This window comes from Streptomyces sp. AA4 (assembly GCF_000158875.1).
Taxonomy (GTDB): domain Bacteria; phylum Actinomycetota; class Actinomycetes; order Mycobacteriales; family Pseudonocardiaceae; genus Amycolatopsis.
This window is the reverse complement of record NZ_GG657746.1, coordinates 1,285,983-1,397,926: the sequence shown is the minus strand read 5'-3', so window position 1 is coordinate 1,397,926 and position 111,944 is coordinate 1,285,983. Positions and strand designations below refer to the sequence as shown.

The 111,944-nt window shown below is 68.7% G+C and carries 109 protein-coding genes and 1 pseudogene (2 of these 110 cut by a window edge); 55 read left to right on the top strand and 55 right to left on the bottom strand.

Translation table 11 applies throughout. The features are described 5' to 3' along the window. Positions 1–589, top strand: the 3' portion of a protein-coding gene (locus SSMG_RS06605) for an NADP-dependent oxidoreductase (RefSeq protein WP_009073970.1). The gene continues 317 nt to the left of window position 1, outside the view; only the last 589 of its 906 coding nucleotides appear in the window; its start codon lies off the left edge, out of view; its stop codon occupies positions 587–589. A gap of 424 nt (positions 590–1,013) precedes the next feature. On the opposite strand, the gene SSMG_RS06600 is transcribed toward SSMG_RS06605, so the two are convergent. The 4 genes from SSMG_RS06600 to SSMG_RS06585 form a co-directional block, all read right to left on the bottom strand. Beyond that, entirely contained in the window at positions 1,014–1,883 is an 870-nt protein-coding gene (locus SSMG_RS06600; RefSeq protein WP_199785822.1) for a 1-acyl-sn-glycerol-3-phosphate acyltransferase, read from the bottom strand. An 11-nt stretch (positions 1,884–1,894) separates the two neighbouring features. Next, on the bottom strand, positions 1,895–2,677 hold the full coding sequence (locus SSMG_RS06595) for a GNAT family N-acetyltransferase (protein WP_009073966.1): 783 nt from the start codon (positions 2,675–2,677) through the stop codon (positions 1,895–1,897). A gap of 176 nt (positions 2,678–2,853) precedes the next feature. Then, on the bottom strand, positions 2,854–3,813 hold the full coding sequence (locus SSMG_RS06590; protein WP_009073965.1) for an electron transfer flavoprotein subunit alpha/FixB family protein: 960 nt from the start codon (positions 3,811–3,813) through the stop codon (positions 2,854–2,856). 28 nt (positions 3,814–3,841) lie between these two features. Further along, positions 3,842–4,627, bottom strand: a complete 786-nt coding sequence (locus tag SSMG_RS06585) for an electron transfer flavoprotein subunit beta/FixA family protein (RefSeq protein WP_009073963.1) — start codon at positions 4,625–4,627, stop codon at positions 3,842–3,844. 243 nt (positions 4,628–4,870) lie between these two features. Between SSMG_RS06585 and SSMG_RS06580 the strand changes: the two genes are divergently transcribed. Then, positions 4,871–5,710, top strand: coding sequence for a DegV family protein (locus tag SSMG_RS06580; protein WP_009073962.1), 840 nt, complete (start codon positions 4,871–4,873; stop codon positions 5,708–5,710). Here the strand turns inward: SSMG_RS06580 and SSMG_RS06575 are convergent. Beyond that, positions 5,688–6,119 carry a hypothetical protein gene (locus SSMG_RS06575; RefSeq protein ID WP_009073961.1) on the bottom strand — a complete coding sequence of 144 codons (432 nt, stop codon included), beginning with the start codon at positions 6,117–6,119 and terminating at the stop codon, positions 5,688–5,690. The genes SSMG_RS06580 and SSMG_RS06575 overlap by 23 nt on opposite strands. A gap of 53 nt (positions 6,120–6,172) precedes the next feature. Here SSMG_RS06575 and SSMG_RS06570 point away from each other — a divergent pair, with 53 nt between their 5' ends. Genes SSMG_RS06570 through SSMG_RS06560 form a run of 3 tightly spaced genes read left to right on the top strand, consistent with a single transcriptional unit; the run spans position 6,173 to position 8,981 of the window. Further along, on the top strand, positions 6,173–6,946 hold the full coding sequence (locus SSMG_RS06570) for a class I SAM-dependent methyltransferase (protein WP_037712794.1): 774 nt from the start codon (positions 6,173–6,175) through the stop codon (positions 6,944–6,946). Next, on the top strand, positions 6,943–8,472 hold the full coding sequence (locus SSMG_RS06565; RefSeq protein ID WP_009073959.1) for a glycoside hydrolase family 57 protein: 1,530 nt from the start codon (positions 6,943–6,945) through the stop codon (positions 8,470–8,472). Before SSMG_RS06570 ends, SSMG_RS06565 begins: the two co-directional genes overlap by 4 nt. Before the next feature lie 17 nt (positions 8,473–8,489). Next, positions 8,490–8,981 (top strand): glutathione peroxidase, encoded by a 492-nt coding sequence (locus SSMG_RS06560; protein WP_037716710.1) that lies wholly within the window; start codon positions 8,490–8,492, stop codon positions 8,979–8,981. A gap of 518 nt (positions 8,982–9,499) precedes the next feature. On the opposite strand, the gene SSMG_RS06555 is transcribed toward SSMG_RS06560, so the two are convergent. Then, a complete protein-coding gene (locus tag SSMG_RS06555; RefSeq protein WP_009073957.1) occupies positions 9,500–11,314 on the bottom strand; it encodes a glycoside hydrolase family 2 protein in 1,815 nt (604 codons plus the stop codon). 520 nt (positions 11,315–11,834) lie between these two features. Between SSMG_RS06555 and SSMG_RS06550 the strand changes: the two genes are divergently transcribed. Next, on the top strand, positions 11,835–13,088 hold the full coding sequence (locus SSMG_RS06550) for a glycosyltransferase family 4 protein (RefSeq protein ID WP_009073956.1): 1,254 nt from the start codon (positions 11,835–11,837) through the stop codon (positions 13,086–13,088). A 69-nt stretch (positions 13,089–13,157) separates the two neighbouring features. On the opposite strand, the gene SSMG_RS06545 is transcribed toward SSMG_RS06550, so the two are convergent. From SSMG_RS06545 to aceA, 6 genes are all read right to left on the bottom strand, one after another. Further along, positions 13,158–13,619, bottom strand: a complete 462-nt coding sequence (locus SSMG_RS06545; RefSeq protein WP_009073955.1) for a MarR family winged helix-turn-helix transcriptional regulator — start codon at positions 13,617–13,619, stop codon at positions 13,158–13,160. Positions 13,620–13,819: 200 nt separating this feature from the next. Further along, positions 13,820–14,605 (bottom strand): alpha/beta fold hydrolase, encoded by a 786-nt coding sequence (locus SSMG_RS06540; RefSeq protein ID WP_234392804.1) that lies wholly within the window; start codon positions 14,603–14,605, stop codon positions 13,820–13,822. 129 nt (positions 14,606–14,734) lie between these two features. Continuing rightward, the gene (locus SSMG_RS06535; RefSeq protein ID WP_009073953.1) at positions 14,735–15,139 is read right to left on the bottom strand and encodes a multidrug efflux SMR transporter; all 405 of its coding nucleotides are present in this window, start codon (positions 15,137–15,139) and stop codon (positions 14,735–14,737) included. A gap of 34 nt (positions 15,140–15,173) precedes the next feature. Next, a complete protein-coding gene (locus tag SSMG_RS06530; protein ID WP_009073952.1) occupies positions 15,174–15,491 on the bottom strand; it encodes a multidrug efflux SMR transporter in 318 nt (105 codons plus the stop codon). 836 nt (positions 15,492–16,327) lie between these two features. Next, entirely contained in the window at positions 16,328–17,932 is a 1,605-nt protein-coding gene (gene aceB, locus SSMG_RS06525; protein WP_009073951.1) for a malate synthase A, read from the bottom strand. A gap of 70 nt (positions 17,933–18,002) precedes the next feature. Beyond that, a complete protein-coding gene (gene aceA / locus SSMG_RS06520) occupies positions 18,003–19,292 on the bottom strand; it encodes an isocitrate lyase (RefSeq protein WP_009073950.1) in 1,290 nt (429 codons plus the stop codon). Positions 19,293–19,521: 229 nt separating this feature from the next. Here aceA and SSMG_RS06515 point away from each other — a divergent pair, with 229 nt between their 5' ends. Both SSMG_RS06515 and ilvA read left to right on the top strand, forming a co-directional pair. Continuing rightward, positions 19,522–20,946 (top strand): short-chain fatty acyl-CoA regulator family protein, encoded by a 1,425-nt coding sequence (locus tag SSMG_RS06515; protein ID WP_009073949.1) that lies wholly within the window; start codon positions 19,522–19,524, stop codon positions 20,944–20,946. A 61-nt stretch (positions 20,947–21,007) separates the two neighbouring features. Beyond that, positions 21,008–22,264 (top strand): threonine ammonia-lyase IlvA, encoded by a 1,257-nt coding sequence (gene ilvA, locus SSMG_RS06510; RefSeq protein ID WP_037712792.1) that lies wholly within the window; start codon positions 21,008–21,010, stop codon positions 22,262–22,264. 405 nt (positions 22,265–22,669) lie between these two features. Here the strand turns inward: ilvA and SSMG_RS06505 are convergent, their stop codons facing one another. Together SSMG_RS06505 and SSMG_RS06500 are read right to left on the bottom strand one after the other, a co-directional pair. Continuing rightward, positions 22,670–23,014 (bottom strand): nuclear transport factor 2 family protein, encoded by a 345-nt coding sequence (locus SSMG_RS06505; protein ID WP_009073947.1) that lies wholly within the window; start codon positions 23,012–23,014, stop codon positions 22,670–22,672. 66 nt (positions 23,015–23,080) lie between these two features. After that, positions 23,081–23,836, bottom strand: coding sequence for an acyltransferase (locus SSMG_RS06500; RefSeq protein WP_037712791.1), 756 nt, complete (start codon positions 23,834–23,836; stop codon positions 23,081–23,083). A gap of 52 nt (positions 23,837–23,888) precedes the next feature. Here SSMG_RS06500 and SSMG_RS06495 point away from each other — a divergent pair, with 52 nt between their 5' ends. Next, positions 23,889–24,836, top strand: coding sequence for a nucleoside hydrolase (locus SSMG_RS06495; RefSeq protein WP_009073945.1), 948 nt, complete (start codon positions 23,889–23,891; stop codon positions 24,834–24,836). 158 nt (positions 24,837–24,994) lie between these two features. Beyond that, positions 24,995–27,151, top strand: coding sequence for an NlpC/P60 family protein (locus SSMG_RS46000; RefSeq protein WP_199785820.1), 2,157 nt, complete (start codon positions 24,995–24,997; stop codon positions 27,149–27,151). A 273-nt stretch (positions 27,152–27,424) separates the two neighbouring features. Here the strand turns inward: SSMG_RS46000 and SSMG_RS42265 are convergent, their stop codons facing one another. Next, a complete protein-coding gene (locus tag SSMG_RS42265; RefSeq protein ID WP_158687997.1) occupies positions 27,425–28,222 on the bottom strand; it encodes a hypothetical protein in 798 nt (265 codons plus the stop codon). Further along, on the bottom strand, positions 28,186–29,610 hold the full coding sequence (locus SSMG_RS42260) for a hypothetical protein (RefSeq protein WP_009073942.1): 1,425 nt from the start codon (positions 29,608–29,610) through the stop codon (positions 28,186–28,188). Before SSMG_RS42260 ends, SSMG_RS42265 begins: the two co-directional genes overlap by 37 nt. Before the next feature lie 87 nt (positions 29,611–29,697). Here SSMG_RS42260 and SSMG_RS45255 point away from each other — a divergent pair, with 87 nt between their 5' ends. Continuing rightward, entirely contained in the window at positions 29,698–29,835 is a 138-nt protein-coding gene (locus SSMG_RS45255) for a hypothetical protein (RefSeq protein ID WP_158687996.1), read from the top strand. A gap of 629 nt (positions 29,836–30,464) precedes the next feature. Here SSMG_RS45255 and SSMG_RS06480 read toward each other — a convergent pair. Continuing rightward, complete coding sequence (locus SSMG_RS06480) at positions 30,465–31,439, bottom strand: SDR family NAD(P)-dependent oxidoreductase (protein ID WP_037712789.1); 975 nt, start codon at positions 31,437–31,439, stop codon at positions 30,465–30,467. Between the two features lie 43 nt (positions 31,440–31,482). On the opposite strand from SSMG_RS06480, the gene SSMG_RS06475 reads away from it, so the two are divergent. Continuing rightward, a complete protein-coding gene (locus tag SSMG_RS06475; RefSeq protein WP_009073940.1) occupies positions 31,483–32,007 on the top strand; it encodes a TetR/AcrR family transcriptional regulator in 525 nt (174 codons plus the stop codon). Here SSMG_RS06475 and SSMG_RS06470 read toward each other — a convergent pair. Beyond that, entirely contained in the window at positions 31,992–32,612 is a 621-nt protein-coding gene (locus SSMG_RS06470) for a TetR/AcrR family transcriptional regulator (RefSeq protein WP_009073939.1), read from the bottom strand. The genes SSMG_RS06475 and SSMG_RS06470 overlap by 16 nt on opposite strands. A 92-nt stretch (positions 32,613–32,704) precedes the next feature. Here SSMG_RS06470 and SSMG_RS45995 point away from each other — a divergent pair. The 4 genes and pseudogenes from SSMG_RS45995 to SSMG_RS06450 form a co-directional block, all read left to right on the top strand. Continuing rightward, a pseudogene (locus SSMG_RS45995) lies at positions 32,705–32,893 on the top strand (SDR family NAD(P)-dependent oxidoreductase); the annotation flags it as partial. A gap of 71 nt (positions 32,894–32,964) precedes the next feature. Next, positions 32,965–33,687 (top strand): SDR family NAD(P)-dependent oxidoreductase, encoded by a 723-nt coding sequence (locus SSMG_RS06460; protein WP_009073936.1) that lies wholly within the window; start codon positions 32,965–32,967, stop codon positions 33,685–33,687. Positions 33,688–33,788: 101 nt separating this feature from the next. Next, entirely contained in the window at positions 33,789–34,415 is a 627-nt protein-coding gene (locus tag SSMG_RS06455) for a TetR/AcrR family transcriptional regulator (RefSeq protein ID WP_009073934.1), read from the top strand. A gap of 2 nt (positions 34,416–34,417) precedes the next feature. Then, complete coding sequence (locus SSMG_RS06450; protein ID WP_009073932.1) at positions 34,418–35,323, top strand: carboxymuconolactone decarboxylase family protein; 906 nt, start codon at positions 34,418–34,420, stop codon at positions 35,321–35,323. On the opposite strand, the gene SSMG_RS06445 is transcribed toward SSMG_RS06450, so the two are convergent. Further along, complete coding sequence (locus SSMG_RS06445) at positions 35,307–35,717, bottom strand: hypothetical protein (protein ID WP_009073930.1); 411 nt, start codon at positions 35,715–35,717, stop codon at positions 35,307–35,309. The genes SSMG_RS06450 and SSMG_RS06445 overlap by 17 nt on opposite strands. A gap of 100 nt (positions 35,718–35,817) precedes the next feature. On the opposite strand from SSMG_RS06445, the gene SSMG_RS06440 reads away from it, so the two are divergent. After that, positions 35,818–36,681, top strand: coding sequence for a 3-hydroxyacyl-CoA dehydrogenase family protein (locus tag SSMG_RS06440; RefSeq protein ID WP_009073929.1), 864 nt, complete (start codon positions 35,818–35,820; stop codon positions 36,679–36,681). Between the two features lie 43 nt (positions 36,682–36,724). On the opposite strand, the gene SSMG_RS06435 is transcribed toward SSMG_RS06440, so the two are convergent. Genes SSMG_RS06435 through SSMG_RS06425 form a run of 3 tightly spaced genes read right to left on the bottom strand, consistent with a single transcriptional unit; the run spans position 36,725 to position 38,181 of the window. Continuing rightward, complete coding sequence (locus tag SSMG_RS06435) at positions 36,725–37,219, bottom strand: SRPBCC family protein (RefSeq protein WP_009073928.1); 495 nt, start codon at positions 37,217–37,219, stop codon at positions 36,725–36,727. After that, positions 37,216–37,560 carry a helix-turn-helix transcriptional regulator gene (locus tag SSMG_RS06430; RefSeq protein WP_009073927.1) on the bottom strand — a complete coding sequence of 115 codons (345 nt, stop codon included), beginning with the start codon at positions 37,558–37,560 and terminating at the stop codon, positions 37,216–37,218. The genes SSMG_RS06435 and SSMG_RS06430 overlap by 4 nt, the downstream gene beginning before the upstream one ends. Positions 37,561–37,590: 30 nt before the next feature. Then, entirely contained in the window at positions 37,591–38,181 is a 591-nt protein-coding gene (locus SSMG_RS06425) for a helix-turn-helix domain-containing protein (RefSeq protein ID WP_037712782.1), read from the bottom strand. Between the two features lie 90 nt (positions 38,182–38,271). On the opposite strand from SSMG_RS06425, the gene SSMG_RS06420 reads away from it, so the two are divergent. Continuing rightward, complete coding sequence (locus tag SSMG_RS06420) at positions 38,272–39,867, top strand: bifunctional NAD(P)/FAD-dependent oxidoreductase/class I SAM-dependent methyltransferase (protein ID WP_009073925.1); 1,596 nt, start codon at positions 38,272–38,274, stop codon at positions 39,865–39,867. A gap of 86 nt (positions 39,868–39,953) precedes the next feature. Here the strand turns inward: SSMG_RS06420 and SSMG_RS06415 are convergent, their stop codons facing one another. Then, on the bottom strand, positions 39,954–40,274 hold the full coding sequence (locus SSMG_RS06415) for a putative quinol monooxygenase (RefSeq protein ID WP_009073924.1): 321 nt from the start codon (positions 40,272–40,274) through the stop codon (positions 39,954–39,956). 52 nt (positions 40,275–40,326) lie between these two features. Between SSMG_RS06415 and SSMG_RS06410 the strand changes: the two genes are divergently transcribed. The 3 genes from SSMG_RS06410 to SSMG_RS06400 all read left to right on the top strand — a co-directional run bounded on the left by SSMG_RS06410 (position 40,327) and on the right by SSMG_RS06400 (position 42,458). Beyond that, positions 40,327–40,758: a MarR family winged helix-turn-helix transcriptional regulator gene (locus tag SSMG_RS06410; protein WP_009073923.1), complete on the top strand. Its 432-nt coding sequence runs from the start codon at positions 40,327–40,329 to the stop codon at positions 40,756–40,758. Between the two features lie 51 nt (positions 40,759–40,809). Then, positions 40,810–41,364, top strand: a complete 555-nt coding sequence (locus tag SSMG_RS06405; RefSeq protein WP_009073922.1) for a dihydrofolate reductase family protein — start codon at positions 40,810–40,812, stop codon at positions 41,362–41,364. Positions 41,365–41,483: 119 nt separating this feature from the next. After that, a complete protein-coding gene (locus SSMG_RS06400; protein ID WP_037712778.1) occupies positions 41,484–42,458 on the top strand; it encodes a chitinase in 975 nt (324 codons plus the stop codon). A gap of 58 nt (positions 42,459–42,516) precedes the next feature. Here SSMG_RS06400 and SSMG_RS06395 read toward each other — a convergent pair whose 3' ends face one another. From SSMG_RS06395 to SSMG_RS06375, 5 genes are all read right to left on the bottom strand, one after another. Beyond that, entirely contained in the window at positions 42,517–43,278 is a 762-nt protein-coding gene (locus SSMG_RS06395; protein ID WP_009073920.1) for an HAD family acid phosphatase, read from the bottom strand. Positions 43,279–43,301: 23 nt separating this feature from the next. Continuing rightward, positions 43,302–44,510, bottom strand: coding sequence for a hypothetical protein (locus tag SSMG_RS06390; protein WP_009073919.1), 1,209 nt, complete (start codon positions 44,508–44,510; stop codon positions 43,302–43,304). A gap of 1 nt (position 44,511) precedes the next feature. Continuing rightward, a complete protein-coding gene (locus SSMG_RS06385; protein WP_009073918.1) occupies positions 44,512–45,483 on the bottom strand; it encodes a class I SAM-dependent methyltransferase in 972 nt (323 codons plus the stop codon). A gap of 5 nt (positions 45,484–45,488) precedes the next feature. Beyond that, positions 45,489–46,268 carry an enoyl-CoA hydratase/isomerase family protein gene (locus SSMG_RS06380; protein ID WP_009073917.1) on the bottom strand — a complete coding sequence of 260 codons (780 nt, stop codon included), beginning with the start codon at positions 46,266–46,268 and terminating at the stop codon, positions 45,489–45,491. Positions 46,269–46,341: 73 nt separating this feature from the next. Further along, the gene (locus SSMG_RS06375) at positions 46,342–47,106 is read right to left on the bottom strand and encodes an ABC transporter ATP-binding protein (protein WP_199786169.1); all 765 of its coding nucleotides are present in this window, start codon (positions 47,104–47,106) and stop codon (positions 46,342–46,344) included. A gap of 333 nt (positions 47,107–47,439) precedes the next feature. Here SSMG_RS06375 and SSMG_RS06370 point away from each other — a divergent pair, with 333 nt between their 5' ends. Further along, on the top strand, positions 47,440–47,985 hold the full coding sequence (locus SSMG_RS06370) for a cysteine dioxygenase family protein (protein WP_037712768.1): 546 nt from the start codon (positions 47,440–47,442) through the stop codon (positions 47,983–47,985). Beyond that, a complete protein-coding gene (locus SSMG_RS06365; protein WP_009073914.1) occupies positions 47,982–48,377 on the top strand; it encodes a rhodanese-like domain-containing protein in 396 nt (131 codons plus the stop codon). Before SSMG_RS06370 ends, SSMG_RS06365 begins: the two co-directional genes overlap by 4 nt. Positions 48,378–48,483: 106 nt before the next feature. Here the strand turns inward: SSMG_RS06365 and glgP are convergent, their stop codons facing one another. After that, complete coding sequence (gene glgP, locus SSMG_RS06360; protein ID WP_037712765.1) at positions 48,484–51,027, bottom strand: alpha-glucan family phosphorylase; 2,544 nt, start codon at positions 51,025–51,027, stop codon at positions 48,484–48,486. A gap of 128 nt (positions 51,028–51,155) precedes the next feature. Here glgP and SSMG_RS06355 point away from each other — a divergent pair, with 128 nt between their 5' ends. Then, on the top strand, positions 51,156–52,604 hold the full coding sequence (locus SSMG_RS06355) for a neutral zinc metallopeptidase (RefSeq protein WP_037712763.1): 1,449 nt from the start codon (positions 51,156–51,158) through the stop codon (positions 52,602–52,604). 47 nt (positions 52,605–52,651) lie between these two features. On the opposite strand, the gene SSMG_RS06350 is transcribed toward SSMG_RS06355, so the two are convergent. Continuing rightward, positions 52,652–53,611 (bottom strand): tetratricopeptide repeat protein, encoded by a 960-nt coding sequence (locus SSMG_RS06350; protein WP_037712760.1) that lies wholly within the window; start codon positions 53,609–53,611, stop codon positions 52,652–52,654. Between the two features lie 116 nt (positions 53,612–53,727). Between SSMG_RS06350 and SSMG_RS06345 the strand changes: the two genes are divergently transcribed. Beyond that, positions 53,728–54,135 carry a hypothetical protein gene (locus SSMG_RS06345; protein ID WP_037712758.1) on the top strand — a complete coding sequence of 136 codons (408 nt, stop codon included), beginning with the start codon at positions 53,728–53,730 and terminating at the stop codon, positions 54,133–54,135. A 1-nt stretch (position 54,136) separates the two neighbouring features. Here SSMG_RS06345 and SSMG_RS06340 read toward each other — a convergent pair whose 3' ends face one another. Then, positions 54,137–54,439, bottom strand: coding sequence for a thiamine-binding protein (locus SSMG_RS06340; protein ID WP_009073909.1), 303 nt, complete (start codon positions 54,437–54,439; stop codon positions 54,137–54,139). A gap of 70 nt (positions 54,440–54,509) precedes the next feature. On the opposite strand from SSMG_RS06340, the gene SSMG_RS06335 reads away from it, so the two are divergent. Beyond that, entirely contained in the window at positions 54,510–55,010 is a 501-nt protein-coding gene (locus SSMG_RS06335; RefSeq protein ID WP_009073908.1) for a MarR family winged helix-turn-helix transcriptional regulator, read from the top strand. Positions 55,011–55,062: 52 nt separating this feature from the next. Here SSMG_RS06335 and SSMG_RS06330 read toward each other — a convergent pair whose 3' ends face one another. The 3 genes from SSMG_RS06330 to SSMG_RS06320 form a co-directional block, all read right to left on the bottom strand. After that, complete coding sequence (locus SSMG_RS06330; RefSeq protein ID WP_009073907.1) at positions 55,063–55,431, bottom strand: DUF3817 domain-containing protein; 369 nt, start codon at positions 55,429–55,431, stop codon at positions 55,063–55,065. Between the two features lie 313 nt (positions 55,432–55,744). Beyond that, complete coding sequence (locus SSMG_RS06325) at positions 55,745–58,132, bottom strand: GH92 family glycosyl hydrolase (protein ID WP_037712755.1); 2,388 nt, start codon at positions 58,130–58,132, stop codon at positions 55,745–55,747. Positions 58,133–58,207: 75 nt separating this feature from the next. Further along, positions 58,208–61,459 carry a GH92 family glycosyl hydrolase gene (locus SSMG_RS06320; RefSeq protein WP_078560716.1) on the bottom strand — a complete coding sequence of 1,084 codons (3,252 nt, stop codon included), beginning with the start codon at positions 61,457–61,459 and terminating at the stop codon, positions 58,208–58,210. A gap of 317 nt (positions 61,460–61,776) precedes the next feature. On the opposite strand from SSMG_RS06320, the gene SSMG_RS06315 reads away from it, so the two are divergent. The 11 genes from SSMG_RS06315 to SSMG_RS06265 all read left to right on the top strand — a co-directional run bounded on the left by SSMG_RS06315 (position 61,777) and on the right by SSMG_RS06265 (position 72,836). Beyond that, a complete protein-coding gene (locus SSMG_RS06315) occupies positions 61,777–62,760 on the top strand; it encodes a LacI family DNA-binding transcriptional regulator (RefSeq protein WP_037712752.1) in 984 nt (327 codons plus the stop codon). Next, positions 62,757–63,794, top strand: coding sequence for a class I mannose-6-phosphate isomerase (locus tag SSMG_RS06310; protein ID WP_009073902.1), 1,038 nt, complete (start codon positions 62,757–62,759; stop codon positions 63,792–63,794). Before SSMG_RS06315 ends, SSMG_RS06310 begins: the two co-directional genes overlap by 4 nt. 5 nt (positions 63,795–63,799) lie before the next feature. Continuing rightward, the gene (locus SSMG_RS06305) at positions 63,800–64,564 is read left to right on the top strand and encodes an ATP-binding cassette domain-containing protein (RefSeq protein ID WP_009073900.1); all 765 of its coding nucleotides are present in this window, start codon (positions 63,800–63,802) and stop codon (positions 64,562–64,564) included. Next, complete coding sequence (locus tag SSMG_RS06300) at positions 64,561–65,604, top strand: ABC transporter permease (protein WP_009073898.1); 1,044 nt, start codon at positions 64,561–64,563, stop codon at positions 65,602–65,604. The genes SSMG_RS06305 and SSMG_RS06300 overlap by 4 nt, the downstream gene beginning before the upstream one ends. 31 nt (positions 65,605–65,635) lie before the next feature. Further along, positions 65,636–66,631, top strand: coding sequence for an ABC transporter substrate-binding protein (locus SSMG_RS06295; protein WP_037712750.1), 996 nt, complete (start codon positions 65,636–65,638; stop codon positions 66,629–66,631). A 99-nt stretch (positions 66,632–66,730) separates the two neighbouring features. Continuing rightward, positions 66,731–67,780 carry a sensor histidine kinase gene (locus SSMG_RS06290; protein WP_037712748.1) on the top strand — a complete coding sequence of 350 codons (1,050 nt, stop codon included), beginning with the start codon at positions 66,731–66,733 and terminating at the stop codon, positions 67,778–67,780. After that, a complete protein-coding gene (locus tag SSMG_RS06285; protein WP_009073893.1) occupies positions 67,777–68,532 on the top strand; it encodes a LytTR family DNA-binding domain-containing protein in 756 nt (251 codons plus the stop codon). The genes SSMG_RS06290 and SSMG_RS06285 overlap by 4 nt, the downstream gene beginning before the upstream one ends. A gap of 67 nt (positions 68,533–68,599) precedes the next feature. Next, a complete protein-coding gene (locus SSMG_RS06280; protein ID WP_009073891.1) occupies positions 68,600–68,950 on the top strand; it encodes a membrane protein in 351 nt (116 codons plus the stop codon). A 122-nt stretch (positions 68,951–69,072) separates the two neighbouring features. Further along, on the top strand, positions 69,073–70,785 hold the full coding sequence (locus SSMG_RS06275; protein WP_009073890.1) for a cation acetate symporter: 1,713 nt from the start codon (positions 69,073–69,075) through the stop codon (positions 70,783–70,785). Positions 70,786–70,857: 72 nt separating this feature from the next. Further along, complete coding sequence (locus SSMG_RS06270; protein WP_037712746.1) at positions 70,858–71,208, top strand: DUF485 domain-containing protein; 351 nt, start codon at positions 70,858–70,860, stop codon at positions 71,206–71,208. Then, positions 71,205–72,836, top strand: coding sequence for a cation acetate symporter (locus tag SSMG_RS06265; RefSeq protein ID WP_009073887.1), 1,632 nt, complete (start codon positions 71,205–71,207; stop codon positions 72,834–72,836). Before SSMG_RS06270 ends, SSMG_RS06265 begins: the two co-directional genes overlap by 4 nt. Positions 72,837–72,893: 57 nt before the next feature. On the opposite strand, the gene SSMG_RS06260 is transcribed toward SSMG_RS06265, so the two are convergent. The 4 genes from SSMG_RS06260 to SSMG_RS06245 all read right to left on the bottom strand — a co-directional run bounded on the left by SSMG_RS06260 (position 72,894) and on the right by SSMG_RS06245 (position 75,438). Further along, positions 72,894–73,634 (bottom strand): isocitrate lyase/phosphoenolpyruvate mutase family protein, encoded by a 741-nt coding sequence (locus SSMG_RS06260; RefSeq protein ID WP_009073884.1) that lies wholly within the window; start codon positions 73,632–73,634, stop codon positions 72,894–72,896. Next, a complete protein-coding gene (locus tag SSMG_RS06255) occupies positions 73,631–74,089 on the bottom strand; it encodes a carboxymuconolactone decarboxylase family protein (RefSeq protein ID WP_009073882.1) in 459 nt (152 codons plus the stop codon). The genes SSMG_RS06260 and SSMG_RS06255 overlap by 4 nt, the downstream gene beginning before the upstream one ends. Before the next feature lie 66 nt (positions 74,090–74,155). Next, on the bottom strand, positions 74,156–74,677 hold the full coding sequence (locus SSMG_RS06250) for a DUF6886 family protein (protein ID WP_009073880.1): 522 nt from the start codon (positions 74,675–74,677) through the stop codon (positions 74,156–74,158). Positions 74,678–74,697: 20 nt separating this feature from the next. Further along, entirely contained in the window at positions 74,698–75,438 is a 741-nt protein-coding gene (locus tag SSMG_RS06245; protein WP_037712742.1) for a peptidylprolyl isomerase, read from the bottom strand. A 117-nt stretch (positions 75,439–75,555) separates the two neighbouring features. Here SSMG_RS06245 and SSMG_RS06240 point away from each other — a divergent pair, with 117 nt between their 5' ends. Beyond that, entirely contained in the window at positions 75,556–76,521 is a 966-nt protein-coding gene (locus SSMG_RS06240; protein ID WP_009073876.1) for a serine protease, read from the top strand. Here the strand turns inward: SSMG_RS06240 and meaB are convergent. Both meaB and SSMG_RS06230 read right to left on the bottom strand, forming a co-directional pair. After that, the gene (gene meaB / locus SSMG_RS06235) at positions 76,518–77,480 is read right to left on the bottom strand and encodes a methylmalonyl Co-A mutase-associated GTPase MeaB (protein ID WP_009073874.1); all 963 of its coding nucleotides are present in this window, start codon (positions 77,478–77,480) and stop codon (positions 76,518–76,520) included. The two genes, SSMG_RS06240 and meaB, sit on opposite strands and share 4 nt — an antisense overlap. A 1-nt stretch (position 77,481) precedes the next feature. After that, positions 77,482–78,669: an acetyl-CoA C-acetyltransferase gene (locus tag SSMG_RS06230; RefSeq protein ID WP_009073872.1), complete on the bottom strand. Its 1,188-nt coding sequence runs from the start codon at positions 78,667–78,669 to the stop codon at positions 77,482–77,484. Between the two features lie 140 nt (positions 78,670–78,809). On the opposite strand from SSMG_RS06230, the gene mce reads away from it, so the two are divergent. Continuing rightward, positions 78,810–79,274, top strand: a complete 465-nt coding sequence (gene mce, locus SSMG_RS06225; protein WP_009073871.1) for a methylmalonyl-CoA epimerase — start codon at positions 78,810–78,812, stop codon at positions 79,272–79,274. A 122-nt stretch (positions 79,275–79,396) separates the two neighbouring features. Here mce and SSMG_RS06220 read toward each other — a convergent pair whose 3' ends face one another. Next, positions 79,397–79,990: a TetR/AcrR family transcriptional regulator gene (locus SSMG_RS06220; protein ID WP_037712739.1), complete on the bottom strand. Its 594-nt coding sequence runs from the start codon at positions 79,988–79,990 to the stop codon at positions 79,397–79,399. An 85-nt stretch (positions 79,991–80,075) separates the two neighbouring features. Then, positions 80,076–80,444 carry an SPW repeat protein gene (locus tag SSMG_RS06215; protein ID WP_009073867.1) on the bottom strand — a complete coding sequence of 123 codons (369 nt, stop codon included), beginning with the start codon at positions 80,442–80,444 and terminating at the stop codon, positions 80,076–80,078. 199 nt (positions 80,445–80,643) lie between these two features. On the opposite strand from SSMG_RS06215, the gene ccrA reads away from it, so the two are divergent. The 5 genes from ccrA to SSMG_RS06185 all read left to right on the top strand — a co-directional run bounded on the left by ccrA (position 80,644) and on the right by SSMG_RS06185 (position 86,529). Continuing rightward, on the top strand, positions 80,644–81,984 hold the full coding sequence (gene ccrA / locus SSMG_RS06210; RefSeq protein WP_009073866.1) for a crotonyl-CoA carboxylase/reductase: 1,341 nt from the start codon (positions 80,644–80,646) through the stop codon (positions 81,982–81,984). A gap of 102 nt (positions 81,985–82,086) precedes the next feature. After that, entirely contained in the window at positions 82,087–83,376 is a 1,290-nt protein-coding gene (locus tag SSMG_RS06205; RefSeq protein WP_009073862.1) for a chromosome segregation protein, read from the top strand. Between the two features lie 57 nt (positions 83,377–83,433). Continuing rightward, entirely contained in the window at positions 83,434–83,883 is a 450-nt protein-coding gene (locus tag SSMG_RS06200) for a universal stress protein (protein ID WP_009073860.1), read from the top strand. Between the two features lie 4 nt (positions 83,884–83,887). Next, the gene (locus SSMG_RS06195; RefSeq protein ID WP_037712738.1) at positions 83,888–84,994 is read left to right on the top strand and encodes an adenylate/guanylate cyclase domain-containing protein; all 1,107 of its coding nucleotides are present in this window, start codon (positions 83,888–83,890) and stop codon (positions 84,992–84,994) included. A gap of 306 nt (positions 84,995–85,300) precedes the next feature. Next, a protein-coding gene (locus SSMG_RS06185; RefSeq protein ID WP_234392803.1) for an IS3 family transposase occupies positions 85,301–86,529 on the top strand; the annotation gives its coding sequence in 2 pieces (ribosomal slippage) (positions 85,301–85,580 and positions 85,580–86,529; 1,230 coding nt in all). Between the two features lie 338 nt (positions 86,530–86,867). Here SSMG_RS06185 and paaE read toward each other — a convergent pair. From paaE to paaZ, 6 genes are read right to left on the bottom strand one after another with little or no spacing between them, the layout of a single operon-like run. Beyond that, positions 86,868–87,944, bottom strand: a complete 1,077-nt coding sequence (gene paaE / locus SSMG_RS06180) for a 1,2-phenylacetyl-CoA epoxidase subunit PaaE (RefSeq protein ID WP_009073854.1) — start codon at positions 87,942–87,944, stop codon at positions 86,868–86,870. Beyond that, positions 87,945–88,418: a 1,2-phenylacetyl-CoA epoxidase subunit PaaD gene (gene paaD, locus SSMG_RS06175; RefSeq protein ID WP_037716701.1), complete on the bottom strand. Its 474-nt coding sequence runs from the start codon at positions 88,416–88,418 to the stop codon at positions 87,945–87,947. 50 nt (positions 88,419–88,468) lie between these two features. Beyond that, positions 88,469–89,326, bottom strand: a complete 858-nt coding sequence (gene paaC / locus SSMG_RS06170) for a 1,2-phenylacetyl-CoA epoxidase subunit PaaC (RefSeq protein WP_037712733.1) — start codon at positions 89,324–89,326, stop codon at positions 88,469–88,471. 8 nt (positions 89,327–89,334) lie between these two features. After that, positions 89,335–89,619: a 1,2-phenylacetyl-CoA epoxidase subunit PaaB gene (gene paaB / locus SSMG_RS06165; protein WP_009073848.1), complete on the bottom strand. Its 285-nt coding sequence runs from the start codon at positions 89,617–89,619 to the stop codon at positions 89,335–89,337. Beyond that, entirely contained in the window at positions 89,616–90,557 is a 942-nt protein-coding gene (gene paaA / locus SSMG_RS06160; protein WP_009073847.1) for a 1,2-phenylacetyl-CoA epoxidase subunit PaaA, read from the bottom strand. The genes paaB and paaA overlap by 4 nt, the downstream gene beginning before the upstream one ends. Beyond that, the gene (gene paaZ, locus SSMG_RS06155; RefSeq protein WP_009073845.1) at positions 90,554–92,581 is read right to left on the bottom strand and encodes a phenylacetic acid degradation bifunctional protein PaaZ; all 2,028 of its coding nucleotides are present in this window, start codon (positions 92,579–92,581) and stop codon (positions 90,554–90,556) included. Before paaZ ends, paaA begins: the two co-directional genes overlap by 4 nt. A 200-nt stretch (positions 92,582–92,781) precedes the next feature. Here paaZ and paaI point away from each other — a divergent pair, with 200 nt between their 5' ends. The 4 genes from paaI to SSMG_RS06135 are packed head-to-tail and all read left to right on the top strand — an operon-like array spanning position 92,782 to position 96,676. Next, on the top strand, positions 92,782–93,177 hold the full coding sequence (gene paaI, locus SSMG_RS06150; protein WP_037716697.1) for a hydroxyphenylacetyl-CoA thioesterase PaaI: 396 nt from the start codon (positions 92,782–92,784) through the stop codon (positions 93,175–93,177). Continuing rightward, entirely contained in the window at positions 93,174–94,463 is a 1,290-nt protein-coding gene (gene paaK, locus SSMG_RS06145; protein WP_009073841.1) for a phenylacetate--CoA ligase PaaK, read from the top strand. Before paaI ends, paaK begins: the two co-directional genes overlap by 4 nt. Then, positions 94,460–95,050 (top strand): TetR/AcrR family transcriptional regulator, encoded by a 591-nt coding sequence (locus SSMG_RS06140; protein ID WP_009073839.1) that lies wholly within the window; start codon positions 94,460–94,462, stop codon positions 95,048–95,050. The genes paaK and SSMG_RS06140 overlap by 4 nt, the downstream gene beginning before the upstream one ends. A 45-nt stretch (positions 95,051–95,095) precedes the next feature. Further along, a complete protein-coding gene (locus tag SSMG_RS06135) occupies positions 95,096–96,676 on the top strand; it encodes an SMI1/KNR4 family protein (protein ID WP_037712731.1) in 1,581 nt (526 codons plus the stop codon). Positions 96,677–96,681: 5 nt separating this feature from the next. Here the strand turns inward: SSMG_RS06135 and SSMG_RS06130 are convergent, their stop codons facing one another. Continuing rightward, entirely contained in the window at positions 96,682–97,671 is a 990-nt protein-coding gene (locus tag SSMG_RS06130; protein ID WP_037712728.1) for a trans-acting enoyl reductase family protein, read from the bottom strand. Positions 97,672–97,742: 71 nt separating this feature from the next. Between SSMG_RS06130 and SSMG_RS06125 the strand changes: the two genes are divergently transcribed. Then, on the top strand, positions 97,743–98,687 hold the full coding sequence (locus SSMG_RS06125) for a GlxA family transcriptional regulator (RefSeq protein ID WP_009073834.1): 945 nt from the start codon (positions 97,743–97,745) through the stop codon (positions 98,685–98,687). On the opposite strand, the gene SSMG_RS06120 is transcribed toward SSMG_RS06125, so the two are convergent. After that, a complete protein-coding gene (locus SSMG_RS06120; protein WP_009073832.1) occupies positions 98,684–99,718 on the bottom strand; it encodes an Lrp/AsnC family transcriptional regulator in 1,035 nt (344 codons plus the stop codon). The genes SSMG_RS06125 and SSMG_RS06120 overlap by 4 nt on opposite strands. 119 nt (positions 99,719–99,837) lie before the next feature. Here SSMG_RS06120 and SSMG_RS06115 point away from each other — a divergent pair, with 119 nt between their 5' ends. Together SSMG_RS06115 and SSMG_RS06110 are read left to right on the top strand one after the other, a co-directional pair. Then, the gene (locus SSMG_RS06115) at positions 99,838–101,064 is read left to right on the top strand and encodes a M20 family metallopeptidase (protein ID WP_009073830.1); all 1,227 of its coding nucleotides are present in this window, start codon (positions 99,838–99,840) and stop codon (positions 101,062–101,064) included. Further along, positions 101,061–102,353 carry an MFS transporter gene (locus tag SSMG_RS06110; protein WP_009073828.1) on the top strand — a complete coding sequence of 431 codons (1,293 nt, stop codon included), beginning with the start codon at positions 101,061–101,063 and terminating at the stop codon, positions 102,351–102,353. Before SSMG_RS06115 ends, SSMG_RS06110 begins: the two co-directional genes overlap by 4 nt. 57 nt (positions 102,354–102,410) lie before the next feature. Here the strand turns inward: SSMG_RS06110 and SSMG_RS06105 are convergent, their stop codons facing one another. Beyond that, on the bottom strand, positions 102,411–102,719 hold the full coding sequence (locus SSMG_RS06105) for a hypothetical protein (protein WP_009073826.1): 309 nt from the start codon (positions 102,717–102,719) through the stop codon (positions 102,411–102,413). A gap of 155 nt (positions 102,720–102,874) precedes the next feature. On the opposite strand from SSMG_RS06105, the gene SSMG_RS06100 reads away from it, so the two are divergent. Beyond that, the gene (locus SSMG_RS06100; RefSeq protein WP_037712726.1) at positions 102,875–103,498 is read left to right on the top strand and encodes a TetR/AcrR family transcriptional regulator; all 624 of its coding nucleotides are present in this window, start codon (positions 102,875–102,877) and stop codon (positions 103,496–103,498) included. Here the strand turns inward: SSMG_RS06100 and SSMG_RS06095 are convergent. The 3 genes from SSMG_RS06095 to SSMG_RS06085 form a co-directional block, all read right to left on the bottom strand. Further along, positions 103,447–104,622 carry an MFS transporter gene (locus SSMG_RS06095; RefSeq protein WP_037712724.1) on the bottom strand — a complete coding sequence of 392 codons (1,176 nt, stop codon included), beginning with the start codon at positions 104,620–104,622 and terminating at the stop codon, positions 103,447–103,449. The genes SSMG_RS06100 and SSMG_RS06095 overlap by 52 nt on opposite strands. Positions 104,623–104,694: 72 nt before the next feature. Continuing rightward, positions 104,695–105,294 carry a TetR/AcrR family transcriptional regulator gene (locus SSMG_RS06090; RefSeq protein WP_009073821.1) on the bottom strand — a complete coding sequence of 200 codons (600 nt, stop codon included), beginning with the start codon at positions 105,292–105,294 and terminating at the stop codon, positions 104,695–104,697. Positions 105,295–105,342: 48 nt separating this feature from the next. Beyond that, positions 105,343–106,359 (bottom strand): AraC family transcriptional regulator, encoded by a 1,017-nt coding sequence (locus tag SSMG_RS06085; RefSeq protein ID WP_009073819.1) that lies wholly within the window; start codon positions 106,357–106,359, stop codon positions 105,343–105,345. An 81-nt stretch (positions 106,360–106,440) separates the two neighbouring features. On the opposite strand from SSMG_RS06085, the gene SSMG_RS06080 reads away from it, so the two are divergent. Further along, complete coding sequence (locus tag SSMG_RS06080) at positions 106,441–107,532, top strand: winged helix DNA-binding domain-containing protein (RefSeq protein ID WP_009073817.1); 1,092 nt, start codon at positions 106,441–106,443, stop codon at positions 107,530–107,532. A gap of 81 nt (positions 107,533–107,613) precedes the next feature. After that, entirely contained in the window at positions 107,614–109,089 is a 1,476-nt protein-coding gene (locus SSMG_RS06075; protein ID WP_009073815.1) for an NAD(P)/FAD-dependent oxidoreductase, read from the top strand. Here SSMG_RS06075 and SSMG_RS06070 read toward each other — a convergent pair. Continuing rightward, the gene (locus tag SSMG_RS06070) at positions 109,061–110,566 is read right to left on the bottom strand and encodes a chitinase (RefSeq protein ID WP_199786165.1); all 1,506 of its coding nucleotides are present in this window, start codon (positions 110,564–110,566) and stop codon (positions 109,061–109,063) included. The two genes, SSMG_RS06075 and SSMG_RS06070, sit on opposite strands and share 29 nt — an antisense overlap. 120 nt (positions 110,567–110,686) lie before the next feature. Between SSMG_RS06070 and SSMG_RS06065 the strand changes: the two genes are divergently transcribed. Next, positions 110,687–111,944, top strand: partial view of a Tex family protein gene (locus SSMG_RS06065; protein WP_199785816.1) — the 5' portion only. Its footprint extends 1,151 nt past the window's final position; only the first 1,258 of its 2,409 coding nucleotides appear in the window; its start codon is at positions 110,687–110,689; its stop codon lies off the right edge, out of view.

Here is a 111,944-nt window from a genome sequence, read left to right as displayed (position 1 = left end):
CAAGCCGGCCGGCCTCTCCTGGGATGACGCGGCTGCGTTGCCAGTTGCTGGCGAAACTGCGTTGCGCGTGTTGCGTCTGCTCGATGTCAAGGCTGGCGAACTGCTGGTGGTCCATGGCGCGAGTGGCGCAGTCGGTCGTTTCGCGACACAGATCGCGGTCGCGCGGGGCGCGACGGTGATCGGAACGGCTGGACAGCACAATCTCGATGAGGTGAAAGCTCTGGGCGCGATTCCGGTGCGTTACGGCGACGGATGGCTGAAGCGGGTTCGCGAAGTTGCCGACCGACCGGTAGATGCCGTGTTCGACGCGTCCGGTCATGGCGTTTTGCCGGAATCGGTCGAGTTGCGCGGGTCGAAGGACCGCATCGTGACGATTGCCGACGGAGCTGCGTTCCAGCTCGGGCTGCCGTTCTCGTCTGGCGGTCAGGACGGGCAGACCCAGGAGGTGCTGAACGAGATCCTCGGGTATGTACACAATGGACTGCAGATTGCGCAGGGGAAGACGTTCCCGCTGGAGGAAGCAGCAGCTGCGCAAGAAGAGAGCCAGAACGGGCACCCCGGCGGGAAGCTGACTATTGCCGTTTCCTGACGACGATCATCCGGCTAGGCTCGACGGCAGTGCGGTTCGGGTGACCCGACAGGTCGGTGTCGCCGTTTGGCGGCGACCTCAGCGGGTGGGCCGTCGCCGTTCAGCGGCGAAAAGGCTGAGTGCGGGGGCAGGCGGCGTCGGGGCTCGCGGCTTTCGCCACTCAGCGGCGACAAATGCGGGGCGCAGAAGCAGACGCATGCGACTCATCGCCGTGAAGCGGTGGACCATGCGGACGGCAGCTTCGACGAGCCGGAGAGCCGTGGCCACTCGAGCGGCGAGGCGAGTCGGGCGGCTGTCGCCGTTGAGTGGCGAATGGACTGGTTTCGAACAGCCGGAGGAGCCAGCCATCGGGGTCGGAGCGCTGCGGAGGAGTTTCGCCAAAAAACGGCAACTCCCCTTCGCAGCCTCGTGACCAGGGCGTTCGTCAGTGCGCAACCGGCTGGGAGGGTGCAGGACGGCCGACCAGGACCCGGCGGCGCTGCGGCGGGATGCGGACGGTCCCGAGGGCCGAGTGGACAGCCGCCTCGACTAGAGCGGCCAGCGAACGGCGGTCTTCGGCACGGCCCGGGGCGATCTCCGGGCACACGTGCACCTCCAGGACGAGGCCGCGCAATGCTGCGACCCGGCGCAGGGACGCGATGAGCGACTCGGGTCCGATGAACGCCGGCTGGCTGGTTTCGCGGCCGTCGGCGAGGCGGTAGCGGAGGGCGATCGGCCGGACCGGGACGCCGCCGTCGATCGCGGCTTGGAAGGTGGCCGTGGTGAAGCGGCCGGAGGCCAGGCCGCACCAGGTGGTGCCCTCGGGGGTGACGTTGACGAGCGCGCCGGCGCGGAGGCTGTCGGCGAGTTCGGCCATCGTGGTCGGCAGGGTGCGCAAACGGTTGCGGTCCAGGAAAATGCTCCCGCCGCGACGTACGAGCACGCCCAGGATCGGCCAGGCAGCGATCTCGATCTTCGCGAGCGCGCGCATCGGGCGCAGAGCGTTGATGGCGATGATGTCCAGCCACGAGATGTGGTTGTTCACCACGAGCGCACCGCGACCTGCCGGGGCGGCGAGGAAGTCCGCGCCGCCCACCACGGACATCCGCACGCCGAATGCCCGCAGCACGGCCCGGAAGATCCGGCGCAGCAAGCGTTCCCGGCTACGGCCGCGGATCACCAGCAGCGCCGGCGCGATCAGCAGCGCCGCGAAGACCACGGAAATCGCTGCGGTGAAACGCAAAATGCGTCGCGGCAAGCCGACCGTCGGCGCGCCCTCGGTGAGGCAATCGTCACCGCAGGGCGAGGTCGGCATCCAGGCGTGACTCATCCTTGCGCTCCGAGGAAGAACTTCAGGTACCGCTCGTCGACCTGCTGCAAATCAAGCAGGACGAAGAAGTCCGCGACCCCGAAGTCGGCGTCGAGGGCCGGCGGGCCGCACACCTTGGCACCGAGCCGCACGTAGCCCTTGATCAGCGGCGGGAGCATGGCCCGGTCGGGGCGCGCGATCGCGCCTGGTTCCCAGGGGTTCAACGGCGAGACGCGCAGCGAATCGTCGGCGTGGTGCTTGGTGCGCAAGACATCCCAGACGCCCGCGGCGTAGCTGCCGCCGTCGTTGAGCTGGACCGACGCGCAACCGGCGAGATAACGGTGTCCGGAAAGGAGCATGTAGCGCGCGATCCCGGCCCACACCAGGCTCACGACGGCACCGCTGCGGTGGTCGGGGTGGACGCAGGACCGGCCGGTTTCGACCAGGGACGGACGCAGCGCGGCGAGCGTCGTCAGGTCGAATTCGCTGTCGGAATAGAGCTTTCCGGCCTGCGCGGCGCGCTCCGGCGGAAGCATCCGGTAGCAGCCGACGATCTCGCCGGTGTTGTCGTCGCGGACCACGAGGTGGTCGCAAAATTCGTCGAAGTAGTCGACGTCCCGGCCGGGCTCCGGGGAATGCAGTTCCGCCCCCATCTCCTCGGCGAAAACCCGGTATCGCAGTTTCTGCGCGGCGAGCACTTCATCGTTCCCGTTGGCGACCAGAAGCGAATACCGCGGCGCGCCTGCGGGAAGGTCGGCACCCGCCTGATCAGTACTGACGAGGAGCTGTGACGACGTCATGGTCAAGGTGTACCTGCCGGTAAGCAGCCTCGGAGAGTGCCAATCGATGACCGGTCAGTGCACGTTGAGTTAATTGCGGGTTCTCAGGTTCCTCTCAGACAGCCGAGAAGGTTCCGGAGAACGCGGAAGGCCGCCGCGTGGCGAGCACGCGACGGCCTTCCGGGCGAAAGAAAACGTCAGCCCTTGCGCTTGTCGACAGCCTCGGTCAGCTGCGGCGCGACGTTGAACAGGTCGCCCACCACGCCGAAGTCGGCGATCTCGAAGATCGGGGCCTCGGCGTCCTTGTTGACCGCGATGATGGTCTTCGACGTCTGCATGCCGGCGCGGTGCTGGATCGCGCCCGAGATGCCGAGCGCGATGTACAGCTGCGGCGAGACCGTCTTGCCGGTCTGGCCGACCTGGAACTGCGCCGGGTAGTAGCCGGAGTCGACCGCGGCACGGGACGCGCCGACAGCCGCGCCGAGCGAGTCGGCCAGCTTCTCGACGACGTCGAACTTCTCCGCCGAGCCGACGCCGCGGCCACCGGACACGACGATCGACGCCTCGGTCAGCTCCGGACGGTCGCCGCCGACGACCGGCTCGATGCCGGTGATCTTGGCGGACTTCGCCGGGTCCTGCGCCGGGATCTCGACGGTCTCCTCGGCGGCCGCGCCTTCGGCAGCCTCCGCCTCGACCGCACCCGGACGCACCGACACGACCGGCGCGCCCTTGGCCGCCTTGGCCTTCACGGAGAACGCGCCACCGAAGATGGACTGGTCCACGGTGCCGTCGGAGTTCACGCCGACCGCGTCGTAAAGCAGACCGGAGCCCAGCCGCAGCGCGACCCGCGCGGCCACCTCCTTGCCCTCGGCGCTGGCGGCGACGAGCACTGCAGCCGGGGAGACCTGCTCGGCGAGCTTCGCGAGCACGTCGACCTTCGGGGTCACCAGGTAACCAGCGGCGTCGTCGCCCTCGGCGACATACACCTTCGCCGCGCCGTGGCCGGCGAGCGCTTCCTTGGCCTTCGCCGCGGTGCCGGTCGGGCCCACCACGACGGCGGACGGCTCGCCGAGGGCGCGCGCAGCGGTCAGCAGCTCGAGCGTGACCTTCTTGACATCACCGTCGACGTGGTCGACGAGGACGAGCACTTCAGCCATTTTCCGGAATCCTCCTCGAAACCGTGTCTCAGATGAGCTTCTGCGCGACCAGGTACTCGGCGACCTTCGAGCCGCCGTCGCCCTCGTCCTCGACCTTCTCGCCCGCGGTGCGCGGCGGCTTCGGCGAGGCCTCGACGACCGTCGACCACGCGTTGGCGAGACCGACCTCGCCCGCGTCGATGCCCAGGTCGGCGATGGTCAGCGTCTCGACCGGCTTCTTCTTCGCGGCCATGATGCCCTTGAACGACGGGTACCGCGGCTCGTTGATCTTCTCGCTCACGCTCACCAGTGCCGGCAGGTTCGCCTCGAGGTGGGTGATGCCGTCCTCGGTCTCGCGGTCCGCCTTCACGGTGGAACCCTCGACGGTCAGCTGACGCACGTAGGTCAGCTGCGGCACGCCGAGCAGCTCGGCGAGGATCGCGGGCACGGCGGCGCCGCGGCCGTCGGACGCCTCGTTGCCGGCCAGGATCAGGTCGAAGCCCTCGACCTTGCCGACGGCGGCGGCGATGACCTTCGCGGTGGCGATCGCGTCGGAGCCGTGCAGCGCCTCGTCGGACACGTGGATGGCCTTGTCGGCACCCATGGAAAGGGCCTTGCGGATCGCGTCGGTCGCGCGGTCCGGGCCGACCGAGATCACGGTGACCTCGCCCTCGCCGGCTTCCTTGATCTTGAGGGCCTCTTCGACGGCCTTCTCGTTGATCTCGTCGAGCACGGCGTCGGCGGATTCGCGGTCAAGGGTGTTGTCGGAACCGGAGAGCTTCCGCTCCGAGTAGGTGTCCGGTACCTGCTTGACCAGGACAACGATGTTCGTCATGGGTCTTCTTCGACCTCCCGGTTGGGGCCGGCTCTCGGCCGCGGGACAGTGCTCTACTGAGCGGTAGATTAGGGCCAATTCCGCGGCCGGACCCCTCGAGGTGACGGCATTCACCTGGATGAGCAATCTATTGGGACCATCGTCCTACTAGTTGACCGGTTAGCCCGTCCAGCGCGCCGCTCGCCCGATCGGAGCAACGGTCACTTACTCGCAGTAGGCCGTCAGGGGTTACGCTCCGGCACCATGTCCGCGCACATCGCCGTAGTCACCGACTCGACCTCGTGCCTGCCCGAGCAGCTCGCCGCTCAGTGGCGAATCAGTGTCGTCCAGGTCCAGCTGCACGTCGGCGACCAGACGGACGACGAGCACCGCTTCGACCGGAGCGAGCTCATCCAGACGATGAAATCCGGCGCGACTGTCACGACTTCGCCGCCTGACCCGGGCGCGTTCTTCTGGAGCTACCAGGACGCGGCCTCGGCCGGCGCGTCCGCGATCGTGAGCCTGCACATCTCCGGACGGCTTTCGCAGACCGTCGAGGCCGCCCGCGAAGCCGCCCAGCAGGTCCGCATTCCGGTGCACATCCTCGACAGCGGGACGGCGAGCATGAGTCTCGGCTACGCCGCGGTGTCCGCCGCCCGCGTCGCCGGGGCCGGCGGGCAGCTCGAGCGGGTCCTGGACGCCGCGGAACGGCGCGTGCGCAGCTCGACCGAGCTGATCTACGTCGACACGCTCGAATACTTGCGGCGATCGGGACGGATCGGCGCTGCCCAGTCGATGCTCGGAAGTGCGTTCGCGATCAAGCCGCTGCTCACCGTCCGCAATGGAGAAGTAAGCCCGCTCGCCCGTGTCCCCGGCACTAAACGAGCGATGAACCGGCTCGTCGAACTGGCGGTGAAGGCCGCGGGCGACCAGCCGGTGGACCTCGCGGTGACCCGGTTCGGCTCGGACGAAAGCGAGGTCGTCCAGCGGCTGCGGGAGCGTGTGCCGGGTGCGGGCGAGATCGTGGTGGGCGACGCGAGCACCGTGATCGGCGCTCACGTCGGCCCGGGTGCGCTCAGCATCACGGTGTCGCCGTCGAACTGACCTCGATTCGCCGCCCAGGGACCACGAGCACCACGAGCGGCAGCAGGACCGTCACCGCGAGCCCGCCGATGATGAGCACCTGGTCGAGCTGCGGATAGTGCGCGACGTGCCCGGCGTGGTAGATGAGGTGCGGGACGGCGAACAGCAGCGCGGCGACCGCCACCAGCCGGGCGACAGTTGTGGTGCCCATCACGGCAGCACCGACGAGCATCGCGCCGAGCGCCAGGCTGAGGCCGCCGAAATCGATGATGAAGTGCTCGTTGTAGGGCCCGTCCATGGAGACCCAGCCGTGCCGGAAACCGGGAAAGTCCTGGTAGAACCCTGTCGGGTCGAGCAGCGGCCACAGCCCCTGCACCAGGGTGTAGAGACCGAGCAGGATGAGGAGGATGCGCGTGATCGTCCGTTGCATACGGCTGGAACGAGACGGCTGCGCGAAACGTGACAGGCGCTAGGGTCGCGCAGGTGACCAACGCAGCCACCCGGGCCGAGGCACTGCACCTCACCGGCGAACGGACCGTCCCCGGCATCCCCGAGGAGAATTACTGGTTCCGCCGCCATGAAGCCGCGTACCTCGCCCTTCTCCCCCACTGCACCGACGCGACGGTGCTCGAAGCCGGCTGCGGCGAGGGCTACGGCGCCGGGCTCATCGCCCAGCACGCGCGGCGAGTGCTCGCGCTGGACTACGACGCACCGACCACCGAGCACGTCGCGCGCCGGTACCCGGACGTCTCCGTCGCGCGGGCGAACCTGGCATACCTCCCGCTCCGGGACGGCGCGGTCGACGTCGTGGCGAACTTCCAGGTGATCGAGCACCTCTGGGACCAGGACGGTTTCCTCGCCGAATGCTTCCGCGTCCTGCGCCCGGGCGGGAAACTGCTGGTCACGACCCCGAACCGGCTCACCTTCACGCCGGACAGCGACACGCCGCTCAACCCGTTCCACACGCGGGAGCTCGCGCCGTCCGAAATGGACGATCTGCTGCGCGCGGCCGGGTTCGCCGTCGCCGAGCTGAACGGCCTGCACCACGCGGAATCCCTGCGCACCGTGGAAACCCGCTACGGCGGCTCGATCATCGATGCTCAACTGGACGTCGTCATGGGTTCCCTCCCCGGACAAGCCACCTGGCCCGCCGACCTCCTCGCGGACGTCGCAGCGATCCGCGCCGACGACTTCGCCGTGCACAGCGAGAACCTCGACGCGAGCCTTGACCTGGTAACCGTGGCGGTGCGCCCGTGAACACCCGGAATCCCGCGTCCGAAGGCACGTTTTGCCTCGTCCTGCACAGCCATCTGCCGTGGCTGCCGCACCATGGCAGCTGGCCGGTCGGCGAGGAATGGCTGTACCAAGCATGGACGCATTCGTATCTGCCAGTCGTCGACCTGCTGCGCCGTTTCGCCGCTGAGGGGCGACGCGACGTCCTGACGCTAGGCATGACTCCAGTCCTCGCCGCCCAGCTCGACGATCCGTACGCCATCCGCGCCTGCCATGACTGGGTCGGCCACTGGCAGCTGCGCACGCAGCACGCATCGACGCTCTGGCGCGGCGATCCGTTGCTGCGCGACCTCGCCGCCGCAGAGCACCAGGCCGCGATGCACGCCACCGCGGAGCTGGAAACGCGCTGGCGACACGGTTTCTCGCCGATCCTTCGGTCGCTTGTGGACAGTGACACGATCGAATTGCTCGGCGGACCGCTTGCGCATCCGTTCCAGCCATTGCTGGACCAGAGGGTGCGACGATTCGCCCTCCAGGCCGGACTGGAGGACACCGCGCTGCGCATCGGCCGCGCACAAGAGGGTATTTGGGCACCTGAATGTGGTTATGCACCGGGGATGGAGCGAGATTATCACGACGCCGGCGTGCGACGCTTCCTTGTCGACGGCCCTTCACTCCATGGTGACACCTCGGCCGCGCATCCCGTCGGCGACTCGGATGTCGTCTGCTTTGGCCGTGACCTCGAAGTCACCTACCGGGTTTGGTCGCCGAAAGCAGGCTATCCAGGCCATGCGGCATACCGGGACTTCCACACGTGGGCGCACGAAGTCGGGTTGAAGGCGTCGCGCGTCACCGGGAAAACCGTTGAGCCACAGGACAAAGCTCCCTACGATCCCGCGCTCGCCACGGACGTTTTAGGTTCGCATGTCAAGGATTTCGTCGAGACAGTCGTCGCGCGGCTGAGGTCCCTCCGCGAACAACACGGGCGCGAATCACTGGTGGTTGCGGCCTACGACACGGAACTCTTCGGACACTGGTGGCACGAAGGTCCGGCCTGGCTTGAAGGAATCCTGCGCGCGTTGCCGGAGGCCGGCGTCCGGGTGACCACATTGCGCGGCGCGCTCGAAGCTGGCCATCTGGGCGAACCGGTCCAGCTGCCCGCGTCCTCATGGGGCTCCGGCAAGGACTGGCGAGTCTGGGACGGAGAACAGGTCGCGGACATGGTGCAGGACAACACCGCGCTGCAGACCCGTCTTCTGGACCTGGTCGACAAGCAGGACGGGACCACTCGCGACACCGTTGCCGATCAAGCCGTCGCTGAGGCGATGATGGCGCTGTCCAGCGACTGGGCGTTCATGGTCACCAAAGACTCCGCCGCCGATTACGCCCGCCGCCGTGCCCGGGTGCACACCGAAAGGTTCGACGCCCTCGCCGGGTTGTTGCGCAGCGGAGATCGTGCTCGCGCGCTTGCCCTGGCCGAGGAATACCGCCGGGCCGACGGCCCGTTCGGACATCTGGACGCCCGCGCCCTGCGGCGTCCTCGCGCATGACGATCGAAGGGAATTCCATGGGAATCCGCGACCTGCCCCTCAAGACCCTGTCCGGCGAAGACGCCACTCTCGACGGACCGCTGGCCGGCAAGACGCTGCTCGTGGTGAACGTGGCGTCGAAGTGCGGGTTGACGCCGCAGTACACCGGTTTGGAGCGCCTGCAGGAACGCTACGGCGACAAGGGCTTCTCGGTCGTCGGGTTCCCGTGCAACCAGTTCGCCGGCCAGGAGCCAGGTACCGCGGAGGAGATCCAGACGTTCTGCTCCACCACGTACGGAGTCTCGTTCCCGCTGTTCGAGAAGATCGACGTCAACGGCGAAGGTCGGCACCCGCTCTACGCGAGCATCACGGAAACTCCGGATGCGGAGGGCGAAGCCGGCGACGTGCAGTGGAACTTCGAGAAGTTCCTGATCAGCCCGGACGGCGAGGTGCTCGGTCGCTTCCGTCCGCGTACGGAGCCTGAAGACGAGACGATCGTTGCCGCCATCGAAGCGGCTCTGCCTGCTTGAGCTTCGATCCTGCTCTCCGGCCAGCGTTTATCGCGGCCGGAGAGCATTTGCCGTTTTTCGGCGATTGCCAGGGGACGCACTCTGCCTACCCGCGAGGCGACCTCGCTAGCTGCGGGTTCCGCCGTTGCCGTTCAGTGGCGAAAGTTCGAGCGTCCCTCGGCCTCTGCTCGCATGCGGCGTCGTCGCACCTTATCGGCAACTGGCAACCAACGAACATGAGGCACCGCGAGCCGACGTCGCCGCGCAGCACAACGTCAGCCCTGTGTCGCCAGCCCAGAATGCAGTCGCCGCTCAAGGCAAATCAGACATCACCGGTCGCCACGGCGCTGTAGCCGCTGACCCGCGACGGTGAAGCAGCTTGCCGGACCTGGACGACATCTCGTCAGCTTCAATACGCCGCCGACCAGCCTTTCGCCGATGAGCGGCGAATCTCAAGCCGGCCTGGTTCGTCCCCCAGGCCGCAGTCCCCCGTGCCGGGACTGCATATCTTGTGTTGCCGCTCAATGGCGAATCGCAGGTCAACGGCCGTCCGAAGCCTCGCCAGCCAGGTCGGCAGCGGTCTTCACCTCGGGGTGCGAACCACGCGCGATCACCGCTCGGTTGTGGCTGGCGGCGTCGGCGAAGTCGAGCTTCCGAACTCTGCGGTCGTAGGTGAGAAGGCCGTTCACTTCGTTCTCTACATCAGTGGTCTGAGTATAGATCGCACCAGACAATCCCAGGTCGGAAACCAGCCCTTCGAGGCGTTCGCTGACCTCCGCGTACCGGCGCGTGAGATGCGCGGAATCGGTCGTCATTTCATAGGCATTGGGCGGACCTGGCCAAACGTGACCGTCGAGGATCAAGCCCAGGCCGCCGTATTCGCCGTCCACCAGTGCGCGATGGTCCCCCTCGTGCGGCTCCCCCGGCCCGACGTACGTGTGATCGTCGTAGATGTCGCCAGCACCAGTGTCCGGTCGGGAGAAACAGCAGTTCACTCCGCTGTTGGCGATGACGAGCCGAGCCGGGTCGAGTTCTTTCACGAGTGCCGCGATCCGGGCCGTGTCGAATTCTCCCCAGCCTTCGTTGAACGGCACCCAGGCGATGATCGACGTGACATTGCGCAGCTGCGCGACCATTTCCCGCAGCTCGGCCTCGAACCGCTGTTGTCCTTCGGGCAGCGGGTCCGGCGCGTGCCCGGGCGGTCCGGCGAACGAGACGACCAGCGACGGCATGTCCTGCCAGACGGCCAAACCCAGCCGATCAGCCCAGTAGTACCAACGCGCGGGCTCGACCTTGACGTGCTTGCGGACCAGGTTGAACCCGAGTTCCTTCGCCTTCTCGAGGTCGAACCGGAGCGCCTCGTCTGTCGGCGCGGTGTAACCGCCGTCCGGCCAGTAGCCCTGGTCGAGTGGTCCGTGCAGGAAGGTGATCCTGCCGTTCAGAGCGATCCGTGGCCGTCCGTCGACATCCGGGACAATTTCTACCGTTCGCAGGCCGCAATAACTGGCGACTTCGTCCAGCACATCACCGTGCGCATCCAGGAGCCGGACGGTGATGTCGTACAGAAACGGATCGTCAGGCGACCACGGATGTGGTTCCGGAAGGTTTGCCCGCAGCCGCGCGCCGGCGGTGCCCCGGACGCGCGCTGCCTCGTCGCCGTTTGGCGGCGAAACGATCAACTCCACCTGGGCACCGCCAGTGACCTGCGGAAACACTGACACGCCCGTCACGTCCGAGGCGATCTCCAGAGAGGAAATGCGCTCGTTCGGCACGGGCTCGACCCACACGGTCTGCCAAATTCCCGACGTCGGGGTGTAGCAGATACCGCCAGGTTCGTTGCGCTGCTTGCCGATGGGGTACGGCTCGATGTCCGTGCGGTCCTCTGCGCGAACGGTAATTTCCTGCGGTCCTGATGCACGGAGCGCGTCCGTGATGTCCGCGGAGAACGACGTGTACCCGCCCTCATGGGTGACCACCGACTGGTTGTTGACCCGCACCTCGGCTTTCTGGTCGACTGCACCGAAATGCAGCAAGACCCGTCGCCCGCTCCAGCTTTCCGGGACCTCGAACAATCGCCGGTACCACAGCACTTCGTCGCGTCGGCCGATTCCCGAGAGCGCCGATTCCGGTGCGAACGGAACCAGGATGCGCTCGCTGTACCCGACTGGTCGCGGCTCCGCGGGCGAAGCAGGCCATCCTGCGTACTCCCAGATGCCGTTCAGGTTCAGCCATTCCGATCGGCGAAGCTGGGGGCGCGGGTATTCGGGCAGCACCGCGGCGGGGTCGACTCGATCGGTCCACGGGGTGGTCAGCGGCGGATCCGCGCGCTTCCATTCGGGCTCTGTGGGAGTCATCAACGGTCATGGTGGCAGAGAATCGCGGTCCGCGGCATAGCTCGAGGGCTGTTCGGACAGCAGGGGAAGAGATGTTGCACATCGATCTTGTCGGCTGTCCGCGGTCGATAGCTGGCCACAGGTCCTCGGTGGAACTTCCCCAGGTGAAGCAGCCGAGCTGTCGTCGGCGAGCTTTCGCCGCTCAGTGGCTAATAGCTGGTCAGCCGCTGGTAGCGGACCTTCGGCGCAGAGGGAAGTGCTGAGATGTGAGGGTCACTGATCGCGGCAGGTGGCCGTAGCAGGAAGCTCGCGATTCAGTCTGACCGGTCGTCACCGTCCGGGAAGGGGGCTGAGCTGCGGTGATGCGTCCACCGCGGGCCGGCCCACTGGCCAGGCGGAGCTGTTGCCGTTTTTTGGCGAAACGCTCTGACCAGCGGATCCTTCCGTGTACCGGCACGTTTTCCTCGGGCGGCGACGGGGCTTTCCACCGGTCGTTCGGGCGGCCGCCCCGGGGTAAGCGACTGGCGAGTAACCTCGGGCCATGCGCGTGCTGATGTTGTCCTGGGAGTACCCGCCGGTGGTCATCGGCGGCCTGGCCCGGCACGTTCACGCGCTGGCGAGGCATCTCGCGCAGCAGGGCCACGACGTAGTCGTCCTCTGCCGGCACACTGCGGGCACCGACGCGTCGACGCATCCGCGCAGCGATCGGGTCATCGAGGGGGTTCGGGTCGTTCGCGTGGCCGAGGACCCGATGCACTTGACTTTCGAGCGGGACCTCGTGGCGTGGACGCTCGCCATGGGGCACGCCATGATCCGGGCGGCGCAGGATTTGCTGCGCACGTGGCAGCCCGACGTCGTCCACGCGCACGACTGGCTGGTCACGCATCCGGCGATCGCAGTCGCCGAGGCTGCTCGGGTGCCGCTCGTCGGGACGATTCACGCGACCGAAGCGGGCCGGCACTCGGGGTGGCTGTCGCATCCGCTCAACCAGCAGGTGCATTCGGTCGAGTGGTGGCTGGCCAACCGCGCTGACGCGGTGATCACCTGTTCGCAGGCGATGCGCAAGGAGGTCGCGCATCTCTTCGAGATCGACCCGGCCGACGTCGCGGTGATCCACAACGGCATCGAAGGTCGCAGCTGGCGCGTGTCATCCGGCGAAGTCGCGAGGATGCGGGAGCAGCACAGTCCGGACGGGGCTCCCTTCCTGCTGTTCTTCGGCCGGTTGGAGTGGGAAAAGGGCGTGCAAGACCTGCTGGCGGCGTTGCCCCGGATTCGCCGCCGGTTCCCGGGGACCCGGGTGGTCGTCGCCGGAAAAGGGCGACATCACGACGAGCTTGTCGCGCAGGCTCGCAAGCTGCGGATTCGCCGCGCGGTGGACTTCGTCGGTCATCTCTCCGACCGCGACCTGCGCGCTCTCCTCGCCGCGGCCGATGCGGTCGTGCTGCCTAGCCGGTACGAGCCGTTCGGGATCGTCGCGTTGGAGGCTGCTGCGGCGAAAGCGCCGCTGGTGGCATCGACTGCGGGCGGGCTCGGCGAGGTTGTCATCGACGGGGAGACCGGGTTGGCCTTCGCGCCGGGGGACGTCGCTGGCCTCGCCTCGTCGGTGGTGACGGTCTTGAGCGACGTTCCGGCGGCGGCCCGGCGTGCACGCGCGGCGCAGGCCCGGCTTGGCGCGGACTTTGACTGGGGGCGGATCGCGGAAGCGACCGTCGAGGTCTATCGGCGGGCTCGCGTCGGCGAGCCGGTAGAATTGGGTCGGCCGAAGATCGCGACTGGCAACGCGTTCGAAGTGTAGGGCGCGTGCTGAGTTCCGACGGTCAGCGAGATTCGCCGTTCAGTGGCGAATACCTGGTCAGGGCGCTTGTCAGCGGGGATCGACGGCCGCGATGAGGTCGCGGTAGTCGGGGTCCGCCGCGACACGGTCGAACGCGCTCGCCAGGGCTGCTTCGTAGACCGGGACGGCTTTGCGCAACGCGACGCGTCCGGCGTCGGTGATTCCGGTGTAGACGCCGCGGCGGTCGTATTCGCATAGCCGTCGTTCGGTCAGGCCGGTACGCTCGAGTCGGCCGACCAAGCGGGTCGCGGAGCTCTGGTTGAGCGACGTCGCGTCCGCGAGTTCCTGCATGCGGAGTTCGCCGTCGGGGCGATCGGCGAGCGACATCAGAGCGACGAATTCCGAGAAGCCCAGGTGCAGCTGCCGTTGCAAGGCTTGTTCGACCTCGTGGTCGATGCGGCTGCGCAGGGCCATCATGCGGGGCCACATCGCGCCGAGGCTGGTGAGTTTCGCCCCTGTCTGCTTGCGGCCAGGGGAAGGGGTGGTGGTCACGCTAACGACCTCTCCGGCAAAGCCTTGTCCGGCATCGAGAAGTGATGCCGAGACCTCTTGTATAGCACATGTGCGTGCATGCAATTGGACGATCACCTGGCCTCTTGTTGTTCGGAGTTCGTCGTTGACCTGCGCGGCATTGGGCTGCCGGGAGGACGCGGTGGGCTGGATTGCGCAAGGATTTGGACGGCGGGGATCGGTCAGGCCAACGTCCGCAGGAACTGGTGCAGCAGAGGATTGACCTGCTCTGGATGCGTCAGGGCCGGGGTGTGGGCCGCGCCGCGGATTACGTGGACCTCGCTGGCGTTCGGGAGGCGTTCGCTCAGCAAGTCCATGCGGTCGCGCGGAAGGGAAACGTCTTGCTCGCCCCACATCAGCAGTGTTGGGCAGGTGATTTCGTTCAGGCGGGCTGAGACGTCGTCTCGTTCCAGCAGGCAGTGTGCGGCCGGGCCTAGTGGCAAGGTGGGTGCTGCTCGCCATCGGGCACGTAGCTCGTCGCGCAGGTCGGATTCTCCGAGCAGCCGTGTCGACAGGGGTCCGATGAGGTCGTCAATCGGGCCGTATTCGCGCAAGGCGGCGAACATGGCGCCGTAGGCTGCCTTGTCGGCTGGGTCGCACGGAGTTGCTTCGGTGTCCCACAGCACCAAACCTGCGACTCGTTCTGGTGCCAGCAATGCGATTCGTAACGCGGTGAACCCGCCTTGGGAGAGTCCGCCTGCGACGGCGCGTTCGATGCCCAGGTGGTCCAGCAGGCCTAGCGCGTCTCGGGCCTGGTCCCAATAGGTGTATGACGTGCCGGGGTCGTCGTCCGGGGTTTGCCCGTGGCCGCGGGCGTCCCAGGTGACCAGGCGCCACTCCGGCGCGAGCGCCGCTGCTTGCGACGAGAACGTTGAGTGGTCCAGGAAGTAGCCGTGTCCCAGGAGCAAGGCCGGTCCGTCTCCTCCGGTGTCGGCGAAGAAGATCGGGCGGTCGTTGACAGTCGCCATGGGCATTGGCTGGCCTCCAAGTTCGTCGCGAACAACGGTGCCGCGTCGGGGTAGCGTAATGACGGACCACGGTGCCGGTAGTCGGGATTGAGCAGGTTCGACTTCCGTGGGGCGTCGGGCTGGGTACGGTCAGTCGTCGGCTTTCGCCGGATCGGTTGAGCCGCCGGCGAGTTTGAGGCAGATGACGCCGGCGATGATCACTGCGAGGAACAGGATTCGCAGCGGTCCCAGACTTTCGCCGAAGATGATCGCGCCGAAGATCGCGGCACCGCTCGCGCCAATGCCGGTCCAGACCGCGTAGCCGACGCCGACGTCGATGGTGCGCAGGGCCAGGCTGAGCGTGAAAATCGTTGCGGCGGCCGTGATCACGGTGGCGATTGACCACGGCAAGTTGGTGAAGCCGCGGCTGCCGTCCGTGCTGACGGCGAACGCGATTTCGCAGACTCCGGCGAAGAGAAGAATGCCCCAGGCACGGCGGGTGGTTTGTGTCTTCTCCGGTGCGGTGATTGGTGCGGCTTCGGGTTGAACGGACACGGCGAAGATCCTTTCGGGAACGGGAAGTCGAGAGTCAGGCACCGGTCAGCTGGAGACCGACGATGCCGCAGATCACCAGGCCGAAGCCGATGAGCTTGCGCCAGTTGAGCTTCTCTTTGAAGATCAGCGCGCCCAGCAGCACGATGCCGACCGAGCCGAGACCGGTCCAGATCGCGTAGCCGACGCCGACGTCGAGGGTCAGCAGGGCGCGGCTCAGGAAGAAGATGCCGCCAGCCGCCATGACCAGCGTGAACACCGACGGCCACAGCTTGGTGAACCCGTCCGTGGCGTTGGCTCCGAGCGCGAAGGCGATCTCGAAGAACACAGCGATGCCGAGGTAAAGCCAATGCATGGTTTCTCCGGGTGCGAGTGAGGTCGGAAGCTGCACGGCGCCCTCGCCGGCGACGCTCCCCCAGGTAGTTACATGTGCAATATATGTATGTCGAATCAAATAAGCAAGAGGGCCGCCGCGCGGGAGGAAAGGCGCCGGGGGGCTGGTGTGGGAGCGGGCTGTGGTGGACAGCTCGGCGATCGATGCTCAAAAGGAGGTGTTGACCAGGTATTCGCCACTGGGCGGCAACGGCGGCTCGGACGGGCACGAGGTCGGATTCGGAGAGGTCGGTGCAGGTCGTTCGCATCAGCGGCTGGACCGAGCGAGCGATCGGGCTCGCGGCTGGATGGGTCCGTTTGGTGAGCGCGACGGTTGGGTTCCGCTCGTGCCTGGGCGCCGGTTGAACGGAGCGGTCGCGGCCTGCGTGGAATGGCCTCGGCGCGGGACGCGCTGATTCGGTGCGATCAGGCGTCGGGAGCGAAACGGCAGACGAACCACCTGGAGGTCCGAACGAGGGGCCTGCGGAGCCGACAAAACCTGGCCTTGTGCAGGGATTCGCCACTGAGCGGCAACGGCAACGCGGCTCGGAGCAGCGCCCGAGATTCCGCCGGGCCTTGGGTACCGGGCATAGGCCGAGCGTGCGCAGAAGCAGGCCGACGCTCAACCCAGCTCAGCGGACACCCTGCGAAAACCGGAAACCCGCGCCCTCGCCTCGGAGTGGCGAAAGAGCGCGGGTCCGGAAAGACCCGGGTCCGGTGGCGGGGAGCCTCCGCCACCGGACCCGTCCCAGCACCATCCCAAAATGTGGTGCGGGGTAACCGGTCGCCGGTGGTCAGGTCACTGGCGACCGGAGCCTGTCACCGCTCGGTCAGGTAGCGGGCGTAGGCGACAGTCGTGAGGAAGCTCGGCAGCTTCTCGCCGAGGGCGGTCTCGGTGAAGATCGCGCGGGCGTCGTCGAGGCGGGCCGACGGGCCGAGGTCCGTGCGGACCTTCGCCAGTTCGTCGTCCAGGAATTCGACGGCCAGCTCGTGGGTCAGCGCCGTGCCGTCCTCGAGCTTCGTGCCGTTGCGGATCCACTGCCACACCTGGCACCGCGCGATCTCGGCCGTCGCGGCGTCCTCCATGAGGTTGTGGATCGCGGCGGCACCGGTGCCGCGCAGCCAGGAGTCGATGTAGCGGAGGGCGACGTTGATGTTCGCCCGCACGCCCGCTTCGGTGACCTCCCCGCCGGCGCTCGCGACGTCGAGCAGGTCCGAAGCGTCGACCTGCACGTCTTCACGCAGCTTGCCGAGCTGATTCGGCCAGCCGCCGAGCACGCGGTCGAACACCTCGCGGCACACCGGGACCAGGCCGGGGTGCGCGACCCACGAGCCGTCGAAGCCGTCGCCGGCCTCGCGTTCCTTGTCCTGGCGGACCTTCTCCAGCGCGTTCTCGTTGGTGACCGGGTCCTTGCTCGGGATGAACGCCGCCATCCCGCCGATCGCGTGCGCACCGCGACGGTGGCAGGTGCTGACGAGCAGTTCGGTGTAGGCGCGCATGAAGGGGACCGTCATCGTCACCTGGGCGCGGTCCGGCAGCACGAAGTCGGCGCCGTGCGCGGAGAAGTTCTTGATGACGCTGAAGATGTAGTCCCAGCGTCCGGCGTTCAGGCCGGCTGCGTGCTCGCGCAGTTCGTAGAGGATCTCGTCCATCTCGAAGGCCGCGGTGATCGTCTCGATCAGCACGGTCGCGCGGATGGTGCCGCGCGGGATGCCGAGTTCCCTCTGCGCCAGCAGGAACACGTCGTTCCACAAGCGCGCTTCCTGGTGGCTTTCCAGCTTCGGCAGGTAGAAGTACGGGCCGCTGCCGCGCGCCAGGAGCTGCCGGGCGTTGTGGAAGAAGTACAGGCCGAAGTCCACGAGGCTCGCCGAAACCGGGCGGCCGTCGATGCGGATGTGCTTCTCGACCAGGTGCCAGCCGCGGGGGCGGGCGACGATCGTCGCGGGGTCGTCGCCGATCGTGTAGCGCTTGCCCGCCTCGGTGGTGAAGTCGATGTTGCGGCGGATGGCGTCGAACAGGTTCAGCTGGCCGTCGATGACGTTGTGCCAGGTCGGCGACGTCGCGTCCTCGAAGTCCGCCAGCCACACCTTCGCGCCGGAGTTGAGCGCGTTGACCGTCATCTTCCGGTCGGTCGGGCCGGTGATCTCGACGCGCCGGTCCTCCAGACCGGGGGCGACGGGGGCGATGTGCCAGCTCTCGTCCGCCCGGATCGACCGCGTCTCGGGCAGGAAGTCCAGCTGCTCCTCCCCCGACTGCAGCCGCTCGCGACGGCGGCGGCGCTCGTCGAGGAGTTCGCGGCGGCGTCCGGCGAAGGTGTTGTCGAGTTTGGCTACGAAGTCCAGTGCGGCCGGGGTGAGGATCTCGGCGAAGCGGCCATCGGCGGGCCCGGTGACCTCGATGCGGGTGTTCAACGTGTCAGCCATCTCGTACCTCCGCGAAGGGGGAAAGGGAAGGGGCGGGCCGGCGACCGGAATCGCCGGCCCGCGGGATGCGTCAGTGGAACTGGTCTTCTTCGGTCGAACCCTTGAGCGCGGTGGTCGAGCTCTCCGGGTTCAGCGCGGTGGACACCAGGTCGAACCAGCCGGTGCCGACCTCGCGCTGGTGCTTCGTCGCGGTGTAGCCGCGCTCCTCCGAAGCGAACTCGCGCTCCTGCAGGTCGACGTAGGCGCTCATGCCGTTGCGGGCGTAGCCGTGCGCCAGGTCGAACATCGAGTAGTTCAGCGCGTGGAAACCGCCCAGCGTGATGAACTGGAACTTGTAGCCCATGGCGCCGAGCTCGCGCTGGAACCGCGCGATGGTGTCGTCGTCAAGGTGCTTCTTCCAGTTGAACGACGGCGAGCAGTTGTAGGCCAGCATCTGGTCCGGGTACTGCGCCTTGATCGCCTCGGCGTACTTGCGGGCGACCTCGAGGTCCGGCGTGGAGGTCTCCATCCACAGCAGGTCGGCGTACTGCGCGTAGGCCAGGCCGCGGTCGATGCAGGGCTCGATGCCGTTGTTGACCTCGTAGAAGCCCTCGGAGGTGCGGCCGCCGGTGAGGTACTTGCGGTCGCGCTCGTCGACGTCGCTGGTCAGCAGGGTCGCGGCCTGCGCGTCGGTGCGGGCGACGACCAGGGTCGGCACGTTCAGCACGTCGGCGGCGAGACGGGCGGCGTTCAGGGTGCGCTCGTGCTGCTTGGTCGGGATGAGGACCTTGCCGCCGAGGTGGCCGCACTTCTTCTCGGACGCCAGCTGGTCTTCCCAGTGCACGCCCGCGGCACCAGCCGCGATCATGCCCTTCATCAGCTCGAACGCGTTCAGCGGACCGCCGAAGCCTGCTTCCGCGTCGGCGACGATCGGGGCGAACCAGTCGATGTCGCCGTTGCCCTCGGCCCAGTTGATCTGGTCCGCGCGGCCCAGCGCGTTGTTGATGCGGCGGACGACGGCCGGGACCGAGTTGGCCGGGTAGAGGCTCTGGTCCGGGTAGGTCTGGCCGGCGAGGTTGGCGTCGGCGGCGACCTGCCAGCCGGACAGGTAGATGGCCTTCAGGCCGGCGCGCACCTGCTGCACGGCCTGGTTGCCGGTGAGCGCGCCCAGCGCGTGGACGTAGTCCTCGCTGTGCAGCAGCTCCCACAGCTTCTCGGCGCCGCGGCGGGCGAGGGTGTGCTCTTCGACGACAGAACCGCGAAGCTTCACCACGTCGGCGGCGGAGTAGGTCCGCTGGACACCCGCCCAGCGGGGGTCGGTCTTCCACTGCTCGGCCAGCTCGGCCGCCGCCTGCTCGAGCTGATTGGCCTGCTCGGTCATCGGACTCTCCCGTGTTGCGAAGTTTGCGATTGCTCGCCTTGCCTGGTCACGACACTGACACGAGCGGGAAAACCTGGTCTACCGCTCCAATTTGCCAATTTCTGCGAAGATTGCCTAGCATGCTGCAAAGGTTGCGAATCAGCTGTTCGCAACCGCAGCGAAAATTCGCGGGCTTGATCGTTCACGTAATCGTTCAGGCCCGGAAACCTTCCGGCCGGACGGAGCACTCATGGACAAAACTTTCGCCGGAGCGCGGTTGCGGCATCTGCGCGAGAGCCGGTCGATGAGCCAGGCGGATCTCGCCCGTGTGCTCGAGATCTCACCCAGTTATCTCAATCAGATCGAGCACAACTCGCGCCCGCTGACCGTGCCGGTGCTGCTGCGGATCACGCAGGCGTTCGGCGTCGACACGGAGTTTTTCGCCAACAACGACACCTCGCAGCTCGTCGCCGACGTCAAGGAAGCCCTGCTCGACGAGGCCGTGGGCGTCGAAGCGACCACGAGCGAACTGAACGAGCTGGCCAGCAACCTGCCGTCCATCGCGCAGGCGCTGGTGAAGCTGCACCGCAGTTACCGCAACGCGGTCGAGAGCACGGCCGCGCTGACCACGGAAAACGGCCTCGGCCTGCACGGGAGCGCCGCCGCGCCGCTGCCGCACGAGGAGGTCCGCGACTTCTTCTACGAGCGGGAGAACTACGTCGCCGAACTGGACGAGCGGGCCGAGAAGATGGCCGCGCAGATCCCGCTGCGGCGCGGGTCGGTGCTCGGGTCGCTCAAGGAACGGCTGTGGCAGCGCTACGGCGTCGACGTGACGAACGAGGGCATCAACGAGTCCGCGGGTGAACAGCATCGGTACGAGCCGGCGACGCGGGTGTTGCGACTGGCCCCGAGCCTCCGGGTCGGGCAGCAGGCGTTCCGGATGGCGTCTCAGATCGCGTTGCTGGAATACGACGACTTGATCACCGAACTCGCCGATTCGTGGGCGTTTTCCGGACCGGCCGCGCGGACGCTCGCGCGCGTCGGCCTGGCGAACTACTTCGCGGGCGCGCTGATCCTGCCCTACGGCCCGTTCCTGGCCGCGGCCGAGGAGTTCCGGTACGACATCGAGCGGCTTTGCGACCACTTCGGCGTCGGTTTCGAAACCACTTGCCACCGGCTGTCGACTCTTCAGCGGCCAAAACAGCGCGGCGTGCCGTTCTCGTTCGTGCGGGTCGACCGCGCCGGGAACATGTCGAAACGCCAGTCGGCGGCGGGTTTCCACTTCTCGCGCGTCGGCGGGGCTTGCCCGCTGTGGAACATCTACGAGGCCTTCACCTCGCCGGGCAAGATCCTCACGCAGATCGCGGCGCTCCCGGACGGCAAGCGGTACTTCTGGGTCGCGCGGACGGTGTCGCGCAACATCGGCGGGTACGGCAGCCCGGGCAAGACGTTCACCGTCGGCCTCGGCTGCGAGCTCCGGCACGCTGGGCGGTTGATCTATTCGACCGGCCTTGACCTGGACGAACCCGCCGCCGCGACGCCGATCGGCATGGGGTGCAAGGTGTGCGACCGGCCCGCTTGTTCGCAACGCGCGTTTCCGGCGATCGGCAAACCGCTCACAGTGGACGAAAACACCAGCACGTTCGTCCCCTACCCGGCGGTGCCGAAGACGTGAACGCGGCCAGTGACATGAGTGCCCCGGACGTGTTCACCGGGTGCGAAGTACATTCACCCGAGTGCACGACATCGACACGGTGAACGCAGAACTGGTCGAGCAGGCCGCCGAACGGCTCGCGGGCGTGGTCACACGCACGCCCCTCGAGCCCAATGCGCGTCTCTCGTCCCGCGTGGACGCGCGCGTCTGGCTTAAGCGCGAAGACCAGCAGACGGTCCGCTCGTACAAGATCCGCGGCGCGTACAACTTCATCGTGCAGCTCGACGCGGAGACGCGGGCGCGCGGCGTCGTATGTGCGAGCGCGGGCAACCACGCACAAGGCGTCGCGTACGCGTGTCGCCGTTTAGGGGCGAACGGTCGCGTGTACGTGCCGGGCACGACGCCTCGGCAGAAGCGTGAACGCATCGCGGCGCTCGGTGGCGCGCACATCGAGGTCATAGTTGTCGGCGAGACTTACGAAGACGCCTTCGCCGCGGCTAAAGACGACGCCCATCGCACTGGCGCGACGCTCGTGCCGGCGTTCGACGACGTCCGCACTGTTGCCGGTCAGGGCACTGTCGCGCTCGAAGTGGTTTCGCAGCTCTGCTTCGTGCCGGACGTCCTGGTGGTACCGGTCGGCGGCGGTGGCTTGCTGGCCGGGATCGCGACCTGGGTTCGCGAGCGGCATCCGGACATCCGGGTCGTCGGCGTCGAACCGGCAGGCGCGATGTGCATGGCGGCGGCCCTCGAAGCGGGCGAACCGGTGCGGATCGACGCGGTCGATCCGTTCGTGGACGGTGCCGCGGTGCGCGAGGCCGGCCAGGTGACGTTCCCGTTGATCCGGGACAGCGGCGCGGAACTGACGTCCGTCGACGAGGGCGCGGTGTGCACGGAAATGCTGTCGATGTACCAATCGGACGGCATCATCGCCGAACCCGCGGGTGCGCTCGCGGCCGCCTCGCTCGGAACGAGCGTGCAGGTCGAGCCCGGACAGACGGTGGTGTGCATCGTGTCCGGCGGCAACAACGACGTCAGCCGGTACAGCGAAATCCTCGAACGCTCGCTAATGCACGAGGGGCTGAAGCACTACTTCCTCGTCAGCTTCCCGCAGGAACCCGGCGCGCTCCGGCGATTCCTCGACGAAATCCTCGGGCCTGAAGACGACATCACGCGGTTCGAGTACGTGAAGCGCAACAACCGGGAGATCGGCCCGGCGCTGATCGGCGTCGAAATCCCGCGGCGTGCCGACCTGCCTGGGCTGCTGGCTCGGTTGGAGAAGAGCCCGCTGCAGGTGGAGCGGGTGGAGCCGGGGAGTCCGTTGTTCCACTTCCTGCTCTGAGGTGCCGCTGAGTTCGGGCTTCTCTCGGCGCGGCGGTCTGACTCGCGCGCGCAGCCGCGGCTTGGCGAGGTTTGCTAATGGAGGCATGCGCCTGGCACGAGCTACGGGTGCCCGGCACGAAGGTGGTCTCGGCGTTCCCGGCCGAGAAGCTTTCGCCCGGTTGCTCGACTCCCACCACACTGAACAGTTCGCTCGCTTGTGACCGTGCTGATCACGCCGAGTACACCTCAGTGAAGACATCTTCATCGACTGCGTAGCGGCAAAGTCGAGGTGGGATCCGCCTCCCCCGCTGCGTCGGGTGGAGGGCGTTCAGGCAGTTCGTTCTCTGCCTTCGAGCGGCAATCGAGCTTCACAGGCCCGCATCTTCGCAGGTCAGCGAGATTCGCCAAAAAACGGCAACAGCGTTCAGTCGAGTTCCGCGCTGCCCTCGCGGTAGATCTTCGCCGACTTGATGCGGTCTCCGGACAGCCGGTAGAAGCCCGCGATGGCGAAAACGTGGTCCTCGCCGTTATGGGTGAGCCGCTCGGTCAATTGGGCGGCGACCTGGTCACCGTCCGCGAGAACGTTCTCGACCTTCAACGTCGGGAGAAGTTGTTCCATGGCACCGCTGAACAGCTCGGTGAGTTCGTCGCGTCCGCGCACGACGCTGCTGCCGGTGATCCAGACCGCGTCCTCGGTGAAGCCGTCGAGGAGAGCTTGGAGATCCCGGTTGTTGAAGGCGGCGACGTGTCGGTCGAGGGCTTCGCTCATGAGGCGAGGTTATCGACGCTGTCAGCCCATTTTCGCCACGGAACTGGACGCGCGGCCGGGTCGGAGTCAGCTGTCGCCGAGCGTCTTCTGCAGCGCCTTGTTCGCCTTGCGCGCCATGTCGGCGACAGCCTCGCGCCGGGCCGCATCCGCGGCGTAGTCGTCCTCGCGGTTTCGGACCACTCGGGCCGGTGAACCGACCGCGATCGAGTAGTCCGGGATGTCACCGCGCACCACCGCGTGCGCGCCGAGCACGCTGCCGCGCCCGACGCGAGTGCCCTTGAGGACGCTGACCTTCGTGCCGAGCCACGTGTCCGGGCCGATCCGGACCGGCGACTTGACGATGCCCTGGTCCTTGATCGGCACGTGGATGTCCGCGGTCACGTGGTCGAAGTCGCAGATGTACACCCAGTCGGCGACGAGCGTGGCGGCGCCGAGCTCGATGTCGAGGTAGCAGTTGATCACGTTCTGCCGCCCGAACACCGACTTGTCGCCGATGCGAAGGGACCCCTCGTGACAGCGGATCGCGTTGCCGTCGCCGATGTGCACCCAGCGGCCGATTTCCATCCGGCCGTATCCCGGACGGCAGTGGATCTCGACGTTCTTGCCGAGGAACAGCATGCCGCGCAGGATGATGTGCGGGTTCGCGATGCGGAACTTGAGCAGCCGGTAGTAGCGAACGAGGTACCACGGCGTGTACGCGCGATTGCGCAGGATCCAGCGCAGCGAGTCGGCCGTCAGGAACTTCGCCTGGTGCGGGTCCCGCCGGGCCCGCCGCCAGGCGCGCACGCGCGACAACGCGGGCGCACCCCACATCGACGTCATGCCGTTGACCGTAACCTGTGGGCGACGGTCGGCCACAGGCAAGGGGAGCAGGATGGGCACCAAGCTGATCATCGACACCGACCCCGGCGTCGATGACGCTTTCGCGATCGCACTGGCCGCGAGGTCGGCGGACGTCGACCTGCTGGCCGTGACGACTGTCTTCGGCAACGTACCGCTGACCACGACGACTTCGAACGCGCGCCGGCTGCTGCAACTGTGCGACCGCCCGGACGTGCCGGTCGCCGCGGGCGCCTCTCGGCCACTCCTCTACCGCGAGGCGCACCGGGCGAGCACGGTCCACGGCTTGGACGGACTCTCCGGGCACGCCGCGTCGCTGCCCGACGCCACCCGCCCGCTCGAGGATTCCGACGCGGTCAGCCTGATGGTCTCGCTGCTCGAAGCCTCGGACGAACCGGTGACCATCGCGCCGATCGGTCCGCTCACGAATATCGCCGCCCTGCTCGCGGCCCACCCTGGGGTGCGTTCGAAGATCGCGCGGATCGTCCTGATGGGCGGCGCGATCAACCTCGGCAACTCGACCGCCGTCGCTGAATTCAACATCTGGGCCGACCCGGACGCGGCACGGCGCGTGATCGCCGAGGACGACGTTCCGTGCGTGATGGTCCCCCTCGATCTCACTCACCGGTGCGCGGTGGACAGCGCGTGGCTGGCGAAACTCGCCGCGTCCGGACCGATCGGGCAGGCGCTGGACTCGTTCACTCCGGACTATCTCGCGCATTACCGCCAGGTTCTCGGCTACGAAGGCATCGTCATGCACGACGCGGTGGCCGTCGCCGAGGCGATCCGCCCGGGCATCCTCCGCACGGAGACCTACCCGGTCGACATCGACTCCGGCGTCGGCCCGACGCGCGGCATGACGATCGTCGACCGGCGGGCGGTTCCCACCAGGTCCACCGGACGGCCGATCGAGGTGGCGGTGGATACGGAGCTGGATGTGCTGCGCGAGTTCGTGCTGTCGAGACTCGCCGGGGGCCGGTGATGGACGGGGCCGGGAGATCGCCGCTGAATGGCGAATCGCAGGTCGCGTCTGGTTCGGCGGCGGGTGAGAGCGGTGTGGGGCCTGGCGGGTCGGGTTCGTTGCCGGTGAGTGGCGAATCGGTTCGCTCGCGTGGTTCGGCTGAGGGTGGAGTTTCGCCGGTGGATGGCGAATCGGTCGGCGACGGTGGCTCGGCTACGGGCGAGGTCTCGCCGGTCAGCGGCGAAACGGTTCGCGACGGTGGCTCGGCTGCGGACGAGGCCTCGCCGGTCAGCGGCGAAACGATCGGCAACGGTGGTTCGGCCGCGGATGCGGCGTCGCCCGCGAACGGCGAATCGGTCGGCGACGGTGGCACGGCTCCGGGCGACGCCTCGCCGGTCGTCGGCGAAACGATCGCCAACGGTAGTTCGGCTGGAGGCGGAATGTCGCCGGTGAACGGCCAGCCGGTCGGCGACAGTGGCTCGATCACCGGCGAAGACTCGCCAGTCAGCGGCGAATCGATCGGTACCAGCAACTCGGCCACGGGCGGAGCATCGCCGCTGAACGGCGAAACAGTCGACACCGGTAGTTCGGATGAGGGCGGGACGTCGCCAGTCAGTGGCCAATTGGTCGACTCGCGTGATTCGGCCGCGGATGGAGCATCGCCGTCGTGCGGCGAATCAGTCAGTGCCGGTGGTTCGGCTGGGAGTGAGGCGTCGCCGATGAGCGGCGAACCGGTTGGCGCGGGCAGTTCGGACGAGGGTGGGAAGTCACCGGCCAGTGGCGAATCGGTTGGTTCCCGTGCTTCGGTCACGGACGGGGCGTCGCCGGTGAGCGGCGAATCGGTTGGCTTGCGTGTGTCTGTTGATGAAGCGGCGTCGGTGGGTGGCGAAAAACCTGGGGTGACCAGGGAGTCGCCGCTGAGTGGCGAAAGTTCTGGGCGGGCTGAGGGGTCGCCGCGGGGCGGTGGCGCCGCTGAGGTGGCTGCTGCGTCGCCGCTGAGCGGCGATGTTTCTGGGGTGGCCGATGTTTCGTCGGCCGGGGGCGAAAATCCTGGGTCGACCAGGGTGTCGCCGTTGAATGGCGAAACAGCTGACGTGGGTGCGGCTTCGCCAGCGGGTGGCAGCTCCGCGGGCTTGACCAGCGAGTCGCCGGTTAGTGGCGACGGGTCTCGGGCGTTGGAGGACGGCGGGGGCGCGCGTTCTGCGGGGCGGAGGTTTCTCGCGCGGAATCGGCGGGCCTTGGTGACGTTGGCGGCGGTCGTCGTGGTCGTTGCGGCGTTGGTCGTCGCGGTGCGGGTTTTGCCGGGCGGCGGCAGCGGCGAGGCGAATTCTGGGAATGTCGCGGCGACGGCCACGTTGACTCCGAGTGCTTCGGGGACGGTTCCGTCCGCTGCGCCGACGTCGGTCGTGCCGACTCAGGCTGGGGTGCCGCGGGCTGGGGAGTTTGGGGCTTGGGCGTCGCGGACTAGTCAGTGGCTGGACATTCCGTTGCGGGCGATGAACGGGTACGCGCAGGCGACTGTCACGCTCAGCAAGGAGCAGCCTGACTGTCACCTGTCTTGGATCACACTCGCGGCGATCGGGAAGATCGCCAGCGATCATGGGCGGGCGCAGGGTAATCGAGTCGGGGAAAACGGGACTCTCGCGAAACCGCTGGGGACGGTGGAGGTTTTCGACTTCTATCACCGACCAGTCTCGACCCCGGGGGCTGCCGGGCCGTTGCAGCTCTCCCCAGCGGTGTGGGGCAAGTTTCAGCGCAGTGCGTCCGGCGGCAAGCCGGATATTCAGAACATCGACGACTCGGCGCTGACGGCTGGGCGTGCGCTCTGCGCGAATGGCCGCGATCTGGCGACTGACTGGTGGAACGGCGTCGCGACGTTGGAGCCGGCGCCGGTCGTCTTGCATCGGACGCTTGCGACGACCAACGTTTACGGCACGGTCGGGCAGAGTGATCAGCCGCCCAATCCTGCGGTGCTTACTGCGGTCGACTTCGCGATCGATCAGATTGGGCTGCCGTATGTCTGGGGCGGCAATGGCACTCGCGACGCCGATCCCGGGTTCGACTGTTCCGGTCTGACGACTGCCGCCTATGCGAGCGCTGATGTCAAGCTGATGCGGACGGCGGACACGCAGTTCCGCAGCGTTGCCCATGTGAGCGAACCTCAGTTGGGTGATTTGATCTTCTACGGTGAGCCGGCTTCGAAGATCCATCATGTGGGGCTGTATATCGGGAATCAGCAGATGATCGACGCGCCGCAGACTGGGCAGGCGGTGCAGGTTCATCCGTATCGGAAGCCGGGCGACGATTACGCGGGCGCGGGGCGGCCGACGGCCTGACCTGCGCGGTCAAGCTGAACCGATTGGTGGAGTGCTCACGCGGAGGACGCTTTCGCCGTTTAGTGGCGAAAGCTGGGTGCTCGGGATCTGGCGGGTGGCGGGATGTGCCGCGGACCGAGCGTGGGACATGGGAAGCAGGCGGAGCGAGGGCGTTGGCTAGCTTGTCCTGCGGCGGATCCTGCGTTTGTTGATGTGCCTGTCAGGAGTTGTTGAGTCGGAAGTTCGCGGAAGCGGCGAGATCTGAGGATACGAGCGGCAGGTGCCCGAAAGGGGTTAGCTCGGCCAGTCGGTGATGCCTAGTTGTTCCAGCAGATCCGTGCCAGCGACGAAGGCTTGGGCGGCTAGTGCGCCGTCGCCGTCGGCTAGGCGGCGGTATTCGCGGAGGGCAGCGCGGTGGTCGCCTAGGTGGCGATAGCTGTCTGCGCGCAGGTAGGCGGCTTGGTCGTGGGCGTCGCTTCGCGGGTCGAGGCGTTCGGTGGCGCGTTGGCTGGCGTCGACGGCGTCTTCGTAGCGGCCAGCGGCGTGATTGGCTTGGGCCAGCTGCTGCCATTGTTCGGCGGTGTCCTCGCCGCGCAGGGCGGCTTGGCCGATGGCTTCGGTGAAGTCGTCGACGGTGTGCGCTAGGTCTGGCTGGGAGCAGGCGCGGAGGTAGCGCATTCGCCCGATCAGGCGGGGCATTTCTGGGGGCGGAGCGGATAGAATGGTGTCGAGGACCTCCAGATAGCCATCATGGTGTGCGAGTTGTTGTAGTGCTTCCAGCGCTTTTTCCGGTGCGCGCGCAGTAATGAGGGCGTCCAGCGCGGCCGTCGCGGTGGCCAGTGACGGGCGTAGCGTGGCGTCGAGGATCAAGAGCGTGCCTCGGGCCAAGTGGTCTGCGGCGGCCTCGGCGTGTTGTTGGCCGCCGGCCAGGGCGGCTAGTGCGTCGGCGTGTTCGCCTTGGCTGGCAAGGAGATAGGCCAGCCAGTACTCGCCCCAGGCGCAACTGGTGTCGTCGCCGGAGTGGCGCAATTGTTCTACTGCGGCGACGGCATTCGTCAGTGCTTCGCGGGGCGGCCAGTGTGGGCTGTCCATAGGCCGAGCCAGCATTCGGTTAGCAGGGCGCGCGGGTAGTCGCCGTGCTGGTAGTAGACGTCGATGGCTTGGCGCAGGGCTGGTTCGGTTTCGTCGCTTTGGAAGAACTTCGCGCGCAGCTCGATAAGGCGTGCGTGGAGGTGTGGTGGGAGGTCATCGGAGACGACTGTCAGGCAGGCGCGTGCTTCGTCGGGCTCGCAGCGCAGGTCGTGCCATTCTGCGCGGGCGAGAAGGTCCTCATCGGACAGTCCGGGTGGCGGCAGCAGGTTCAGCGGTGGGCGGCTGGTCGGGTCGATCGGCAGGAAGTCGGTGAGCGGTTCGGCGGCGAGGCGGGCGCGGATCCGATCGCCCTGGAAAGTGTTGCCGTTGCGGCGGTCGAACTGGTCGGCCAAGTCCAGCGCGAGGCGGCGCGTTCGGCGGGCGAGCACGTGCAGAGGGACGGTGTTGGGATCTTCTGGGCCCAGATCCAGCACGGTGTCGCCGCGGCCGGCGCGTACCAGTTCTCGGGCTAGTACTGCCACCGCGGCCGCGAATTCCATGGTGGCGAAGGGGCGTTGCCGGGTTTCGAAGCCTGCCATGGGAGCCAGCCAGTCGATGCCGGCGAGTGCGTTGCCGGTCAGTGCGCAAAATTCAATGATCCAGCCGAGTTGTTCCGGAGAAAGGAATTCGCCGGACGTGGCGCGCCGGATTCGGCGGAAGGTCAGGGCCGCCAAATCCCACTCGCCTCCGCGGGCCAGCGGCAGGAGCATGAGGCAGCGGACGAACGTGAGCGGATCTTCGAGGGACGCGGGGTTTTCCAGCATCGCGGCCGCGAGATGGCGGGCGCGCGACGATTCTCCCTTGCACAGATGGTGCTCGATCGTCGTGACGTCCAGCCACCGGTCGTCTTGTCCGGTCGGCGCGGTGGCGACCCAGCGCAGGTGGGCGTCGTCGGCAGTCGGCCAGTCGCCGAGGTGGGCGGCTACTCCGCGCTGTGCTGCGTAGACCTCGTGCTGCGGCAAGTCGGCTGCGGCGCAGCGGCGCGCGACTCCCTGCAGGGCGGCATGGATTTCCTCGAGACTGAGGTCGGGGAAGTCGACCATGCACTCGGCCCACCAGGCGGACCAGCCGAGCAGCTCGGCCTCGTCGTCGCGGTCGAACTGCCACTGGCGCTGGTCGTACGCGTCGAGGCATTCGTGGACCAGGTCGCGCACCCGGTCCCAGCGGCCGTCGCGGCGGCAGGCGTCGGCGAGCATTCGACGGGACCGGAACGCGGCCTGCGGTTCTCGCAGCCGGTCGGCCCTTCGCACTGCGTCGGCGAGCAGCGCGGTCCGCTCCGAGCTGTGGTCCATGGTGTCCGCTACTCGCAATGACAACCACAGATCCGCGACCCCGCCTGTCGTGTCCACGGCGGGAAATCTAGCGGATCTCGGGCGGGTGGCTCAGAGAAACGCCCTGGGGCAACAAATAACCTGCTTTGCGGTGACTGTGTTGGGATGTCCAGCGCGGGGATCGCCCCCACGCTGGTGCGGCTGCGGTCGGAGACCAACCCGGGATTACTGTCTGGCAGCGCGACCGTCGACGCTCGCCGCGGCAGCGGCACCACGCTGGAAACGGGCGCGCCGACCGCCTGATGCGGCCGGGCAATGCCATCCAGCGCAGCGACGGCCCACCCCACGCGTCGTGCGACTGGAGGCTGACCAACCCGGAACGGCGGCCCGCCCGTCGATGCTCGCGGCGGGAACGGCACCACCCTGGAAGCAGCCGCGATGCGACGGGATAGCGCCATCCAGCAAGGGGGACGGCCCACCCCACGCGTCGGCTGGAGGCTGACCAACCCAGGACGGTGGCCCGGCAGTCCGCCCCGCCGATGGCCGCGACGGGAATGACACCACGGTGGCAACAGCCGCACGACGCGGCGGGACACCGCCATCCAGCGGGGAACTGGCCGGCCTCACACGTCGTGAGGCCGTGGTCGGAGACGTCGTGCGGCTGCGGTCGAAGGCTGTCCGATCCGGAACGGCGGCCCGCTCGTCGATGCTCGCGGCTGGAACGGCACCACGGTGGGAGGAGTCGCGCGACGCGGCGGGATAGCGCCATTCGGCGAGGGGGACAGGGCGCCCCGCGCGTTGTGCGGGTGCGGGCGGAGGCCGAACGATCCGGGATTACGGCTCGGCAGTTCGCCCCGCCGACGCTCGCCAAGGAAGGGCATCACGTTGGGCGGAGCCGCGCGACGGGGGCGGACAGTGGCACCCAGTGGGGGTCAGTGTTGGCGGATCAGGTTCAGGGAGACCTCCCACAACAGACTGGCGGCAGCGGGGTCGCGGGCCCAGCGTTTGACGGCGTGGCTGTTGTCGGCCAACGCGGCGTCGTCGGGGACGGTCGCGGCTTCGTTGCAGTCGTCCAGGTAATGGCCACCATTATGGGCGAATTCTGGGGCGGTCGCGGCGACGAGAGTGGTGGCTGCGCCTTGTTCGACAGTCTTGTACGTGAAGACTCCGGCGGCTTCCAGCCGGACTAGGTGGTCCTTCATTTCTGGAGTGAAATCTCGTTGCAGGCCAGTAGAAACTCCGCCGGGGTTGACGGCGTTGGCGACGATTCCGTCAGCTGCCCATCGGCGGGTTGCTTCCACGGCGAACAGCGAGTTGGCCGTTTTCGATTGCCCGTAAGCCAGTTGGGGGTCGTAGGCGCGGTGGGTAAAGTGGAGGTCATCGAAGACAACGGGTGAGTACATGTGCGCGCCGGAGGTCAGCGCGACGATCCGGGTCGTTCCTCGCTGGTTCGCGCCTGCGGCCAGGGCGTCGTGCAGGCCCAGTGCCAGCGCGAAATGGCCTAGGTGATTGGTCGCGAACTGCGATTCCCAACCCTGCGGAGTGCGGGCCAGGGTCGGAAGCATGACGCCGGCATTGTTGATCAGCAGGTGGAGCGGGCCGTCCCAGCTGTTGGTGAAGCGGGTGACGGTGGCTAGGTCTGCCAGGTCGAGGTGGGTGGCGCGGACGGCATGGTTGCCGGTCGTCGCGGTGATGTCGGCGGCGACACTCGCGCCCAGGGCGGGGTTGCGGACGGCCAGGGTGACGTCCGCGCCGGCGGAGGCTAGTGCGCGGGCTGTTTCTCGGCCGAGGCCGGACGTGGCGCCGGTGACGATCGCGTGGACGTCGGCGAGGTTTTGGCCTGCGACGACGGCATCGGCGGTGCTGGTGGCGGTGAAGGCCGTGCGGATCAGGGAGAGGGGAGGCACACTCGCGACTATACGCAGTGGACTTTGTTTGTATAGTGTGTCTATGGGCAGCGATCGGCGTACGCAGGTACTGGACTCGGCCTTGGAGGTGTTCGCGCGCTACGGCTACCGCAAAGCGTCGATGGACGACGTCGCGAAGGCGGCGGACATTTCGCGGCCTGGGCTGTACTTCTACTTCTCGTCCAAGCCGGAGTTGTTTCGCGCCGCCGTGCAGCATTCGCTCGAGGGGAGCATCGAGGCAGCTCGGCTCGCTCTCGCCGATTCGCGGCGACCGTTGCGCGAGCGGCTGATCGAGGCGTTCGACTGCTGGGCCGGTCGTTACGTCGGGCCGATGGCCGCGGAGATCGGTGTGCTCATCGACTCGAATCCCGACTTGCTCGGCAGCATGGCCGTTGAGTATCCGAAGCGGTTTCGTGCGCTGGTCACCGAAGCGATCGGTGGGCGCTCCCCTGCCGACGTCGCCGGGACATTGATCAGTACCTCGATCGGGATCAAGTACGACGCGAAGGACCGCGACGAGTTTCGCGCGCGGATGACCATCGCGGTCAATCTTTATTGCAAGCGCTGAAGGGCAGGCCAGTTGGACAGGGCTGTGTCGGCGACTTCTTGCAGCTCTTCCCGCGTTGCGCCACTGGCCGCTTCGACGGCGATGCCGAAGGCGACCGTCATGATGTAGCGGGCGAGCCGTGCCGCGTCGGCGTCTGGGGGCAAATCGTGTTCCTCGATGGCGCGCTGGAAGCGCTTCTCGAGTGCTCGGCGCGCGGCGTTTCGCCACTCAACGAGCAATTCGCGGGCCGGATGGCCAAGTTCGCCAGCCGCCAATGAGCCTTGGACACCCAGGCATCCGGGCGGGCAGTCGGGATCGGTTGTCGCTCGGACGGCGCCGTTGAGGATCGCGGCGGCCACCTTCGCGGCGGTCGGCTCGGCCCAAGCCCGTGGGCCGTATGAGGCGGGGCCTTCGTCGTAGAGCGCCAAGGCCTTGCGGAACAGCTGCTCTTTGTTGCCGAAAGCCGCGTACATGCTGGTCTTCGTGATACCCATGGCCCCGGTCAGATCGGCCAGGCTGGCCCCTTCGTAACCCTGCTCCCAGAACACGAGCATGGCGCGCCGCAGAGCCTCGTCGGCGTCGAAGCCGCGCGGGCGGCCGATGTGGGCCTTGTCCGGACTGGTCACTTCGCCAGCGTACCTCTTCGGTACCGATCGGTCCGGAAGTGCTACGGTCGGATTCAGTACCGATCGGTACCGAATTATCCGGAGGTCAGCACATGGGACAGCTCGAGGGCAAGACGGCAGTGGTCACCGGCGGCAGCAGCGGGATCGGCCTGGCCGCGGCCGAGCGGCTCGTCGCCGAGGGGGCGCACGTCTTCATCACCGGCCGGAACCGGGACGCGCTGGACGCGGCCGCCAAGAACATCGGTTCGGTCACCGCGGTCGCGGACGACATCGCGGCAGCCCAGACCATCGGTTCGGCCACCGCAGTGACAGACGACATCCCGGCCGCCAAGACCATCCGTTCGCCGCCACGGTGACGGGCGATATCGCGGCAGCCCAGACCATCGGTTCGGCCACCGCGGCAACAGACGAAGTCCCGGCCGCCAAGACCATCGACTCGGCCACCACAGCGACAGACGACATCCCGGCCGCCAAGACCATCGGTTCGGTCACCGCGGTCGCGGGTGACATCGCCGATCCGGCCGACCTGGATCGGCTCTACGACGCGGTTCGCGCTCGCGGCAAGGGGCTCGACATCGTTTTCGCCAACGCGGCCGCCGGTTCCTTCGCCAGTCTGGAGGAAACCACCGCGGAGCATTTCGACCAGGTTTTCGGCACCAACGTCCGCGGCACGCTGTTCACCGTGCAGAAAGCGTTGCCGCTGCTCAACAAAGGGGCGTCGGTGATCCTGACTTCGTCGGTCCGGGCGGATGACGGGCTCGAGGCGTTCGGAACGTACTCCGCGTCCAAGGCCGCGATCCGGTCTTACGCCCGGACTTGGGCCAACGAACTGAAGGGCCGCGGCATCCGGGTCAACGTGATTTCGCCCGGCACCATCGACACGCCAGTGCTGGAGAAGGCGGTCGGCGCGGACAAGGTCGACGAGGCGCGGGCGAGTTTCGCGGCGCGGGTTCCGCTCGGCCGGATGGGCACGCCGCGCGAGGTCGCTGACGCCGTGGTGTTCCTCGCGTCCGAGCAGAGCAGCTTCATCCTCGGCGCGAACATCTACGTCGACGGCGGCGAAAAGCAGTTCTGACCAGCGCCAGCGCGGGGACAACGACGTTCTCGCGCGCTTCACTCTGGCGCGCGGGCTATACGTGGGTATAGTCTATTGTTCATGCGTATAGCGACGGCGTCATGACCGATCCCGGTGACCTGACCGCCCGCGCCCGCATCCGCGACGCGGCAATGCGGCATTTCGGCGAGCACGGCTTCGAGCGCGCCACGATCCGGGGCATCGCGGCCGAAGCCGGGGTGTCCTTGGGCTTGGTGCGGCACCATTTCGGGTCCAAACAGGCACTTCGCGAGGCGTGCGACGAACACCTGACCAAGCTCCTCCGCCAGCTCGACGCCCAGGTGCCGGAGGACCTGTCGGCCAGCGGCACCGCGAATCCCGTTGCGGCGGCGCGGATCGCCGTCGGGCCGTACCGGGACTACCTCATCCGGGCGCTGGTCGAAGGCGGCGTCGCGCCGTTGTTCGACGAAATGGTCGAGCTGGGCACGCGCCGGCTCGTCGCCGCTGATCGGCAACGGACGGATCCGCCGACGGTCGAGCCCAAGGTGCGCGCCGCGATCGGCACCGCGATGGCGTTGTCGATCACCGTGCTGCACCAGCATATTTCCCGCGCGGCCGGCGTCGACATCCTCAGTCCGGCGGGCGACAACCTGCTCGCCCGCGCACTGATCGACATCTACTCGCATCCGCTCCTCAGCCTCGACGAAGCGCAGGCGGCACTCGACCGCCTGCCCGCGGAAGGAAACTGAACATGCCGCACGCGACGACTCCCCGCATCCCGCCGCTCGAACTCGACGAGCTGGCTCCCGAACAGCAAAAGCTGGCGAAACTCGGCGCGGACACCGTGATCCAGGTTCTCGCCCGCGCGCCGGAACTGATGCAGGCGTCCGGCGCGTTGGGCGGTTACCTGCTGGGCCAAGGGAAACTGCATCCGCGGATCCGCGAACTGGCGATCCTTCGCGTCGCGCTTCGATGCGACGCGCCGTACGAATGGGCCAATCACGCACCCGCCGCGCTTGGCGGCGGCGCGACCGAGGCGGAGATCGCGGCCCTCTCCGATCCGGCCGCCAGCTGGGCTCCGGAGGACGACGCGGTGCTGCGCGCCGTCGATGAACTGTGCGCGAATGTCTTTGTCTCCGACGAAACCTGGGCCGCTCTCGCCGCGACGCGCGACAACGCCGAGATCATCGAGATCCTGTTCCTCGTCGGCTACTACCGGATGATGGCGGGGTTCCTGAATTCCGCGGGAGTCCCGGTGAAGGCCGGGCAACCGGCGCTCGGCGAGCCTCCGGCGCCAGTCGCCGCCCCGCACCAGGAGAGTCGGCCCGCCAGCGGGAAGACCGGTCCGGACGGCAAGTGGAAGATCACGTTCACCCATCCGGCGGGAAGCAAAGACCTCCTTCTCGACCTCGCGACCGACGGCACCAAGGTTTCCGGGTCCATTTTCGACACTCAGCTGAAGATCACGGTCCCCATCGTTTCGGGAACGGTCGACGGCCAGAAGGTCGACTTCACGGCACTGGTGACCGACCCGGCGCGTTTCGAGGTGAGCGTGACCGGCGCGGTCGACGGGGACGCGTTCTCCGGCTCCGTCACGGTGTCCGGCGGCGGAACCTTTCCGCTGACCGGCATCCGGGAGGTCAGTCCCAATAATTGAAAAGTGCCTCGCCGACCGTCGCTGGTTTCCAGTACGCGATGTCGGACCGAGTGAGGTGCGGCCAGTCTTCGGCGGTGAAAGGCTGTCCGAGATCGGCTGGCGTGAGCACCCGGAACTGCTCCGTTTCCGCCAGCACCGCGGCCAGTTCCGGCTCGTCGAGGAACTCGAGCGGTCCCCATTCGCGAGCCGGCGCGAAGTCGAACGACCGCGGGCGGGCGAGCGCGACGACCGGCGCGTCGTTCGCGGCGACGACCGAGAGCGTGCGGTCGGGGTACTCGATGACGGCTTGCCAGAAGTTCGGCGTGCCCGACGGGACGCGGAAATCGGCCAAGGTTCCGCCGGTGCGACGGGCGAAGTCGTAACAGAGACGGCGAACCTCGCGAACTTCGACCACCGCCGCATTCTACGCAGCCGGTCCCCCGCTCGTGGACGCGGAATTGCGGCGGTGGAGAACGGGTGGTCTTCTGGGGCGCAAGATCGAAAGGTGAGCCGTCATGCCGTACGCGTACACATTCGACCAGATCCGCGACCGGCCGGTCACCGTGTTCGGTGCCGGGACGCTGGGCAGGCGCATCGCGCTGATGTTCGCCTCGCGCGGCGGCACGGTGCGGATCAGCGATCCGAGCGCCGAGCAGGTCGCGGCGGCCGCGGACTACGTCGCGGAGACATTGCCCGTCCTGATCGAAAAACGCGGCAGCGGCGAGGTCGGCCGGGTCGAGGACGCGGCGTCGATCGAGGACGCGTTGCGCGACGCGTGGCTCGTCGTGGAAGCGGTGCCGGAGCGGCTGGACATCAAAATCCCGCTGTGGGGCCAAATCGACGAAGCCGCGCCCGCCGACACCATTTTCGCGACGAACTCGTCATCGTATCCGTCGCGGATGATGGCGGAGAAAGTGCGCGACAAATCGCGGCTGTGCAACATCCACTTCTACATGCCGCCGACCGCGAACGCGGTGGACCTCATGTCCGACGGCGAAACCGGCCGGACCGTACTCGACACGCTGCTCGGGGTGCTGCCGGAATTCGGCATTCATCCGTTCGAGGCGCGCAAGGAAAGCGTCGGGTTCATTTTCAACCGCGTGTGGGCGGCGATCAAACGGGAATCGCTGGCCGTCGTCGCGGAGGGCGTCGCCCGGCCCGAGGACGTGGACGGGATGTTCAAAATCAACTGGCATCTGCCGTACGGGCCGTTCCAGATGATGGACCAGGTCGGCTTGGACGTCGTGCTGGACATCGAAAACCACTACGCGGACGAGAATCCGCACCTCCCGACCGGGCCGCGGGACCTGCTGCGCACGTATGTCGACGCGGGGAAACTCGGGATCAAAACCGGCGAGGGGTTCTACTCGTACGGCTGAAGCAAGGCGGCCCGGATCACCGGAACCAGGCCGCCCGGCCGGTTCACCGCAGCGAAACCGCGACCTCCTCCAGCGCGTCCATCGACTCCTGCATCCCGACTTCCATGCCGGATTCCAGAATGGTGTCGCGCAGTTCCTTGGTGTGCGTTTCGGTCAGCAACGTCACCGTGGTGCGGTCGCCTGATTCAGTGAAAGTCACCGTGACGACGGGGGCCTCCACGTCGGACGCTCCCGGCGTTTCGTAGACCTCGGTGTGGACCAGCCGTTCCTCGGGGACTATCTCGCGATATTCGCCGTGGAAGGCGACCTCGAAGTTGCCGTTCGCCACCAGCACGTAACGCCATTGGCCGCCGACGCGCAGGTCGATGTCCACGGACGTCACCGTGCCGCGCTTGCCCGCCCACCAGCGTTTCACCAGTTCCGGCGTGGTCCATGCGCGGTAGACGTGCTGCCGCGGAGCGGCGAAATCCCGGGTGATCAGGATCTGGTCGTCCGCGGGCAGCGTCACCTTCGCCGTGCCGGTCGTCGTGTCGGTCATGGCTTTTCCTCCTCCGTCGAACCCATTTCTTCCAGCACGGCGTCCAGCGACTCGAACCGTTCCTCCCAGGACCGTTCATACCGGCGCACCCAGTCGTGAATCGGTTTGAGGGCGCGGCCGTTCAACCGGTAAAGCCGTTGCCTGCCCTCGTCTCGCACTTCGACCGCGCCGACCTCGCGCAGCACCCGCAAGTGCTTCGACACCTGCGGCTGCCCCAGGCCCAGCACGCGGACGAGGTCGTTCACCGGACGTTCGCCCTCGGCCAGAACGTCCAGGATCTCCCGGCGCCGCGGTTCGGCGACGGCGTTGAAGACGTCCGCGGTGGTTGCTGCCCGTGCCATGCGCCAATCATATGCCGATATGGGCATGCGTCAAGAGGCAGGACGGGCGCGGACGTGGAAGCGTTCCCCTTGCGGACCGAAGAGGGCCAGGACCTCGCAGGGCTCCGTGCCGGCGTTGCCGAACCAGTGCGGAACGTGCGTGTCGAACTCGGCGACCTCGCCCGGCCGGAGTATCACGTCGTGTTCGCCGAGCAGCAGCCGCAACTGTCCGGAAAGGACGTACATCCACTCGTACCCCTCGTGGACCCGCTGGTCCGGGGGTTCGGCGGAACGCTCGGGCGGAAGGGTCATCTTGTAGGCGCGCAGGCCGCCCGGACGGCGAGTGAGCGGCAGGTAGGTCCGGCCGTGCCGGACGAACGGCTTCGGGTTCAGCCGCGGGTCGCCGGGCGGGGGCGCGCCGACCAGTTCGTCGAGCGGGACCTGGTAGGCGCGGGCCAGCGCGAGCAGCAGTTCCAGGGTCGGTTTGCGCTGGCCGGACTCGAGCCGCGACAGGGTGCTGACCGAGATCCCGGTCGTCTCCGAGAGGCCGGTCAGCGTCGCGTTGCGCTGTTTGCGCAGGGTGCGCAGCCTCGGGCCGACCGCGTGCAGGACCTCGCCGAGGTCCTGGTCGTCTTCGCTCATGCCGTTCGATTTTGCCACTTCGGCAAAGAACTTTGTCAAGTCGGCGCGTTCTCCGGATAGTCCGTGGCACGGGGACTACAGGAGGATCCAGTGGACGAGAAGTACGACGTGGTGGTGGTCGGCGGCGGTGCGGCCGGGCTCAGCGGGGCGGTGGCGCTCGCGCGGTCCCGGCGGTCGGTGCTGGTCGTGGACTCCGGCGAACCGCGCAACGCGCCGGCCGGGCACGTGCACAACTATCTTGGCCGCGAAAGCACGCCGCCCGCCGAACTGCTCTCGCTCGGCCGCGCGGAGCTGGCCGGGTACGGCGGCGAGGTGGTCTCGCAGACCGTGACGTCGATTGCCAAGCAGGACAACGGGTTCGAGATCTCGCTGGCCGACGGGCGGCGCACGCGCGCACGGCGGGTGCTGGTCGCGACCGGGCTCGTCGACGAGCTGCCCGAGGTCGCCGGGCTGGCCGCGCGGTGGGGACGGGACGTGCTGCATTGCCCGTACTGCCACGGCTGGGAGGTGCGGGACCGGGCGGTCGGCGTGCTGTCGACCGGTCCGATGACCGTGCACCAGGCGTTGATGTGGCGGCAGCTGACCGGCGACGTGGTCGTTTTCCGGCACACGCACGGGGATTTCGACGAGGCTCCGCTGCGGGCGCGCGGGATCCGGATCGTGGACGGCGTGGTCGCCGCGGTCGAGACCGAGGGCGACCGGCTGACCGGGGTGCGGCTCGAATCCGGCGAGGTCGTGGCGCGCGAGGCGCTGGCGGTCGCGGCGCCGGCCAGGACGCGGGCGGACTTTCTCGCGCCGCTCGGGATCGTGCCGGAACCGGTGGAGTTCAACGGTTTCGTGATCGGCACGCGGGTTCCCGCGGACGCGGCCGGACGGACGGCCGTGCCCGGTTTGTGGGCGGCGGGGAACGTCACGGACATGCGGGCGCAGGTCGTGGTTTCGGCCGCGGCGGGGCTGACCGCCGGGGCGGCGATCAACGGCGAACTGGTCGAGGAGGAGGCCGCGGAAGCCGTGCGGCAGCGGGAAATGCCGTTCTCGCACGAGATGGAGCGGGAGGTCGCACGGGCCAACGAGCGGCACGCGGACACGCCGCCGTTCGACCGCGCTTCTTGGGAGGAGCGGTATCGCTCGCGCGACGAGATGTGGAGCGGACGGCCGAACGATCAGCTCGTGACCGAGGCTCGCGACCTGGAACCGGGCCACGCGCTCGACGCGGGCTGCGGCGAGGGCGGCGACGCGCTGTGGCTCGCACAGCAGGGCTGGCGCGTGACAGCGGTCGACTTCTCCACCACGGCCATCGAACGCGGGCGCGCGCAGGCGGCGAAACTCGGGCTCGCGGACCGGATCACGTGGGTCGCGGCGGACCTGGCCGAATGGCTGCCGGAATCGAAGTTCGACCTGGTGACGACGCATTTCCTGCACGTGCCGTCGGCGGCCCGGACGGCAGCGTTCGCGCGGCTCGCGGACGCGGTGGCACCGGGCGGGACGCTGCTGGTGGTCGGCCACGATCCGGCGGATCATCACGCCGGGCGGCCGCACCTGCCGGACATGATGTTCACTGCCGAGGAAGTCGCGGAGACGCTGGATCAGTCGTGGGCTTCAGTGACCGCGGAGGTGCGCGAGCGTGCTGCGGTCGGGGCGGAGACGGTGGTCCGGGACACGGTGCTGGTGGCTCGGAAAGGGTGACCGGTGACGGCTCCGGTCCTGGCTCGGCCGGACCGGAGCCGTCCGGGCAAGCGGGCTCCGGGAAACGCCTGCTCCGGAATGCGCAATCAGGCGTGGTGCACAGACTCCACTGTGTACAGATGCGGGTCGCTCATGGCCAACGCCACCGCGGCGGACATGTGCTCGCGGCAGTGCGGGTCGGCGAGCATGGCTTCGAAATCCTCGGCACTGGCCCATTGCGCGTAATTCACCACGCGGGTGCCGTCGGTGCTCGCGTGGATGTTCGCGGAGACGAAGCCGGGACGGCGGCGCATGACTTCCTCCGTCGCCGTCGTCAGGACCTCGACCAAGGCTCGCTGTTTCTCCGGCTCGACGGTGAAGACGTTCACCAAGGTGGCGACGTCGGCGTCGGTGCTGATGGTCGTCATGGCTCCTCCTTGACCGTGACTGGCGAGCGTCATTGTGTGTAAGGTTCCTGTCATGAGTCAAGAGGTGACACGGCGGCCGGGGTATCTCGTGAAGCGGGTGCAGCAGGCGTTCCGGCAGGCGTCCGACGAGCTGCTGCGGCCGATCGGGTTGTCGATGGCGCAGTACGCGGTGCTGACGGCGCTGGCGGAGAACCCCGGAGTGTCGTCGGCCGAGCTGGCGCGGCAGTGTTTCGTGACGCGGCAGTCGCTGCGGGATGTGCTGACCGGGCTGAAGACGGCGGGGCTGGTCGCGGTCGCCGAGGAAGCGTCGACCGGACGGGCGCGACCGGTGCGGCTCACCGCGTCCGGCGAGGCCCGGTTGAAAGAAGCACATCGGGCGGTCGACGAGGTCGAGGAGCGGATGCTCGCCGGAATACCGGAGCCCGACCGGCGCCGGCTCGCGGAGCTGTTGACCATCTGCTCGGACAATCTCGGGGACCGATGAGTTTTCGCCGCCCCGCCGGTCTACCTCGTATCAAGCACACGAGGAGGATCGATGGGCAAGGTGTTGTGGCACGTCGCGATGTCGCTGGACGGGTTCGTCGCCGCGGACGGGCACGCGATGGACTGGATGTCGGGCGTGCGCGTCACGCCGGGCGTGCACGAGGAATCGATCGCGCGCGTCGGGGCGATTTTGGGCGGGCGGCGGGGGTTTGACGCCCTTGCCGCCCGGGTGCCCGGGCAGGTCGCCCGGCAGCCGTACGGCGGAGCGTGGAGCGGACCGGTTTTCGTGCTCACCCATCATCCGGAGGACGCCCAGGCCGAGGACGGGATCACGTTCCTCGATTGCGACGTCCGGGAGGCCGTGGAAATCGGGCTCGCCGCGGCGGCCGGGAAAGATCTTGAACTGCATAGCCAGGACATCGCGCGGCAGTGCGTTGAGCTGGGGATTGTCGACGAATTCCTCGTGCATCTCATGCCGGTGATGCTCGGGTCCGGCGTGCGGCTGTTCGACAATCCGGGCGGGAAACCGGTGCGGTGGGAGCGGGTGCACGACGGGGATCCCGCGCTGGCGGTCGACTTGGCGTACCGGCTCGCCGCGGAACACTGAATCCCGCTCAGCGGGACGGAGCGGCCTACTAATGGCGTATGGCCCCCACGGGGTTATTGGTCTATACCATTTGGACAGGGGTTTACCGCCCCTCGGTCCTCACCGTGGAGGTTCCACCTATGCGTCTCCCCTCCCCCCGGAAACTGGCGGCCGCGCTCGGCGGGTTGCTGGCCGTAACCGGACTGGCGGTCCCGCCGAGCGCCGCGGCGAGCGGCTCGTCGATCGCGCTCGCGCCCTATGTGGACATGGGCGCGTGGCCGTCGCCCGTGTTGTCTTCGATGTCCGAGCAGAGCGGCATCAAGAGTTTCACCCTCGGCTTCGTCACCGGAGCGGCCTGCAAGGCCAGCTGGTTCGCGGCCTACGACCCTCGGCAGGGTTGGCAGTCCGACGAAATCGCGAAGATCCGCGCGGCCGGCGGGGACGTGAAAGTCTCCTTCGGCGGCGCGTCCGGCGTCGAGCTCGCCCAGGCGTGCGGTGACGTGAATTCGCTGGTCGGCGAGTACGAGGCGGTGATCAAGGCCTACGACCTCAAGTACATCGACGTCGACATCGAGGGCGCGGCGGTCGCCGACCCCGGTTCGATCACCCTTCGTTCGCAGGCACTGAAAAAGGTGCAGGACGACAACCCCGGGCTCAAGATTTCCCTGACGCTGCCGGTGCTTCCGACCGGGCTCACCTCGGACGGACTGAACGTCGTGACCTCCGCGCGGGACGCGGGCGTCAATCTCGACCTGGTGAACGTGATGGCGATGGATTACTACCAGGGTTCCGGCGACCAAGGGGCCAAGGCGATCCAGGCGGCGCAATCCACGCAGGCGCAACTGAAATCGGCACTCGGACTGTCCGATGTGGACGCTTGGCAGAAGGTGGGGCTCACGCCGATGCTGGGCGTCAACGATTCGCAGAACGAGATCTTCTACCAGAAGGACGCCAGCGCGGTGGTGAGCTTCGCGCAGAGTGTCCACTTGGGAATGCTGTCGTTCTGGGAACTCGGGCGCGACGCGAACGCGTGCAACGGACCGCTGTACCGGTGCACGAACGTTTCCCAGCAGCCGTACGAATTCTCGAAGATCTTCGCCGGGTATTCCGGCTGACGGAGACGGAGCAGCCCGGGCCCGGCGCGGGACCCGGGCTGACTCCGGCGGACGCGACTCAGGGCAGGTAGTACATCGGGTTCGGCAGCTTCACCGGGTGATCGGCGTAGCCGCCTTCGAGGTCGCTGAACTGGTCGCCGACGTTGAGCACGATGTGCGCGCCGGTCGACTGGATGTGCGCCCGGGTGCCCGACTTGTACTGCACGGTGTTGCAGGTCAGCCCGCACGGCAGGTAGTCCGGCGGAGTGGTCTTCGGCTTGAAGTACGCGCCGGCCGGGGTCGGGTAGCCCTCGTTGGCGAGGTTCTTGAGCGACTGCGGGCCCTGCTTGTCGTTGCGGCCGGTCAGGAAGTAGATCGCCACGCCGTGGTCGGCGGCCCACTTCGCCAGCTCCAGCACCGGCTTGTTGGCCTCGAAAGTGCCGTCGTCGATGGCTTTCTGCTGCTTCACCGGGTCGAAGCCGAAGTCGTTGTCTGCTTCCCAGCCGTAGGTGACCTCGGACGTGTCGTCCACGTCGAGCACGATCGCCGGGTTCTTCACCTTCCCCAGCTTCTGCTGCAGGTACCGCTTCGCGTCGGCGACCACGCGCTTCGTGTCCGTGACGAACCGGCTGGTCTCGGAGTAGTGGTGCTTGCCGGACGCGTCGAGCCAGTCGCCGTAGTACGCCTTCACGTCGTTCTTCACCTGGCCGATGTTGGCCGGTTCGCGGCCGTGCGCGGCGGTAACGGCGTCCGACCCGGCGAGCGCGGTCGCGCCGCCCGCGACGGTGGCGCCGACGGCCGCGGCGGCGGCCAGTTTGACGAGAGCGGGAAAACGAGACACAGCGACCCTCCAGTGATGATTCGTCAACCCGCCGAACTTACGCCGCCTTCCCCGGCTTGAAAACCCTCCGTTGGGATGCGTTCGGCCCGGCACACGAACGCCACCGGCGACCGGCCGATCCGCGTCAGCACCACAGTGGACTCCTCGCTGCCGCGCGGTTTCAGCTTGCGCCGCAAGGCGTCCGGGTCCACGTCGAGGCCGCGAACGAGGATTTCCAGCCGTCCGACGTCGAGCTTCTTCAACGCCTGCCCGAGCGCCTTTTCGCGGTACGGCAGCTGTTCGAGCACCCGGAACGCTCGCACTCCAGGCGGCGGGGTGGCACCGGTGAGGTAGGCGATGCGCTCGTCCAGCTGCCATAAGCCATGCCGCGCCGCGTAATGGCGCACGAGCCCGGCTCGCACGACCGCTCCGTCTGGGTCGATCAGCCACTCCCCCGCGTCCTGCACAGGGATGTCGTCCGGCTCGGCGTCCGTGACAGTCCACTGTGTACCGTCCGAACGCAACACTGTCGCTCGACGTCCGGCACCGGACGAAAGCCCTCGCCACAGGCAGGCTTCGCGGACTTGGCCGTCGAGCGATACGAGTTCGACCTCGTCGGCCCAGGGCGCGATGGAGAAATCCATGCCGGGCGCGCATTTCACCGACAGGATCCGGCCGGGATAGGCGGCCACGAGTTCGTCGAGCGGCGGCAAGAAGTCGGCCGGACGCCACACCCGGCGGCCAGCGGAGTCGCGGCGGGCGGGGTCGACGACCACGGCGGTGTCGCGGGAAACCGGACGCAAGGCGTCGGCGCGCGCGACGAGCGGCGAAACTCCGGCGATCGAAGCGTTGTGCTGAGCCATTTCCAGTCGCACCGGGTCCACATCGGACCCGAGCGCCGTCGAGGCGACCCGAGACAGTTCAACCAGATCCGCGCCGACTGAGCAGGTGACGTCGTGCACGGCGAGACCGGCCAGCCGGGAAGCTCGATGCCGAGCCACTGGCGTCGCGCTCGCCTGCTGCAAGGCGTCGCCGGTGAACAGCCAATCCGCCGACGATGCCAGCTTCAGCACTGCTTTGCGCCGCAGCGCAACGGTTTCCAGTACCGGGGCAGCCCGCTCGCCGACCAGGCGACGAGCCGCGGTGACGTCCGCGATCCGCGAACCGTCCAAAGCGGAGCACTCGGCGAGCGCCGCCCGTCCCGCGCCGGAACGCAGGAAGGCGACGTCGTCGAGCGTGAAACTGTAGGGCAATTCAGGACGGCCGCTTGGTCCCGGTGATCATCACGTTGTAGAACAGCTCGCGCGGCAGCACCTTCGACAGCACCTTCTTGTCCAAAGCGGACAGTCGCAGCCACAGGTGGTAGGCGAACAGCCGCCAGCGCACGGTGAGCTTCTCCTGCGGCACCGCGGCCTCGAAGGTGCGGATCGGCCAGCCGGCCAGCGCCGCGGAGAACTCCTCGGTGACCGCGCGGACGTCCTGCGCACCGGCGCCGCGCGCCATCGCTTCCAGCTCCGACGGGTCGAAGGTGTGGATGTCGACCACGGCCTCCAGCGCCGCCGCGCGCGAGGATTCGTCCAATTCGGACTGCGGACGCCGCCAGCCGCTCAGCGCGGGCAGCTTGGTGAGGTTCGTGGTGAGGTACCAGGTGAGCTGGCCGAGCCGGCGCGCGTAGCGGTCGCCGATTTTCGTCGGCTCGCCGGCGAACACGAACCGCCCGCCCGGCTTGAGCACGCGCAGCACCTCGCCGAACGCCTGGCGCACGTCCGGGATGTGGTGCAGCACCGCGTGCCCGACCACGAGGTCGAACGTGTTGTCGTCGTACGGGATCCGCTCCGCGTCGGCGACCCGGCCGTCGACGTCGAGCCCGAGGCCCTCGGCGTTGCGCAGCGCGACCTGCACCATGCCCGGCGACAGGTCGGTGACCGAACCCTTCTTCGCGACGCCGCCCTGCATCAGGTTCAGCAGGAAGAACCCGGTGCCGCTGCCCAGTTCCATCGCGTGCTGATACGGCTGGCCGTCCTCGCCCGCCACCGCGTTGAACACGTCAGTGGCGTACGAGATGCAGCGCTCGTCGTAGGAAATGGACCACTTCTCGTCGTACGTCCCGGCTTCCCAGTCGTGGTAGAGGACGTTCGCGAGCTTCGGGTCGGCGTAGGCCGCCTTGACCTCGTCTTCGGTGGCGTGCGGGTTCGGAGCCGGGTCGGACACTCCTGAGTCGGACACGGAAGTCACTTCCCCTCGAAACTGGCTTTGCCGGGACCGTTGTCGATGAACGACTGCATGCCGTTCTTCTGGTCCTCGGTCGCCCACAGCGCGGTGAACAGCTGCGTCTCGATCTTCAGGCCGGTGGCCAGGTCGACGTCGAGGCCGGAGTCGATCGCGGTCTTGGCCGCGCGCAGCGCCACCGCCGGGCCGTTCGCGAACTGCGAGGCCCACTTGTGCGCCGCCGCGTACACGTCGTCCGGGGCCACGACCTCGTCGACGATGCCCAGCTTCAGCGCTTCCTCGGCCTTCACGAAGCGGCCGGTGAAGATCAGGTCCTTGGCCTTGCTCGGGCCGATCAGCCGGGTCAGCCGCTGCGTGCCGCCCGCGCCGGGGATGATGCCGAGCTGGATCTCCGGCTGGCCGACCTTGACGTTGTCGCCGGCGATCCGCCAGTCCGCGGTCAGCGCCAGTTCGAGGCCGCCGCCGAGGGCGTAGCCGGTGATCGCGCAGACGACCGGCTTCGGGATGTTCGCGACCCGGGCGAGCGACGCGGTCAGCTCGGCGCCGAACTTCGCGATCTCCGGGTACGTGCGGGAGGCCATCTCCTTGATGTCCGCGCCGCCGGCGAAGGTCTTCTCGCCGCCGTAGAGGATCACCGCGCGCACGTCGTCGCGGTCGGACGCCTCGCGCGCGGCCTCGGCGAGCTCGGCCTGCACCTGGTTGTTCAGCGCGTTGACCGGCGGCCGGTCCAGCCGGATCGTGCCGACCCCGCCCTCGACCTCCAGGGTTACGAACTCTCCCACGCGAACTCCTCCTCGTTAACGGCGTTGACGCAGTGCCAGCAGGCTACCGGCCGGTAGGACCGGCCAGGTCAACCTACCTGCGGCGGGCGAAGAACCGCTCGCCCGAACGCTCCAGCACCAGGTCCTGGTCGAAGGTCTTGGACAGGTTCTCGCTGGTGATGACGTCGTCCACCAGCCCGGACACGACCGCGCGGCCCTCGCGCAGCAGCAGCGCGTGCGTGAAGCCCGGCGGGATCTCCTCGACGTGGTGGGTGACCAGCACCATCGCCGGCGCGTCCGGATCCAGCGCGAGCGCCGACAGCCGGGCCACGAGGTCCTCGCGGCCGCCGAGGTCGAGGCCGGCGGCGGGCTCGTCGAGCAGCAGCAGCTCCGGGTCGGTCATCAGCGAGCGGGCGATCAGCACGCGTTTGCGCTCGCCCTCGCTCAGCGTGCCGAACGTGCGCTCGGCCAGGTGCGCGATGCCGAGCGTGCCGAGCAGTTCGGTCGCCCGGTCGAGGTCCATCCGGTCGTACTGCTCGCGCCAGCGGCCCATCACCGCGTACCCGGCGCTCACCACGACGTCGCCGACGCGCTCGTCGCCGGGCACGCGCTGGGCGATCGCGGCGGAGGTGAACCCGATGCGCGGGCGCAGGTCGAAGATGTTCACCTTGCCGATCCGGTCGCCGAGCAGGTCGACGGTGCCGGAGGTGGGGTGCAGTTCGGCGGCGGCCAGGCGCAGCAGGGTGGTCTTGCCGGCGCCGTTCGGCCCGAGCACCACCCATCGCTCGTCCAGCTCCACCGCCCAGTCGAGGGCCGCGAGGAGGTCGTTTCCGGTACGGCGGACGCCGACACCGGACATCCGCACGACGAGGTCGTCAGGATCGCTGGGCAGGATCGGCTCGCTCACGTGCCCCATTGTGGCGGTCCCCCGGGCGCGGGCGCGCACCCGCCCGGGGGTAACGGCGCGCGGGGTGTCCAGCGGATGGGACGAGCGGCCGGGCGCGCGGCGCTGTGGCAGCATCCTGGCCATGTCCAGGTCCGCGCGCCCCGTGTTCTGGCGCCGTCGCGCGATCGACCTGCTCCTGGTCGCTTCCAGCGGATGTAGCCGGGCGCGGCACGCACGCTGATCCTCGTCGGCGTGCCGCGCTGCCTCGCGCCCGGCATCTTTCCCGACTTGTTCCAGGAGCCTCCGTTGACCACGTCCATCGTCCGTCCGGAAGTCGAAATCCATCCCCGGCTGACCGATCCGCTGCTGCCCGAGCTGCTGCACCCGTCGCGGCTGCTGTGGACGCCGCGCGAACTGGCCGACCTGACCCGCACGGTCACCACCGAACTGACCACCAGCCTGCGCGAGGTCCTGCGCTTCGACGAGGACCAGCGCTGGTGGGCGCGCCTCGCGCTGACCGACGGCGTCGAACTGTGGCTGCTGTCGTGGCTGCCCGGCCAGCACACGAAGCCGCACGACCACGGCGGCGCGTCGGGTTCGTTCTCGGTGCTGCAGGGCGAACTCGGCGAGGAATACCGCTACCCCGGTGGCCCGGTGCGCCGCCGCACGCACACTGCCGGGCAGGGCATCGGCTTCGGCGCCGGGCGCGCGCACCAGGTGCTCGGCGTCGGCAGCGAACCGGCGGCCAGCGTGCACGCCTATTCGCCGCCGCTGGTGCCGACCCGCGAATACCCGAGCCTCGCCGACGTGCCGAACGAGATCCCGCCGCTTCCTGCCATTGTGCGGTCATGACCGCACTTGAGGGTTTCCTCGCCGCCGCCCGGTCTTCGCTGGACCGGGCGGACCCGGCGCGCGCCGCGGAACTGCAGGCAGACGGCGCGCTGATCGTCGACATCCGGCCGTACGCCAACCGGCTCGCCGAGGGCGAGATCCCCGGCTCGGTGGTGGTGGAGCGGATCCACCTGGAGTGGCGGCTGGCCCCGGAAAGCGAATGGCGGCTGCCCGGGGTTTCGGCGGAGACGGTCGCGGTGGTGGTGTGCAACGAGGGGTACGCGTCGAGCCTGGCGGCGGCGGATCTGCAGCGGCTGGGGCTGACCAAGGCGACGGATCTGGTGGGCGGGTTCCGGGCTTGGGCGGCGGCTGGGCTGCCGGTACAAAAAGGCGGATCCCCGGCGGTCGATTGAGCTGGGTCGCGAGCGCCCCAATGTGGCATTGGGTGCATGCGATGCAACGAACGCCACATTGGGTGCGTCAGATGCACCCAATGTGGCATTGGGGGCGCTCGCGGGCTCAGGCGAGCACGACGCGCGCCAGCTCTGCCGGGCTGGCCAGCAGCGGGTGTTTCGGCAGCACGCGCACCGTGTAGCCGACCGAGCCCGCTCGCGGCAGCCGCAGGGTCGCCGCGAACGCGCCGATTCCGTCCGGAGTCATCGGCACCTGCACCGAATCCGCGAGTTCGTCCCCGTCGCCGACCTGGCCGACCACCGCCTGGATGTCCACTTCGGACGGTTCGAGCCCGGCGAGGTCGATCCGCGCGCGGATGGTGACCTCGGCGCCCACCACGAGCCGTTCGGTGTGGTCGTACTGGAGTTCGGCGTCGAAGATCCGCACGCGCGGCCACGCGACTTCCAGTTTGGTCCGGTAGTCGGCCAGCGAAAGCGCGCCCTGGTGGCCGTTGCCGGTGGCGGCGGCGACCATCCGCGACGCGGGCAGGTAGCCGGAATCCACGTACTCGCGCACCATCCGCGACGCCTGCACGCGCGGGCCCAGCGTTTCGAGGGTGTGCCAGACCATCGCGAGCCAGCCGGTCGGCACGCCGTCCTCGCCGGTGTCGTAGTAGAGCGGCGCGATCTGCTGGCCGAGCAGGTCGTACAGCGCCGCGGCCTCGAGGTCGTCGCGGCGGAGCGGGTCGGTGACGCCGTCCGCGGTGGGGATGGCCCAGCCGTTGGAGCCGTCGTAGCACTCGTCCCACCAACCGTCCTTGATGGACAGGTTGAGGCCGCCGTTGAGCGCGCTCTTCATGCCCGACGTGCCGCACGCCTCCAGCGTCCGCACCGGGTTGTTCAGCCACACGTCGCAGCCGCGGTAGAGGTAGCGGGCCATCGACATGTCGTAGTCCGGCAGGAAGACGATGCGGTGGCGCACCGCGGGATCGTCGACGAAGCGCACGATCTGCTGGATCAGCTGCTTGCCGTTCTCGTCGGCGGGATGCGATTTGCCGCCGATCACGATCTGGATCGGCCGCTTCTCGTCCAGCAGCAGCGCGCGCAGCCGGTCCGGGTCGCGCAGCATCAGCGTGAGCCGCTTGTACGTCGGCACGCGGCGGGCGAAGCCGACGGTCAGCACGTCCGGGTCGAAAACGCGGTCGGTCCAGCCCAGTTCCAGCGCGGAGGCGCCGCGCTGCATCCACGCCGCGCGCACCCGCCGCCGGACCTCGCCGACGAGCTTCTCCCGCAGTTCGCGGCGCAGTTCCCACAACTGCTGGTCGCTGACGCCGTCGCGCAGCGAGCTGTCCGGCGTGCGGCCCTCGTGGCCGAACTCCTCGTGGTTGCCGCCGAGCAGCGCGCTCAGCTCGCGCGCCACCCAGGTCGGCCCGTGCACGCCGTTGGTGATGGACGCGATCGGCACCTCGGCGTCGTCGAAACCGGGCCACAGCCGGGAAAACATCCGGCGCGTGACGCGGCCGTGCAGCTTGGAGACGCCGTTCGCGCGCTGCGCGAGCCGCAGTCCCATGTGCGCCATGTTGAACAGGCCGGGGTTGTCCTCCGCGCCGAGCTGCAGCACGCGGCGGACGTCGACGTCCGGGACGAGCCTGCCGTCGGAGAAGTACCGCTGCACGAGGTCGACCGGGAAGCGGTCGATGCCCGCGCTGACCGGCGTGTGCGTGGTGAAGACCGTCCCGGCGCGGACCGCGGGCAGCGCCTCGTCGAAGGCGAGCCCGTCGGACTGGATGATCTCGCGGGCGCGCTCCAGGCCGAGGAATCCGGCGTGGCCCTCGTTGGTGTGGAACACCTTCGGCTGCGGATGCCCGGTCAGCTCGCAGAACTTCCGCACCGCGCGGAACCCGCCGATGCCGGCCAGGATCTCCTGCCGGATCCGGTGGTCGGCGTCGCCGCCGTACAGCCGGTCGGTGACCGAGCGGAGGTCCTCGTCGTTGGCCTCGATGTCGGTGTCGAGCAGCAGCAGCGGGATCCGGCCGACGCGCGCCCGCCACATCTGCGCGCGCAGGTCGCGTCCGCCCGGCATGGCGACCTCGACCAGCACCGGACGGCCGCCCTCGGCGACCAGCTCCAGCGGGAAGGCGTTCGGGTCGATCACCGGGTAGTGCTCGACCTGCCAGCCGTCGAGCGACAGCCCCTGGCGGAAGTAGCCGGACCGGTACAGCAGGCCGACGCCGACCATCGGGACGCCGAGGTCCGAGGCCGCCTTGAGGTGGTCGCCGGCGAGGACGCCGAGGCCGCCCGAGTAGTTCGGCAGCGCTTCGGTGACGCCGAACTCCATCGAGAAGTACGCGACCGCCTGCGGCAGGCCCTCGTCGGTGCGCCGCTGGTACCAGCGCGGTTCGGTGAGGTAGCGCTCCAGCCCGGCCGCGGCCTCGCGGGTGCGGCGCAGGAAGTCCTCGTCCTTCGCCAGCTCCTCGAGCCGCTCCGGCGGCAGCGCGGTGAGCATGCGCAGCGGGTCGCGGATCTTGTTGAACAGTTCGGCGTCCATCGAGGCGAACAGGTCGCGCGTCGGCGGATGCCAGGTCCAGCGGAGATTGGTCGCGAGCGCGCCGAGCCCGGCGAGCGGCTCGGGCAGGCTGGCGCGGACGGTGAACCGGCGGACTGCACGCATGGTCAGCGACGATATCCGGCCCGCTTCGCGCGCGCTCGCACCCCACTTCGGGGATTGCCGCCACATTCGGCCATCCGGGTCAGTAATGTCCCGGTTCGTTGTCGGACGCGGATGGGGAACGAGGGAACATGAGCCGAGGGGGACGCCGGTACGCGCTGGTCGCGCTGGTCGCGGCGACCGTGCTGGGGACAGCCGCGTGCGGGAACAAGGCTCCCGCGGCGACGCCGGGCGCCGGGAACGTCGCCGGGCTGCCGGTCACGCACTTCGAAAGCGGGCTGCGCGCCGACGCCCCGCGGCCGGATCTTCCCGTGAAGAACGCCGGCGGCGGCGAGGACGACCAGCTCGCCACCGCCGCGATCGCGGACGTGCAGGCGTACTGGGCCGAGGCGCTGCCCGCGGAGTTCGGCGGCAAGCAGTTCGAGCCGGTCAAATCGCTGCTGTCGTACGACTCGAAGCGCGACACCGAGGACACCGCGTGCGGCAGCGTCAAACAGCTGGTGAACGCGTTCTACTGCGCGGGCGACGATTCGGTGGCGTGGGACCGCGGCGTGCTGCTGCCGATGCTGCGCAAGCGGTTCGGGCCGATGTCGGTGGTGACCGTGCTGGCGCACGAGTTCGGCCACGCGATCCAGTACCGGCTCGGGGCCGCGGCGGGAATCTCGAAGTCGACACCGACCGTGGTGAAGGAGCAGCAGGCGGACTGCTTCGCCGGCGGGTACTTCCGGTGGGTCGCCGAGGACAAGAGCAAGTTCTACCGGGTGTCGACCGCGGAGGGGCTGGACCAGATCCTGGCGGCGATGTTCTTCATCCGCGACCAGGCCGGGACCAGCGCGACGGACCGGCAGGCGCACGGCACGGCGTTCGACCGGACGTACGCGTTCCAGGCCGGGTTCGAGAAGGGGCCGAAGGAATGCGCCGGGATGAACGCGCAGAACGTGCAGAAGCGGCTGACTGAGCGGCCGTTCGACCGCGACGACAGGGGCAAGGGCGACGCCCGGTTCGACGAGGAGCGCGTGGCGGACCTGAAAGCCAGCCTGGACAAGGCGTTCGAGGGCGCGGGTGTGCCGGGGCCGCAGTTCCGGGCCGGGCAGGGCAGCTGTCCCGGCGGGCCGAGCACGCCGCCCGCGTCTTACTGTCCCGACGACAACACGGTGAACTTCGATCAGCGGGCGCTGGAGAAGCTGGCCGAGCCGGTGGACCAGGAAGCCGAGATGGCCGGCCGGGCCGGCGGTGGGCTGGGCGACTTCGCCGCCTTCGCCGAACTGGCGTCGCGGTATGCGATCGGGGTGCAGAAGGGCGTGGGGGCGTCGATCGACACGCCGAACACCGGGTTGCGGACGGCTTGCCTGGTGGGCGCTTGGGCGGCGTTCTCGAACAAGCCGCCGAAGAAGCTGGAACTGAAGCTGCGGCTGTCGTCCGGGGACCTGGACGAGGCGATCGCGGATCTGCTCCGGCCGGACGGGCTGGTGTCGGCGAACGTGAACGGCGAGCGGCCGGACAGCGGGTTCGACCGGGTCGAGGCGCTGCGGCGGGGGTACCTCGAAGGGTCGTCTTCCTGCTCGAAGCAGTACCCCTGACCGCGAAAAGGGCCGCACCGTTTCCGGTGCGGCCCTTTTCCGTCAGCTCAGAACAGGGCGCTCGCCAGGTCGCGGCGGGCCTTCATGACGCGCTCGTCGGCCGGGTCGAAGAGTTCGAACAGGGCGACCAGGTGTTCCCGAACCCGGTTGCGGTCGTCGCCCGCGGTGCGGCGGACGACGTCGACCAGGCGGCGGAACGCGCCTTCCACGTCTTGTTCGGCGATGTCCAGGTCGGCGGCCGCGAGCTGGGCGTCGATGTCCTTCGGGTCGGCCTCGGCCTTCTCGCGGGCGCTCGGGTCGGCCGCTTCGGCGCGCGCGGTGAACTTGACCTGCGCCAGCGCGTTCTTCGCCAGCTCGTTGGCCGGTTCGGCGTCCAGGATGCGCTCGTACGCGGCCTGCGCGGCGGCGTAATCGCCCCGCTCGAAGGCTTCCTCGGCCTCGGTGAAGCGCGGGTCCTCCGGCTCCTCCACCGGGCCGCGGGCCTCCTCGGCGGCGCGGATGCCCGGGAGACGGTCGCGCAGGGCGTCGAGCAGCGAGCCCAGCCACTTGCGGATCTCCGGTTCCGGCAGCGCGCCGGAGAAGGCGTCCACGGGCTGGCCGCCGGCGATGGCGACGACGGTCGGGACCGATTGCGCGCCGAACGCCTGCGCGATGCGCGGGTTCGCCTCCACGTCGACCTTCGCCAGCACCCAGGCGCCGCCGCCCTCGCCCGCCAGCCGCTCCAGCACCGCGGTCAGCTGCTGGCACTGCTCGGAGAACCCGGCCCACAGGTCGACGACCACGAGCTGGTTGAGCGAGCGTTCGACGACGGACTGGAAGGTCGCCTCGGTGACGTCGAGCACCGTGTCCGACGGCGGGGCGGGGGTGCCTTCCGGCCGTCCCGCCGCCGAAGGAGGCTGGTTCCGGGACGCCTCCGCCCTGGCTTTGAGCGCGGACAGGTCGACCGCGCCGGACAACGCGGCGGACATCGCCGCTGAGTTCGCTGCAGATCCGCGTGGGTGTGTCACGCCCTCCATCCTGGCACGGCTCGCCGGGAGAGTTCAGCAGCAGCCCCGAGGTTCGCTTTTGGCATGCGGACGCCCCTGAGGCATGCTCTGCGCGAGGACAACGAGGAGGCCCGAAGATGCTCAGCCGGCGCAACGCCACGGTCGCCCTCGCTGTCGTGGTCGCGGCGGCGTGGATCGCCAGCATCACGGTCACCGTCGCGCACCAGGACCCGCCCGGCGCGGCGTCCCCGCCCGAGTTGCGCGCGGAACTCGCCGCCGCGCTGAGCGGACGGGACGCGGACGCGCTCGCCGGGCTCTTCGACGTCCCTGGTTCGGGCAGCGACGATCTCGCGAAGGATTACGTCAACGTCCTCAAGGACGGCAACGCGCGCGACATCTCGGTACAGCTCGCGCCGGACGAGCGCTCCCCTACTGCGGCCATCGTGCGCGGGAAGGCTGGGGCGGGCGAACCGTTCAGCTACCGGCTGGCGGTGACCACTGCCAAGGGGCGCTGGACTGTCGCGTTCACGCCGCCGATCCCCTGACTCAGTCCTCGCGCAGGTGGGCTTCCACTCGCTCGACCTTCGCGGCGAGCTGCCCGGAGTAGCCCGGGCGGATGTCGGCCTTCAGCACCAGTCCGACGCGCGACGAGCCTTCGCCCGCGGCTTCCACGGCCTTCTTCACCACCGCCATCACCTCGTCCCACTCCCCCTCCACCTCGGTGAACATCGAGCTGGTCGAGTTCGGCAGCCCGGATTCGCGGACCACCTTCACCGCGCGCGAGACGGCCTCGCTGACTCCTCCGTCCGGCTCCGCGGCCGAGGGGCTCACGCTGAACGCGACGATCATGCGGCTTCCTTTCCCTGTTCTCGCAGGCCGACCCCCACGACCGGGGTACCCGCTGGTAGCTTCGGTTGCCATGAACCGTCCGCTGCCGTTCGATCCGATCGCCCGTGCCGCGCAGCTGTGGGAAGACCGGATCGGCCCGGCCGGAACCATGGCCGCGGTCACCGGTGTGATGCGGGTGCAGCAGATCATCCAGTCGGCGGTCGACGGCGCGCTCAAGCCGCACGGCCTCACCTTCGCCCGCTACGAGGCGCTAGTGCTGCTCACCTTCTCCCGCAACGCGCGGCTGCCGATGCGGGTGATGGGCGAACGGCTGCAACTGCATCCCACCAGCGTCACCAACATAGTGGACCGGCTCGAGCGCGACGGGCTCGTGAAGCGCGTGCCGCATCCGACCGACCGGCGCACGACGCTCGTCGAGATCACCGACGAGGGGCGGGCGCTGCGGGAAGCCGCCACCGCCGCGGTCACCGACATCGACTTCGGGCTCACCGGGCTCACCGAGCGGCAGGTCGAGCAGCTGACCGAGCTGCTCACCAAGGTCCGCAAGTCCGCGGGCGACTTCACCTCGTAAACGCACGAAGGGCCCGCGCGGTCGTCGCGCGGGCCCTTCGGAAAAGCGAAGATCAGGCGTTCACGGTCTCGCGCGTGCGCACGAAGAGGCCGACGCCGCCCTGGGTCAGCCGCTGCGGGCCGTCGAGCTTGCCGTTGCGCAGCGCCCACTTCTCGAAGAGCCAGGTGAACAGCGGCGGGATGCTCGCGAGCAGCGCCAGCACCAGGGTCTTGCCGCGCCAGCCCAGCGGCTTCGCGACGGACAGGGAGGTGATCACGTACAGGACGAAGACGACGCCGTGCACCATGCCGAGGACGGGCACGCCGCCCTGGTTAGACGCGTCGACGACGTACTTGAGAAACATCCCGATCAGCAAGCCGAGCCAGGACAGAGCCTCGGCGACTGCGGCCACGCGGAACACGAGAGCGGCCTTGCTGGACACGACATCCTCCTGTGCGTCACCTGGTGCGTGCTGACTGCACACACAAAAAACACGTCCGACGGACTGTCCACGACGGACGGAACCGCCTGGCGTCAACAGCACTGTCGAACGGGTATGAGACCAGTGTGAGGCGTGATCGGCCTCACCGGAACACCGGGGCCCGTGACTCTGGTCACGAGCACCGAGCGCAAAGGTCTGCACCAATTCCGGACGGCAGGCGGAAACGGGCGGGAAATGCCCGGTTAACGGGAAAGACCGCCTCCCGATCCCAGGATCCGGGAGGCGGCCTTCACCGACTGTCCGCGACTGAACACTAACCGGCACAAGGAGAAGGCGGCGCGGAGGAAGGTGACGTTCCCCACGTGGCCTTCGGCGCGTCGCCGGTCAGCGAGAAGTCCAGAGTGGACCCGCGGCGCAGTTGTTCGAGGCTGACGAACGTTTTGCCCGACGCCGTGCCGTTGACGCGCAGCCCGGAGACGTACTGCAGTTGCGCCCCGGTCGCGCCGCGCGCGTTGATGGTGAGGTCGCGGCCGTTCGGCAGGTGCAGCACGGACTTGGCGAACCGCGGCGCGTTGAGCACGAAGTTGCCGGTGCCCGGGACGGCCGGGTAGAGGCCGAGCGCGCTGAAGACGTACCAGGCGGACATGGTGCCGAGGTCGTCGTTGCCGGTGACGCCGTTGGGGGCGTTCGTGAACAGCGTGTGCGCCGCCCGCACGACCGCGGAGGTCTTCCACGGCTGCCCGGTGAGCGTGTACATCCACGGCGAGTGCAGATCGGGCTCGTTGTTGGGGTTGTAGCGGAACTGTTTGTAGTAGTCGTACGGGCCGACGACCCACTTCTCGTGCGCGGTCTTCGCCGGGTCCTGCACCAGATCGTCGTAGGCGAAGAAGTCGTCGAGCCGCTTGCCCGCGTTGGCGGCGCCGCCCATCTTCGCGACCAGGCCGGGCACGTCCTGCTGCACCAGCCACTGGTACTGCCACGCGGTGCCCTCGTGGAACCCGTCCTGGCCCTGCGGGCTGTACGGGCCGTCGGACGGGGTGTACCAGCTGCCGCCGGTCACCTTCGGGCGGAAGTAGCCGGTGAAGCCGCGATCGGTCACCGACGGGTCCCACAGCGTCGCGTACGTCCGGCCCTTGGCGGCCAGCTGCTGCGCGTCCTGCTTGCGGCCGAGCGCGGAGGCCATCACCGAGAGGGAACAGTCGGCGAGCGCGTACTCCAGGGTCGCGGACGCGCCGTGGGCCGGGTCGGTGTCCTGGCCCTTCTTCGGGAAGTTCGGGTCGTACTGGACGAATCCGTCGGCCTGGTAGCTCGCGTTGCCGGAGCGGCCTTGGAACGGCGACGACGCGGGCGGGATTTCGCGGGAGTTCTGCAGCAGCGCTTGGTAGGCGTGCATTTCGTCGCCGCTCAGCGCGCCGAATCGCCATAGGTCGACCAGGAACGGCGTCACGGGGTCGCCGGTCATGGTGTTCGTTTCCTGGCTCGCGTACGCCCAGCGCGGGAGCCAGCCGCCCTGGTCGTGGATCGCGAGGATGCTCTTCGCGATGTCTCGGGCCCGGTCCGGTTTCAGCAGGGCGAGCAGCTGGTTTTGCGAGCGGTAGGTGTCCCAGAGGGAGAAGAAGTCGTAGTACGTCCAGCCGATCGCGCGGTGGATCTTCTTGTCGAAGCCGTAGTACCGGCCGTCGGCGTCGTTCGCGGTCAACGGCTGCAGGAAGGAGTGGTACAGCGAGGTGTAGAAGACCGTGCGGTCGTCCGGAGCGCCGCCGGTGATGTCCACACTGGACAGTTCGCGTCGCCAGTCGCGCTGGACGTCGTTCTTCACCGCGTCGAACGGACGGACGCGCGAGGCGGCGAGGTTGGTGTCGGCACCGCGAGCGTCCACTTGGGACAGCGACGTGGTGGCTGTGACCTGGCCGCCTTTCGGGAAGGTCAGCCACGCGCCGCGCAGACCCGCTCCTCCTTGTGCCGAGCGGCTGCCGGGCGTGCCGCCGTCCGGCGACCAGGTGCCGTAGGAAGTGAACGGTTGGTCGAATTTCGTGGTGAAGTAGGTGGTGTAAGGCTTGCCACCGCAGAAGGCTTGTGATTCGACGGTGCCCGCGATGGTGTGGTCGTCGACGATCCGGACGCTGCTGCCGGTGACCGGTTCCTTCGCGTTGGCTTGCCCGACGTTCACGAAAACGTTAGCTGGTCCCGATTTGTCGAAGGAGTATCGCTCGACGCCGCTGCGAGTGCTGGCCGTGGTTTCGACGTCGATACCGCCATAGCCAGTGAGATGCACCTTGTAGTAGCCGGGCTTGCCGACTTCGCCTTCGTGCGTGTACGGCGCGGCGTACTTGGTTTGGTCGAAGGTCGCGGGCTTGCTGGTGTCGAACGCCGCGCCCGGGCCGATGTCACCGGTGGTGGGCAGCATCGATACCAGGCCGCCCTGTTCCCAGCAGCCCGCGCCGGACAGGAAGAAATGGCCGAATCCGCGGATCGCGGTGTCGGTGTAGAGGTATCCCGCGTAATGCGTGGTGATCGGGCTGGACTGCACCATGCCGAATGGCGCGGAAGCGCCCGGGAAGGTGTTGCCTTCGTCCTGCGTGCCGATGAACGTGTTGACCGCGTCCAGCGGATCTGCCGGACGTGCCTCCGCCGCGACCGGTGTCAGCCCGGCCGCGGTGACAGCGAGCGCGATCGCACTCGCCAGAACCCTGCTCCTCATGAGACTCCTCTGGGAAATGTCCGTGAGGGGAACCCTGAGGGACTCTGAGTCCCTCAGGGTTCCCCTCACGGAAGGTCAGCCCGCGGCGATGGCGAACACGTGCAGGTCGCCGCCGCTGACGCCGCTCGGCAGCGTCACGCTCGCGACGGTCTTGCCCGCGTCCAGCGTGATCGGCGCGGTGGCGAACACCATCGTGCGGATCTGCTGCGGGTCGCCGCCCGCGGAGTTGCGGTACGGCGTGGACAGGACGATCCGGTTGCCGAACGCCGGCTGCGCTCCGCCGCCGCCGAGGGTCCAGTCGGAGAATCCGATGGCAGCGGTGGACTTGCTGCCGTCGGTGTAGGTGACGGTGAGCGTGCCCTGCGCGTTGCCGTTGCTGGCGGCGCCGAGCAGCGCGAGCCGTCCCGAGCCGGACACGTTAATCGTCTGGCCTGCCGCGACCACGTTGTCCGGGTCGCCGACCGGGTACGACGGCCAGGTGAAGTTCAGCCCGTCGCTCGACACCGTGCCGCCCGGCTTCGCCCCGGCCTTGGCCAGCGCGTCTGCGGAGTAGCTCCAACCGCCGCCGTCGAAGTTGCCCGCCGCCGAGTTCGCGTCCGGCGACAGACCGGTGTTGTTCACGGTGGCCAGCCAGCTGTTCGGCTTCGCCACCAGGACGGTCAGCACCGCTTGGACGTCAGCGAGGCCCGGCGAGGAGAAGGTGACCGGGATCCGGCGCGGACCGTCGGAGGTGCCCGCCGGAACGCTCACCGTCACGTCCGCGCGGCCCTTGCCCGCCGCTGGGACCTGGACGGAACCGGTCGCGGGCGTCAGCGTGATGCCGTCCGCGCTGCCCGCCGAGTAGGTCCAGGTCCTCGCGGTGCCGGAGAGATCCTGTACGCCCACCGAGGCGGTCGAGGTCGTGCCGGCGGGCACCACCGCGCGTGCCGGGTCCACAAAGGACAGGCTCGGCTTCTCCTGTTCGCGGAACGACGGCGGCGCGTCAGCCGGAGCGGAGCCCCACGCGGTCGCGGTCGTCGAGCGGGTGAAGTCCAGCTTGCCGCCTTGCGAGAGCAGCCCTTCCGACAGCCACGCCTTGCTGGCCGCGCTGCCGTTCACCTTCAGGCCGGCGGTGTACTCGCCGGTGCCGGGAGCGTTGACGGTGATCTTCTTGCCCGCCCCGGTCGTCACCTCGGCGTGCGCGAAGCGCGGCGTGGTGAGCACGGTTTCGGCGCGGCCCGGGATCTCCGGGTAGACGCCGAGCGCGGACCAGACGTACCAGGACGACATCTGCCCGAGGTCGTCGTTGCCGATCAGGCCTTCCGGACGTGGGTTGTACAGCTCGTCCATCGCCCGGCGCACGATGTTCTGCGTCTTCGCCGGGGCACCGGCGAACGAGTACACGTACGGCGCGTTCGAGTTCGGCTCGTTGCCCAGGAACGCGTACGGTTCATGGGTTCCGGCGTTCAGCTTCGTGAAGAAAGTGTCCAAACGCGACTGCGTGGCGGTGTTGCCGCCGAACGCGGTCACGAGACCGGCGAGGTCGTACGGGACCATCCAGTCGTACTGCGCGCCGTTGCCCTCGACCCAGCCCTGCGAGCTGGCCGGGTCGTAGTTCGCGGAGAACGAACCGTCCGAGTTGCGCGGCTGCAGGTGGCCGCTGCCCGGGTTGTAGAGGTTCTGCCAGTACTGCGCGCGCTTCATGAACGTCGTGTACGTGGCGCTGTCGCCGAGCCGCTTCGCGAACTGGGCGATGGCGAAGTCCGCGCTCGTGTACTCCAGGGTGTCGGCCGCCGCGCCGGGCACGTAGCCGAGCCGCTGGTAGTCCTGCAGGCCCGGACGCTCGACGTACCCTTGCGTCGGCTGCGTCGCGCCCTTGATCATGAGCAGCAACGCTTTCTGCGCGTCGAAGTCACGCGCGCCGAACGCGTAGGCGCTGGAAACGATGATGTGGTACGGATCCCCGTTCATCACGCCGGTGTAGTCGTTCGCCACCGTCCAGCGGTCCCACGAACCGCCTTGTTCGGCGAAGGCCATCATCGAGCGCACGAGGTCCGAGGTCTGCTTCGGCGCGATCGTGGCCAGCAGCGGGACCTCGGAACGGTAGATGTCCCAGCCGGAGATGTTCGTGTACATCGCGTGGCCGCGTTCGGCCTGGTGGATCCGGCCGTCGAAGCCCGGGTACCGGCCGTCCACATCGGAGAAGACGTTCGGCTGGATCAGCGAGTGGTACAGCGAGGTGTAGAACGTCGTGGTGTCGGCGTCGCTGCCGCCGCTGACCTGGATCTTGCCGAGCTGGTCGTTCCACGCCTGCCGCGCGGACGCGGCCACCGCGTCGAACGACTTCGTGCCGTTGTTCTCCGCTTTCAGGTTCGCCTTCGCCCCGTCGACGGACACAAAGGACAGTCCAACCTGGACGTTGACCTGCGCGCCGTTGAGGTTGGGGAACGTCACGTACCCGCCGCTGCCCGGTCCGCTGACCGTGGTGTCCTGCGGTTTCGCCGCGGCCGGACGCGCCAGCGACGCGCCGATCCCGTTGGGCTGCGCGACCTTCGCCTTCGCGCCGCCGGTCTCCGCGGTCTTGCCCGGCGTCACCGCGCCGTTCTTCCACGTCCCGACGGATTCGAACGGGGTGTCGAACTTCGCCGAGAAGTAGACCCGGTACGAATCCTTCGCGCCGCAGAACCGGCCGCTGGTCGCCCAGCCGCTGATGGTGTCCTTGCCGATGCTGATCGACGCGTCGTCCGTGCCGTTGACCGAGCCGGAAGTGTTGACCAGCAACGTCGACGCCGCGCCCGCCGGGTAGGTGAACCGGCCGGAACCGGTGCGCTGGGTCGCGCTCAGTTCGACTTTCGCGCCGTTGTCGAGGGCGACGTCGTACGCGCCCGCGGTCGCGTGCTCGTTCTGGTGCGAGAAGGTCGAGGTGTAGTGGCCCGGATCGGTCGCGGGCGACGTGCTGATCTCGCCGACGTACGGCATGAACGGCAGGTCCTGGTACGTGGTGCAGCCCGCGCCGGAAAGGTGCGTGAGACTGAACCCGGTGATCGTGTTGTCGTCGTAGAAATAGCCGCCCGGCTGGGATTTCTTCGTGTCCGGGCTCCACTGCACCATCCCGAACGGGACCACCGCGCCGGGGAAGGTGTTGCCCGCGCCGCCGCCGGTTCCGTGGTCCGCGCCGCCGGGGCGGGTGCCGACGAACGGGTTCACCCACTTCGCCAGGTCAGCGGCTTTCGCGGAATCCGCCTGTGCGGGATCGGCCAGTGCGGGGGCGGCGGGTGCTGCCGCCGCCACGACCGCGGAAGTCAGGAAGATCAGTCCGGCTCTCCAGCGCGCTCGCGCCATCGCCATCGCCTCTCCAGTTGTCCGGCGCGAACCCGCCGCCACCGACCTCGAGGCATCGATGACAACCTTGTCGCGCACCGTCGATGCGGGCTACCTTCGGCAATGGCTCACCGGATCGTCAAGACCATGGTGAGAGCCTGTCCGATTCGAGACAACGATGTCCACCATCCGCACCAGCGGATTCGGCGAAGCGGGCAGCGCGAAGCGGCAAGCATTGACAGCGAGCAGCCGCATGGTGTCCAATCCCCGGCATTATGACAACGTTGTCTCACTCGGGCCGGGACGCGGACGGGCTTCCCCGCCCCGCCAGCAGGCGGGCCACGATGAGCGATGTGGCCCGGCTGGCCGGCGTCAGCATCAAAACGGTGTCGCGGGTCGTCAACGACGAGCCCGCGGTGCATCCGGACACCGCCGAGCGCGTGGTGGCCGCGATCGAACAGCTGGGGTTCCGCCGGAACCTCGGCGCGCGCAACCTGCGCCGCGGCTCGACCACCGGCACCATCGGCCTGGTCGTCGAGGACGTCGGCAACCCCTTCTACTCCGAGCTGAACCGCGCGGTGGAACGGATCGCGACGTCGTTCGGCAGACACGTGCTGACCGGGTCGTCCGGCGAGAACTCCGACCGCGAACGCGAACTGTCGCTGGAATTCTGCGCCCGGCGCGTGGACGGGCTGCTGATCGTGCCCGCCGGGCTGCAGCACGGCTATCTCGTGCCGGAAATGCGCGCGGGCACGCCGGTGGTGTTCCTCGACCGGCCGGCCGGCGACATCGTGGCCGACACCGTGCTGGTCGACAACCTCGGCGGCACCATCGAGGCGGTTGGCCACCTCGTGCGGCACGGCCACCGCCGGATCGCGTTCCTCGGCGACAGCCCGGACATCTTCACCGCCGCCGAACGCCTCCGCGGGTTCCGGGAAGGCTGTGTGCGCAACGGGATCTCCTACGACGAGAGCCTCGTGGCGATGCAGACGCCGACGCCGGAAACCGTGGGACAGGCCGTGCGCAAGCTGATCGGCGGGCCGAACCCGGCCACCGCCGTGATCGCCGGCAACAACCGGGTCGCGGTGCACCTGCTGCGCGCGCTCGCGCACGCCGAACGCCGGCCCGCGCTGGTGAGCTTCGACGATTTCGAACTGGCGGATCTGCTCGACCCGCCGGTCACCGTGATCGCCCACGACGTCAGCGCCCTCGGGCACGCAGCGGCCGAGCTGCTGTTCGCCCGCATCCAGGGCGACCAGTCCGCCCCGAGAAAGGTAGTTCTGCCCGTGCACCTAGTCGCCCGCGGTTCCGGTGAGGCCGCCCTGTGACCCAGCATCTCGAGCCGGTCGCGCTCCCGGCCAACCAGCCGCCGCAGTTCTACCGGGGCGGCGACGCGATCGCCGCCCTGCGCGGGGCCAGCGGCACCGACTCGAAATTCGGGCCGGAGGACTGGGTCGGTTCCGTCACGACCATGTTCGGCCAGGAGACCCACGGTCTCACCAAGCTGCCCAGCGGGATCTGGCTGCGCGACGCGATCCGCGCGGACGCCGAGGCGTGGCTGGGCGCGGCGCACGTCGCCAAGCTCGGCGATTCGACCGGACTGCTGGTCAAGCTGCTCGACGCCGGACAGCGGCTTCCGGTGCACTTCCACCCGTCGGATTCCTTCGCCCGCAAGCACTTCGACTCGCATTTCGGCAAGACCGAGGCGTGGATCGTGGTCGGCACCTACGGTGACGATCCGCGCGTGTACCCGGGTTTCCGGGAGACGCTGAGCAAGGACACTGTCGCCGAATGGACGCGCGAACAGGACGCGCCGAGCATGCTGGGCGCGCTCAACAGCATCCCGGTGCAGGCGGGCGACACGGTCTACATCCCGGCCGGGCTGCCGCACGCGATCGGCGAGGGCGTGTTCGTGGTCGAACTGCAGCAGCCGACGGACTTCTCGCTGACCCTGGAATGGCGTGATTTCCTCGCCTCGCCGGAAAAGGGCCACCTCGGGATCGGTTTCGACACCGCGATCGAAACGCTCGACACCTCGGGCTGGGACGACGACCGGCTCAAGACGATCGTGAAGCACACCTCCGGCGACGAAGCGACCACAGTGGACTTGCTCGCGCCGGACTCGGCGGAGTTCTTCCGCGCCGACCGCGTTCAGTTGTCCGGCAACGCTTTCTCGCTCGATCCGTCGTTCAGCGTGCTCGTCGCGCTCGACGGAGAGGGCACCCTGCGCACTGAGAACGGCGGCGAGTTCCGAGTGGCCAAGGGCGACACCTACGCGGTGCCGTTCTCCGCGGGCCAGACCGAACTGTCCGGCTCGCTCACCGTCATCCGCTGCCGTCCGCCCGCCCCGGAAAGGAGTTAGCGCCGATGAGCGAGATCCTGCTCGACGCGGTGGACCTGACCAAGCACTACGGATCGGTGGAAGCCTTGCGCGGCGCGTCTTTCCAGGCGCGCGCGGGCGAGGTGACCGCACTGATCGGCGACAACGGCGCGGGCAAGTCCACGCTCGTGAAGTGCCTGTCCGGGGCCGAACAGCCGACGTCGGGCCGGATCTTGCTCGACGGGAAAGAGGTCCACCTCGACTCTCCGGTGGCCGCGCGCCGCGCCGGGATCGAGACCGTGTACCAGGATCTCGCCGTCGCACCGGACCTCGATCCGGCGGCGAACCTGTTCCTCGGCCGGGAAATCCCGCGCAAGGGCATCCTGGGCAAGCTCGGCATGCTGGACAAGGCGGAGATGCGCCGCCAGGCGGTGGTCGAGTTCGAAAAGCTCGGCGTCAAGCTGCAGAGCACCGAGGTGTCGATCGGCTCGTTGTCCGGCGGGCAGCGGCAAAGCGTCGCGGTGGCGCGATCGGTGGCGTGGGCGTCGAAGGTCGTGTTCATGGACGAGCCGACCGCGGCGCTGGGCGTGCGGCAGCGCGGACGCGTGCTGGACGTGATCAAGAAAGTCCGGGACAAGGGCATCGCGGTGGTGCTGATCAGCCACAACATGCCCGAGGTGCTTTCGGTTTCGGACCGGATCGAGGTGCTGCTGCAGGGCAGGCGCGTCGCCCGGTTCGCCGGGGCGGACACGAAACTCGAAGACTTGGTCGCGGCGATGACCGGGGCGCTGGTCCAGGAGGAGGCGGCATGAGCGCCCCGGCGAAGGACATCCAGACCACTGTGGACGGCGAGTTCGTCAAGCCGCCGCTGGGCAAACGGCTCGTCGGGGCGAACACGTTCTGGATCTCGCTGGTGCTGGTCGCGTTGATCGTGGTCTTCACCGTACTCGCCCCGGGCCAGTTCGCGACGGTGTTCACCTTCCAGATGCTCCTGAACGAAACGTCTGTGCTGCTGGTGCTTTCGGTCGGCATGACGTTCGTGATCATCACCTCCGGCATCGACCTGTCCGTCGGTTCGGTGCTGATCTTCGCGGGCATGGTCGCGGGCAAAACGATGGAAGCGCTCAGCGGCGGCAACGCCTCCCAGGCCGGATGGGGCGTGATCACGGCCGGGCTCGTCGCCGCGGTGCTCGCGGGCACGCTCTGGGGCTTGATCAACGGATTCCTCATCGCGGTGGCGGGCATCCCGCCGTTGATCGTCACGCTCGGCACGATGGGCGCGGCGCTCGGCGTGGCCTATCTGCTCAACAACGGGTCGGACGTGAACAGCATGCCCGCCGAACTGAACAGGGTGCTCGGATACGGCACGTCGTTCGGCGGGATCCCGAACCTCGTGCTGGTGGCCGTGGCGATCACGCTGATCGGCGCGTGGCTGCTGCACACCACGAGGTTCGGCCGCTACACGTTCGCCGTCGGCTCGAACGCGGAGGCGGCGCGGCGGTCGGGCATCGGCGTGACCGCGCACCTGCTCAAGGTGTACCTGCTCACCGGTTTCCTCGCGGGGCTCGCGGGGTTCCTGTCGCTGGCGTTCTACACGTCGACCACGATCTCGGCGCACGCCACCGACAACCTCAACTCCATCTCCGCGACGGTGATGGGCGGCACGAGCCTCTTCGGCGGCGTCGGTTCGATGCTCGGCACGGTGATCGGGGTGTTCATCCCCGCCGTGCTGAAGAAGGGCTTCAACATCACGCACGTGCAGGACTACTGGCAGCAGATCGCGGTCGGCGCGGTCCTCATCGCGGCGGTGTGGTTCGACCAGCGCCAGCGCCGCAAGCGCAACTCCCGCTGAATCGGTCCCCGAGTACAAAGAGGTGCTTACGATGAAATTCAGCACAACCGTCCTCGCCGCGGGAACGCTCGCCTCCGCGGTGATGCTGGTGACCGCGTGCGGTACCGGCCAGATCGGGCAGAGCGGGTCCGGGTCCGCCGCCAACTCCGCGAACAGCAAGAAGCTGGCGCTGGTACCGGGGGTGCAAGCGGAGCCGTTCTACATCTCGATGCAGTGCGGCGCGCAGGAAGAAGCGAAGAAGCTCGGCTACGAACTGACCGTGCAGGCACCGCAGAAGTTCGACGCCACCATGCAGACGTCCATCGTCAACTCGCTGGGCTCCAACCCGCCTGCCGCGCTGCTGGTCGCCCCGACCGACGACCAGGCGATGCTGGCGCCGATCCAGCAGGTGAAGAACCGCGGCGCGAAGATCGTCGAGGTCGACACTTCGCTCAAGGACAAGAGCGTCGCGGTGTCGTCGGTTTCCTCGGACAACGCCGAGGGCGGCAAACTGGCCGCGCAGACCATGGCGAAGCTCGTCGGCGACAAGCCGGGTTCGGTGCTGATCCTCGACACCATCGCGGGCACCTCCACTACCGCGGCCCGCGCGAAGGGCTTCGAGGACGAGCTGAAGAACCATCCGAACCTCAAGTCGGTCGGCATCCAGTTCACCCAGAACGAACCGGAGCAGGCCGCGTCGAAGGTGACCGCTGCGCTCGTCTCGACGCCCGACCTCGTCGGCATCTTCGCCACCAACCTCAACACCGGCGAGGGCGCGGCGACCGGGCTGCGCAACGCGGGCAAGATCGGCAAGGTCAACCTGGTCGGCTTCGACGCCAGCCCGTCCGAAGTGGACGGTCTCAAGAAGGGCGAGTACCAGGCGCTCATCGCGCAGGACCCGGCGCAGATCGGCACGAAGGGCGTCGACCAGGCGGTGGCCGCGCTCGAGGGCAAGCCGACCGAACGGGACCTGACCGCGCAGCTGCACTCGATCACCAAGGACGACCTGGACGCGAACTCGAAGTACTTCTACAAGCAGAGCTGCTGACCTCTGGCCTGAGCGAAGGGGACTTTCCGCACGGAAGTCCCCTTCGCCATGTTACGGGCTAGTATCTACTCCCCCAGGAGTCTGAGGGAGGGGTCGTCGATGACCGAGAGTGCCCGGCTGCCGTGGCGCTCCCGCCCGGACGCTGTCGGCGTGCTCGGCGCGGCGCGTAAAGTCTCCGACGACCTGAAAGACGGCCTTTCCGGAGTCCGCGCCCGACGCGCCGCCCACGGCCTGCGCCGGTTGTTCGACGTGGCCGGGCTGGGGCTCTCCGACCTGTCCGGCACCTTGCTGTGGTCTGGCCGCCCCGGCGCCGACGACGCGGTCTCCCAGATCCTGGACGACGTGCTGCATCGGGAAGAGCCGATCACCGTGCGGGGCGTGACCGCGGTTCCGCTGCACGTCCACGACGAGCTGGCCGGCGCGTTGCTGCTGGTCGGCGAGGTTTCCAGCGCGGTGACCCGGCAAGCCGCGGACCTGGTCGTGCAGTCTCTGGAGCGAGGTCGGCTCGAAGCGTCGGCGGACCAGGCCGCGCAAGCCGAACTCCGAGCGTTGCGCGCGGAGATGTCGCCGCATTTCGTCTACAACGCGCTCACCGTGATCGCCTCGTTCGTCCGGTCGGAACCGGACCGCGCCCGCGACCTGATGCTCGATTTCGCCGACTACACCCGCTACAGCCTGTCGAGGCACGGCGAGTACACCGTCGTCGCCGAGGAGTTCCGCGCGGTGGAAACGTATCTCGCGCTGCAGCGCGCGGTGCTGGGCGAAAGACTCAAGGTGCAGGTGCGGGTCGCTCCGGAAGTGCTTGCGGTGGCGGTGCCGTACCTGGTACTCGAACCCCTCGTGGAGAACGCGATCCGGCACGGCATCGAGCCGCGGTCGGGCACCGGGCTCGTCCAGGTGCACGGACAGGCGGAAGGGAACGACTGCGTGATCAGCGTCGAGGACGACGGGGTCGGCATGGAGCCCGAGCGCGCCGCGGCCATCCTCGCCGGCAGCGGCGACGGCACCGGGCTCGGACTGGCCAATGTGGACAGACGATTGCGCACCGTGTACGGGGCCTGGTACGGCCTGACCGTGGAAACCGCGGTGGGCGAAGGCACCCGGGTCGTGCTGCGCGTGCCGCGGTTCCAGCCGGGGGTGCTGCCGTGAGCGGGTTGCGGGTGCTGGCGGTCGACGATCTCGCGCCGGCCTTGGACGAGCTGTGCCGGATGCTGCGGGAAGCCCCGGAAGTCGGCGAGGTCGTCGGCGCGAGCGATGCGTTGAAGGCGCTGAAACTGTTGCAGGCAGACCGTTTCGACGCGGTCTTCCTCGACATCTCCATGCCCGGTTTGGACGGGCTGGAACTCGCCTCGCTGCTGGCGAAACTGTCCGAACCGCCGGTGATCGTGTTCGTCACCGCGCACGACGGGCACGCGGTGACCGCGTACGGCATCGGCGCGGTGGATTACCTGCTCAAACCGGTGCGCACGGAACGGCTTGCCGCCGCGCTGGCGAAGGTGACCCGGCTGGTGCCGAGCGGTGTCCGGCGGTCCACGCCGGACGCGATGGCCGCGCTGCCGGTCGATTCCGGCGGCCGCACGCGGTACGTCCGCCGCGACGACGTGCTGTTCGCCGAAGCCAACGGCGATTACGTCCGGCTGCACACGCGAAACGGCGTGCATCCGGTACGAATGCCGATCTCGCGGCTCGAAGAATATTGGGAAGGCACCGGTTTTACCCGCGTGCACCGCGGATTCCTTCTCGCGGTGAGTGCGGTGCTGGAACTTCGCAGCGACACGACGGGCGGGTTGCTGGCGCACACCGAGGCCGGTGATGTGCCGGTGAGCCGACGGCATGCGCGCGACCTCAGGGACCGGCTGCTGGAGGCGGCGCAGCGTGGACAGCTCGGGAGTGCCCGGTGAGGGCTCGTGAGTGGCGGTGCCGGTTAGAACCGGCGCCAGCACTCACGAGGGTTGCGCGGGCCGTCCGATGAGCCGCACCAAACGCGTCGCCGTCACCAGTCCGCAGACGAGGCTCGCCCGGTCGCGGCGGCTCGAACGCGGACGCTGGCGGATGCCACGCCTGCGCGCGCCGGAAGCGGAACGCGCGGCGGTGCTGTACCGGATCCAGCGTCGCCGCGGGATCCCCGCGCTGGTGGCGATGTTCGTGCTCGTGCTGGGTTTGCCGGTGCTGTTCTCGCTCGCCCCGTCGCTCGACAGCGTGCGGCTGTGGGGAATTCCGCTGTCCTGGCTGCTGATCGCGGTCCTGCCGTACCCGGTGCTGGCCGGGCTCTCGTGGTGGCAGCTGCGCCGCGCGGAGAAGATCGAGGACGAGCGGTGACCCGAGTGCCCGCAGCGCCCCAATGTGGCATTGGGTGCATCCCACGCACCCAACGCCACATTCGCTGCATCCCACGCACCCAATGTGGCATTGGGGCGGGTCGGCCGAGCGTGGGCGGATAGATGGACATCGCGCTCGCGGTAGCCCCGGTCGTCCTCGTCACGCTGCTCATCGGCGTGCGCGGGGTCGCCGCCATGCGCACGACGTCCGACTTCCTGGTGGCCTCCCGGCGCATCTCGCCCTTCGTCAACTCCGCCGCGGTGTCCGGCGAATACCTCTCCGCGGCGTCGTTCCTGGGCGTGGCCGGGCTGATGGTGAAGGACGGCGTCGGCGCGCTCTGGTACCCGGTCGGCTTCACCGCGGGATACGTCGCGATGCTGGTGCTCGTCGCCGCGCCGATGCGCAGATCCGGCGCGCTCACCGTCCCCGACTTCGCCGAAGCGCGGCTCGCCTCCCCCGCGCTGCGCCGCCTCGCCGCGGTGGTCGTGCTGGTGATCGGGACCATCTACGTAGTCCCGCAATTCCGTACCGCCGGGCTGGTGCTCACCGCGGTCGGCGGGACCCCGTACTGGGTCGGCGTGGTCATCGCGGGCACCGCGGTCAGCGTCACGCTCGCGCTCGGCGGGATGCGCGCCGCGACGTACGTCCAGGCGTTCCAGTTCTTCCTGAAACTCCTGCTGTTCCTCGTCCCCGCACTGTGGCTGGTGCTCCAGATCGGCGCGGAAACCCGCGACGCGAGCCTCACTCCGGTCGAGTTCACCCGCTTCTCGCACGCCACCCCAGTGCAGTTCGACCACGACGTCACCCTCACCTTCCGCGAACCCACCGCGATCGAGGGTCGCGGCACGCTGCCACCCGGAGAGCTGGTGGTGCACAAGGGAGAACAGCTCATCTTCGCCGCCGGGGCACAGGTTCCCGGCGTCAGCGGAGAGGTCGCGCTCGGCGGGCCGGACTGGCAGCGTCCGCTGCTGGAAATCGACAAGGGCTACCCGCTGCTCGGCACCTGGGCGGTGCTCATCGCGACCGTCCTCGGCACGATGGGCCTGCCGCACGTCCTGATGCGCTTCCACACCAGCCCGGACGGCCGCGCCGCGCGCCGCACCGCCGCGATTACCGTGGCGCTGCTCGGAGTCTTCTACCTTTTCCCCGGCATCTACGGCGTCCTCGGCCGGGTTCTCGTGCCGCAGCTGTATTTGTCCGGCAACACCGACACCGTGGTCGTCGCGCTTCCCGCGCAGGTCGACCACGGCTGGGCCGGGCAGTTGTTCACCGCTTTGCTGACCGCGGGCGCGTTCGCCGCGTTCCTGGCGACGTCGCTGGGGTTGCTGCTGGTGATGTCCGGCGCGCTCGCCTACGACCTGATGCCCGGCGGCCTGCGCCGGCTGCGGGTGACCGTCGTGTTCGCCGCGATCGCGATGGTGCTGCTCGCGCTGCCGTCCGCGCGGCTCGACGCCGGGGTGCTGGTGACGTGGGGGTTCACCGTCGCCGCGTCGACGTTCTGCCCGCTGCTCGTGCTCGGCATCTGGTGGCAGCGGCTCACCGCGGCGGGCGCGATCGCCGGGGTGCTCACCGGGCTGGCCGCCTCGTCCGGGTCGATCCTGTTCGCGCTGGCCGGACCCGCGACGCACGGCTGGGTGGCGATCTTGGTCTCGCAACCGGCACCCTGGTCGGTACCGCTCGCGTTCGGCGTGATGATCACGGTGTCACTGCGCGGGCGCCCACCGTCCTGGGCCGGGGCCGCGATGGTGCGGTTGCATCTCGACGAACGCCCTTCGTCCGCTTCCGGGGACCGTTCGTCAACCGTTCGTCGTGCGGCGAGGCGTTTGAGCCGCTGACGGTTCCGTCCGCCCGGCGTCCTCCCTACTGTGTCGCGGACCACATCCGCAGCGTCGCACAAGGGAGTTCCCATGAGCGCAGGCGACCCGTCCGGCGCGCCGCCGGACCCGACCTGGGAGCAGGTGCACGACAGCGCCGAGTTCCGCCAACTCCGCGGCCGGCTCCGCCGGTTCGTGTTCCCGATGGCCGGACTGTTCCTCGCCTGGTACCTGCTCTACGTCCTGCTCGCCGACTACGCGCACGGCTTCATGAGCACGAAGATCGTCGGCAACTTCACTGTCGGCCTCCTCTTCGGGCTGCTGCAGTTCGTGTCCACGTTCCTGATCACGTGGCTGTACGTGCGCTACGCCAACAAGAACCTCGACCCGCTGGCCGAGCGGATCAAGGACGACATCGAGAACCCCGCGAAGGAGGGCGCGTGAAGACTCTCGCCGCGAGCGTCGAGGGCAGCAACCCGGCGCTCAACATCACGATCTTCGCGCTGTTCGTGGTCATCACCCTGGTGATCGTGTTCCGCGCCAGCCGCAACACGAAGACCGCGTCCGACTACTACGCGGCCGGCCGCGCGTTCACCGGTCCGCAGAACGGCATCGCGATCTCCGGCGACTACCTGTCGGCGGCGTCGTTCCTCGGCATCGCCGGCGCCATCGCGGTGTACGGCTACGACGGGTTCCTGTACTCGATCGGCTTCCTGGTGGCGTGGCTGGTCGCGCTGCTGCTGGTGGCGGAACTGCTGCGCAACACCGGCAAGTTCACCATGGGCGACGTGCTCGCGTTCCGGATGAAGCAGCGTCCGGTGCGCGCGGCGGCGGCGATTTCGACGCTCGTGGTGTCGTTCTTCTACCTGCTGGCGCAGATGGCCGGCGCGGGCGGCCTCGTCGCGCTGCTGCTGGGCATCGAGGGCAAGGCCGCGCAGTCGCTGGTGATCGCGGTGGTCGGCGTGATCATGATCGCCTACGTCCTCATCGGCGGCATGAAGGGCACCACCTGGGTCCAGATCATCAAGGCGGCGCTGCTGATCGTCGGCGCGCTGGCGATGACGCTGTGGGTGCTCGGCAAGTACGGCTTCAACTTCTCCTCGCTGCTGCAGGGCGCGGTCGACAAGGCGGGCAAGGCCGGCGAGGCGCTGCTCGGGCCGGGCAAGCAGTACGGCAAGGACGGCACGACGAAGCTGGACTTCTTCTCGCTTGGCATCGCGCTGGTGCTGGGCACCGCGGGCCTGCCGCACGTGCTGATGCGCTTCTACACCGTGCCGACCGCGCGCGAGGCGCGTCGTTCGGTCGTGTGGGCGATCGTGCTGATCGGCGTGTTCTACCTGTTCACGCTGGTGCTCGGCTACGGCGCGGGCGCGCTGGTCGGTCCGGACGCGATCAAGAAGGCGCCCGGCGGCGTGAACTCCGCGGCCCCGTTGCTGGCGCTGAACCTCGGCGGCCCGGTGCTGCTGGGGCTGATCTCGGCGATCGCGTTCGCCACGATCCTCGCCGTGGTCGCGGGTCTGACGATCACCGCGTCCGCCTCGTTCGCGCACGACGTCTACGCGAACGTGCTGAAGAAGGGCAAGGCCAACACCGGTTCGGAGGTGCGCGTCGCGCGGATCACCGCCGTGGTGATCGGCATCGTCGCGATTCTCGGCGGCATTCTCGCGAACGGGCAGAACGTCGCGTTCCTGGTGGCGCTGGCCTTCGCGGTGGCGGCTTCGGCGAACCTGCCGACGATTCTGTACTCGCTGTTCTGGAAACGGTTCAACACCCAGGGCGCGCTGTGGAGCATTTACGGCGGGCTGATCGTGACGATCGTGCTCATCGTGTTCTCGCCCGCCGTTTCCGGGAAGCCGGTCGACCCGAAGACGGGCAAGAGCGCGTCGATGCTGCAGGGCGTCGACTTCCACTGGTTCCCGCTCGACAACCCGGGTCTGGTGTCGATCCCGATCGCGTTCATCCTGGGCTGGCTGGGCACGATCCTGTCGAAGGAACACGACCCGGCGAAGTTCGCCGAAATGGAAGTACGGGCGCTGACCGGTGCGGGCGCGGAAAAGGCCGTGCAGCACTGAGTTTCGCCCTTAAGGAAACCGCTGGGTGCCGCTTTTGCCGCGGCACCCAGCGGTTTTTCAATACGGCAGCTTCCCCTGTGCGATCTCGCCCAGCGTGCCCTCCAGCACGCCGCGCAGATACCGCCACAATCCCGCACCGAGCGAAATCCGGGCTACCCCCAGTTCGGCTAGCCCGGCCAGTCCCGGACCGCCGGGAAGCGCCGAAGCGTTGACCGGACCGCCCACCCGACGGACGAACTCGGCCAGCACCTCCGACGAACGCACGAGAATCGGGTACACACAGTCGGCCCCGGCTTCGAGATACGCCCGCCCGCGCGCGACGGCGTCGTCGAGCACCGCCTGCTCGTCCGGTGCCCCGAGGAACGAATCCACGCGCGCGTTGACCACGAGCCCGTCGCCGGCCGCCCGGCGCAACCCGGCGAGCCACTCCGCCTGCTCCGCTGCCGGTCGCTGACCGCCCTTCCCGTGGTCGGTGTCCTCGATATTGCAGCCAACTGCACCGATCTCTTGCAGCCGGGCGGCAAGTTCTGCCGGGGCCAGGCCGTATCCAGCCTCGGCGTCCACCGTCACCGGCACCGACACGGCGTCCACGATCCGCTTGGCCGCCGCGAGCATCTCGTCCGCCGACGCGCCCTCGTGGTCGGCGTGCCCGAGCGCCGCCGCGACCGCCGCGGAACTCGTTGCCACCACCGGGAATCCCGCCGCTTCCACCGCCTTGGCGGTATCCGCGTCCCAAGCGTTCGGCAGAATCAACGGCTTCCCCGGGACGTGCAGCGCCCGCAACTCCTCGGCACTCACGCCGCACGCTCCGGCAACTCGGCGTGACTCGCGACCATGAGCCGGTTCCAGGTGTTGATGGCGACGACGCACCACGCCAGCGCGCGGTACTGGTCCTCGGTGAACACACGGACCGCCTCGGCGTAGACGTCTTCGGGGACGTCCCGGTGGTCCGAGATCAGGGTCATCGCCTCGGTGTAGGCGAGCGCGGCGCGTTCCTGCTCGGTGAACAGTTCGGTCTCGCGCCAGCCTTCGAGCACGTAAAGCCGCCGCGGCGATTCCCCGGCCTCGACGGCCAGCGCCGCGTGCATGTCGAGGCAGTAGGCGCATCCGTTGATCTGCGACGCGCGGACCTTGACCAGTTCGATGAGCTTCTTGTCGAGCCCCGCGTTCGCGCTGGCCTTCTTCACCTCGCCCTGCAGGTGGGACATCGCTTGATACAACCCGCCCGTGGCGAGCGCGATTCGCTTCGTCATGCCGCTTACGCTAATCGCGAGTGGCCTAGCCGGGTGGTCCAGTTCGGAGTGGGTGCCGTGGGCCAGTCAGGCCCGTGGCCGCGCGTTGCGGAGCCGGATCCCGCTGAACCCCGCCGTGCTCGCGGTCACCGCGTCCCAGAACGGCCAGAGGTTCGGAAGCACCCGCAGCTGAATCCCCGCCTCCTCGTGCAGGCGCAGGAGATCGCCGACCGGTTCGGCGGGCCCGAGCGGCACGACCGGCTCGGTGGCGACGCAGGCGTGCTCGCCGAACGGACGGAAACTGGTGGAGGGAAGCCGGTAGGCGAACAATTTCGCCGTCCGGAGCGCGTCCAGCCAGCGGTATTCGACGGCGTGGACCCGATCGTCGCCGCCGAGGATCCGTTCCCGGTCGTCCTCCGTGGTCCGCGGCGTGGCCCACGCCATGGCGCGCGGGCACTGCCGCGGGAACCAGTAGTCCGGACAGCGGTCGGCGTCGACCGCCCAGACGTACGGCTGCGGCTGCCGCGCGGTCGCCGCGACATGGGGCACGAACCGCGTGATCCCCGGATCCTCGGAAAAATGCAGTACCTGGCCAGGTTCGGGTCGCATCCGTCCGTTCTACTGCTCGGTCAGCGACCGCAGAACAGGCACAGCGGCAAAACCAGCTCCAGATCCGTCTTCCGCACCGGCTTGCCGTCCACCGGAGTCTTCCCCGGCGGGGTGTCCGCGTCCGGCTGGATGCCGCCCGCCGCGACGCGGTCCAGCGTGCGCAGTCCGGGCTCGCCGACCGTGCCGAAGACCGTGTAGTTCGGCAGCAGGCTGGAATCCCCGTACACCACGAAGAACTGCGAGCCGTTCGTGTCCGGTCCGGCGTTCGCCATCGCCAGCAGGCCGCGCGCGTACGTGCGGCGCTTGCCCGTCGGGTCGGACGGGGCGGGCGGGAGGGTCGTCGGGAGTTCGTCGCGGAACTTGTAGCCCGGACCGCCCTCGCCGGTGCCGGACGGGTCGCCGCACTGCAGGACCTTCAGCGTCGGGTACGCCGTGAGCCGGTGGCAGGTCGTCTGGTTGTAGAAGCCGTGGGCGGACAAGTGCAGGAAGCTCTGCACGGTGCACGGGGCCTGCGCGCGGTTGAGACGCAGCGGGAGCAAGCCCTGGTTGGAGAACACGGCGACGTCGACGCTGCCGTGGTCCGGCGTGTGCTTCGGGTCCCGCGGCAACGAAACCGGGCGCACCGCGGGATCGTCCGGAGTTTCCGTGTACCGACACGGCCCCGAGGTGACCTTCGGCGGCCCCGCCTCCGCCGCCGAAGCCGGGGCGGCCACCGCGACCAGCGACAACGCGGTCAGCACGGACACGAGCAGTCTTTTCATTCCGGTCCCCTCCCAGTGCACGGAGGATCGCAGTATAGGGACGGGGAACTGCCCGCGCTTCCGGCGAAAGTCGCATCCTGACCGGTTCCTGACACCCGCGTCCTACGGTGCGGTTTCATGATCACTTCCCTCCTCGCCGGACTGGTCGCCGGGCTGGTGGCCGTTCCCGCCGGTCCGGTGCAGCAGCCGCTCGCTTCCTCCGCCGCCGAACAGCAGGCGGTGTTCGCCTACTGGACCCCGCAACGCCTGGCCGCGCTGACCGAACCGGCGTCGCAGAACCCGCCGAAGAGCGGGCCCGACGGCGCGCCGTGGCCGGACCCGCTGCCGAAGACGGTCGGGCGGCTCTTCTACACCGACCACGGCGAGGACGCGAGCTGCACGGCGACCGTCGTCCGCAGCAAGAACCGCAGCACGATCGTCACGGCCGGGCATTGCGTCAACAACACCGATCTCCTCGGCGAGCACAACGCCTGGAACACGCACGTCATGTTCGTCCCCGGCTACCGCGACGGCCAAGCGCCGTACGGGAAGTTCGCCGCCCGGATCGGGGTCGTCGACCGCACCTGGCTCGCGAACGATCAGCAGAACGCGCAGAAATTCGACACCTACGACCAAGCCTTCGCGGTCCTCGGCCCGAACGAATCCGGCCAGCTGGTGCAGGACGCGGTCGGCGCGCAGCAGATCGGCTTCGACCGGCCCGGCGCGGCGAAGGTGACCCAGTTCGGCTACCCGCGGGCGGCGTCCGATCCAGCACGCCAGGGACTGCCGGAGTACACCGGGGCGAGGCTGGCGTATTGCACTGGCACCGCACGGCAGTGGACCGGCACGCCGACATATCCGGACTCTCCCGATCTGTGGGGCACGGCGTGCGTCATGGGCGGCGGTTCGAGCGGCGGTCCGCGACTGCGGGACTTCAACCCGGCAACTGGTTCAGGCACTGTCGTCGGGGACAACACCCATGCGGGATTCTTTGCCGCAGACGGGAAACCGTGCTCGCACGACGACGGCTGCACTCGGTACTTGGTGGGCCCGCAGTTCAGCAGCAAGGTGACCAAGCCGCTCTACGAAACCGCGCAGCGTTAGCCCTTCAGCTCCGCGATCAGCTCGTCCGCCGCCGCGAACGGGTCCAGTTCCCGGGCCACCACTCGCGCCGCCACCTCGCCCAACCGGTCGCCGTGCCGGAGGTCCGCCAGTTCCGCGTGCAGCCTCCGCAACGCGATCGCGGCGACCTCCTCCCGGGCGCGCGCGGCGCGGCGGCGGTCCAATTCCCCGTGGGCCACAAGCCATTCGTGGTGCGAGCGCAACGCCGACACCACCTCGTCGACGCCCTCGCCCTTCGCCGCCACCGTGCGGACGATCGGCTGTCGCCAGCTCGGCCCGCGCAGTTCGCGGCGGGCCAGGGCGATCATCTGCTTCAGGTCGTGCACCGTCGCGTCCGCCCCGTCGCGGTCGGCTTTGTTGACCACGAACACGTCCGCGATCTCCAGCACCCCGGCTTTCGCCGCCTGGATGCCGTCGCCCATTCCCGGGGCCAGCAGCACCACCGTGGTGTCCGCCAGCTTCACGACGTCCACTTCGGACTGTCCAACCCCGACAGTCTCGATCAGCACCACGTCGAACCCGGCGGCGTCCAGCACCCGAACCGCCTGCGGGGTCGCCCACGAAAGGCCGCCGAGATGTCCTCGTGTGGCCATCGAGCGGATGAACACGCCGGGATCGGTGGCGTGCTCGGTCATCCGGATCCGGTCGCCGAGCAAGGCGCCGCCGGAGAACGGCGACGACGGGTCGATCGCCAGCACCCCGACCCGCAAACCCTCGCCGCGCAAGGCGGTGAGCAGCGCGGACGTCGAGGTCGACTTGCCGACCCCGGGCGGGCCGGTGAGCCCGACGACGCGAGCGCGCCCGGTGTAGGGCGTCAAAGCGCGGGCGATGTCCGCCACGTGCGGCGAAGAGTCCTCAACAAGAGAAATGAGCCGGGCGACCGCGCGCGGTTGTCCTTCCCGCGCGCGGCCGACCAGCTCGTCGAGGTCCGGGCCGGCCAACTTACGCCGACGGAACGCGGATCAGCAGCGCGTCGCCCTGGCCGCCGCCACCGCACAGCGCGGCCGCGCCGAGACCGCCGCCGCGCCGGCGCAGTTCGTGCACCAGGTGCACGGCCAGCCGCGCGCCGGAAGCGCCGATCGGGTGGCCGAGCGCGATCGCGCCGCCGTTGACGTTCACCTTCGACTCGTCCAGCCCGAGCTTCTCGCTCGACACCAGGCCGACCGCGGCGAACGCCTCGTTGATCTCCACCAGGTCCAGATCCGACACGTCCAGCTTCGCCTTCTTCAGCGCGGCGCGGATCGCGTTCGACGGCTGCTCGTGCAGGCTCGCGTCCGGACCGGCGACGACGCCGTGCGCGCCGATCTCGGCCAGCGGCGTGATGCCCAGTTCAGCCGCCTTCTCCGGGCTGGCCACGATCACCGCGGCCGCGCCGTCGGAGATCTGCGACGCCGAACCGGCGGTGATGGTGCCGTCCGAGGCGAACGCCGGACGCAGCTTCGCGAGGCTTTCGCCGGTGGTGTCGGCCCGCACGCCCTCGTCGGTGGAGAACACGACCGGGTCGCCCTTGCGCTGCGGAATCGACACCGGCGCGATCTCCTCGCGGAAGAACCCGGCCTCGATCGCCGCGGCGGCGCGCTGGTGCGAACGCGCGGAGAACGCGTCCTGCTGCTCGCGGGTCACGCCGTAGCGGCTGTTGTACTTCTCCGTCGACGAGCCCATCGCGACCTGGTCGAACGCGCAGAACAGGCCGTCGTAGGCCATGTGGTCGACTAGCGTGGTGTCGCCGTACTTGAAGCCGGAGCGGGACTTCGGCAGCAGGTGCGGGGCCTGCGTCATCGACTCCTGGCCGCCCGCGACGACGAGGTCGAACTCGCCCGCTCGGATCAGCTGGTCGGCGAGCGCGATCGCGTCGAGGCCGGACAGGCAGACCTTGTTGATGGTCAGCGCCGGGACGTCCATCGGGATGCCCGCGGCGACCGCGGCCTGGCGCGCCGGGATCTGGCCCGCGCCGGCGGTGAGCACCTGGCCCATGATCGTGTACTGGACCTGGTCCGGGGAGACGCCGGCGCGTTCGAGCGCGGCCTTGATCGCGATCCCGCCCAGCTGGGCTCCCGAGAAGTCCTTCAACGAGCCGAGCAGTCGCCCGATCGGGGTACGGGCAGCGCCCAGGATCACGGAACCGGACACGACGTCCTCCAAAGCATCGGTGCACTGGCAGTGTTCCCACGATACGGCCTGCGCGGGCTTCGCGGCGCGTCTTGATGGAGCCAGTGTGAGGGGGCGCACGCGGGGTTCCGCGAGGCCCGCCGGGGCTTATCCTCCCCGGTATGGACACCGAGCCCAGCGCATCCGTGCTCAAGCCGTTCGTGACCGCGATCGACCACGTCGGCATCGCCGTGCCCGACCTCGACGCGGCCATCGCCTTCCACCGCGACCACTTCGGCCTGGAGGTCGCGCACGAGGAGGTGAACGACGAGCAGGGCGTGCGCGAGGCGATGCTGCGCGCCCCGGGTACCGCGGGCACCGAAACGATGATCCAGCTGCTCGCCCCGTCCCGAGACGATTCGACGATCGCCAAGTTCATCGGCCGCAACGGGCCGGGCCTGCAGCAGCTCGCACTGCGAGTGTCCGATGTGGACGCTGCCGCGGCGGCGTTGCGGGAGAAGGGGCTGCGGCTGCTGTACGACGCGGCCAAGCGCGGGACCTCGAACAGCCGGGTCAACTTCGTGCACCCGAAGGACGCGGGCGGGGTGCTGGTCGAGCTGGTGGAGCCCGCCGCCTCCGCACACTGACCGCCCAACACCGCCGAGGTCCGTGAAGGGCTCCTTGAGGGAGTCTGATTCCCTCAAGGAGCCCTTCACGGACGTCTGCGAGTCGTAGGACTAGTCGCGTTCGGGATAGGTAGGCGGCAGCGTCACACCGCCGAAGCGGGCGGCTTCCCCTTCGGCACCCGAGCCGACAACGCGTTCGCCACGAACGTCAGCTCGCCGTCGAACTCCGCGGGCCGGTCGTCCCCGGTGTGCCGGGCCGTCGCGTGCCGATGAGTAACAGCGCGCGCCAGAAGGCCGGACGCGTTGTCGATGTCCGCCCCGGCGAGCCGTCCGCCGGTCGCGGCCACGATCACCGATCGCATCAGCCGGACCAGGTGCTGGAAGCGTTCGGACAGCGCGTCGCGGACCACGTGGTGGGTGTCGGCCTCGCGCCACAGCAGATGCGACAGGCCGAGCGAACCGGCGAACCGGCGGTCGAGTTCGCCGACCAGTCTGCGCAGGGAACCCGCCAGGTCGCCGGGAACGACGACCGCGGCGGGTTCGATGCGTTCGTCCGGCAGCCGGTCGACCAACGCGGCCAGCAGGTCGGACTTGCGGCGGAAGTAATAGTGGACCAGGCCCTTCGGGACCCCGGCGCGCTCCGCGATGCGGGACGTCGGGGTCGCTTCGAAGCCGGACTCGGCGAACAGTTCCTCCGCCGCGCACAGGATCCGTTCCTTCGCCGAGTCGTCGGTCATCTCCGCCTTCCTCCCCTCCGCCACCCTCAACGGAGTGGCTTCGCCACGCTCTGCCAATCCGTCCTCGCGAGGCTCCGCTGCCCCGTCAGTGCTGGCCCGCCATCCGGTGGGCGGCGTTGGCCTCCGGCATCGCGGCCGCGCCGGCGATGATCGTCAGCGCACCGCCGACCCAGGACGTCCACGACGCCCCGTTGAATTCCGTATACCCCATCACCCACGGCGCGATGAACAGCAACGCGCCGAGGACGATCTGCACGCCCTCGCCGTAAACCATGCCTGGCGCCGCGAGCGACACCAGGCCGTCGATCGCGATCAGCGCGCCGAGGATCACCATCGTCCACACCATCGTGGTGTTCGTGCTCAGCCAAAGGGGTGAAAGAGCGGCGACAACACCAATCACGACCTCGGCCCAGTCGTAGGGCCGCGTCCAGGCGCGCGTCGAGACTTCACTCATTCGTGCTCACCTCCGCCGGAAAAGAGCCGTTCAGGGAGATTTCCCACTGCCGACTATGCGCCTTGACTGGCCAGCCGGTCAAGATTCGTGCGTCACACTTCGACTCGTGCGCGGGGGGTGTGTCTCGTACAGTGAGGCCCCCGGTTACCGACGAGTAATTTCGTCCTGTCGCGCCGCGACCGACCCCTGGAGGTTCCCGATGACGCACCTCGACGAGATCCAGCAGGCGATCCTCGAAGGCCGCCTCGACGCGATCGCCGAGCTGCCCGTGCCCGAGAGCTACCGGGGCGTCACCGTGCACGCCGACGAGGTCGACATGTTCGAAGGCCTCGAAAGCCGCGACAAGGACCCGCGCCGTTCGCTGCACGTGGACGAGGTCCCGACGCCGGAACTGGGTCCGGGCGAGGCGCTCGTCGCGGTGATGGCCAGCGCGATCAACTACAACACCGTCTGGACGTCGATCTTCGAGCCGATCCCGACGTTCAAGTTCCTCCGCAAGTACGGCAAGCTCTCGCCGCTGGCCAAGCGGCACGACCTGCCGTATCACGTGGTCGGTTCCGACCTGTCCGGCGTCGTGCTGCGCACCGGCGCGGGCGTGCACAACTGGAAGCCGGGCGACGAGGTCGTCGCGCACTGCCTGAACGTCGAGCTGGAAGGCCCGGACGGGCACAACGACACGATGCTCGACACCGAGCAGCGGATCTGGGGCTTCGAGACGAACTTCGGCGGGCTCGCCGAGATCGCGCTGGTCAAGGCGAACCAGCTGATGCCGAAGCCGGGGCACCTGACCTGGGAGGAAGCCGCCTCCCCCGGCCTGGTGAACTCGACCGCCTACCGGCAGCTGGTCTCGCGCAACGGCGCGGACATGAAGCAGGGCGACGTCGTGCTGATCTGGGGCGCGTCCGGCGGTCTCGGCTCGTACGCGACGCAGTACGCGCTCAACGGCGGCGCGATCCCGGTGTGCGTCGTGTCCAGCCCCGAAAAGGCCGAGATCTGCCGCAAGCTGGGCGCGGAGCTGATCATCGACCGCACCGCCGAGGGCTACCAGTTCTGGAAGAACGAGAACGAGCAGGACCCGAAGGAATGGCAGCGGTTCGGCGCGAAGATCCGCGAGCTGACCGGCGGCGAGGACCCGGACATCGTGTTCGAGCACCCGGGCCGCGAGACCTTCGGCGCGTCCGTCTACGCCGCGCGCAAGGGCGGCACCATCGTCACCTGTGCGTCCACCTCGGGGTACATGCACCAGTACGACAACCGGTACCTGTGGATGAACCTCAAGCGGATCATCGGCTCGCACTTCGCGAACTACCGCGAATCGTGGGAGGCCAACCGGCTGATCGCGAAGGGCCTCATCCACCCGACGCTGTCGAAGACGTACTCGCTGGAAGAAACCGGCCAGGCCGCCCTTGACGTGCACCGCAACGCGCACCAGGGCAAGGTCGGCGTGCTCGCGCTCGCTCCCGAGGAAGGACTCGGCGTGCGAGACGAGGAGCTGCGCGCGAAGCACCTCGACGGCATCAACGCGTTCCGCGGCGCGTGAGGGCGGACCACCTGCCTCTTCGGTCCGGCCGCTCGCCGCACGAGCGGCCGGACCCCGTGGGTGCTCACCCGTCCGTGACCGCGGAGCGACTACGGTGGTGTCATGAGTCTTGGCGATGAACGCGAACTCGTGCCGCTGGGAGCCGGCTTCGACGTAGCGAAGCGGGGGTACAGCCGGGCCCAGGTCGACGAGCACCTGGAACGGCTCGACGGCGACCTGAAGATGCTCACCGCCGACCGCGACGCCGCCATCGCCCAAGCCGGCGATCTGGCCCGGCAGCTGGAAGTCGCGCGCGGCGAGATCGCCGACCTCCGCGGTCAGGTGGACCGGCTCGCGCAGCCGCCGACGAGCGTCGAAGGCCTGTCCGAGCGCCTCCAGCGGATGCTGCGGCTGGCGCAGGACGAGGCCGCGGACACCCGCGCCCGCGCCGAGGCCGAAGCGGGCCACATCCGGGCCAAGGCGGAGACCGACGCCAGCGCCATGCGCGCCCGGTACGAGCAGCTGCTCACCGAGCTGGACCTGCGCCGCAAGGAGATGGAGGCCGAGCACCGCAAGGTGCTCGAGGACGCGCGCGCCGAGGCCAAGCGGATCACCGACGAGGCCGAGGCCGAGCGCAAGAAGCTCGACGCGGAGTCCGAGGCCCGCCGCACGCAGGTCGAAGAAGACTTCGAGATCGCGATGGCGACCCGGCGCGCCGAGGCGATGCGCGTGCTGGCCGAGCAGGAGGCGGCCAGCAAGGCCGAAGCCGAGCGCCGGGTCCGCGAGGCCGCCGAGGACGCGGCCGCGATCCGGGCGAAGGTGCTGGAAGAGGAGACGGCCGCGAAGGCCGACATCGACCGTCGCCAGCGCGAATCCGTCGCCGACGCGAACAAGCGCCGCCAGGACTCGATCACCGAGGCCAACGCGCGGCTCGCGGAGGCCGCCGACGAGGCCCGCCGCCGCGTCCGCACCGCCACCGACGAGTCCAACCGCCGGATCACCCAGGCCAACGAGCGGGTCGAGGCCCTGCGCGCGGTCCGGGCGAGCCTGGCCGAGCAGGTCCGCTCGGCGCGCACCGTCCTGGCCGAAGCGCAGCACGTGCTCGGCGAGATGGACGGCGAGGTGCCCGCGGACATCAAGGCCGCGGTCGAGAAGGCCAACGGTTCCGGTCCGAAGTCCGGCACGAACGGCTCGAAGGCTGCCGCCGCACCGGGCGGCGGCGCGACCGCCGCGTCCGGCAAGACCACTCCGGCCGAGCAGAATTCCGCTGGTCAGAGCGGCAAGAACGCTCCGGCTTCCAGCGGAAAGGCCGCCGCGAGCGGCGATGTCGAGCAGACCGTCCGGCTGCGCACGTCCGACGTGCCCAAGCCGCAGCCGCAACCGCGCCCGGCGGGAAAACCGACTGGCGAGTAACCTTCCCCCGCGAAGGGGCCGCGCCGCCCCGCTGACCGATTCGCCGGGAGGTTGTGGATGGCTGTCTATCGGACTGTGGTGGTGGGCACGGACGGGTCCGACTCGTCCTTCGCCGCGGTGGACAAGGCCGCCGGGGTGGCTGCCGACGCCGGGGCGACGCTCGTCGTCGTGTGCGCGTACCACCCGGCCAGCCGCCAAGACGTGGAACGCGCGCAGGACGAGCTGGGCGACGAGGCCTACCAGGTGGTCGGGTCCGCCCCCGCCGAGGACACGCTGCAGTCCGCCCGGGACCGCGCGGCGAAGGTCGGAGCGACGAAAATCGAGACGGTCGCGCTCGAAGGCCAGCCGGTCGACATGCTGCGGAAGGTCGTGAAGGACCGTTCGGCCGACCTGCTCGTGGTCGGCAACCGCGGCCTCAACACCCTCGCGGGCCGGATCCTGGGCTCGGTGCCGTCGGAGGTGGCCCGGAAGTCGGGCGTCGACGTGCTGATCGTGCACACCACCTGAGGCCGTGGCCGATACTTCCCGGGACCTGCAGCAGCGGCTGGAACGCGCCCTGCTGGGCGGCCCGCGCCGCTACACCCGGCTCGAAGTCGCCGAACGGGCCGGAGTACCCGAAGAACGCTCGCGCCGGCTGTGGCGGGCGCTGGGTTTCGCCACCGTCGAAGACGACGAGGTGGTGTTCACCGACGCCGACGTCGAAGCCATGCGCATCGCCGACGGTTTGGTGAGCTCGGGCTTGATCGCGCCCGGGATGGAAGTCGCCGTGACCCGCGCCCTCGGCCAGCATCTCTCGAGGCTGGCCGAGTGGCAGGTCCACATGCTGTGGGAACTGATCACGGAAAACCCGGAACTGGCCCGCAGCGACCGCCAGGTGACGCGTCTCGTCGAGCGTCTGCTCCCCGAACTGGAGCAGGTGCAAAGCTACGTCTGGCGCCGCCACCTGGCCGCCTTCGCCGGGCGCGCCTTCGCCAGCCCCGACGAGGACCTGGAAACGCGCGCCCTGGTCGTCGGCTTCGTGGACATGGTCGGCTACACCCGTTTCACGAGAGAAGCGGACGAAGAAGAACTAACCCAGGTCCTGGACGGCTTCGAATCCTTAGCCACCGAAGTCATCGCAGAACACCACGGCAGAGTGGTGAAAATGATCGGCGACGAAGTCCTCTTCGTAGCCGACACTCCGGCTGACGGCGCGGAAATCGCCCTGACGCTAGCCGAACGGACCGGCGAGGACGGCGACCTCCCCGCAGTCCGAGCCGGAATGGCGTCGGGAAGGGTCCTCTCCCGCTTCGGCGACGTCTACGGCTCCGTCGTGAACCTGGCCGCGCGCCTCACTTCAGCCGCGCGCCCCGGGACCGTACTGGTAGACCGAGAACTGGCTGGGGAATTGGAATCGCTCCCCCAATTCGACCTGCGCACCCGCCGCCCCATCGCAGTACGCGGCTACAACCGCCTCCGCCCGTCGGCATTGCGGCGAGCAAAGGACAAACCAACCGGCCGCTTCGCGTCTTCCCAAGAACTGGCAGCAGAAATGCTAGGCCTAGGCGGCCCGCCCCCGCCGGCAACTCCGGAACCAGAAGACTTCCCCACCCCGCGCAAACGCCGCCGACGCCGCTAGCCCTTCCGTGAGGGCCACCTTCACGGACTCAGAGTCCCTCAGGGTTCCCCTCACGACCCACCCGCCGCCCGCCCGGGATGCGCCCCAATGCCACATTGGGTGCGCCAGACGCACCGAACGCCACATTGGGTGCGCCACACGCACCGAACGCCACATTGGGTGCGTCACATGCACCGAACGCCACATTGGGTGCGCCACACGCACCCAATGCCACATTGGGTGCGTCACATGCACCCAATGCCACATTGGGTGCGTGAACCGCCCCGGGTTTGATGGAGGCTCCATCGTGTGAGTGAGGATGGAGTTATGGGCCGGTCTTCGAGGCATCCGCGTGAGGTGCGTGAGCGCGCGGTTGCGTTGGTGTTTGAGCAGGTAGAGCAGTACTCGTCGCAGTGGGAGGCGATCACGTCGATCGCGGCGAAGGTGGGGGTGTCGGCCGAGTCGCTGCGCCGGTGGGTGCGGCAGGCTGAGACCGATCAGGGTGCGCGGCCGGGTGTCACGACTGCGGAGTCGGAGCGGGTGCGCGAGCTCGAGCGTGAGAATCGTGAGTTGCGCCGGGCGAATGAGATCCTGAAAGCGGCATCGATTTTCTTCGCGAGGGAGCTCGACCCTCGATCGCCGCGCTCGTAGCGTTCATCACGGATTATCGGGACCGGTTCGGAGTCGAGCCGATCTGTGCCGTGCTGACCGAGTTCGGGATCAAGATCGCTCCGTCCACCTATTATGCCGCGCTTTCCCGTCCGATGTCGGCGAGGGAAGTTCGCGATGAGGAGTTGAAGAAGGAAATTCAGCGCGTGTACGACGAGAATTACCTGGTGTACGGTGCCCGGAAGGTATGGCGTCAGCTGAACCGGGAAGGCGTTCGGGCGGGCCGGGGCCGGGTGGAACGACTGATGCGCGCGATGGGCTTGGCCGGCGCGGTCCGCGGGAAGAAGGTGCGCACCACGGTGTCCGATCCCGGCGGTGCCCGCGCCGCGGACCTGGTGAGCCGCCAGTTCACGGCAGGTGCACCGAATCGGTTGTGGGTAGCGGACTTCACCTACGTCGCGACCTGGGCAGGCACCGTCTACGTCGCGTTCGCGATCGATGTGTTCTCCCGCAGGATCGTCGGCTGGCGCGTGAGCATGTCCAAGGAAACCGACCTCGTGCTCGACGCGATCGAGCAGGGACTGCGTCATCGGGACTACCGATGGCGAAAGGGGCAGGACAAGCTGATCCACCATTCCGACGCCGGAAGTCAATACACGTCGTTCCGATTCACGCAGCATCTTGCTGATTCCGGTATCGACGCGTCGATCGGCACGGTCGGCGATGCCCTCGATAACGCGCTCGCGGAATCCACCATCGGGCTCTACAAAACCGAGTTGATTAAACCGAACGGGCCATGGCACAATAAGCAAGAAGTCGACGTCGCGACTGCCGCGTGGATCGAGTGGTACAACACCCAGCGCCTCCACGGAGCATGCGGCGACCGGCCACCCGTCGAATTCGAGACCCTGTACGAGGACGGCGACCTGATCAGTCTGGTCGCCTGACCCCAACAACGAGTCTCTACCGAACCCGGGGCGGTTCATGCGTCACATGCACCCAATGCCACATTGGGGCGCTACCCGCACGCCGCGCCCCCACCGCTACCACCCACCCAAGCCGCGCAACAAACCGCCGCCGATGCACCCAACCACCGGGGGCACCCACTCCCTCCCCCAACCCCGATACGAAGCCTCCCTGCGGTCTGGGGGTGCTTGTCAAAGCGCAAAAAAAAACCCGCCTTGACAAGCACCCCCAGACCGTCAGCACAATCAAACTTCGGGGTGCCCCACGCAACCCAAGACGACGGCAATGTCGCCCGCCAAGGCGACGAGCCGACCCAAACTCAAGCGTCAAAATCCACAGTAACCCGCTCAGAAACCGGATGAGACTGGCAAGTCAACACAAACCCAGCCTCCACCTCCGCCTTCTCCAACGCGAAATTCCGCCGCATGTCAACGGCCCCCTCGGTCACCCGAGCCCGGCAGGTCCCACAAACCCCGCCCTTGCAAGCAAACGGCAAATCCGGCCGAAACCGCTGCGCCCCATCCAACACAGACGATTCCCGAGGCAGATTCATAGTCGTAGACCGACCATCAAGAACCAACGTCACCTCAGACGACGCACCGGCCACAGCAGGATCAACATGCTTAACGGGCTCCGGCGGCACATCGTCCACATAGAACAGTTCCTGATGAATCCGCTCCCCAGGAACCCCCAGCGAGCCAAGAAGTTCCTGCGCCGAGGTGACCATCCCAAACGGCCCGCAAAGCCAAAAATGATCAACATCCTCAACGGGCACAATCGACCCGAACAACGCCCGAAGCTTGTCCGCATCCAACCGTCCGGTGAACAACTCGGCCTCACGCGGCTCCCGAGACAGCACATGCACGAGTTCCAACCGCGCCGGATACCGATCCTTCAAATCAGCCAGCTCATCAGCGAACATCACCGTATCCGTCCGCCGATTCCCGTACAGCACAGTCACCGACGCATCCGGCGTAGCCAGCAAAGACGCAGCGATGGACAACACCGGCGTAATCCCAGACCCAGCAGCGATCAGCACATGATGCCCACCAGCAGCAAGATCCGGAGTAAACGACCCAGTCGGCGCGGAAACCTCAACCGTATCCCCCGGCCGAACCTCATTCACCAGCCAAGACGAGAACACCCCGTCCGGCACCAACCGCACCCCGACCCGCGGCCGCTCCCCCACCGCAGCACAAATCGAATAGGACCGCCGCTCATCCCGCCCCTCAACAACGCGGCGCAAGGTCAACGACTGCCCAGGCGCAAAGGCATAAACCGAGGCCAACTCGGAAGGCACGTCAAAGGTCACGGCCACAGCGTCATCACAGAGCCGCTCAACCTCAGCCACCCGCAACGGATGGAACCCGGCACGACGGGAAACGGTGGCAGTCACTCAAATCTCCTTGACGTGTTCGAACGGCTCCCAGCAAGACCGGCACCGCCGCAACGCTTTGCACGCAGTCGCGCTGAACCGAGACTGTTCCTCGGTATCCAACGACCCGCAATGCGGACAAGCCACCCGCCGCACCGAAGGCCCCAGCGTCAACGGAATCGGTCCAGCCGCCCGCCGCGGCGCAGACCCCGGCGGTGCGATCCCGGCCTCAGCAAGCTTCCGCCGACCGTCGGCACTGATCCAATCCGACGACCAAGCCGGTTCCAGCACAGTGCGAATATCGATCTCGGTATACCCCGCACCCCGCAGCGCATGCTCCAGGTCGTCCCGCATAGTGTCCATCGCCGGACAACCGGTGTACGTCGGCGTAATCGACACCGTAACCCGACCGTCCTCTTCGGACACCTCGCGCAACACCCCGAGATCCGCGAGCGTCAACATCGGCAACTCAGGATCAGTAACGGTAGAAGCCACCGCGACCGCTCTGCTGGATGCCGCCTCCGCGGGAAAGAGAACGTCGGCGGTCACCACGACGCCCCCGGCATCGCCCGAGCCACACTCTGCAGCTCAGCCAGCAAGAACCCCATCTGCTCGGTATGCACCCCATCGCGCCCGGTACGCCCGGAAACCCCGGCAATAGCCCCGATCTCCGGCCGCTCCAACGTCGCCGCCGTCAACGCCTGCTCGACCACAGCGTCGAACTCCGGCCGCAACGAAGCGGCATCTACCAACTCATCCGGATGCGTCGCGAACAGCTCGTCGACATACGGCCACACCGCAGCCAGCCCCTCGGCCATCCGCTCGTGCGACAACGGCGTCCCGTCACCCAGCCGCACCAGCCACTGCGCGGCGTAATCCCGGTGGTAGGCCAATTCCTTCACACCCTTGGCCGCGATGGCCGCCAGCACCGGGTCCACGCTGGACTCCAGCTGCTGGAACAACGCGAGCCGCCAGGTCGAGAACACGAACAGCTGCGCGATCAGGTGCCCGAAGTGCCCGCCGCCCAGCTCGGCCAGCCGCACGTTCCGGAACTCGTTCTCCGCCCGCAAGAACGCGAGGGTGTCCTCGGACCGGTCAGTGCCGTCCGCCTTGCCGGAACGAGCCAGCAGCAGCCGGGCCTGGCCGAGCAGGTCGAGGCCGATGTTCGCGATCGCGACCTCGTCCTCCAGCTCCGGCGCGTTGCTGACCCACTCCTGCAACCGGTGCGAGAAAATCAGCGCGTCGTCGCCCAGCATCAGGCAGTACGCGGCCAGCCGCGCACCGTCCACTCCGGACGGCACGGAAGTGTCCACTCCGGACAAAGGATCGGCGAATCCGGTACCGAAGGCCCACCGCGCGTCGTTGTCCTCGGTGATGGCTTCGTAGACGTTGTCAAAAGACATCCCAGACCTCACATGTGGGGAACGTTGTCGGGAATGTCGTAGAACGTCGGGTGCCGGTACACCTTGTCGCCGCTGGGCGCGAAGAACGGGTCCTTCTCGTCCGGCGAGGACGCGGTGATGTCCGAGGCGCGAACGACCCAGATCGACACACCCTCGTTGCGGCGCGTGTAGAGATCGCGCGCGTGGTGCAGCGCCATCTCGTCGTCCGCCGCGTGCAGCGAACCCACGTGCACGTGGTTCAGTCCCCGCTTCCCGCGGACGAACACCTCGTACAGCGGCCAGTCGTGCTTCATGCCGAACCCTCTTTCTTGGCCGCGTGCGCCGCCGCGGCTTCCCGAACCCAGGCGCCTTCGTCGTGCGCGCGCCGCCGGTGCGCGATCCGCTGCGCGTTGCACGGGCCGTTGCCCTTGAGCACGTTCTTGAACTCGTCCCAGTCGACCGCGCCGAAGTCGTAATGCTCCCGCTCGGGATTCCACCGCAGCTCCGGATCCGGGAACGTCACCCCGAGCGCCTCGGCCTGCGGCACGGACATGTCGACAAAGCGCTGCCGCAGCTCGTCGTTGGTGTGCCGTTTGATCTTCCACGCCATCGACTGCGCGGTGTTCGGCGAATCCGCGTCCGGCGGGCCGAACATCATCAGCGACGGCCACCACCAGCGGTTCACCGCCTCCTGCACCATGTCCCGCTGCTGCTGGGTGCCGCGCATCATGGTCATCAGCAGCTCGTAGCCCTGCCGCTGGTGGAAGGACTCCTCCTTGCAGATCCGGATCATCGCCCGCGCGTACGGCCCGTACGACGACCGGCACAGCGGCACCTGGTTGCAGATCGCCGCGCCGTCCACCAGCCAGCCGATCACGCCGACGTCGGCGAAGGTCAGAGTCGGGTAGTTGAAGATCGACGAGTACTTCTGCCTGCCGTTGATCAGCTTGTCGGTGAGGTCCGCGCGGTCGGCACCGAGCGTCGCCGCGGCGGAGTACAGGTAGAGCCCGTGCCCGGCCTCGTCCTGCACCTTCGCCAGCAGGATCGCCTTGCGCCGCAACGAAGGCGCGCGCGTGATCCAGTTGCCCTCCGGCTGCATGCCGATGATCTCCGAATGCGCGTGCTGCGCGATCTGGCGGATCATCGTCTTGCGGTAGCCCTCGGGGATCCAGTCGCGCGGTTCGATGCGCTGGTCCCGTTCGATGGTGTGCTCGAACAGGGCTTCCAGTTCCGGCTCTGCCACAGCGGTCACGGCTGCTCCTTCGAGACGAGGGTGAGCACGTCGTACTTCGCGACCGAGTCGCCGTCCTGGTTGGTGACGTCGGCGTCCCAGCGGACTTCGCCGTACTCCTGGTCGATCCGCGGCGTGATCTGCTTGGCGGTCAGGGTGACCGTCAGCTGGTCGTCCACCTTCACCGGCGTGAGGAAGCGCAGGTTCTCCAGGCCGTAGTTGGCCAGCACCGGGCCCGGCTCGGGCGAGACGAACAGGCCCGCGGCGAACGAGACGACCAGGTAGCCGTGCGCCACGATGCCGCCGAACAGCGGGTTCGCCGCGGCCGCCGCCTCGTCGGTGTGCGCGTAGAAGGTGTCGCCGGTGAATTCGGCGAAGTGGTCGATGTCGGCGCGGGTAACGGTGCGCGGGCCGGCCACGACGGTGTCGCCGATGCTCAGCTCCGCGAGCGACTTGCGGAACGGGTGCTCGCCTTCGACGCGCGGACCGCCCTCGACCCACCGGCCGGTGACGGCGCCCAGCACCTTCGGGCTGCCCTGCACGGCCGTGCGCTGCATGTGGTGCAGCACGCCGCGGATGCCGCCCATCTCCTCGCCGCCGCCCGCGCGGCCGGGACCGCCGTGCACCAGCTGCGGCATCGGCGAACCGTGCCCGGTGGATTCCTTGGCGTCCTCGCTGTCGAGCACGAGCAGGCGGCCGTGGTACGGCGCGACGCCCAGCACGATCTCGCGCGCGAACACCGGGTCGCCGGTCACGACCGACCCGGCCAGGCTGCCGCCGCCGCGGGCCGCGAACTCGATGACCTGCTTGACCGACGTGTACGGCATCAGCGTGGAGACCGGGCCGAACGCCTCGACCTCGTGCGGTTCGGCGCGCTCCGGGTCGGCCTTGAGCAGGATCGGCGAGATGAACGCGCCGGTCGCCTCGTCGCCGTCCACGACGTCGACGTGGTCCGGGTCGCCGAAGACGATGCTGCCCGCGTCGAGCAGCGCCTTCAGCGAACGACGTACTTCTTCCCGCTGCTCCAGGCTGGCCAGCGCACCCATCCGGACGCCCTCGGCGTTCGGATTCCCGACCGTCACCTTCGCGAGCCGGGCGCTGACCGCTTCGGCGACGTCGTCCAGCATCTCGGCCGGGACGAACGCGCGGCGGATCGCGGTGCACTTCTGGCCCGCCTTCACCGTCATCTCGGTGGTCAGCTGCTTGACGAAGAGGTCGAACTCCGGCGTCGACGGCCGGGCGTCCGGGGCGAGGATCGAGCAGTTCAGCGAGTCGGCCTCGGCGTTGAACCGCACCGAGTTCCGCACGATCGCCGGGTGCGCGCGCAGCTTCTGCGCGGTGGACGCGGAACCGGTGAACGACACCAGGTCCTGCGCGGTGACGTGGTCGAGCAGGTCGCCGACGCTGCCCGCGACGAACTGCACCGCGGCATCGGGGAGGATGCCCGATTCGACGATCAGCTCGACGAGCCGCGCGGTCAGGTACGCGGTCTGGCTGGCCGGTTTGATCAGACTCGGCACCCCGGCGAGGAACGCGGGCGCGAACTTCTCCAGAGGACCCCACACCGGGAAGTTGAAGGCGTTGATCTGGATCGCGACGCCCTGCAGCGGAGTCGCGATGTGCTGCGCGACGAACGTCCCGCCGCGACTCAGCGGCTCGACCGCGCCCTCGACGTACACAGTGTCGTTCGGCAGCTCGCGCTTGCCCTTCGAGCCGTAGCTGAACAGGACGCCGATGCCGCCGTCGATGTCGAACTTCGAGTCACCGAGCGTCGCACCCGTGCGCGCCGACAGCGCGTACAGCTCTTCGCGGTGCTCGCGCAAGTGCGAAGCGAGCGATTTCAGCAGCGCGGCCCGCTGGTGGAACGTCAGCTTCCGCAGCGCCGGACCGCCCACCTTGCGGCCGTAGTCGAGCGCGGCGGCGAAGTCGATCCCCTCCGACGAAATCCGGGCCACTTCCTCCCCGGTCGCCGCGTCGTGCAGCGGGACGCCCTCGCCCGGCGCCGTGTGCCATCCCCCGGAGACGTAGCTGCGGAGCAGAACCATGCCGACCCTCTCGCCGAATTACCAACCGGACGTTCAGTAATTCGCAGGATAGCCGTTCTCCCCACTGATCGGAACCCCCGCATTGCTTGACACCGCCTGAATCGCGGCCTTTACTGGGCTCGCGCCGGGATTACCGGCCATTCGGTCAGTAAGTCACCGTCCCGGAGGCCTAGCTCGTGACCCGCAACGCCGCGCACGCCATGTTCGACACCGACGAGGCGTCCCGCTCCCTCGGCATCGAACTCGTCGAGGCGGCCGACGGCCGCGCGGTGGCCACGATGAAGGTCACCGAGACGATGGTCAACGGGCACGACATCGCCCACGGCGGTTACGTGTTCCTGCTCGCCGACACCGCTTTCGCCCTCGCCTGCAACACGCACGGGCCGGTCACCGTCGCCGCGGGCGCGGAGATCTCGTTCGTCGCCGCCGGAAAACTGGGCGACCACCTCGTCGCGACGGCCGCCGAGCGCACCCGCTACGGCCGCAACGGCATCTACGACGTCACGGTGCACCGGGAGACCCCCGGCGGGCCCGAGGTCGTCGCCGAATTCCGCGGCCGCAGCCGCGTCATCGAGAAGACCCGGGAAACACAGTGACTCCGCAGACTGCAGACCTCGCCGAAACCGTCAGCGCCGACGAGCTGGCCTCGCTACAGCTGGAACGGCTGCAGTGGACCCTGCGGCACGCGTACGAGAACGTCCCGCTGTACCGCAAGAAGTTCACCGAAGCCGGCGTGCACCCGGACGACTGCCGCGAACTGGGCGACCTGACGAAGTTCCCCTTCACCACCAAGGCCGACCTGCGCGAGAGCTACCCGTTCGGCATGTTCGCCGTGCCGCAGGACCAGATCCGCCGGCTGCACGCGTCCAGCGGCACCACCGGCAAGCCGACCGTCGTCGGCTACACCGAGAAGGACCTGGACACCTGGGCCACCGTGATGGCCCGCTCGATCCACGCGGCGGGCGGACGGCCCGGGCACAAGGTGCACGTCGCGTACGGATACGGCCTGTTCACCGGCGGTCTCGGTGCGCATTACGGCGCGGAAAAGCTCGGCTGCACCGTGATTCCGGCGTCCGGCGGCATGACGGCCCGGCAGGTCCAGCTGATCACGGACTTCAAGCCGGAAATCATCATGATCACGCCGTCGTACATGCTGACGCTGCTCGACGAATTCGAGCGCCAGGGCGTGGATCCGCGAGCAAGTTCGCTGAAGGTCGGCATTTTCGGCGCGGAACCGTGGACCGAGCAGATGCGGTCCGAGATCGAAGAACGGTTCGACCTGGACGCGGTCGACATCTACGGCCTGTCCGAGGTGATGGGCCCGGGCGTCGCGCAGGAATGCGCGGAAACCAAGGACGGCCTGCACATCTGGGAGGACCATTTCTTCCCCGAGGTGATCGACCCGTTCACCGAACAGGTGCTGCCCGAGGGCGAACGCGGCGAACTGCTGTTCACCTCGCTGACCAAGCAGGCGCTGCCGATCATCCGCTACCGCACGCGCGACCTGACCCGCCTGCTGCCCGGCACCGCGCGTCCGGCCTTCCGCCGGATGGAGAAGGTGACCGGCCGCAGCGACGATCTCATCATTTTGCGCGGCGTCAACGTTTTCCCGACGCAGATCGAGGAAATCGTCCTGCGCACCGAGGGATTGAGCCCGCACTTCCAGCTGGTCCGCTCGACCCGCGGCCGCCTGGACCACCTGACGGTGCGCGTCGAAGCCCGCGCCGACACCACCGCCGAGGGCCGTTCGCTGGCCGCCTCCGCGGTGGCCGCCGGAGTGAAGGACGGTGTCGGCGTAAGCGTTTCGGTGGAGGTCGTGGACCCGGACACGCTGGAGCGCTCGCTCGGTAAAATGCGCCGCGTGCTGGACGAACGCTCGTGACCGCCCCCGCCCGCCGCGGCCGGCCTGGCTACGACCTGGAGTCGCTTCTCCAGGTCGCGGTCAAGCTTTTCAACGACCGCGGTTACGACGGGACCAGCATGGAGGACCTGTCGCGCAAGCTCGGCATCACGAAATCCGCGATCTACCACCACGTTCCGAGCAAGGAAGAGTTGCTGCGGCTGGCGGTGGACCGGGCTTTGGACGGGTTGTTCGAGGTCGCGGAATCGACGGAGGCGCTCGACGGCCGTGCGATCGACCGCTTGGAGCATCTGGTGCGCGGGAGTGTGCTGGTGCTGGCGGACCGATTGCCGTTCGTGACGTTGCTGCTGCGGGTACGGGGTAATACGAAAGCCGAGCGGGCGGCGTTGGCGCGACGGCGCGAGTTCGACCATCTGGTAACGGATTTGGTGAAACAGGCGGAAGCCGAGGGAGACGTCCGGCCGGACATCGACCCGGCAATCGCCGCGCGGTTGCTGTTCGGCACGGTGAACTCGCTGATCGAGTGGTATCGCCCGCGGCGAGGTGCGTCGCCGGAGGAGCTGGCGGACGCGGTGTGCAAGATGGCGTTCGACGGGTTGCGCGCTTGATCCGATTTTGTGCCGTGCGTACGGAATTCTCGCTACGCTGACGGCATGGATCTGGGGGAGATCGGGCGGACGCTGGCGGAACGGCTCCGAGACTGGGCAGGCAGCGGCTGGTCCGACGCGGTGTTGCAGCTTTCGATGGGCACGTCAGGAAGCGTGGCCGCGTGGACCGACCAACCGGATCAGCACAACGGGCGCGCCCTCATCGACATTCTGCACGGTGCTTACCCACAAGACCGCCCTCCTGCGGCGTATGAGGTGCAGCTGCGTGCCGACGGCACTTACCGATTCGCGACCAGCGCCGACGCCAGCACCCTCGCTCCGGTCCGCTTCGAGTTCGATCCGGACTTCCGCTGCCCGCAGCGCCCGGCGCCGGGCATGCCGCGACCGGCGGGCATCGAACCCACCAGCGCTCCGACCGACCCCGCCGCGGTGCGAGAGGTCAGTGCGCTCGTCGAGGAATTCGCTGAGCGATACACCGCGATCACCGGCCACGCGCCGGACTGGGAGCCGGGGCGGAGCGAAGAGGAGATCGCGGCCGCCGAAGCGCGGATCCAGGCGCGGCTGCCGGAGGACCTGCGAGCGCTCTACCGGTTGATCGGCTGGGACTCCGGCGAAACCGGGTTGCTCGGCTACTACGCACACGACTCGCTTGACACTGTGGTCGAGAACTACCACTACAGCTTGCCTGGCGCATACCGCGGTGCCGCCTTCGACCCACCGCCGCACAGTGCGGACGTGGTGTTCGAAGCGGTGCCGCCGAGTCGGATCAAACGCTTGTCTCGCAACGACTGGTGGCTTTCTTTCGGCGGGAACCACAGCGACCAGTGGATCGCGGTCGATCTCGATCCCGCGGAAGGCGGCCGGTCCGGGCAGGTGATCGAACACGGCGACGAGGTGGCGCGGCTGCTCGCATCGTCGGTCACCGAGATGCTCGCCGACGTCGTGGCCGCCCTTCGCGCGGGCCGGTTCACTCGCCATGAAGGCGATCCCCGGCTCGAGATCCAAGCGGCCTTCCACGACGTCCCCTACGAGAACCACGTGCTTCTCGTCCGCGATGTCGCGAAACTGGACTTGGCCGCCGAGATCAGCACCGAGGATCCGGAAGTGGTGCAATCCTGTCACCTGAGCGACGGCATCGACGTCGATCTGGCAACGCTCGAACCGCTGGGCGGGCTGCGCGAGCTCGGGGCCCATCGCATGAGAACCGTCGTCCCGAACGTGGCCGGGCTGCCGCTGCTGGAATCCCTCACCATCTCCGCCGCCCGGGTCGGCCTCGACGCGCTCGTCGGTCATCCGACGTTGTGGGACCTCACCCTCCACCATCTCGCCCACCCGGTCGACCTCTCCCCGCTGGCCACCCTGCCGAACCTCACCCGGCTCGCCATCGATGGCCTCGACATTCCGGCCATCGACCAACTGGTGCAACTCAAAGCCCTGCGCGTGCTCACCCTCGACGCCACCCAGCTCACCCGCCTCCTGGCCACCGGCCACCGCCTTCCCCAACTGGCCGCGCTCACCATCACCGGCCGGGTCCTTCTCGCCGAAGCGGTCGGATTCCTCCGTCAGCTCCGCGGGGCCGACGTCCACCTCGAAGAGTTCACCGGCTCGCTCCGCCCATCCGATTGACCCGTTTATCGCCACACAGCTTCGAAATCGGGGTCGGAGATCGCCGTCAGAAAGTCGGCGGCGTCGAATACCTCGCCTGGAGCCAGCGCGCCGGAGCCGCGGTACCGGCCGTCGAGGAGCCGGACAACCGCTTCAGCCAGGAGCGGTGCGGTCGTGGCGTAGATATCGCGCCCAGTCGCGATGCCACGACGCGTCGATGGCCCGGAGCCGACCGTGACCTCGACGGCGAAGCGTTGAGCCGAGCGTCCGTTCGGGGCCGGGGTGTCCGGGTCGCGGAGATCGTTGAGCGGAGCGGTGTTCAGCCAGGAACGCAAGGATCCCACCTTGAGGTGCCGGTGGATGGTGACGACCTCGGAGAACGGCAGCTCCACAGTGGACTGTGCGCCGATCGGCTCCGGGAAGTCCCATTTCCCGGTCGCGGGCGGGGCGGAGATCGTGACCAGGGCGCCCTCGCGGAGCACCAGGCGGGGCGCGGTGTTGCGGGCGCCGGTGACCCGGGTTCCCTCCGTGGGCCACCACCGGTCGAGGCCGATGGCGACCTCGACCTCATCCGCGGACGTCTCCGAGCCGAGCACGGCGGTGAGGAGCAAATCGGCCAATCCCCCGTAGAACGCCATGGCGGGCACCACCACCGTTCCCGCCGCGCGGGCGGGCGCGTCGAGTTCCCGGTAGAGCTGCTGGACGGCTGGCTGCTCAGCGGTGACGTCCAGGTAATGAGCGCCGGTCTCGACCGCGGCCTTCGCGAGCGGGAGCGCGGTGTCCAGAAACGGGCCAGCGCAGTTGATCACGACCGCGACGTCCTGAAGGAGTGCCCGCAGACCGGGGCCGTCGTCGATGCTTGCCGCACGCCGGTCCAAATCCGCGAACTGTGCGAGGCGCGCGAGACTGCGGCCCGCGACGATTGGCTGAAAACCGCGGCGCAGCAACTCCTCGACTACGAACTTTCCGGTGTGCCCGCTGGCACCGTAGACGAGGACGCGCTGGGAATCTGTCATAACGTCGAGTCTGGACACTCCCGCACGCCGAGGTGAGTGTCTGAAAGGACGAGTTGCGTACAGTATCGGACATGCCTCGACTGGTGCTCGTCCTCCATGAGCACGCGATGCTGTACGAGGTCGCGATCGCGGCCGAAGTCTTCGGCGTCGACCGTTCGGACCTCTCCCCCACCGGCGCCTGGTACGACGTCGTCGTCGCCTGCTCGGAACGGTCGCCGCGGCACTGGCTGCCGCATCTGCCCGCGATCGGCGTCTCGGAGATCGGCGAAGCCGCCGACCTGATCGTGGTCCCCTCCACGGATTCCCCCGGCGAGGAGATCGACCCGGCGCTCGCGGCCGCGCTCCGGGAGGCGCACGCGAGCGGGGTCCGGATCGCGGCGCTGTGCACCGGTTCGTTCGTCCTGGCCGAGGCGGGACTGCTGGACGACCGGATCGCGACCACCCACTGGATGCACGCCGACGACCTGGCCCGCCGCTACCCGCGCGTGCGAGTGCGCGCCGACGTGCTTTACGTCGACGAGGGCGACATCCTCACCTCGGCGGGCAAAACGGCCGCTCTCGACCTGTGCCTGCACCTGGTGCGCCGGGACTTCGGCGCGGCGGTCGCCAACGACCTCGGGCGACGGCTGGTCGTTCCGCCGCATCGCCATGGCGGGCAGGCGCAATTCGTGTCCCCGCCGCCTTCTCCCGAAGGTTCCGGCCTCGCACGCACCGCGGAATGGGCGCGGGCGCGGCTGGACCAGCCGCTCACGGTCGTGGACCTCGCGCGCCACGCCGGTCTCAGCTCCCGCCAGCTCGCCCGCCGGATGCACGCCGAGTTCGGTTCCGCACCGTTGAACTGGTTGCACCAGCAGCGGATCGCGCGGGCGCAGGAATTGCTCGAGCGCACCGATTCCTCGGTCGACCAGATCGCCGCGAGCTGCGGAATGGGCAGCGCGGCCACCTTGCGCCGCCACTTCCGCGCCGCGCTCGGCGTCTCGCCCTCCGAATACCGCGCGACATTCCGGCTCGCCTAAGGCGTTTCCTCCCGAGCCGGAGCGGGCATCGTCACCACGAATCCCGTACTCCGGCCCACGTCGTCGAGCAGCCAGCCCATCCGTTTGACCGTCCGCAGGATCAGCGCCGAATCCACCACCGACAGCGGCGCGAGGTCCTGTTCCAGGTGTTCCTGCATCCGCATCGATTCCTCGATCGACCGCATCCACGTGGTCACCAGAAGATTCGCCGGACCGGGCAGACTCGCCATCTGCCGCACGGTCGGGTTGGCCCGCAAGCGATCCACGCACGTCGACACGTGCGCCACCGGGACCTGGCACCACCAGTTGACCACGATCGGCGACGGCGTGAGGCCCTGCGCGATCTCGCAGCGGAACGTCAAGGCGTCGGCGCTCAGCAGGTGGCCGAGCTGGCGGCGCACAGTGGAAACCGGGCGTCCGGTGATCCGGGCCAGGTCGGCGGCGCTGCGTCGGCCGTCCTCGCCGAGGGCCACCGTCAGTGGCGCGTAAGGCTCTTTCCACGGCTGCAGTTTGGCTGTCCGCCCGCCGCCGATGGACGGAAGCTGCGAGAGCGCCTGCACGCGCCGCCGGTCGAGCGCGCCGACTCGCCATGAGCTGCCTTCGACGTGCAGCCGCGACGCCAGGTGCGAGCGGGTGTTGAGCACTCCGGGCAGGCTGGGGATCGCGTCCAGCAGCAGCGCGGACAGGTCACGCAGGCCGAGGCCGAAAACGGTCAGCACCAGGCTGTATTCGCGCGAAGCCTCCTCGATGCTGGCCACCGAAGGCCACGTCGACAGCTCCCGGATCAGCTCGCGCACCTGTCCGCTCGCGCAGCGGATTTCCACATACGCGGCCTGCACCTGATACAGCCCGGGCACGTGCGGATACGCCGTCACCCACGCCGCTCCCCCGTCGCGCAGCCGCTCCCAGCGCCGGGCCAGCGTCACCGGGGAGGAGTCGAGCGCCGCGGCCAGCTGCGTCCAGGTCGCACGGGGGCGCAGTTGCAAGGCGTGGATGAGCGAAAAGTCTTCCTCCTCCAGTGAGTCGATCATTGTTTCTTCTCCAGAAGGCGGGTTCGCGAGCGATTCCGACAACTCTAACCCGATATCGGACGTGAGTTCGCACACTCGACCACCAAGACGCCGTTCCCCGACGAAGAGGAGCCGAGCCGGTGGACCTCCACGAAGACGCCCGCAGCCAGCAGGACGACCTGGCGCAGCTGCGCCGCGAACTGCACCGCGAGCCCGAGATCGGCCTCGACCTGCCGCGCACCCAGGAACGCGTCCTGCGCGAACTCGACGGGCTCGGGCTGGAGATCTCGACCGGAACGGAAACGACCTCGGTGACCGCCGTGCTCCGCGGCGAGGGTTCGGCCCGCGACGCGACTGAGCCGCGCACGGTCCTGCTGCGGGCGGACATGGACGCGCTCCCGGTCCAGGAGGCGACGGGGCTCGATTTCGCCGCCACCAACGGCGCGATGCACGCGTGCGGCCACGACCTGCACACCACGTCGCTGGTCGGCGCGGCTCGCCTGCTGCACACCCACCGCGACCGGATCAACGGCGACGTCGTCTTCATGTTCCAGCCCGGCGAAGAAGGCTGGGACGGCGCGGGCGTGATGCTGAAGGAAGGCGTGCTCGACGCCGCCGGCCGCCGCGTGGACGCCGCGTACGGGCTCCACGTCTTCTCGTCCATGCTGCCCAGCGGCCAGTTCGCCAGCCGTCCGGGGACGCTGATGTCCGCCTCGCACAAGCTGCTCGTGACCGTGCACGGCGAAGGCGGGCACGGGTCGATGCCGCACCGCGCCAAGGATCCGATCTCGGCCGCCGCGGCGATGATCACCGCGCTGCAGACGATGATCACGCGCCGCCTGGACATCTTCGACCCGGCCGTGCTGACCGTCGGCGTCATCCGCGGCGGCACGAAGCGCAACGTCATCCCCGCGACCGCCGAGTTCGAAGCCACGGTTCGCTGCTTCTCCGACGACACCGCCGCGCTGCTCGACACCACGATCCGCGAGACGATCGACGGCGTCGCGCGGGCGAACGGCGTCACCGCGGACGTCGTGTTCGAGAACGAATATCCCGTGACCGTAACGGATGTCGACGAGACGGCGTTCGGCGCGGAGGTCGTCCGCGAGACGATCGGCGAGCAGTACTACACCGAGCTGCCCAACCCGGTCGCCGGTTCCGAGGACTTCTCCCGCGTGCTCGCCGCGGTACCGGGCACGTTCCTCGGCCTCGGCGCGCTGATGCCGGGTCTCGAACCGCACACCGCGCCCAACAACCACAGCCCGTACGCCGATTTCGACCCGTCGGTGCTGTCGCGCGCCGCGACCGTCTACGCCGAACTCGCCGTCCGCCGTCTCGACCGTTTCGCCGAAGGAGCACTGCGATGACTTCTGTGGTCCCAGACCGTCGCCGCACCCTGTTCGGGCTCGGTGCCGGCAACGCGATGGAGTGGTTCGACTGGAACGTCTACGCCACGTTCGCGTCGTTCTTCGCCGCGCAGTTCTTCAACTCCCGCAGCGCGGTTTCGGCGCTGCTGAGCACGCTGGCGGTGTTCGCGGTCGGCTTCGCCGCGCGGCCGATCGGCGGCTGGGTATTCGGCTGGATCGCCGACCGCAAGGGCCGTCAGCTCGCGATGGCGCTGACCGTCGCGATCGCCGCCGCGGGCAGCCTGGTCATCGGCCTTTCCCCGACGTACGGGCAAATCGGCGTGTGGGCGTCGGTGATCCTCGTGGTCGCGCGGCTGGCCCAGGGCCTCGCGCACGGCGGTGAGCTGCCGTCCGCGCAGACCTACATCGCCGAGGTCGCCCCGCCGGCCCGGCGCGGACTGTGGTCGAGCCTGATCTACTTCTCCGGCACCTGCGGCGTGCTCGTCGGCACGCTGCTCGGCGCGGTCCTCTCCGGCGTGCTGACCCACCAGCAGATGGTCTCCTTCGGCTGGCGGATCCCGTTCGTCCTCGGCGGCGTTTTCGGCCTCTACTCGCTCTACGTCCGGCTGCGCATGCGCGAGACCGAGGTCTTCCAGGCGGCGAAGGAGAAGGGCCAGATCTGGCAGACGATCAAGCAGAACCCGAAGCTGCTCGCACAGGTCGTCGGGCTGACCGTCGGCGCGACGGTCATCTACTACATGTGGGCCGTCGCCGCTCCGTCGTACGCGATCACTGTTCGCGGAGTCGAACCGACCGGCGCGCTGTGGGCCGGCGTGGGCGCGAACGTGGTCTTCCTGATCGCCTTGCCGCTGTGGGGCAAACTGTCCGACCGCATCGGCCGCAAACCGGTGCTGTTCATCGCGATCGCGGGCCTGCTCCTGCTGAGCTTCCCGCTGAACGCGATGGTCGGGCACCAGGCGTGGCAGCTGTTCGTGGCGATGTCGATCGCGCTGCTGTTCATGGCCGGGTTCTCCTCCATCGGCCCGGCGGTCTACGCGGAGATCTTCCCGACCCGAATCCGCGCGGTGGGCGTCGGCGTGCCGTACTCGATCGCGGTCGCGGCCTTCGGCGGCACGGCGCCGTACCTGCAGACTCTGTTCGCCAAGAACGGACATCCGTCGCTGTTCGTCGTCTACGGGATCGTGCTGATGGTGATCAGCGCGCTGGTCACGTTCACGCTCCCGGAGACCCGCGGCGCGGACCTGCGGGAGAAGACGGAGAAGGCCGACCGGGCGGTCGTCAGTCCATAGTGGACTCAAGGTCCGTGAGGGGAACCCTGGGGGACTCTGAGTCCCTCAGGGTTCCCCTCACGGACCGTTCGAGTCCCCGCTGTCCGTCTGAGTCTCGCCCAGTTGCCACCACAGCGCCGCGCGCAGCTGTTCGATCAGCGCCTCGTCGTCCTCCTCGCTCGGCTCCGCGCCCAGCGGGACCCAGCGCTCCTCCACGAGTTCGCCGTCGTCGTAGCTGCTGATCAGTATCCCCGGATACGACACCGTCAGCTCGTCTTCCGGGCAGCCGGTCGCGCACGGCCGGTCGTCCATCCGGACGTGGCGGCAGTGCATCCGCACCCCGACCCACCGGCCGGGCGGCCGAGGCTGCTGGTCCGTGCCGTCCATCGCCCGCTCCCGCTCGCCCCAGGTCCCCCGGCTGATGGGTCGCGGCCGGGGCGGCCGGAGTTACCGGCCGGTTGTTCCGGTTGGGTAACGGCATCCGGCGCCGTCGCCTCCGCGCCGTGTTGACAACGACCTCGCCCGGCGGCGAGGCTGGCCCGGTGAGCAGCGGAACCCGGCGGCGGCTGGACCCCGCCGAGCGCCGGGCCGAGATCCTCGCCGCGGCCCGGCGGTGCTTCGGCGCGGGCAGCTACTCCTCGGTGTCCACTTCGGACATCGCGGCGGCCGCGGGGGTGGCCCGGCCGCTGATCAACCATTATTTCGGCGGCAAACGCGAGCTGTACCTCGAAGTGGTGCGGCAGATGACGATCGTGCCCGCCCCGGTCGTCGACGCGCTGCCGGAAGGGCCGCCCCGCTTGCGCCTGGAGATCGGCATCGACCGGTGGATCGACGTCGTGGAACGCAACCGCGACGCCTGGCTGACGGTGATCGACGCGGCGCACGACCCGGAGGTCGAGCAGATCATGCGGGAGGCGGACGAGATCGCCGCCGACCGCGTGCTCGCCGCGGCCCTGCTGCCGGAGAACGGACATCCGCAGCTGCGGGCGATGATCCGGGCGTACGGCGGGATGCTGCGCGCGGCGTCCCGGGAATGGCTGGTCCGCGGCACCCTGGAGCGGGCCGAACTGCGCGCGTTCCTGGTGGAATCGCTGGTGCAGCTGCTGGAAACCACCTACCCGGCCGTGCTGGCACAGCAGACCTCCGGAGCGGGCAGCACCGGCTGACCCGTCCGGAACGCGGGCAGGATCGTCACGACCGCGGCCACCGCCGTCGCGGCGCCGAGAACGATCGGCGCGCGCAAGCCGTACGGCTCGATCAAGCCGGCTCCGACCGACGAACCGAGCATGACCCCGAGCGTGATGAACGACGAGTGCACCGTGTTGACCAGCGGACTGGTGTTCCCGGCGCGTTGCACCCGCACCGCCATCGCCGGGTTCATCGTCACGCCGGCCAGCCCGATCGCGAGCAGGAACCCCAACGCCGCCGCGGGCACGTCCGTGAACAGGGCGAAGCCGGTGAGGAAGACCGCGTTGAGAAGGGTGCCCACCGCAAGCGTCGAAACGGTGTGCCGGTCAGCGAGCCTGCCGACGACGCTGTTGCCGATGACCGTCGCCGCGCCGTAGCCGAGAAGCAGCAGCGGGACCGCGCCCGGCGAGAATCCGCTGACCTCGGTCAGGATCGGGGTGAAGAAGCTGAACGCGGAAAACGTCGCGCCGATGATCAGCGTGCTGGAGACGAGCGCGAGAAGCAGCTTCGGACGCCGGAAAACGCGGAAATCCGCGGCTTCCCGGCGCACGGCCCGCCCGGGATCGCGCACCTGGAACTGCGTCAGCAGGGCGGCGAGCACGGTGAGCAGGGTGATCGTCCAGAACGCCGCCCGCCAGCCGTACTGTCCGCCCGCGAACGTCGCCAGCGGGAGCCCGAGCAGGGTGCCGAGCATCAGGCCGTTCATCGCGACGCCGATCGCCCGGCCGCGCACGCGTTCCTCGACCAGTTGCCCGCACAGGGAAATCGCGATGCCGAAGAACGCTTGCGACGCCACGCCGCTGATCACGCGAGCGACCACCAGCACCGAGTATGTCGTCGCGAGCGCAGCGAGCACGTTTCCGGCCAAGAACACGGCGAAGACGACCATCAGCGCGGCTTTCGGCCGGATCCGCAGCAAGGCCAGCGTCAGCACCGGACCGCCGACCGCCATGGCGACCGCGAAGACGGTGATGAGATAGCCGATGCGCGCGACATCGACGCCGAGTCCGGCGGCGAGCTGCGGCATCAGCCCGGCGACCGCGAATTCGCTGGTGACCATGGCGAAGATGCCAGCGGCCAGTACATAGACCGCGGACGGCACTCGAGACATGGGAAACCCTTTCGGTAACGATCGGTTCAAAACCTGGCCGGCGCGAAGCCGGAAGGGACGGGCTTACGGACGAAGCGCCCGGGCGGCCGCCTGGACGATGTCGGCCAGCCGGGCCAGCGGCGCACCGCCTTGAGCGGAGATCCGCAGCCCCGCGACGCTGGCGTTCACATACGCGGCCAGCCCCTCCGCGGGAACCTCAGCGGTGACTTCGCCCGCCGCCTGACCCGCCCGCAACAGGTCGGTCAGCAAACGCAGCCGAGCGTCGGTGTCGCGGGCGACCTGCTCCAGAAACTCCGCGTTCCCGGTGTCGCCCGCCAGTTCCGCGACGGAGTTGACCGCGAGACATCCGCTCGGTGCCCCGGTGCTCGACCGCTCGGCTTCCTCGAGGACCACCTTCGTGAGGTAAGCCTCGATTCGGGACACCGCGTCGCCCTTCTTCGCGATCACCTCGGCGGTGGCCCGCGCCGTCGCGTCGAGATAGCGGGCCAGGCATTCCGAGAACAGCGCGCCTTTGCTGCCGAAGGTGTTGTACAAGCTGCTGCGGCCGAGACCGGTTGCCTGGCACAGTTCCTCGGCACTGGTCGCGTGAAAGCCTCGCCGCCAGAACAACTCAGTGGCGGCGGTGAGCACTTGCTCGCGATCGAAGGTGCGCGGTCGAGCCATGCGGGCAGCCTACGACATTATGTAACGAGGTGTCCATAACGGGGGCGGTCAGCGGTTGCGCCGGGCGTACGCGGCGGGAGTCGTGCCAGTCCAGCGCTTGAACGCGTAGATGAAGCTCGACGCCTCGGCATAGCCCAAGCGCAAAGCGACGTCGTCGACCGACAGCACGCCGGTGTCGAGCATTTCCTCGGCGAGGGTCTGGCGGACCTCGTCGAGCAGCTGGCGGTAGCCGGTGCCCGCTTCGGTCAGCCGCCGTCGGAGGGTTCGCGTGCTGAGCGTGAGCTGGCGGGCGATCTCGTCCATCCCGGCGTCCGCGCCGCCGAGCCGCACCAGCCGTTCCCGCACCAGTTGCGGAACTCCCGATCGCGCGCGGCGGCGAGCGACGAGGGCGTCGCATTGCGCGGCGCACAACGCGACGGTTTGCTCGTTGGCCTGCGGCAACGGGAGGTTCAACAGCTCCGGATCAAGGATGACCTGATGCTCGGCCGCCCCGAAAGCCGGGCTGATCCCGAAGGCGGTCCGGTACGCGTCCACAAAGGACGACGACGGAAACCGGAACTCCAGCCCCGCCAGGGAGATCTCCGGCAGCAGGTCCCGCATGACCGTGCAGATCGCGGACAGGTCGCGCAGCGCGAGGAACCGGGCGACGTCGCCCGGCACCCGGGAATCGTCCAGTACCAGGCGGAGGCCGCTGGCGTCCACTTCGACGTGCGGGATGCAGAAGGTGAAGGACAAATCCAGGTACCGCAACGCGAACACCATCGCGTCGCGCATCGTCGGACTGCTGATGCAGGCGAAACCGAAGATGCCGAACGTCGTCACGCGGTACCGGCAGCCGAGGCTGAGCGCGACGTCGTCGCCCGAGCCGACCGACGACAGCAACGCGCGCACCACAGCCAGCTCCTGCCGCGCGTCGAGCTGGCGGTCCGGCGCGCGCAGGTCCTCGACCGGGCCGCCGGGGAGCGAGACGCCGCGTTCCTCGGCGAACCGGTGCATGAGCAGCACACTCGCCGTCCCGCGCGGGTAGTCCCAGTCGCGGATGGCGGGTGCGGCTAGCTCGGCCATGGCCGGAATTATGGATCAACCGGCCGCCCGCGTGCCGTTCGAGGGCCGAAAATTGTCGGGGTCGCTCGTTAAGCTCCCGCCGTGCGCCTTTCCCACCGCGTCCTCAACCGCGCGACCCTCGACCGGCAACTGCTCTTGAAGCCCGCCAAGATGCCGGTGCTCGACGCCGTCGCCCACCTCGCCGGGCTGCAAGCGCAAGCGCCGTTTCCGCCGTACTACGCGCTGTGGTGCCGCTTGCAAGGGTTCCAGCCGGACCAGCTCTCGAGCCTGCTGCTCGACCGCAGCGTGGTGCGGATGGTGTTGATGCGCGGCACCGTGCACCTCGTCCCGGCCGCCGACGCGCTCGCCTGGCGGCCGGTGGTGCAGGTCGTCATGGACCGCGCCCTGACGGCGGCCAACCAGCACCGGGAGCCGCTGGCCGAACTCGACCACGACGCGGTGGCGAAAACGACCGCCGAACTGCTGCGCGAACGGCCGTATTCGAGCGATCAGCTCGGCAAAGCGCTGGTCGAGCACTATCCGGAGACGCCGGCCGCGTCGCTGATGTTCCTGGTCCGCGCCGTCCTGCCGCTGGTGCAGATCCCGCCGCGCGGCGTGTGGGGCAAGGCCGGGCAGCCGACCTACCAGGTCGCGCACCACTGGCTCGACGGCGTCGCCGCGCCGGAACCGTCCGCCGCCGAGCTGATCCGCCGCTATCTCGCCGCGTTCGGCCCGGCGACGGTGGCCGACATGCAGACCTGGGCCGGCGTCACGAAGCTCGGCGAGGTGGTCGAGGGGATGGAGCTGCGCACGTATCTCGATCCCGAGGGCCGCACGCTCTACGACCTGCCGGACGCCGCGCTGCCCGACGAGGACACGCCCGCGCCGACGAGGCTGCTCGGTCCGTTCGACCAGACGCTGCTGTCCTACGCCGACCGCACGCGGCTGATCAGCGACGAGCACCGCAAACGCGTGATCACGATCAACGGCCTGGTCAAGGGCACCCTGCTGGTCGACGGCCAGGTCCGCGGGAGCTGGGAAACCACGGCCACCCGCGGGTCGGCGACGCTGGTGCTCACGCCGTTCGAACGGATCGCGAAACGCGACACCGCCGCGCTGGAGAGCAGCGCACGGAAGCTGCTCGCCTGGGCCGAGCCCGGCAAAACGCACGAGGTCCAGGTCGTGCCCGGGTAGCCGCGTCCGCTGGCCGGAATTCTCGATCGGGTGGCCGTTCGTGCCCTTCCGCACCGGCGGCCGCCTGCGTAGCTTCGGCCTATGGACGACACCCCGTCGGTGCTGATCGTGGGCACCGGATTCGGCGGCATCGGCGCCGCGATCGAGCTGAAGCGCGCCGGTTTCCCGAACGTCACGATCCTGGAGCGGGCGGCCGAACCGGGCGGCGTGTGGCGCGAGAACACCTACCCCGGCGCGGCCTGCGACATCCCGTCGCCGCTGTACTCGTTCTCCTTCGAGCCCAACCCGGACTGGCCGAAGCGGTACGCGATGCAGCCGGACATCCACGCCTACCTCAAGCGCGTGATCGCGAAGTACGGCATCGAACCGCACATCCGGTACGGCCGCGAAGTCACGTCCGCGACCTACGACAACGGCCGCTGGCGCGTCGAGACCGCGCAGGGCGAAACCTTCGAGGCCGACGTCTTCGTGCCCGCCGTCGGCCAGCTGTCGCGGCCCGCCTTCCCCTCGATCCCCGGCCGCGAGACCTTCGCCGGCGAGGCCTTCCACTCCGCGGAGTGGAACCACGAGATCCCCTTGGCGGGCAAGCGGATCGCGGTGATCGGCACCGGGGCGAGCGCGATCCAGTTCATCCCGGAGATCCGCAAGGAAGCCGCGCACGTCACCGTCTTCCAGCGCACGCCGCCGTACGTCATGGCCAAGAACGACGGCCGCTACAAAGCCTGGCAGAAGCGGCTTTTCCGCCGCCTGCCGAAGACGCAGCTGTTCGGCCGCGCCCGGATCTTCCTGCTCGCCGAGTACGCGACCTACGGCATGACGAAACACCCGGTGCTGACCAAGATCTTCGAGCTGCGCACCGCCCAACTGCGCCGTCGTCACCTCAAGGACCGCACGCTGCGCCGCAAGGTCAAACCAAATTACCCGTTGGGCTGCAAGCGGATCCTGTTCACCAACGACTACCTGCCCGCCCTCGCCCAGCCGAACGTCTCCGTCGAAACGTCCTCGATCAAGGAGATCACCCCGCGAGGCGTGCGCACCGCGGACGGCGTGGAGCACGAGGCGGACGTGCTGATCTACGGCACCGGCTTCAAAGCGACGGAATTCCTCGGCCCGATGAAGGTGTTCGGCCGCGACGGCCGCTCGCTGGCGGAAGCGTGGAGCGGCGGGGCGCGGGCGTACCTCGGCCTGACGGTCCCGGGGTTCCCGAACCTGTTCTGCATCTACGGCCCCAACACCAACCTCGGTGCGGGTTCGATCATCTACATGATCGAGCGGCAAGCCCGCTACCTCCGCCAGGCCGTCGAGCATCTCGCCCGGCCGGACGTCGCGGCGCTGGAAGTGCGGGCCGAGGTCGAGGAGCGCTACGACCGCGAAGTGCAAGCGCGGCTTTCGCACAGCGTCTGGAGCGGCTGCACGAGCTGGTACCGGCAGGAAAACGGCCGGGTGAGCACCAACTGGCCCGGGCTGGTCACCGAATACGACCGCCGGACCAGGGCACTCGACCCGGCCGACTACCTGGTGCGCGCGGTCAGGGCAGGTTCTTCAGGCCCGCGCTGACCGTGTTGGCGAAGGAGTAGCCGTTCGACGCGTCCCAGTTGATGGACCAGGTCATCGCGCCGCGGAACTCCGGGTACGTGGTCGACGGCTTGAACGAAGCGCAGCCGGTGCCCTTGGCCATGCAGTTCATGGCCGACACGACGTTCGACGGCGACTGGTACCCGCCGCCCGCCGCCGAGCCTGAGGCCGGCAGCCCGAACGCGACTTGGTCGGCCCGCAGGCCGCCCTGCAGCTGGATGCACGAGAGCGCGGTGAGGAAGTCGACCGTGCCCTGGGAGTAGACGTTCCCGTTGCAGCCGTTCATCGCGCCCGAGTTGTAGTACTGCATGTTGACGACGGTGAGGATGTCCTTGACGTTGAGCGCCAGCTGAAAGTAGCCGCCCTGGGTGGACTGCATGTCGATCGTCTGCGGCGCCATCGTGATCACCGAGCCTCCGCCGTCGTGGATGCTGCGCAGCGCCTGGCCCATGTAGGTGGCGTTGATGCCGTTCTCCAGGTCGATGTCGACGCCGTCGAAGCCGTACGTGGAGATCAGCTGCTTCACCGAGTTGGCGAAGTTGCTCGCCGAGGAGCTGTCGCCGACGCTGATCGTGCCCTTCTCGCCGCCGACCGAGATGATCACCTTCTGGCCGCGTGCTTGCACGGTCTTGATGTCGGCGCGGAACTGCGCGTCGGTGTAGCCGCCGAGCTTCGACGACAACGCCGGGTCGAGCGTGAAGCTCACCGCGCCGGGCGTCGTGGTGGCGTCGGCGAAGGCGATCGCGATGACGTTGTACGTCGTGGGCACGTCCGCGAGCTTGAGCGTCTTCGCGCCGTTGTCGAAGTTCTGCCAGTAGCCGGTGAGGATGTGCTTCGGCAGGTCGCCGTTGTGCGGCGGCGTGCTCGTGGTCGTGGTCGTGGTGGTCGTCGTCGGCGGCGTGGTCTGGGTCGTCGACGTGGTCGGGGTCGTGGAGGTCGTGGGCGGGGTGCCCGGGCCGTCGAGGTTCACGTCGTCGGCGAGGTAGGCGGGCTGGCCGTACCAGCCGTGCAGGTACACCGTGAGGCTCGTGGACGAGCCGGTGGTGAAGCTCAGGCTGAGCTGCTGCCAGCCGGTCGTGCCGGGCGTCCAGGTGTTCTGCGTGGCGGAACCGGAAACGCCGAGGTAGACGTAGCTGCCCTGGACCCACGCGGAAAGCTTGTACGCGGTGTTGGGCGCCACGGTGACCTGCTGGGAGCACTGCCCGGTGTCGGAGCCGGACGGCGCCGCGCTCAGCGAGTGGCTGCCGTCGTGCGCCTGGGTCGTGACGACCGACGCGGTGCCGGTGCAGGTCCAGCCGGAGAGCGAACCGCTCTCGAAGCCGGGGTTGGCGAGGATGTTCGCGGCCGACGCGCTGCTGGTGCCGAGGGCCAGCGTGACACCGAGCGCGAGAGCGACCGAGGCCAGCAGGGACACCAGGGCAGGCAGCCGCCGGGGGGACGGGTGTGGGGACACGGGCAGACCTCCGCAGGGGCAGTGAGCCAGATCACCTCAAAATGGACTAGACCAATACGGATGTCAAGAAACTTCCGGAGGTGCTTCGGCGGGCCATGCGCGGCGCGCCGGGCGGGCAGCGGCACAATGCAGGCTCGGAGCAACCCGAGACGAAGCAGGAGCCTGGTTTTGAGCGTGCAGTCGGTCGAGCAGCGGATCGCCGAAGAGCTGGGGGTGCGCGAAGGGCAGGTCAAGGCCGCCGTCACCCTCCTCGACGAGGGGTCCACGGTGCCGTTCATCGCCCGGTACCGCAAGGAAGTCACCGGAGAGCTGGACGACGCGCAGCTGCGCACGCTCGAGGAGCGGCTGCGCTACCTGCGCGAGCTGGACGAACGCCGCGCCGCGGTCCTGGAATCCATCCGGAGCCAGGGCAAGCTGGACGAGGCGCTCGAGGCGCAGATCCTCGCCGCGGACACGAAGTCGCGGCTGGAGGACATCTACCTCCCGTACAAGCCGAAGCGGCGGACGAAGGCGCAGATCGCCCGCGAGGCCGGGCTGGAGCCGCTGGCCGACGGCCTGCTGAACGACCCGACGACCGACCCGCAGGCGGCCGCCGCGGTATTCGTCGACGCGGACAAGGGCGTCGCGGACGCGCAGGCCGCCCTCGACGGCGCGCGCGCCATCCTGGTCGAGCGCTTCGCCGAGGACGCCGACCTGATCGGCGAGCTGCGCGAGAAGATGTGGGCCGAGGGCCACCTGTCGTCGAAGGTCCGCCCGGGCAAGGAGACCGACGGGGCCAAGTTCTCCGACTACTTCGACTTCTCCGAGCCCTACACCAAGCTCCCCTCGCACCGGATCCTCGCGATGCTGCGCGGCGAGAAGGAGGAGATCCTCGACCTCACGATGGAGCCTTCCGAGCCGGTCGCCGAGGACGCCCCGGTCCGCGTCGGCCCGACCGAGTACGAGCAGCGCATCGCCGCCCGCTTCGGCATCAGCCAGCAGGACCGTCCGGCCGACAAATGGCTCGGCGACACCGTGCGCTGGGCCTGGCGCACGAAGATCCTCCTGCACCTGGGCATCGACCTGCGGATGCGGCTGCGCCAGTCGGCCGAGGACGACGCCGTGCGCGTGTTCGCGGCCAACCTGCGCGACCTGCTGCTGGCCGCCCCGGCGGGCACCCGCGCCACGATGGGCCTCGACCCGGGCTTCCGCACCGGCGTGAAGGTGGCCGTGGTCGACGCGACCGGCAAGGTCGTCGACACCCACGTGATCTACCCCCACCAGCCGGCGAACAAATGGGACCAGTCGATCGCCGAGCTGGCGGTGCTGGCCAAGAAGCACAACGTCGACCTGATCTCGATCGGCAACGGCACCGCCTCGCGCGAAACCGACAAGCTGGCGATCG

Excerpts from the sequence above, each read along its gene's own strand:
- SSMG_RS06220 (WP_037712739.1), bottom strand. The coding sequence starts at position 79,990 with ATGACCGACGACTCGGCGAAGGAACGGATCCTGTGCGCGGCGGAGGAA.
- SSMG_RS06405 (WP_009073922.1), top strand. The coding sequence starts at position 40,810 with ATGGGCAAGGTGTTGTGGCACGTCGCGATGTCGCTGGACGGGTTCGTC.
- SSMG_RS06440 (WP_009073929.1), top strand. The coding sequence starts at position 35,818 with ATGCCGTACGCGTACACATTCGACCAGATCCGCGACCGGCCGGTCACC.
- SSMG_RS06315 (WP_037712752.1), top strand. The coding sequence starts at position 61,777 with ATGAGCGATGTGGCCCGGCTGGCCGGCGTCAGCATCAAAACGGTGTCG.
- paaI (WP_037716697.1), top strand. The coding sequence starts at position 92,782 with ATGTTCGACACCGACGAGGCGTCCCGCTCCCTCGGCATCGAACTCGTC.
- SSMG_RS06135 (WP_037712731.1), top strand. The coding sequence starts at position 95,096 with ATGGATCTGGGGGAGATCGGGCGGACGCTGGCGGAACGGCTCCGAGAC.
- aceB (WP_009073951.1), bottom strand. The coding sequence starts at position 17,932 with ATGGCTGACACGTTGAACACCCGCATCGAGGTCACCGGGCCCGCCGAT.
- aceA (WP_009073950.1), bottom strand. The coding sequence starts at position 19,292 with ATGACCGAGCAGGCCAATCAGCTCGAGCAGGCGGCGGCCGAGCTGGCC.
- SSMG_RS06345 (WP_037712758.1), top strand. The coding sequence starts at position 53,728 with ATGCTCAGCCGGCGCAACGCCACGGTCGCCCTCGCTGTCGTGGTCGCG.
- SSMG_RS06455 (WP_009073934.1), top strand. The coding sequence starts at position 33,789 with ATGACCGATCCCGGTGACCTGACCGCCCGCGCCCGCATCCGCGACGCG.
- SSMG_RS06075 (WP_009073815.1), top strand. The coding sequence starts at position 107,614 with ATGGACGACACCCCGTCGGTGCTGATCGTGGGCACCGGATTCGGCGGC.
- SSMG_RS06375 (WP_199786169.1), bottom strand. The coding sequence starts at position 47,106 with ATGTCCGGTGTCGGCGTCCGCCGTACCGGAAACGACCTCCTCGCGGCC.
- SSMG_RS06505 (WP_009073947.1), bottom strand. The coding sequence starts at position 23,014 with ATGAGCGAAGCCCTCGACCGACACGTCGCCGCCTTCAACAACCGGGAT.
- SSMG_RS06590 (WP_009073965.1), bottom strand. The coding sequence starts at position 3,813 with ATGGCTGAAGTGCTCGTCCTCGTCGACCACGTCGACGGTGATGTCAAG.
- SSMG_RS06575 (WP_009073961.1), bottom strand. The coding sequence starts at position 6,119 with ATGCAACGGACGATCACGCGCATCCTCCTCATCCTGCTCGGTCTCTAC.
- SSMG_RS06300 (WP_009073898.1), top strand. The coding sequence starts at position 64,561 with ATGAGCGCCCCGGCGAAGGACATCCAGACCACTGTGGACGGCGAGTTC.
- SSMG_RS06585 (WP_009073963.1), bottom strand. The coding sequence starts at position 4,627 with ATGACGAACATCGTTGTCCTGGTCAAGCAGGTACCGGACACCTACTCG.
- SSMG_RS06215 (WP_009073867.1), bottom strand. The coding sequence starts at position 80,444 with ATGAGTGAAGTCTCGACGCGCGCCTGGACGCGGCCCTACGACTGGGCC.
- SSMG_RS06580 (WP_009073962.1), top strand. The coding sequence starts at position 4,871 with ATGTCCGCGCACATCGCCGTAGTCACCGACTCGACCTCGTGCCTGCCC.
- SSMG_RS06085 (WP_009073819.1), bottom strand. The coding sequence starts at position 106,359 with ATGGCCGAGCTAGCCGCACCCGCCATCCGCGACTGGGACTACCCGCGC.
- SSMG_RS06410 (WP_009073923.1), top strand. The coding sequence starts at position 40,327 with ATGAGTCAAGAGGTGACACGGCGGCCGGGGTATCTCGTGAAGCGGGTG.
- SSMG_RS45255 (WP_158687996.1), top strand. The coding sequence starts at position 29,698 with ATGTCCAGCGCGGGGATCGCCCCCACGCTGGTGCGGCTGCGGTCGGAG.
- SSMG_RS06275 (WP_009073890.1), top strand. The coding sequence starts at position 69,073 with ATGGACATCGCGCTCGCGGTAGCCCCGGTCGTCCTCGTCACGCTGCTC.
- SSMG_RS06515 (WP_009073949.1), top strand. The coding sequence starts at position 19,522 with ATGGACAAAACTTTCGCCGGAGCGCGGTTGCGGCATCTGCGCGAGAGC.
- SSMG_RS06530 (WP_009073952.1), bottom strand. The coding sequence starts at position 15,491 with ATGCATTGGCTTTACCTCGGCATCGCTGTGTTCTTCGAGATCGCCTTC.
- mce (WP_009073871.1), top strand. The coding sequence starts at position 78,810 with ATGGACACCGAGCCCAGCGCATCCGTGCTCAAGCCGTTCGTGACCGCG.
- SSMG_RS06430 (WP_009073927.1), bottom strand. The coding sequence starts at position 37,560 with ATGGCACGGGCAGCAACCACCGCGGACGTCTTCAACGCCGTCGCCGAA.
- SSMG_RS06105 (WP_009073826.1), bottom strand. The coding sequence starts at position 102,719 with ATGGACGGCACGGACCAGCAGCCTCGGCCGCCCGGCCGGTGGGTCGGG.
- SSMG_RS06270 (WP_037712746.1), top strand. The coding sequence starts at position 70,858 with ATGAGCGCAGGCGACCCGTCCGGCGCGCCGCCGGACCCGACCTGGGAG.
- SSMG_RS06120 (WP_009073832.1), bottom strand. The coding sequence starts at position 99,718 with ATGATCGACTCACTGGAGGAGGAAGACTTTTCGCTCATCCACGCCTTG.
- SSMG_RS06255 (WP_009073882.1), bottom strand. The coding sequence starts at position 74,089 with ATGACGAAGCGAATCGCGCTCGCCACGGGCGGGTTGTATCAAGCGATG.
- SSMG_RS06130 (WP_037712728.1), bottom strand. The coding sequence starts at position 97,671 with ATGACAGATTCCCAGCGCGTCCTCGTCTACGGTGCCAGCGGGCACACC.
- SSMG_RS42265 (WP_158687997.1), bottom strand. The coding sequence starts at position 28,222 with ATGGACAGCCCACACTGGCCGCCCCGCGAAGCACTGACGAATGCCGTC.
- SSMG_RS06250 (WP_009073880.1), bottom strand. The coding sequence starts at position 74,677 with ATGCGACCCGAACCTGGCCAGGTACTGCATTTTTCCGAGGATCCGGGG.
- SSMG_RS06245 (WP_037712742.1), bottom strand. The coding sequence starts at position 75,438 with ATGAAAAGACTGCTCGTGTCCGTGCTGACCGCGTTGTCGCTGGTCGCG.
- SSMG_RS06200 (WP_009073860.1), top strand. The coding sequence starts at position 83,434 with ATGGCTGTCTATCGGACTGTGGTGGTGGGCACGGACGGGTCCGACTCG.
- glgP (WP_037712765.1), bottom strand. The coding sequence starts at position 51,027 with ATGCGTGCAGTCCGCCGGTTCACCGTCCGCGCCAGCCTGCCCGAGCCG.
- SSMG_RS06495 (WP_009073945.1), top strand. The coding sequence starts at position 23,889 with ATGGGCACCAAGCTGATCATCGACACCGACCCCGGCGTCGATGACGCT.
- SSMG_RS06295 (WP_037712750.1), top strand. The coding sequence starts at position 65,636 with ATGAAATTCAGCACAACCGTCCTCGCCGCGGGAACGCTCGCCTCCGCG.
- SSMG_RS06325 (WP_037712755.1), bottom strand. The coding sequence starts at position 58,132 with ATGAGGAGCAGGGTTCTGGCGAGTGCGATCGCGCTCGCTGTCACCGCG.
- SSMG_RS06600 (WP_199785822.1), bottom strand. The coding sequence starts at position 1,883 with ATGCCGACCTCGCCCTGCGGTGACGATTGCCTCACCGAGGGCGCGCCG.
- SSMG_RS06305 (WP_009073900.1), top strand. The coding sequence starts at position 63,800 with ATGAGCGAGATCCTGCTCGACGCGGTGGACCTGACCAAGCACTACGGA.
- SSMG_RS06240 (WP_009073876.1), top strand. The coding sequence starts at position 75,556 with ATGATCACTTCCCTCCTCGCCGGACTGGTCGCCGGGCTGGTGGCCGTT.
- paaZ (WP_009073845.1), bottom strand. The coding sequence starts at position 92,581 with ATGGTTCTGCTCCGCAGCTACGTCTCCGGGGGATGGCACACGGCGCCG.
- SSMG_RS06500 (WP_037712791.1), bottom strand. The coding sequence starts at position 23,836 with ATGACGTCGATGTGGGGTGCGCCCGCGTTGTCGCGCGTGCGCGCCTGG.
- SSMG_RS06415 (WP_009073924.1), bottom strand. The coding sequence starts at position 40,274 with ATGACGACCATCAGCACCGACGCCGACGTCGCCACCTTGGTGAACGTC.
- SSMG_RS06475 (WP_009073940.1), top strand. The coding sequence starts at position 31,483 with ATGGGCAGCGATCGGCGTACGCAGGTACTGGACTCGGCCTTGGAGGTG.
- paaB (WP_009073848.1), bottom strand. The coding sequence starts at position 89,619 with ATGAAGCACGACTGGCCGCTGTACGAGGTGTTCGTCCGCGGGAAGCGG.
- SSMG_RS06435 (WP_009073928.1), bottom strand. The coding sequence starts at position 37,219 with ATGACCGACACGACGACCGGCACGGCGAAGGTGACGCTGCCCGCGGAC.
- SSMG_RS06450 (WP_009073932.1), top strand. The coding sequence starts at position 34,418 with ATGCCGCACGCGACGACTCCCCGCATCCCGCCGCTCGAACTCGACGAG.
- SSMG_RS06280 (WP_009073891.1), top strand. The coding sequence starts at position 68,600 with ATGAGCCGCACCAAACGCGTCGCCGTCACCAGTCCGCAGACGAGGCTC.
- SSMG_RS06540 (WP_234392804.1), bottom strand. The coding sequence starts at position 14,605 with ATGGCGACTGTCAACGACCGCCCGATCTTCTTCGCCGACACCGGAGGA.
- SSMG_RS06400 (WP_037712778.1), top strand. The coding sequence starts at position 41,484 with ATGCGTCTCCCCTCCCCCCGGAAACTGGCGGCCGCGCTCGGCGGGTTG.
- SSMG_RS06320 (WP_078560716.1), bottom strand. The coding sequence starts at position 61,459 with ATGGCGATGGCGCGAGCGCGCTGGAGAGCCGGACTGATCTTCCTGACT.
- SSMG_RS06555 (WP_009073957.1), bottom strand. The coding sequence starts at position 11,314 with ATGACTCCCACAGAGCCCGAATGGAAGCGCGCGGATCCGCCGCTGACC.
- SSMG_RS06205 (WP_009073862.1), top strand. The coding sequence starts at position 82,087 with ATGAGTCTTGGCGATGAACGCGAACTCGTGCCGCTGGGAGCCGGCTTC.
- SSMG_RS06365 (WP_009073914.1), top strand. The coding sequence starts at position 47,982 with ATGACCGCACTTGAGGGTTTCCTCGCCGCCGCCCGGTCTTCGCTGGAC.
- ccrA (WP_009073866.1), top strand. The coding sequence starts at position 80,644 with ATGACGCACCTCGACGAGATCCAGCAGGCGATCCTCGAAGGCCGCCTC.
- SSMG_RS06550 (WP_009073956.1), top strand. The coding sequence starts at position 11,835 with ATGCGCGTGCTGATGTTGTCCTGGGAGTACCCGCCGGTGGTCATCGGC.
- paaC (WP_037712733.1), bottom strand. The coding sequence starts at position 89,326 with ATGTCTTTTGACAACGTCTACGAAGCCATCACCGAGGACAACGACGCG.
- SSMG_RS06125 (WP_009073834.1), top strand. The coding sequence starts at position 97,743 with ATGCCTCGACTGGTGCTCGTCCTCCATGAGCACGCGATGCTGTACGAG.
- SSMG_RS06335 (WP_009073908.1), top strand. The coding sequence starts at position 54,510 with ATGAACCGTCCGCTGCCGTTCGATCCGATCGCCCGTGCCGCGCAGCTG.
- SSMG_RS06090 (WP_009073821.1), bottom strand. The coding sequence starts at position 105,294 with ATGGCTCGACCGCGCACCTTCGATCGCGAGCAAGTGCTCACCGCCGCC.
- SSMG_RS06355 (WP_037712763.1), top strand. The coding sequence starts at position 51,156 with ATGAGCCGAGGGGGACGCCGGTACGCGCTGGTCGCGCTGGTCGCGGCG.
- SSMG_RS06340 (WP_009073909.1), bottom strand. The coding sequence starts at position 54,439 with ATGATCGTCGCGTTCAGCGTGAGCCCCTCGGCCGCGGAGCCGGACGGA.
- SSMG_RS06560 (WP_037716710.1), top strand. The coding sequence starts at position 8,490 with ATGGGAATCCGCGACCTGCCCCTCAAGACCCTGTCCGGCGAAGACGCC.
- SSMG_RS06425 (WP_037712782.1), bottom strand. The coding sequence starts at position 38,181 with ATGAGCGAAGACGACCAGGACCTCGGCGAGGTCCTGCACGCGGTCGGC.
- SSMG_RS06290 (WP_037712748.1), top strand. The coding sequence starts at position 66,731 with ATGACCGAGAGTGCCCGGCTGCCGTGGCGCTCCCGCCCGGACGCTGTC.
- SSMG_RS06110 (WP_009073828.1), top strand. The coding sequence starts at position 101,061 with ATGACTTCTGTGGTCCCAGACCGTCGCCGCACCCTGTTCGGGCTCGGT.
- SSMG_RS06595 (WP_009073966.1), bottom strand. The coding sequence starts at position 2,677 with ATGACGTCGTCACAGCTCCTCGTCAGTACTGATCAGGCGGGTGCCGAC.